The 115,343-nt window shown below is 66.6% G+C and carries 96 protein-coding genes, 1 tRNA gene and 3 pseudogenes (1 of these 100 running past the window's edge); 48 read left to right on the top strand and 52 right to left on the bottom strand.

Going from position 1 to position 115,343, the window contains the following annotated elements:
- From OMP43_RS07440 to OMP43_RS07430, 3 genes and pseudogenes are all read right to left on the bottom strand, one after another.
- Positions 1-147, bottom strand: the 5' end (the start) of a protein-coding gene (locus OMP43_RS07440; RefSeq protein WP_280279090.1) for a 2OG-Fe(II) oxygenase. Its footprint begins 528 nt before the window's first position; only the first 147 of its 675 coding nucleotides appear in the window; its start codon is at positions 145-147; the stop codon falls past the left edge of the window.
- A gap of 101 nt (positions 148-248) precedes the next feature.
- Entirely contained in the window at positions 249-1,112 is an 864-nt protein-coding gene (locus OMP43_RS07435) for an RcnB family protein (protein ID WP_280279089.1), read from the bottom strand.
- 216 nt (positions 1,113-1,328) lie between these two features.
- Positions 1,329-1,754 (bottom strand): annotated as a pseudogene (locus OMP43_RS07430) ((2Fe-2S)-binding protein); the annotation flags it as partial.
- A gap of 69 nt (positions 1,755-1,823) precedes the next feature.
- Here OMP43_RS07430 and OMP43_RS07425 point away from each other — a divergent pair.
- Positions 1,824-2,624: a class III extradiol ring-cleavage dioxygenase gene (locus tag OMP43_RS07425; protein WP_280279088.1), complete on the top strand. Its 801-nt coding sequence runs from the start codon at positions 1,824-1,826 to the stop codon at positions 2,622-2,624.
- A gap of 227 nt (positions 2,625-2,851) precedes the next feature.
- On the opposite strand, the gene OMP43_RS07420 is transcribed toward OMP43_RS07425, so the two are convergent.
- The 3 genes from OMP43_RS07420 to OMP43_RS07410 form a co-directional block, all read right to left on the bottom strand.
- On the bottom strand, positions 2,852-3,610 hold the full coding sequence (locus OMP43_RS07420; RefSeq protein ID WP_280279087.1) for a class II aldolase/adducin family protein: 759 nt from the start codon (positions 3,608-3,610) through the stop codon (positions 2,852-2,854).
- 97 nt (positions 3,611-3,707) lie between these two features.
- The gene (locus tag OMP43_RS07415) at positions 3,708-4,319 is read right to left on the bottom strand and encodes a hypothetical protein (protein WP_280279086.1); all 612 of its coding nucleotides are present in this window, start codon (positions 4,317-4,319) and stop codon (positions 3,708-3,710) included.
- Positions 4,320-4,478: 159 nt separating this feature from the next.
- On the bottom strand, positions 4,479-5,876 hold the full coding sequence (locus OMP43_RS07410) for a short-chain fatty acyl-CoA regulator family protein (RefSeq protein WP_280279085.1): 1,398 nt from the start codon (positions 5,874-5,876) through the stop codon (positions 4,479-4,481).
- A gap of 158 nt (positions 5,877-6,034) precedes the next feature.
- On the opposite strand from OMP43_RS07410, the gene OMP43_RS07405 reads away from it, so the two are divergent.
- From OMP43_RS07405 to OMP43_RS07365, 9 genes are all read left to right on the top strand, one after another.
- A complete protein-coding gene (locus OMP43_RS07405) occupies positions 6,035-7,561 on the top strand; it encodes an acyl-CoA carboxylase subunit beta (RefSeq protein WP_086130057.1) in 1,527 nt (508 codons plus the stop codon).
- 9 nt (positions 7,562-7,570) lie between these two features.
- Positions 7,571-7,762, top strand: coding sequence for a hypothetical protein (locus tag OMP43_RS07400; protein ID WP_280279084.1), 192 nt, complete (start codon positions 7,571-7,573; stop codon positions 7,760-7,762).
- On the top strand, positions 7,759-8,175 hold the full coding sequence (mce, locus tag OMP43_RS07395) for a methylmalonyl-CoA epimerase (RefSeq protein WP_280279083.1): 417 nt from the start codon (positions 7,759-7,761) through the stop codon (positions 8,173-8,175). The genes OMP43_RS07400 and mce overlap by 4 nt, the downstream gene beginning before the upstream one ends.
- A gap of 147 nt (positions 8,176-8,322) precedes the next feature.
- Complete coding sequence (scpA, locus tag OMP43_RS07390) at positions 8,323-10,464, top strand: methylmalonyl-CoA mutase (RefSeq protein WP_280279082.1); 2,142 nt, start codon at positions 8,323-8,325, stop codon at positions 10,462-10,464.
- Positions 10,461-11,699, top strand: a complete 1,239-nt coding sequence (locus tag OMP43_RS07385) for a S41 family peptidase (RefSeq protein ID WP_280279081.1) — start codon at positions 10,461-10,463, stop codon at positions 11,697-11,699. Before scpA ends, OMP43_RS07385 begins: the two co-directional genes overlap by 4 nt.
- Positions 11,700-11,749: 50 nt before the next feature.
- The gene (gene bioB / locus OMP43_RS07380) at positions 11,750-12,784 is read left to right on the top strand and encodes a biotin synthase BioB (RefSeq protein ID WP_280279080.1); all 1,035 of its coding nucleotides are present in this window, start codon (positions 11,750-11,752) and stop codon (positions 12,782-12,784) included.
- A complete protein-coding gene (locus OMP43_RS07375) occupies positions 12,781-13,020 on the top strand; it encodes a hypothetical protein (protein ID WP_280279079.1) in 240 nt (79 codons plus the stop codon). Before bioB ends, OMP43_RS07375 begins: the two co-directional genes overlap by 4 nt.
- Positions 13,017-13,409, top strand: a complete 393-nt coding sequence (locus OMP43_RS07370; RefSeq protein WP_280279078.1) for a lysozyme inhibitor LprI family protein — start codon at positions 13,017-13,019, stop codon at positions 13,407-13,409. Before OMP43_RS07375 ends, OMP43_RS07370 begins: the two co-directional genes overlap by 4 nt.
- A complete protein-coding gene (locus OMP43_RS07365; protein ID WP_280279077.1) occupies positions 13,409-15,430 on the top strand; it encodes an acetyl/propionyl/methylcrotonyl-CoA carboxylase subunit alpha in 2,022 nt (673 codons plus the stop codon). Before OMP43_RS07370 ends, OMP43_RS07365 begins: the two co-directional genes overlap by 1 nt.
- A 236-nt stretch (positions 15,431-15,666) precedes the next feature.
- Here OMP43_RS07365 and OMP43_RS07360 read toward each other — a convergent pair whose 3' ends face one another.
- Both OMP43_RS07360 and OMP43_RS07355 read right to left on the bottom strand, forming a co-directional pair.
- Positions 15,667-16,410, bottom strand: a complete 744-nt coding sequence (locus OMP43_RS07360) for a creatininase family protein (protein WP_280279076.1) — start codon at positions 16,408-16,410, stop codon at positions 15,667-15,669.
- Positions 16,407-17,978: a benzoate-CoA ligase family protein gene (locus OMP43_RS07355; protein ID WP_280279075.1), complete on the bottom strand. Its 1,572-nt coding sequence runs from the start codon at positions 17,976-17,978 to the stop codon at positions 16,407-16,409. The genes OMP43_RS07360 and OMP43_RS07355 overlap by 4 nt, the downstream gene beginning before the upstream one ends.
- Before the next feature lie 266 nt (positions 17,979-18,244).
- Here OMP43_RS07355 and OMP43_RS07350 point away from each other — a divergent pair, with 266 nt between their 5' ends.
- On the top strand, positions 18,245-18,976 hold the full coding sequence (locus tag OMP43_RS07350) for an META and DUF4377 domain-containing protein (RefSeq protein ID WP_280279074.1): 732 nt from the start codon (positions 18,245-18,247) through the stop codon (positions 18,974-18,976).
- 39 nt (positions 18,977-19,015) lie between these two features.
- On the opposite strand, the gene OMP43_RS07345 is transcribed toward OMP43_RS07350, so the two are convergent.
- From OMP43_RS07345 to OMP43_RS07330, 4 genes are read right to left on the bottom strand one after another with little or no spacing between them, the layout of a single operon-like run.
- A complete protein-coding gene (locus OMP43_RS07345; RefSeq protein ID WP_280279073.1) occupies positions 19,016-20,446 on the bottom strand; it encodes an efflux transporter outer membrane subunit in 1,431 nt (476 codons plus the stop codon).
- The gene (locus OMP43_RS07340; RefSeq protein ID WP_280279072.1) at positions 20,443-23,634 is read right to left on the bottom strand and encodes an efflux RND transporter permease subunit; all 3,192 of its coding nucleotides are present in this window, start codon (positions 23,632-23,634) and stop codon (positions 20,443-20,445) included. The genes OMP43_RS07345 and OMP43_RS07340 overlap by 4 nt, the downstream gene beginning before the upstream one ends.
- Positions 23,631-26,765, bottom strand: a complete 3,135-nt coding sequence (locus OMP43_RS07335) for an efflux RND transporter permease subunit (RefSeq protein ID WP_280279071.1) — start codon at positions 26,763-26,765, stop codon at positions 23,631-23,633. The genes OMP43_RS07340 and OMP43_RS07335 overlap by 4 nt, the downstream gene beginning before the upstream one ends.
- Positions 26,762-27,988, bottom strand: coding sequence for an efflux RND transporter periplasmic adaptor subunit (locus OMP43_RS07330; RefSeq protein ID WP_280279070.1), 1,227 nt, complete (start codon positions 27,986-27,988; stop codon positions 26,762-26,764). The genes OMP43_RS07335 and OMP43_RS07330 overlap by 4 nt, the downstream gene beginning before the upstream one ends.
- A 491-nt stretch (positions 27,989-28,479) precedes the next feature.
- Between OMP43_RS07330 and OMP43_RS07325 the strand changes: the two genes are divergently transcribed.
- The 5 genes from OMP43_RS07325 (at position 28,480) to OMP43_RS07305 (ending at position 34,297) form a co-directional block, all read left to right on the top strand.
- Positions 28,480-29,052 carry a hypothetical protein gene (locus tag OMP43_RS07325; RefSeq protein ID WP_280279069.1) on the top strand — a complete coding sequence of 191 codons (573 nt, stop codon included), beginning with the start codon at positions 28,480-28,482 and terminating at the stop codon, positions 29,050-29,052.
- A gap of 67 nt (positions 29,053-29,119) precedes the next feature.
- Positions 29,120-29,572 carry a hypothetical protein gene (locus OMP43_RS07320; protein WP_280279068.1) on the top strand — a complete coding sequence of 151 codons (453 nt, stop codon included), beginning with the start codon at positions 29,120-29,122 and terminating at the stop codon, positions 29,570-29,572.
- Complete coding sequence (locus OMP43_RS07315; protein WP_280279067.1) at positions 29,572-32,103, top strand: TcfC E-set like domain-containing protein; 2,532 nt, start codon at positions 29,572-29,574, stop codon at positions 32,101-32,103. Before OMP43_RS07320 ends, OMP43_RS07315 begins: the two co-directional genes overlap by 1 nt.
- Entirely contained in the window at positions 32,091-32,798 is a 708-nt protein-coding gene (locus OMP43_RS07310) for a hypothetical protein (RefSeq protein ID WP_280279066.1), read from the top strand. Before OMP43_RS07315 ends, OMP43_RS07310 begins: the two co-directional genes overlap by 13 nt.
- A gap of 242 nt (positions 32,799-33,040) precedes the next feature.
- Positions 33,041-34,297, top strand: coding sequence for a site-specific integrase (locus OMP43_RS07305; RefSeq protein WP_280279065.1), 1,257 nt, complete (start codon positions 33,041-33,043; stop codon positions 34,295-34,297).
- A 53-nt stretch (positions 34,298-34,350) separates the two neighbouring features.
- Here OMP43_RS07305 and OMP43_RS07300 read toward each other — a convergent pair whose 3' ends face one another.
- The 3 genes and pseudogenes from OMP43_RS07300 to OMP43_RS07290 all read right to left on the bottom strand — a co-directional run.
- The gene (locus tag OMP43_RS07300) at positions 34,351-35,139 is read right to left on the bottom strand and encodes a hypothetical protein (protein ID WP_280279064.1); all 789 of its coding nucleotides are present in this window, start codon (positions 35,137-35,139) and stop codon (positions 34,351-34,353) included.
- A 259-nt stretch (positions 35,140-35,398) separates the two neighbouring features.
- The gene (locus OMP43_RS07295) at positions 35,399-35,791 is read right to left on the bottom strand and encodes a DUF6119 family protein (RefSeq protein WP_348538597.1); all 393 of its coding nucleotides are present in this window, start codon (positions 35,789-35,791) and stop codon (positions 35,399-35,401) included.
- A 71-nt stretch (positions 35,792-35,862) separates the two neighbouring features.
- Positions 35,863-37,167, bottom strand: a pseudogene (locus OMP43_RS07290) (DUF6119 family protein); the annotation flags it as partial.
- A gap of 722 nt (positions 37,168-37,889) precedes the next feature.
- Between OMP43_RS07290 and OMP43_RS07285 the strand changes: the two are divergent.
- Genes OMP43_RS07285 through OMP43_RS07275 form a run of 3 tightly spaced genes read left to right on the top strand, consistent with a single transcriptional unit; the run spans position 37,890 to position 40,937 of the window.
- On the top strand, positions 37,890-39,674 hold the full coding sequence (locus tag OMP43_RS07285) for a ParB N-terminal domain-containing protein (RefSeq protein ID WP_280279061.1): 1,785 nt from the start codon (positions 37,890-37,892) through the stop codon (positions 39,672-39,674).
- 59 nt (positions 39,675-39,733) lie between these two features.
- Positions 39,734-39,955 (top strand): sigma factor-like helix-turn-helix DNA-binding protein, encoded by a 222-nt coding sequence (locus OMP43_RS07280; protein WP_280279060.1) that lies wholly within the window; start codon positions 39,734-39,736, stop codon positions 39,953-39,955.
- A 58-nt stretch (positions 39,956-40,013) separates the two neighbouring features.
- A complete protein-coding gene (locus OMP43_RS07275; protein ID WP_280279059.1) occupies positions 40,014-40,937 on the top strand; it encodes a nucleotidyltransferase in 924 nt (307 codons plus the stop codon).
- On the opposite strand, the gene OMP43_RS07270 is transcribed toward OMP43_RS07275, so the two are convergent.
- Positions 40,888-41,295: a hypothetical protein gene (locus OMP43_RS07270; protein WP_280279058.1), complete on the bottom strand. Its 408-nt coding sequence runs from the start codon at positions 41,293-41,295 to the stop codon at positions 40,888-40,890. The genes OMP43_RS07275 and OMP43_RS07270 overlap by 50 nt on opposite strands.
- Positions 41,296-41,602: 307 nt before the next feature.
- Between OMP43_RS07270 and rlxS the strand changes: the two genes are divergently transcribed.
- From rlxS to OMP43_RS07250, 4 genes are all read left to right on the top strand, one after another.
- Positions 41,603-43,564, top strand: coding sequence for a relaxase/mobilization nuclease RlxS (gene rlxS / locus OMP43_RS07265; protein WP_280279057.1), 1,962 nt, complete (start codon positions 41,603-41,605; stop codon positions 43,562-43,564).
- A gap of 75 nt (positions 43,565-43,639) precedes the next feature.
- A complete protein-coding gene (locus tag OMP43_RS07260) occupies positions 43,640-44,065 on the top strand; it encodes a CopG family transcriptional regulator (protein WP_280279056.1) in 426 nt (141 codons plus the stop codon).
- On the top strand, positions 44,062-44,496 hold the full coding sequence (locus tag OMP43_RS22815; RefSeq protein ID WP_348538594.1) for a helix-turn-helix domain-containing protein: 435 nt from the start codon (positions 44,062-44,064) through the stop codon (positions 44,494-44,496). Before OMP43_RS07260 ends, OMP43_RS22815 begins: the two co-directional genes overlap by 4 nt.
- 189 nt (positions 44,497-44,685) lie before the next feature.
- On the top strand, positions 44,686-45,399 hold the full coding sequence (locus tag OMP43_RS07250) for a hypothetical protein (RefSeq protein ID WP_280279055.1): 714 nt from the start codon (positions 44,686-44,688) through the stop codon (positions 45,397-45,399).
- A gap of 16 nt (positions 45,400-45,415) precedes the next feature.
- Here OMP43_RS07250 and OMP43_RS07245 read toward each other — a convergent pair whose 3' ends face one another.
- The 4 genes from OMP43_RS07245 to OMP43_RS07230 are packed head-to-tail and all read right to left on the bottom strand — an operon-like array spanning position 45,416 to position 50,130.
- Entirely contained in the window at positions 45,416-46,498 is a 1,083-nt protein-coding gene (locus tag OMP43_RS07245; protein WP_280279054.1) for an MBL fold metallo-hydrolase, read from the bottom strand.
- Positions 46,499-46,502: 4 nt separating this feature from the next.
- Positions 46,503-48,752, bottom strand: a complete 2,250-nt coding sequence (locus OMP43_RS07240) for a ThiF family adenylyltransferase (RefSeq protein ID WP_280279053.1) — start codon at positions 48,750-48,752, stop codon at positions 46,503-46,505.
- Complete coding sequence (locus tag OMP43_RS07235) at positions 48,752-49,885, bottom strand: hypothetical protein (RefSeq protein WP_280279052.1); 1,134 nt, start codon at positions 49,883-49,885, stop codon at positions 48,752-48,754. Before OMP43_RS07235 ends, OMP43_RS07240 begins: the two co-directional genes overlap by 1 nt.
- A gap of 59 nt (positions 49,886-49,944) precedes the next feature.
- Entirely contained in the window at positions 49,945-50,130 is a 186-nt protein-coding gene (locus tag OMP43_RS07230) for a hypothetical protein (protein ID WP_280279051.1), read from the bottom strand.
- Positions 50,131-50,272: 142 nt separating this feature from the next.
- Here OMP43_RS07230 and OMP43_RS07225 point away from each other — a divergent pair, with 142 nt between their 5' ends.
- The gene (locus tag OMP43_RS07225) at positions 50,273-51,187 is read left to right on the top strand and encodes a WYL domain-containing protein (RefSeq protein WP_280279050.1); all 915 of its coding nucleotides are present in this window, start codon (positions 50,273-50,275) and stop codon (positions 51,185-51,187) included.
- The gene (locus tag OMP43_RS07220; RefSeq protein WP_280279049.1) at positions 51,184-51,885 is read left to right on the top strand and encodes a nucleotidyltransferase domain-containing protein; all 702 of its coding nucleotides are present in this window, start codon (positions 51,184-51,186) and stop codon (positions 51,883-51,885) included. Before OMP43_RS07225 ends, OMP43_RS07220 begins: the two co-directional genes overlap by 4 nt.
- Positions 51,886-52,393: 508 nt before the next feature.
- On the opposite strand, the gene OMP43_RS07215 is transcribed toward OMP43_RS07220, so the two are convergent.
- The 7 genes from OMP43_RS07215 to OMP43_RS07185 all read right to left on the bottom strand — a co-directional run bounded on the left by OMP43_RS07215 (position 52,394) and on the right by OMP43_RS07185 (position 61,860).
- Positions 52,394-53,212 carry a hypothetical protein gene (locus OMP43_RS07215; protein ID WP_280279048.1) on the bottom strand — a complete coding sequence of 273 codons (819 nt, stop codon included), beginning with the start codon at positions 53,210-53,212 and terminating at the stop codon, positions 52,394-52,396.
- Positions 53,213-53,637: 425 nt separating this feature from the next.
- A complete protein-coding gene (locus tag OMP43_RS07210; RefSeq protein WP_280279047.1) occupies positions 53,638-54,039 on the bottom strand; it encodes a hypothetical protein in 402 nt (133 codons plus the stop codon).
- Between the two features lie 793 nt (positions 54,040-54,832).
- Positions 54,833-57,469, bottom strand: a complete 2,637-nt coding sequence (locus OMP43_RS07205) for an RHS repeat-associated core domain-containing protein (RefSeq protein ID WP_280279046.1) — start codon at positions 57,467-57,469, stop codon at positions 54,833-54,835.
- 23 nt (positions 57,470-57,492) lie between these two features.
- Positions 57,493-59,340, bottom strand: coding sequence for a hypothetical protein (locus OMP43_RS07200; RefSeq protein ID WP_280279045.1), 1,848 nt, complete (start codon positions 59,338-59,340; stop codon positions 57,493-57,495).
- Between the two features lie 160 nt (positions 59,341-59,500).
- Positions 59,501-60,115, bottom strand: coding sequence for an Ig-like domain-containing protein (locus tag OMP43_RS07195; RefSeq protein WP_280279044.1), 615 nt, complete (start codon positions 60,113-60,115; stop codon positions 59,501-59,503).
- A gap of 91 nt (positions 60,116-60,206) precedes the next feature.
- Positions 60,207-60,692, bottom strand: a complete 486-nt coding sequence (locus OMP43_RS07190) for a hypothetical protein (protein WP_280279043.1) — start codon at positions 60,690-60,692, stop codon at positions 60,207-60,209.
- A gap of 238 nt (positions 60,693-60,930) precedes the next feature.
- Positions 60,931-61,860: a LysR substrate-binding domain-containing protein gene (locus tag OMP43_RS07185; protein ID WP_280279042.1), complete on the bottom strand. Its 930-nt coding sequence runs from the start codon at positions 61,858-61,860 to the stop codon at positions 60,931-60,933.
- Between the two features lie 101 nt (positions 61,861-61,961).
- On the opposite strand from OMP43_RS07185, the gene fdxA reads away from it, so the two are divergent.
- Complete coding sequence (gene fdxA / locus OMP43_RS07180; protein ID WP_183996767.1) at positions 61,962-62,300, top strand: ferredoxin FdxA; 339 nt, start codon at positions 61,962-61,964, stop codon at positions 62,298-62,300.
- Between the two features lie 307 nt (positions 62,301-62,607).
- On the opposite strand, the gene OMP43_RS07175 is transcribed toward fdxA, so the two are convergent.
- The 3 genes from OMP43_RS07175 to gyrA form a co-directional block, all read right to left on the bottom strand.
- Positions 62,608-62,682, bottom strand: a tRNA-Glu gene (locus tag OMP43_RS07175).
- Between the two features lie 94 nt (positions 62,683-62,776).
- A complete protein-coding gene (locus OMP43_RS07170; protein ID WP_280279041.1) occupies positions 62,777-63,124 on the bottom strand; it encodes a DUF952 domain-containing protein in 348 nt (115 codons plus the stop codon).
- 139 nt (positions 63,125-63,263) lie between these two features.
- Positions 63,264-66,032 carry a DNA gyrase subunit A gene (gene gyrA / locus OMP43_RS07165; RefSeq protein ID WP_280279281.1) on the bottom strand — a complete coding sequence of 923 codons (2,769 nt, stop codon included), beginning with the start codon at positions 66,030-66,032 and terminating at the stop codon, positions 63,264-63,266.
- Positions 66,033-66,219: 187 nt separating this feature from the next.
- Here gyrA and OMP43_RS07160 point away from each other — a divergent pair, with 187 nt between their 5' ends.
- Together OMP43_RS07160 and OMP43_RS07155 are read left to right on the top strand one after the other, a co-directional pair.
- Positions 66,220-66,519, top strand: a complete 300-nt coding sequence (locus tag OMP43_RS07160; RefSeq protein WP_280279040.1) for a PadR family transcriptional regulator — start codon at positions 66,220-66,222, stop codon at positions 66,517-66,519.
- Positions 66,516-67,595: an FtsW/RodA/SpoVE family cell cycle protein gene (locus OMP43_RS07155; protein ID WP_280279039.1), complete on the top strand. Its 1,080-nt coding sequence runs from the start codon at positions 66,516-66,518 to the stop codon at positions 67,593-67,595. Before OMP43_RS07160 ends, OMP43_RS07155 begins: the two co-directional genes overlap by 4 nt.
- An 84-nt stretch (positions 67,596-67,679) precedes the next feature.
- Here OMP43_RS07155 and OMP43_RS07150 read toward each other — a convergent pair whose 3' ends face one another.
- Together OMP43_RS07150 and OMP43_RS07145 are read right to left on the bottom strand one after the other, a co-directional pair.
- Entirely contained in the window at positions 67,680-68,108 is a 429-nt protein-coding gene (locus tag OMP43_RS07150; protein ID WP_280279038.1) for a hypothetical protein, read from the bottom strand.
- Position 68,109: 1 nt separating this feature from the next.
- Complete coding sequence (locus OMP43_RS07145; RefSeq protein WP_280279037.1) at positions 68,110-68,595, bottom strand: hypothetical protein; 486 nt, start codon at positions 68,593-68,595, stop codon at positions 68,110-68,112.
- Between the two features lie 310 nt (positions 68,596-68,905).
- Here OMP43_RS07145 and dnaE point away from each other — a divergent pair, with 310 nt between their 5' ends.
- Complete coding sequence (gene dnaE, locus OMP43_RS07140) at positions 68,906-72,379, top strand: DNA polymerase III subunit alpha (RefSeq protein WP_280279036.1); 3,474 nt, start codon at positions 68,906-68,908, stop codon at positions 72,377-72,379.
- Positions 72,380-72,788: 409 nt separating this feature from the next.
- A complete protein-coding gene (locus tag OMP43_RS07135; protein ID WP_280279035.1) occupies positions 72,789-74,381 on the top strand; it encodes a long-chain fatty acid--CoA ligase in 1,593 nt (530 codons plus the stop codon).
- A 272-nt stretch (positions 74,382-74,653) separates the two neighbouring features.
- Here the strand turns inward: OMP43_RS07135 and OMP43_RS07130 are convergent, their stop codons facing one another.
- Positions 74,654-77,263, bottom strand: a complete 2,610-nt coding sequence (locus OMP43_RS07130; RefSeq protein ID WP_280279034.1) for a M1 family metallopeptidase — start codon at positions 77,261-77,263, stop codon at positions 74,654-74,656.
- A gap of 309 nt (positions 77,264-77,572) precedes the next feature.
- On the opposite strand from OMP43_RS07130, the pseudogene OMP43_RS07125 reads away from it, so the two are divergent.
- A pseudogene (locus OMP43_RS07125) lies at positions 77,573-78,775 on the top strand (SGNH/GDSL hydrolase family protein); the annotation flags it as partial.
- On the top strand, positions 78,749-79,672 hold the full coding sequence (locus OMP43_RS07120; RefSeq protein WP_348538596.1) for a polysaccharide deacetylase family protein: 924 nt from the start codon (positions 78,749-78,751) through the stop codon (positions 79,670-79,672). The pseudogene OMP43_RS07125 and the gene OMP43_RS07120, both read left to right, overlap by 27 nt.
- Positions 79,673-79,716: 44 nt before the next feature.
- Here the strand turns inward: OMP43_RS07120 and OMP43_RS07115 are convergent, their stop codons facing one another.
- Positions 79,717-80,787: a PA0069 family radical SAM protein gene (locus tag OMP43_RS07115; protein WP_280279033.1), complete on the bottom strand. Its 1,071-nt coding sequence runs from the start codon at positions 80,785-80,787 to the stop codon at positions 79,717-79,719.
- A 51-nt stretch (positions 80,788-80,838) separates the two neighbouring features.
- Here OMP43_RS07115 and OMP43_RS07110 point away from each other — a divergent pair, with 51 nt between their 5' ends.
- Positions 80,839-81,180 carry a VOC family protein gene (locus tag OMP43_RS07110; protein WP_280279032.1) on the top strand — a complete coding sequence of 114 codons (342 nt, stop codon included), beginning with the start codon at positions 80,839-80,841 and terminating at the stop codon, positions 81,178-81,180.
- Positions 81,181-81,300: 120 nt separating this feature from the next.
- Positions 81,301-81,813, top strand: coding sequence for a YbjN domain-containing protein (locus OMP43_RS07105; protein WP_280279031.1), 513 nt, complete (start codon positions 81,301-81,303; stop codon positions 81,811-81,813).
- Between the two features lie 41 nt (positions 81,814-81,854).
- Here OMP43_RS07105 and moaB read toward each other — a convergent pair whose 3' ends face one another.
- From moaB to OMP43_RS07090, 3 genes are read right to left on the bottom strand one after another with little or no spacing between them, the layout of a single operon-like run.
- Positions 81,855-82,382, bottom strand: a complete 528-nt coding sequence (gene moaB, locus OMP43_RS07100; RefSeq protein WP_280279030.1) for a molybdenum cofactor biosynthesis protein B — start codon at positions 82,380-82,382, stop codon at positions 81,855-81,857.
- Positions 82,369-84,174: a lytic transglycosylase domain-containing protein gene (locus OMP43_RS07095; protein WP_280279029.1), complete on the bottom strand. Its 1,806-nt coding sequence runs from the start codon at positions 84,172-84,174 to the stop codon at positions 82,369-82,371. Before OMP43_RS07095 ends, moaB begins: the two co-directional genes overlap by 14 nt.
- Positions 84,175-84,176: 2 nt before the next feature.
- Positions 84,177-84,893: a uracil-DNA glycosylase family protein gene (locus tag OMP43_RS07090; protein WP_280279028.1), complete on the bottom strand. Its 717-nt coding sequence runs from the start codon at positions 84,891-84,893 to the stop codon at positions 84,177-84,179.
- Between the two features lie 127 nt (positions 84,894-85,020).
- Here OMP43_RS07090 and OMP43_RS07085 point away from each other — a divergent pair, with 127 nt between their 5' ends.
- The 9 genes from OMP43_RS07085 (at position 85,021) to OMP43_RS07045 (ending at position 96,826) form a co-directional block, all read left to right on the top strand.
- Entirely contained in the window at positions 85,021-86,673 is a 1,653-nt protein-coding gene (locus tag OMP43_RS07085; protein ID WP_280279027.1) for an electron transfer flavoprotein-ubiquinone oxidoreductase, read from the top strand.
- Between the two features lie 49 nt (positions 86,674-86,722).
- The gene (locus tag OMP43_RS07080; RefSeq protein WP_280279026.1) at positions 86,723-88,255 is read left to right on the top strand and encodes a tetratricopeptide repeat protein; all 1,533 of its coding nucleotides are present in this window, start codon (positions 86,723-86,725) and stop codon (positions 88,253-88,255) included.
- A complete protein-coding gene (locus tag OMP43_RS07075) occupies positions 88,252-89,052 on the top strand; it encodes a 4-(cytidine 5'-diphospho)-2-C-methyl-D-erythritol kinase (RefSeq protein WP_280279025.1) in 801 nt (266 codons plus the stop codon). The genes OMP43_RS07080 and OMP43_RS07075 overlap by 4 nt, the downstream gene beginning before the upstream one ends.
- Positions 89,053-89,436: 384 nt before the next feature.
- Positions 89,437-90,159, top strand: coding sequence for an enoyl-CoA hydratase/isomerase family protein (locus OMP43_RS07070; protein ID WP_280279024.1), 723 nt, complete (start codon positions 89,437-89,439; stop codon positions 90,157-90,159).
- Positions 90,156-90,857, top strand: coding sequence for an N-formylglutamate amidohydrolase (locus OMP43_RS07065; protein WP_280279023.1), 702 nt, complete (start codon positions 90,156-90,158; stop codon positions 90,855-90,857). Before OMP43_RS07070 ends, OMP43_RS07065 begins: the two co-directional genes overlap by 4 nt.
- A gap of 1,203 nt (positions 90,858-92,060) precedes the next feature.
- Entirely contained in the window at positions 92,061-93,782 is a 1,722-nt protein-coding gene (gene ilvD, locus OMP43_RS07060; protein ID WP_280279022.1) for a dihydroxy-acid dehydratase, read from the top strand.
- A gap of 103 nt (positions 93,783-93,885) precedes the next feature.
- Entirely contained in the window at positions 93,886-94,233 is a 348-nt protein-coding gene (locus OMP43_RS07055) for a hypothetical protein (protein ID WP_280279021.1), read from the top strand.
- Positions 94,230-95,645, top strand: a complete 1,416-nt coding sequence (locus OMP43_RS07050; RefSeq protein ID WP_280279020.1) for an NAD(P)H-hydrate epimerase — start codon at positions 94,230-94,232, stop codon at positions 95,643-95,645. The genes OMP43_RS07055 and OMP43_RS07050 overlap by 4 nt, the downstream gene beginning before the upstream one ends.
- Complete coding sequence (locus OMP43_RS07045; protein ID WP_280279019.1) at positions 95,636-96,826, top strand: class I SAM-dependent RNA methyltransferase; 1,191 nt, start codon at positions 95,636-95,638, stop codon at positions 96,824-96,826. The genes OMP43_RS07050 and OMP43_RS07045 overlap by 10 nt, the downstream gene beginning before the upstream one ends.
- A 13-nt stretch (positions 96,827-96,839) precedes the next feature.
- Here the strand turns inward: OMP43_RS07045 and truA are convergent, their stop codons facing one another.
- A complete protein-coding gene (gene truA, locus OMP43_RS07040) occupies positions 96,840-97,595 on the bottom strand; it encodes a tRNA pseudouridine(38-40) synthase TruA (RefSeq protein WP_280279018.1) in 756 nt (251 codons plus the stop codon).
- Positions 97,592-98,530 (bottom strand): methionyl-tRNA formyltransferase, encoded by a 939-nt coding sequence (gene fmt / locus OMP43_RS07035; protein ID WP_280279017.1) that lies wholly within the window; start codon positions 98,528-98,530, stop codon positions 97,592-97,594. Before fmt ends, truA begins: the two co-directional genes overlap by 4 nt.
- Before the next feature lie 292 nt (positions 98,531-98,822).
- On the opposite strand from fmt, the gene recR reads away from it, so the two are divergent.
- From recR to OMP43_RS07020, 3 genes are all read left to right on the top strand, one after another.
- Positions 98,823-99,419, top strand: a complete 597-nt coding sequence (gene recR / locus OMP43_RS07030; RefSeq protein ID WP_280279016.1) for a recombination mediator RecR — start codon at positions 98,823-98,825, stop codon at positions 99,417-99,419.
- Positions 99,420-99,666: 247 nt separating this feature from the next.
- Positions 99,667-100,194 carry a peptide deformylase gene (def, locus tag OMP43_RS07025; protein WP_280279015.1) on the top strand — a complete coding sequence of 176 codons (528 nt, stop codon included), beginning with the start codon at positions 99,667-99,669 and terminating at the stop codon, positions 100,192-100,194.
- Positions 100,195-100,393: 199 nt separating this feature from the next.
- Positions 100,394-101,668: a DNA recombination protein RmuC gene (locus tag OMP43_RS07020; protein WP_280279014.1), complete on the top strand. Its 1,275-nt coding sequence runs from the start codon at positions 100,394-100,396 to the stop codon at positions 101,666-101,668.
- Between the two features lie 112 nt (positions 101,669-101,780).
- Here the strand turns inward: OMP43_RS07020 and OMP43_RS07015 are convergent, their stop codons facing one another.
- The 8 genes from OMP43_RS07015 to OMP43_RS06980 form a co-directional block, all read right to left on the bottom strand.
- Positions 101,781-102,476, bottom strand: coding sequence for an META domain-containing protein (locus tag OMP43_RS07015; protein ID WP_280279013.1), 696 nt, complete (start codon positions 102,474-102,476; stop codon positions 101,781-101,783).
- A gap of 74 nt (positions 102,477-102,550) precedes the next feature.
- On the bottom strand, positions 102,551-103,351 hold the full coding sequence (locus OMP43_RS07010) for an RNA methyltransferase (protein ID WP_280279012.1): 801 nt from the start codon (positions 103,349-103,351) through the stop codon (positions 102,551-102,553).
- Between the two features lie 33 nt (positions 103,352-103,384).
- Positions 103,385-103,657, bottom strand: a complete 273-nt coding sequence (locus OMP43_RS07005; RefSeq protein WP_086129566.1) for an HPr family phosphocarrier protein — start codon at positions 103,655-103,657, stop codon at positions 103,385-103,387.
- Entirely contained in the window at positions 103,654-104,061 is a 408-nt protein-coding gene (locus tag OMP43_RS07000) for a PTS sugar transporter subunit IIA (protein WP_086129567.1), read from the bottom strand. Before OMP43_RS07000 ends, OMP43_RS07005 begins: the two co-directional genes overlap by 4 nt.
- A gap of 1 nt (position 104,062) precedes the next feature.
- Positions 104,063-104,992 (bottom strand): RNase adapter RapZ, encoded by a 930-nt coding sequence (gene rapZ, locus OMP43_RS06995; protein ID WP_280279011.1) that lies wholly within the window; start codon positions 104,990-104,992, stop codon positions 104,063-104,065.
- Positions 104,989-105,414: an aldolase gene (locus OMP43_RS06990; RefSeq protein ID WP_280279010.1), complete on the bottom strand. Its 426-nt coding sequence runs from the start codon at positions 105,412-105,414 to the stop codon at positions 104,989-104,991. The genes rapZ and OMP43_RS06990 overlap by 4 nt, the downstream gene beginning before the upstream one ends.
- On the bottom strand, positions 105,414-106,994 hold the full coding sequence (locus OMP43_RS06985) for a stimulus-sensing domain-containing protein (protein WP_280279009.1): 1,581 nt from the start codon (positions 106,992-106,994) through the stop codon (positions 105,414-105,416). The genes OMP43_RS06990 and OMP43_RS06985 overlap by 1 nt, the downstream gene beginning before the upstream one ends.
- Positions 106,963-107,670 carry a response regulator transcription factor gene (locus OMP43_RS06980; RefSeq protein ID WP_280279008.1) on the bottom strand — a complete coding sequence of 236 codons (708 nt, stop codon included), beginning with the start codon at positions 107,668-107,670 and terminating at the stop codon, positions 106,963-106,965. Before OMP43_RS06980 ends, OMP43_RS06985 begins: the two co-directional genes overlap by 32 nt.
- Positions 107,671-107,845: 175 nt before the next feature.
- Between OMP43_RS06980 and OMP43_RS06975 the strand changes: the two genes are divergently transcribed.
- Positions 107,846-109,453, top strand: a complete 1,608-nt coding sequence (locus OMP43_RS06975) for a phosphoenolpyruvate carboxykinase (protein ID WP_280279007.1) — start codon at positions 107,846-107,848, stop codon at positions 109,451-109,453.
- Positions 109,454-109,558: 105 nt separating this feature from the next.
- Complete coding sequence (locus OMP43_RS06970) at positions 109,559-109,879, top strand: hypothetical protein (protein ID WP_280279006.1); 321 nt, start codon at positions 109,559-109,561, stop codon at positions 109,877-109,879.
- Positions 109,880-109,926: 47 nt separating this feature from the next.
- On the opposite strand, the gene OMP43_RS06965 is transcribed toward OMP43_RS06970, so the two are convergent.
- The 5 genes from OMP43_RS06965 to OMP43_RS06945 are packed head-to-tail and all read right to left on the bottom strand — an operon-like array spanning position 109,927 to position 115,257.
- Entirely contained in the window at positions 109,927-111,669 is a 1,743-nt protein-coding gene (locus OMP43_RS06965) for a serine hydrolase (protein WP_280279005.1), read from the bottom strand.
- A 10-nt stretch (positions 111,670-111,679) separates the two neighbouring features.
- Positions 111,680-112,525 (bottom strand): AraC family transcriptional regulator, encoded by an 846-nt coding sequence (locus tag OMP43_RS06960; RefSeq protein ID WP_280279004.1) that lies wholly within the window; start codon positions 112,523-112,525, stop codon positions 111,680-111,682.
- A gap of 33 nt (positions 112,526-112,558) precedes the next feature.
- The gene (locus OMP43_RS06955) at positions 112,559-112,927 is read right to left on the bottom strand and encodes a DUF2809 domain-containing protein (RefSeq protein ID WP_280279003.1); all 369 of its coding nucleotides are present in this window, start codon (positions 112,925-112,927) and stop codon (positions 112,559-112,561) included.
- Complete coding sequence (locus OMP43_RS06950; RefSeq protein ID WP_280279002.1) at positions 112,927-114,747, bottom strand: DUF885 domain-containing protein; 1,821 nt, start codon at positions 114,745-114,747, stop codon at positions 112,927-112,929. The genes OMP43_RS06955 and OMP43_RS06950 overlap by 1 nt, the downstream gene beginning before the upstream one ends.
- 60 nt (positions 114,748-114,807) lie before the next feature.
- A complete protein-coding gene (locus tag OMP43_RS06945) occupies positions 114,808-115,257 on the bottom strand; it encodes an NfeD family protein (protein WP_280279001.1) in 450 nt (149 codons plus the stop codon).
- Between the last annotated feature and the right edge of the window lie 86 nt (positions 115,258-115,343).

Raw genomic sequence — 115,343 nt, 5'->3', positions numbered from 1 at the left:
CAGCGCCCTGCACTCGGTGCGGCTGAGGAAATTGGGCAGATGATAGAGCTGGAGCATGTCGAGGCCGGCGTGGCGAACCAGGGGGTTGGCCTCGATCCGGGTGGTGGCGCGGCGGCCGGTCTCGGCGCGGACGGGGTCGGGGGCCATGGGGCTCGTCATCGCCGCCAGCATGCGACCTGCGGAGTCAAAAGCAAGAGGCCCGGTCCTGATGGGCCGGGCCTCCCGTTTCTGGCAAGATGCGGGCTCGCTTACCAGAAGATGTCGTAGATGGTGTCGACCACCTCGCCGGTCTCGACATCGACCAGCAGCGCGTCGTTATAGTAGCGCACCCAGCGATAGGGCCCGTAGACCTCCGGCAGGCGATAATAATACGGATCGTTGATCCAGTATTGCGACGAGAACAGGATCGAGTTCAGCGTGTAGCCGATCGTGAAGCGGCGATAGCCATAGCCCCAGCCCGACGGCGCGTAATAGCGCGGCAGGCGATAGATGCCGCGGTTGCTGTTGCGATAGTCGCGCCAGTCGTAGCGGCGGTCGTTGCGCCAGCCATTGTTCCAGCGGCCGCGATCGTTGCCGCGCCAGCCGCGGTTATTGTCCCAGCCGCGGTTGCGGTCGTTCCAGCCGCGATCGTTATTGCGGTTCCAGTTCGGATTGCCGCGGTCCCACTGGCCGCCGCGATTGCCGTCGCGGTTCCAGTCGCGACGATCGTTGCCGCCGCGATTGCCGTCCCAGCGCGGCGGCTGCGGGCGATCCTGGGGCGGGGAGACCTGGCCGCCGCCGGGCTGGCCGCCACGGTTCCAGCCGCCGCGGTTCCAGCCATTGGGAGGCGTGTTGCCGCCGCCGCCATGCCATTCCGGGCGCGGCTGCGAGGGTTGCGCGGGCTGTTGCGGCTGGCCCGGGGACGGGCGCCAGCCGCCACGGTCGTCGCCGCGGTCGCCACCACGATCGCCGCCGCGGTCGCCGCGGTCGCCGCGATCCTGGGCGGGCTGCGAGGCGCCCGCATTGCCGCCGGAACGGTCGCCGCCGCCCCAGCGATGCCCGCGGTCCTGCGCCAGTGCCGGCGGGACCAGGGCCGTTGCGGCGATGATCGCCGCGAGCAAGGTCTTCTTCATCTGAATGTCTCCGCTGGGACCGGCAACAGGCCGGGCTTTCGGGGTATGCCCTCTTTAGGCCCCGGCAACTGACGCGACTCTGAATTCGCCTGTCAGCATATTGAAAGCATCCGGAACGATTCAGGGTTCCGCATGGGGCGCGGCCGGCGTGTCCTGTCCCGCCTCGGGCGCGGCGACGTCGCCCCGGGCGATGCGGGCGGCGTTCTGGATCGCTTCGGTCAACCGCGGATAGATGCCGCAGCGGCAGATATTGGGGATCGCGTCCGCGATCTCCTGCTCGCTCGGATTCCGGTTGTCCCGCAGCAGCACGGCGGCCGCCATCACCACGCCCGGGATGCAATAGCCGCATTGCGGCACGTTCGCCGCGATCAGCGCCTGCTGCACCGGATGGCTGCGATCCTTGGACAGGCCCTCGATCGTGGTGACGAACGTGCCCTCGAGCGCGCCGATCGTCTCCTGGCAGGCCAGGCGGGCAGTGCCGTCCACGTCCACCGTGCAGGCCCCGCAATCGCCGGTGCCGCAGCCATATTTGGTGCCGGTGAGGTTCGAGGCGTCGCGCAAGGCCCAGAGCAGGGGCGTGCGCGGATCCATCTTGTAGGCGACCGGCTGGTTGTTGACGGTGAAGCGAGTCATGCCGGGGGTGTAGCGGGAAACGCGCCGTTTCCGAAACCGCCATTGCGCCGAACTGCGCGGGTGGCGACATCATCCGGCATGACACTTCCTGCACTCTTCATTCCGCATGGCGGCGGGCCCTGCTTCTTCATGGACCCCAATGGCGGCCCGCCGGATCCGATGTGGGTTCGCATGCAGACCTATCTGGCCGGGCTGATCGGCTCGCTGCCCGAGAAGCCCAGGGCGATCCTGCTGGTCTCGGGCCATTGGGAGGAGGAAGTCGTCACCGTCCATGCCGGGAGCGGCCAGCCGCTGCTGTTCGACTATCATGGCTTCCCCGAGCATACCTATCGCCTGCGCTGGGACGCGCCGGGCGCGCCGCAGGTGGCGGCGCGGGCGAAGGCGCTGCTCAAAGGCGCCGGCTTCCCCGTCGGGGAGGAGCGCGAGCGCGGCTGGGACCATGGGGTGTTCATCCCGATGATGGTCGCGGTGCCCGGGGCGGACATCCCGCTCGCCCAACTCTCGCTGCGCAAGGACCTCGACCCAGCGGATCATATCGCGATCGGCAGGGCGCTCGCGCCGCTGCGCGACGAGGGCGTGCTGATCGTCGGCTCGGGCATGAGCTTCCACAATTTGCGCGCCCGCGGGCCGCAGGTGACGCCGCTGGCCGACGAATGGGACGAGGCGCTCGCCGCGGCGGCGACCGACCCCGACCCGGCGCGGCGCGCGGCCCGGGTCGCGGCCTGGGACGACCTGCCCCATGCCCGCTTCGCCCATCCGCGCGAGGAACATCTCCTGCCCCTGATGGTCGCGCTCGGCGCGGGCGGGGAGGGGCCGGCGGTGCGGGACTATCGCGACCATGTGCTGGGATGGACGGTATCTGGGTATCGGTTCGGCTGACGATTCGCCGGCCGGAAATTTACGGCACGCGGGCCGGGATTTCGGCCGCCGCATGGACCCGACCGTCGTCCACCGGGATGACATGGGGCGAGCGGCGCGCATTCCGGGACGGAAGCACGCGGAATCCCATATTGGCTGAGTAGTCGCTCCGTTCCGGACGCATCTCGTCATCCCCGCGCAGGCGGGGATGACGGACGTATTTTCAATGGCTTGTCTGGATCCTCAACCTAATCCCGCCAGCTCTTGTCCGTGCGGTCCACCAGCCGCACCATCGCCGCGAAATCGGCCGCGCCGGGGCCGCCGGGGACCTGGGCCATGTGCAGGTCGCGCTGGTGGACGGCGACGACTTCGTCCGGGACCGTGATCGGCGCGCCCATGCTGGCGGTGGCGATCTGGATCTCGCAGGCACGCTGGAGCGACCAGTGCTTGATGAACGCCTCGGGCACCGTCCTGCCCATTACCAGGATGCCGTGGTTCCTGAGCAGCATCACGCGCTTGTCGCCGAGATGCTCGAGCAGCCGCTCGCCTTCCTCGTCGCGCACCGTCACACCCTCGAAATCATGATAGGCGATCTGGCCGGCGAAGTTGCAGGCATAGAAGTTGGTGGGGCGCAGGCCCCCTTCGACGCTGGCGACCGCCATGCCCGCCGTGGTGTGGGTGTGCGCGATGCAATGCGCATCGGGCAGATGGCGGTGGAACAGCGCGTGCTGGACGAAGCCGGCACGGTTCACCGGATAGGGTGAATCGTCGAGCTTGTTGCCGTCGATGTCGATCTTGACCAGGTTCGACGCCTTCACTTCGCTGAAGTGCAGCCCGAACGGGTTGATCAGGAAGGCGCCTTCCTCGCCCGGCACCTTCAGCGTGATGTGGTTGTAGATCATCTCGGACCAGCCGAGCATGTCGAACACGCGGTAGCAGGCGGCGAGCTGCTGGCGGGCCTCCCATTCGGCTTCGGTCATGGTGGAATTGCGCAGCGCGGTGGCCATCATACCTCTCCCAAGGCTTTTTCGTGGATCGGGTATGCCATGCCCTTGACGGCGCCCGCAACTGTTGTCGCTCGCGGCGGGCGCCTTGCGGCGCGTTCTAGAAATGCGCCGGGCCGAACCGCAGATATGCGGCGAGACCCGTTACGAGCACGGGCGTGATCCCCATGATGAACCACATGCGCTGCATATGGCGCGGGAAGCCGCGCATGATGCCGCTGCCCTTCTCGAGAGCGGCCTTTTCCCGGCGGCTGAGTTCCCGAGCATCCGTCAGATGCGGGAAGTCGCCATTCGCGATGGGGGCGGCAAGCCGTGCATTTCCCTTTTCCCGCAATATTTTGAGGGAGTCGGTGGCGGCCTGGATGGACGATCGGGTGAGCCGCGCGGCGTCATAGCCGATATAGGCAAGTATCGAATGAACCAAGGTTCCGAGCGCCAGCAGCGCGAGGAGCTTGGCATCCACGCTCATTCGCGAAGCTGCGCTGAGCATGCCGCCGAGGATCAGCACGGAAAAGCCGATCAGGAAGGAATTCATGCTGAGGAACGAGGACAGCCGGGTATTCATCAGGCCGTCCTCATGTTTGATATAGTCGCGGAAGACATTGTAGATTTCGAGGTCGCTCAGCGGCTTGGCGTGCGGAGCGGGGTCCGGGGCAAGCGCGGCCAGCGGATTGATGCCCTCGCCGCCGATCTTTCCGGCGTATTTGCTCACAGTCTCGTGCATGGGAGTCTCCGTGTCCGGCGATGGTGCAGGCCGGTCACGCGGCCGGGAAAGGCTGCTTGAGGTGCCAGTCGCCGACAATCGGAATCGCGGTCGTTTCGGTGCATTCGCGATGCCTTCGGGCCGCTTCGATCGGGTGCGGCAGGCGGTTCATCCGAACCCGTAGGGCACCACGCTGCGCCGATCCGGATCGATCGCGATCGCCGAGGCGGCGGGCGGGAAGGCGCGCTGGTCGCAGTCCGCGCGCGGGCAGATGCGGCAGCTGGCGCCGATCGGGGTGGCCGCGCCGCCCGGCCTGAGATCGTCGGCATAGACGAAGTCCGCCGCGTGCAGCTCCTCGCAGCCCAGCGCCACGGCATAGCGGCGCGGCGGGCGGGCATAGCTGCCCGACGGCTTCACCAGCCCCTTGGCCATCGAGACGTAGCGCGTGCCGTCGGGCATCTCGGCATGCTGGACGAGGATCCGGTCCGGGATCGCCACTGCTTCGTGCACCACCCAGAGCGGGCAGGCGCCGCCAAGCGCGGCGAACTGGAGGCGCGTCGCCGAGTGGCGCTTGGTGACGTTGCCGGCCATGTCGACCCGGCAGAAGAAGAAGGGCAGCCCCTGCGCGCCCGGGCGCTGGAGCGTCGAGAGCCGGTGGCAGGCCTGTTCGAAGCTCACGCCGAAACGCTGGCGCAGCCGGTCGATATCGTGGCGGACGTCGCGGGCGGTGTCCCTGAACGCGCCATAGGGCATCAGCAGCGCTCCGGCGGCATAGTTGGCGAGGCCGATGCTGAGCAGCTCGCGCGCGGCGGGGGAGGCGAGGCCCGACGCCTGCACCACCTGCCGCATCTCGTTCTCGAACTCGTAGCGGACCAGCCGGTGGGCGAGCAGGAAGGCACGGCTCTCCGGCGGGAGCGCGCTGTTGATCGCGAGGCGGCGTGCCCGGGAGTCGAACCGGCTGAGCTCGCTGCCATCGCCATCCTCCGCGGCGACCTGCACCCCGTGCCAGCGCAGGCGATCCTCGAGCCCGCGGGTCGGCCGATAGGGGTCGAGATCGGCGGCGAGCGTCTCGGCCGAGCGGTCGATCGCGTCGATATAATTGCCTTCGGCCTGGAACCAGTCGCGAACCTCTTCCCAGGGCAGCGGGGCCGCATCGGTGGAGCCGCTGTCATAGCGGTCGTCGAGCACGCGGAGCTGCTCCTGGCTGCGGCGCCAGGCCTCGTGCAGCGCGACCATGCGCTTCGCGAGCAAGGGCTGCTGCTCGATGCCGCGGCGCACGTCCGCCTCGCCCATCCGCTCGGCCGGCACGCCGGCATCGGTGGCGGCGTCGATCGTGCGCAGCAGCGAGGCGCTCTCGTCGGCATCGCCGAACGCCTCGAGCGGGAACTCGCGGCTGAGCGCGACGAGGACGATGTCGGTGATCGGGCGGTCGTTATTCTCGATCTGCGACAAATAGGAGACGGAGATGCCGAGCCTCGCGGCCATCGCCGCCTGGCTCATCCCCGTGCGCCGGCGCAGCTCGCGCAGGCGGAACCCTTCGAACAGGCGGCGGCGGGGGCTGCTCACTTGATTCCCCTCCCTGGCAGGGAGGGGCTGGCGGGGCGGAACGATCTGCGCATGGCCGCAGTATATCTGCAAACCAGCTTCCCGCAACTTCGCAACATTGCATTTGCGGTCGCCGCATGTCCCGATGCAGAAGCCGCCGCTATCCAATGGGGAACCGCATGTCGTCGACGATCGAGGAACTGGAACGCCGCCGCGCCGCCGCCCGCCTGGGCGGAGGGCAGAAGCGGATCGACGCGCAGCACGCCAAGGGCAAGCTCACCGCGCGGGAGCGGATCGAAGTGCTGCTCGACCAGGGCTCGTTCGAGGAGCTCGACATGTATGTCGAGCATAATTGTGTCGACTTCGGCATGCAGGACCAGATCGTCCCCGGCGACGGCGTCGTCACCGGATCGGGCACGGTCAACGGCCGCCTCGTCTTCGTGTTCAGCCAGGACTTTACCGTGTTCGGCGGCTCGCTCAGCGAGCGCCATGCGCAGAAGATCTGCAAGATCATGGACATGGCGATGAAGGTCGGCGCGCCGGTGATCGGGCTGAACGATAGCGGCGGCGCGCGCATCCAGGAGGGTGTCGCGTCGCTCGGCGGCTATGCCGAGGTGTTTCAGCGCAACGTGCTGGCATCGGGCGTGGTGCCGCAGCTCTCGCTGATCATGGGCCCGTGCGCCGGCGGCGCGGTCTATTCCCCCGCGATGACCGACTTCATCTTCATGGTGAAGGACTCGTCGTACATGTTCGTCACCGGCCCGGATGTAGTGAAGACCGTTACCAACGAGATCGTCACGCAGGAGGAACTGGGTGGTGCGGTGACGCATACCACGAAGTCGGGGGTCGCCGATGTGGCCTTCGACAACGATATCGAGGCGCTGCTCGCGGCCCGCGACTTCGTGGACTTCCTTCCCGCCTCGAACCGCGAGGAAGTGCCCGAGCGTCCGTGCGACGATCCCTGGGATCGCATGGAGCCGAGCCTCGACACCCTGATCCCGCCGAGCGCGAACCAGCCCTATGACATGCACGAGCTCATCAGGAAGACGCTCGACGAGGGCGAGTTCTTCGAGCTGCAGCCGAGCCATGCCGGCAACATCCTGATCGGCTTCGGCCGGATCGAGGGGCGCACGGTGGGCGTGGTGGCGAACCAGCCGATGGTGCTGGCCGGGTGCCTGGACATCAATTCGTCGAAGAAGGGCGCGCGCTTCGTGCGCTTCTGCGACGCGTTCGAGATCCCGATCGTGACCTTTGTCGATGTGCCGGGCTTCCTGCCGGGCGTCGGCCAGGAGCATTCGGGGATCATCAAGCACGGCGCCAAGCTGCTCTTCGCCTATGCCGAGGCGACGGTGCCCAAGATCACGGTGATCACCCGCAAGGCCTATGGCGGCGCGTACGACGTGATGGCCTCCAAGCATCTGCGCGGCGACTTGAATTATGCCTGGCCGACTGCCGAGATCGCGGTGATGGGCGCCAAGGGCGCGGTGGAGATCATCTTCCGCGGCAAGACGCCCGAGGAAATCGCCGAGCGCACCGCCGAATATGAGGCACGTTTCGCCAATCCGTTCGTTGCGGCATCGAAGGGGTTCGTGGACGAGGTGATCATGCCGCATTCCACGCGCCGCCGCGTGGCGCTGGGGCTTCGCAAGCTGCGGAACAAGCAGCTCGAGAACCCGTGGAAGAAGCATGACAACATCCCGCTCTAGGAGAGCCAGGTGCGCGATATCCTCTGGATCGTCGTCATCGTCTTCACTGCGATCGATGGCTTTTTGAACCTGAACGGGAAGCCCAATCTCGGGCAGGTTCTGTTCGCGGGGACATCGGAGTCCGCGCGGAGGGTGGGCATTTCGGCGTTGTATCTCTGTATCCTCGTTATTCTGGTCTATCTGGGATGGTTTGCCCAATGAAACTCGGCCGCCTCAACCATGTCGGCGTCGCGACGCCTTCGATCGAAGCGTCGATCGCCCTTTATCGCGACGTGATGGGCGCGGAGGTGATCCGCGAGCCGTTCGACCTGCCGGCGCAGGGCGTGAAAGTGTGCTTCGTCGATACGCCGAACAGCCAGATCGAGCTGATCGAGCCGCTGGGCGAAAGCTCGCCGATCCATGGCTTCCTCGCCAAGAACCCGGCGGGCGGGCAGCATCACCTCTGCTACGAAGTTCCCGACATCCACGAGGCCAAGGCGTGGTTCGAGGCGAAGGGCGCCAAGGTGCTCGGCGAACCGCGCATCGGCGCGCATGGCACGCCGATCTTCTTCGTCCATCCCAAGGACATGGGCGGGGTGCTGACCGAGATCATGGAGACGCCGCGTGATCATTGATCCTGCATTCCCTCTCCCCTTGTGGGAGAGGGAGGGAGCGACGCAGTCGCGGAAGGGTGAGGGGGCTGTATCTCCCTACGTCCCCCTCATCCTTCCCGCTGATTGCATCAGCGGGCTCCTTCCTTCTCCCACAAGGGGAGAAGGAGTTTGAGCAACAAACCCACTCCCGCCGATTGGGAAGCCCTTGCTTCGAAGGAAGTGAAGGGTCGCGACCTGACCTGGCACACGCCCGAGGGCATCGAGGTCAAGCCGCTCTACACGGCCGAGGATGTCGTCGGGATCGATCCCGGCCTGCCGGGTGTCGCGCCGTTCACCCGCGGGGTGCGCGCGTCGATGTATGCCGGGCGGCCCTGGACGATCCGCCAGTACGCCGGCTTCTCGACCGCCGAGGAGTCCAACGCCTTTTACCGCCGCAACCTCGCGGCCGGGCAGAAGGGGCTGAGCGTCGCCTTCGATCTCGCCACCCACCGCGGCTATGACAGCGACCATCCGCGCGTCACTGGCGATGTCGGCAAGGCCGGCGTGGCGATCGACAGCGTCGAGGACATGAAGATCCTGTTCGACGGCATTCCGCTCGATCAGATGTCCGTCTCGATGACGATGAACGGCGCGGTGATCCCGGTGCTGGCCTTCTTCATCGTCGCGGGCGAGGAGCAGGGCGTCGACAGGAGCCTGCTCGACGGGACCATCCAGAACGACATCCTCAAGGAGTTCATGGTCCGCAACACCTATATCTACCCGCCCGAGCCGAGCATGCGGATCATTTCGGACATCTTCGCATATACCAGCGCGAACATGCCGAAATTCAACAGTATTTCGATTTCCGGCTATCATATGCAGGAAGCCGGGGCGACGCAGGTGCAGGAGCTCGCCTTCACCATCGCCGACGGCATGGAATATGTGAAGTACGGCGTCGCCAGCGGCCTGGATATCGACAAGTTCGCCGGGCGTTTGAGCTTCTTCTTCGCGATCGGCATGAACTTCTTCATGGAAGTGTCGAAGCTGCGCGCGGCCCGTGTGCTCTGGCACCGGGTGATGACCAGGCTGGGCGCGCAGGACGAGCGGAGCAAGATGCTGCGCACCCACTGCCAGACCTCGGGCGTGTCGCTGACCGAGCAGGATCCGTACAACAACGTCATCCGCACCACGATCGAGGCGATGGCGGCGATGCTGGGCGGCACGCAGAGCCTGCACACCAACGCGCTCGACGAAGCGATCGCGCTGCCGACCGACTTTTCCGCCCGGATCGCGCGCAACACCCAGCTGGTCATCCAGGAGGAGACCGGCATGTGCAACGTCGTCGATCCGCTGGGCGGCAGCTATTATATCGAGAGCCTGACCCAGGAACTGGTCGACAAGGCCTGGGAGATCATCGAGCGGGTCGAGGCCGAGGGCGGCATGGCCAAGGCAGTGGCGGCGGGCTGGCCCAAGGCGATGATCGAGGAGGCGGCCGCGGCCACCGCGGCGCGGATCGATCGCGGCGAGCAGGTGATCGTCGGCGTCAACAAATATCGCAAGGCCGAGGAAGAGCCGATCGACATCCTCGACGTCGACAATCACGCCGTGCGCGAGGCGCAGATCGCGCGGATCCGGCGCGTGCGGGCGGAGCGCGACGAGGCGGCCTGCCAGGCGGCGCTGTTCGCGCTGCAACAGGGTGCCCGGGGCAGCGACAACCTGCTGGCGCTCGCCGTCGAGGCGGCGCGCGCCCGTGCCACGCTGGGCGAGATCAGCGCGGCGATGGAAGCCGGGTTCGGCCGCTACGCCACTCAGCCCAACCCGGTGCAGGGCGTCTATGGCGGCGCCTATGCCGACGACACGGTCTGGGCGCGGCTCAAGGACGGCGTGGATGCCACCGGGCGGCGCCTGGGCCGCCGCCCGCGCATGCTGGTCGCCAAGATGGGGCAGGACGGGCATGATCGCGGTGCCAATCTCGTGTCCTCGGCATTTGGCGACCTGGGCTTCGAAGTCGTGCCGGGGCCGCTGTTCCAGACCCCGCAGGAAGCCGCCGCGCTGGCGATCGCGCGCGATGTCGACGTGGTGGGCGCCTCCAGCCTCGCCGCCGGGCACAAGACGCTGATCCCGGAGCTGATCCGCGAGCTGCAGGCCGCGGGCAGGGCGGACATCAAGGTGGTCGCCGGCGGCGTGATCCCGGCGCAGGACTATGAGTTCCTGCGCGAGGCGGGCGTGCAGGCGATCTTCGGGCCGGGCACCAACCTTGTCAAAGCTGCCGAGGAAGTGCTGAGGCTGCTCGGGCACAACATGCCCCCGGCCGAGGAAGCTGCGGAATGAGCCTGTTGCTGGCACTGGTACTGGCATTCCCGGTCGCACAGGATGCGCATGATGGGTCCAGTGGCGACCTTTCCCACGCATTCCAGTTGATCAAGGAGAACAGCCTCGTCCCCATTGCCGAGGACAGGATGGCTTCCGAGGCGGCGCGGTTCATGAGCATGATTCCCGAGCTGCAGCCGGATGCCATATCGCCAGCGGATGTGAGAGACCTGCCCAAGCTGCTTGCCTATTTCAGGGCCCTGCGGACGAGCGCGAACGGAAAGCTGGACGAGCGCCGGCTGGTGGAAGCGGCCATCAACGGGATGGCCGCGTCTTCCGGCGCGCGCGATGGCTATATCGACCTCGACGCCCAAAGGGAGCTCAAGTGCAATTGCGCGGCGTCGATCGGCGTTTCGGCAAGCCTGGTGGGCGGAATGCCGGTGGTTGTGCTGACAGCTCCGGGATCCCCAAGCGCCGATATACTTCACGAAGGGGATGTGATCACGCGGATCGACGGGGAGAGCACGATCGGAATAGGGCTCGATCGGTTCGTCGCGCGTCTCCGCGGAGAGCCGGACAGCATTGTTACCCTCACTGTCCAAAGACCCGGTGTCGATCCGGCCGAGATCCGGCTGGCGCGCAAGGTCAATATCGCCAAGCCGGTCAGTTGGCGGATGGAGGGCGCGGTCGGGATCATAACCGTCTCATCGCTCGGCCCCGATGTGACGTCGCAAGTGAAGCAAGCAATCGTCGCGCTTCGGGATTCGTCCCGCAAGCCCGAGGGCTATATTCTCGATCTGCGCGGCAATGGCGGCGGGCTCCTCTCGGTGGCATCGGACCTGGCCGACATCTTCATGGCGAGCGGGCCAATTGGCATGCAACGCGGTCGTGAGCCCTATGACATCGAGCGATATGCCGCCAAGCGCGGCGACGATATCCGGGGCCTGCCGTTGGTCGTCCTGACCGATCGCCAGACGGGATCCGGTGCCGAGATCGTCGCGGCCGCCCTGCAGGACACGCATCGTGCGCGGATCGTGGGCCAGAAGACATTTGGGAACGGGCTGATTCAGAGCATCGTGCCGCTCAGCAGCCATGCGGCGATCCGGATAACCACGGGGCAGTATTTCCGGGGTTCGGGCGCACCCATCCAGGAAGTCGGCGTGAAGCCGGATATCGAAACGCCCGCCGGGCAGGAGAAGGGCGACGACAAGACGCTCAAGGCGGCGCTCGGACTGCTTGCGGCGCCGGCATCCTGAGGGCAAGCCGTGCGCAATATCCCCGGGATCCGGGGCGAGGAGATTATCGAATGAAGCATGCAATGGCCGCCTCCAGTCTCTCGGGGGAGAGCCGCGTCCGTACCGACTGGACCCGCGAAGAGATTGCGGCGCTGTTCGACCTGCCGTTCACCGAGCTCGTGTTCCGGGCGCAGACCGTCCACCGCCAGCATCACGCGCCGAACGAGGTCCAGCTCTCCACCCTGCTCAGCATCAAGACCGGCGGCTGCCCGGAGGATTGCGGCTATTGCAGCCAGTCCGTCTCGGCCGAGACCGGGCTCAAGGCGACCAAGCTGATGGACGTGCGCCAGGTGCTCCAGGCGGCGGCCCAGGCCAAGGACCATGGCTCGTCGCGCTTCTGCATGGGCGCCGCCTGGCGCAATCCCAAGGATCGCGACATGCCCGCCATCGTCGAGATGGTGCAGGGCGTCCGCGCCATGGGCATGGAGACCTGCATGACGCTGGGCATGCTCAGCGAGAAGCAGGCCCGGATGCTCGCCGATGCCGGGCTCGACTATTACAACCACAATATCGACACGTCGCCCGAGCGCTACGCCGAGGTGATCACCACGCGCAGCTTCGAGGACCGGCTCGACACGCTCGAGCATGTCCGCGAGGCGGGGATCAATGTGTGCTGCGGCGGCATCGTCGGCATGGGCGAGACGCGACCGGACCGTGTCGGCTTCATCCATGCGCTGGCGACTTTGCCGGTGCATCCGGGCAGCGTGCCGGTGAACGCGCTGGTGCCGATCAAGGGCACGGTGCTGGGCAACATGCTGGCCGACACGCCGCTCGCCCAGATCGACGATATCGAGTTCGTCCGCACGATCGCGGTGGCGCGGATCACCATGCCGGAGAGCATGGTGCGGCTGAGCGCGGGCCGCGAGAGCATGAGCGACGCCACCCAGGCGCTGTGCTTCCTGGCCGGCGCCAACTCGATCTTCACCGGCGACAAGCTGCTGACCGCGGGCAATGCCGGCGACGACAAGGACGCGGCGCTGTTCGCCCGGCTGGGCGTCAAGCCGATGCAGGCCGAGGTGAAGGTCGAGCTGGAGGCGGCGGAGTGAAATCGGGGCGGGCGATCCGGGCTGGGCTTGCGCTCCTGCTGCATGGAGCGCCCGCGCTGCTGTCGCTCGTGCTGGCACGAGCAGCGAAACCGCGCCAGGACTGTACCCTCGATGATCAGGCGGTCGGCTTCATCTGCTCCGACTATGGCCAGTTCTACTGGCTGGCATTCGGCATTTTCGGGCTGGCCATGATGCTTGGGCTGTTCGCGATCTTGCGAAAGCGAGATACTGAATGATCCTGTATCTCCTGCTGTCGCTCGCCGCGCCGTCACAGGAATGCGATGACCGGGAAGGCGACGTCGCCGCCGCCGAATGCTGGGATACGGCCTATCGCAAGGCCGATGCGCAGCTTAACCGGGTCTGGCCGGGCGTGCTGGCTGAGGCGCGGGCGGCGGACAAACGCTTCCGCCCGACGCCGCGCCGGGATCGGCCGGGCGCCGGGAATGATCTGCTGGCCTCGCAACCTGCCTGGCTCGCTTTTCGTAACGCCCAGTGCGCCGCCGAGGCGGGATGGGCGCAGGGCGGTTCGCTCGAACCCGTCCTTGTCGGGCGCTGCCTGACGCTGATGACGCGCGAGCGGGTGCTCAAGCTCAAAGACATTCAAAGCGGATTCAAGGAACCCTGATGTTCAAGAAGATCCTGGTCGCCAATCGCGGCGAGATCGCGTGCCGCGTGATGCGCACCGCCAAGAAGATGGGGATCGCCACCGTGGCGGTCTATTCGGATGCCGATGCGCGCGCGCCGCACGTGCTGATGGCGGACGAGGCGGTGCGGCTCGGGCCGGCGCCGGCGGCGGAGAGCTATCTCAAGGCCGAGCTGATCCTGCTCGCGGCCAGGGAGACCGGGGCCGATTGCATCCATCCGGGCTATGGCTTCCTCTCGGAGCGCGAGAGCTTCGCCAGGGCCTGTGCCGAGGCCGGGATCGCCTTTGTCGGGCCGCCGCCGGGTGCCATCGCGGCGATGGGCGACAAGATCGAGTCCAAGAAGCTCGCCAAGGCGGCGGGCGTGAACGTCGTGCCGGGTTTTGTCGGGGTGATCGAGGATACCGAGCACGCCGTGCGCATCTCGAACGAGATCGGCTATCCGGTGATGATGAAGGCCTCGGCCGGCGGTGGCGGCAAGGGCATGCGGCTGGCCTGGAGCGAGACCGATGTGCGCGAGGGCTTCGAGGCGACCAAGCGTGAGGGCCTGGCGAGCTTCGGCGACGACCGGGTGTTCATCGAGAAGTTCATCGAGAGCCCGCGCCACATCGAGATCCAGGTGCTGGGCGACCAGCACGGCAACATCGTCTATCTGGGCGAGCGCGAATGCTCGATCCAGCGCCGCCACCAGAAAGTGGTCGAGGAGGCGCCGTCGCCCTTCGTCTCGCCCGAGATGCGCAAGGCGATGGGCGAGCAGGCCGTCGCGCTGGCGCGGGCGGTGGGCTATTTCAGCGCCGGCACGGTCGAGCTGATCGTCTCGGGCGCCGACAGGACCGGCGCGGGCTTCTACTTCCTCGAAATGAACACGCGCCTGCAGGTCGAGCATCCGGTGACCGAGGCGGTGACCGGCATCGATCTGGTCGAGCAGATGATCCGCGTCGCGGCCGGCGAGAAGCTGGCCTTCGCCCAGGAAGACGTGAAGCTCACCGGCTGGGCGATCGAGAACCGCGTCTATGCCGAGGATCCCTATCGCGGCTTCCTGCCGAGCACGGGCCGGCTGGTGCGCTATCGCCCGCCGGCGAGCGAGGAGACGCCCTATGGCGCCCCGGGCACGCGCGGCGACCATGGCTATGTCCGGGTCGATGACGGCGTGACCGAGGGCAGCGAGATCTCGATGTTCTATGATCCGATGATCGCCAAGCTGATCACCTGGGGCGAGACGCGCGACGAAGCGGCCGATCTGCAGGTGGCGGCGCTCGACCGGTTCCGGATCGACGGAATCGGCCACAATATCGATTTCCTCTCGGCGCTGATGCAGCATCCGCGCTTCCGCTCGGGCGCGATCACCACCGGGTTCATCGCGGAGGAATATCCGGAGGGGTTCCACGGCGCGCCGGCTTCGGAGGCGCTGAAGCGCAAATTGGCGGTGGTCGCCGCGGCGATCGACCTGCAGCGGGCCGAGCGCGGGGCCTGCATCTCCGGCCAGCTCGCGGCGCACCAGCCGATCCCGGGCGAGCGGGTGGTAACGATCGACGGCGAGCGGTTCGCGATATCGGCCGATGCCGGCCGGCTCTTCCTCGACGGCGCCGAAGTGGCGTTCGACAGCGACTGGCGGCTCGGCGATATCCAGCTCGATGCCGAGATCGACGGCGCGCCGCTCAGCGTCGCGGTCGATCGCAGGGGATCGGCCTGGAAGCTGACCGCGCATGGCGCTTCGCATCTTGTCGAGGTTCATCCCCCGCACGTCGCGCAATATCGGCACCACATGATCGAGAAGATCCCGCCGGACATGAGCAGGTTCCTGCTCGCGCCGATGCCGGGCCTGCTCACCCGGCTCCATGTCGCGCCGGGCGACAGGGTCGAGGCCGGCCAGCCGCTCGCCGTGGTGGAGGCGATGAAGATGGAGAATATCCTGCGCGCCGAGCGGGCCGGAGTGGTGAAGGCGGCGAATTTCGGCCCCGGCGACAGCCTGGCCGTGGATGCCGCGATCCTCGAATTCGAGTGACGCGGCGGCCGGGTCGGGCGACGCCGCGGAACCAAACGCAGCGCCGCCCTTGTCCGGGTTGGGCACAAAGACTCCTCCGGATGGCGGGGTCTTAGCCTCCGAAGGGTTGCAGCAGCCTTTGCTAAGGCCCGGACGGCGACGGCATGCGGCCCGGGGCCGGCATGCGGCAATTTGGCTGCGACGAACCTGTCGCGGCGCGCGACCGGGCCGCACGCACAAGGGTTTGCGAAGCGCTGCTAGATCGCCGCGCGAACCGCGCGCACGATCGCCTCGGCCATGATCGCGGAAGTCTCGGCGCCTTCCCGTGCCGTGGCGCGGGCAGGATAGCCGAAATAGGCCTGGGGCCCGCCCGCCTCGGTGAAGGTCGTCGCGCCGGCGGCGAAGGCGGTGACGAGGCTGGCCGGATTGTCGGCGAGCGCTGCGCGCGCGGGCTCGTCCACCAGGTCGGGCCGATCGGCAAGGACCAGGCTGGTCTCGAACTGGCCGGCATGGCAGGCGCCGGAAACGAACTCCTCGGTCAGCTCCGCCGCCAGCGCGCGCCGGGTGAAGTCGGGAAAGGCAAGCGGAAGCCCGAGCGCGGCGACCTCCGCGGCGAGGCCCCGCAGCATCGCGACATTGGCCGGATCGAAATGGCTGTTCGCCAGCGCCAGACAGGCGAAGCCCTGGGCCTTCAGGCTCGCGGCGATGTCGAGGATCGCCGCCCGGGCCGTGGCTTCGCCGATCGAGATGGTGCCGGGGAATTCGGCCGCATAATGGGCGGGGGCATAAGCGAGGGCGGGCAGCACGAAGGCGTGCAGGCCTTCCCGGGCGAGCAGCACGGTGGCGCGGCGCGCCATGCCCTCGGAAATGATCACGTCGGTGCACAGCGGCAGGTGCGGCCCATGGGCCTCCACGGCGCCGAGCGGCAGGATCGCCACCACCGGCGCGCCGCTTCGCAGCGCGGCCTGCACCCGCGTCCAGGGCTGGTCGCCGAGCATCATCGCCAGATCTCCCGCAGCTTCTTGCGATCCATCTTGTCGCGATCGTTCCGGGGCAGGGGATCGGGCGAGAAGAAGACGTGATGCGGCACCTTGTAATGGGCGAGGCGCGCGCGCGCAAAGCCGAGCAGCTCCGCCTGCAGCATCTCGCTCGCCGGGGCGTCCGGGCGCGGGACCACGACCACCACCGGCTTTTCGAGGCCATTGGCATCGGCGCGGCCGAACACGCAGCATTCGAGCACCGCCGGATGCTCGCTCAGGCAGCCTTCCACTTCCAGCGGGCTGACATAGATGCCGCCGCTCTTGATCATGTCGTCGCCGCGGCCTTCATAATACCAATAGCCCTCGGCATCGCGCCGGAACAGGTCGCCGCTGACGATCGCGCCGCCGCCCAGGTGGCGTTTCGACTTGGCATAATCGCCATGATAATAGAGCGCGGCGGAATCCCCGCGGATGCGCAGCACGCCGATCTCGCCGCCCGCGATCGGCATGCCGCTGTCGTCGAGCAGATCGGCTTCATAGCCGGGCACCAGCTTGCCGAGGCTGCCCGGGCGGATGTCGCCGGGGCGGTTGCTGATATAGATGTGGAAGCTCTCGGCGCTGCCGATCCCGTCGATGATCGGCACGCCGAAACGCGCGTTCCAGCGCGCGTGGAGCTCGCGCGGCAATGCCTCCCCGGCGCTCCACATCAGCCGGATGCTGGACAGGTCCGGCGCGCGCGCCTCCGCCTCGAGCATCTTGTTGATCAGCGTGGGCACGTTGGTGAGCACCGTGGGGCGGTGGCGCTCGATCAGCGCGAAGATATGGTCCGGCGTCGGCTGCTCGCGGAACAGGATCGCGGTCGCGCCCATGGCGAAGGGGAACATCAGGTTGGTGCCGGTGGCATAGCCGAAATAAAGCCGCGGGCCGGACAAGGTGATGTCGTCCGCCGTCATGCCGATGAAGCGCTTGGCATAGACTTCGGTGTTGTAGGCGAAGTGGAAATGGCAATGGACGGCGCCCTTGCTCTGCCCGGTGGTGCCGCTGGTGAAGAGCCAGACCGCCGGATCGTCCCGGCGCGTCGGCCAGGGCGGCGGCGCGGCCGGCGCGGGGGCCGCGATCCAGGCGTCGAAGCTGGGCAGGCCGGGCGCCTCGCCGACCAGGATGACCGCGTTCGGATCCCGGCAATGCCGGGCCTGGGCGCGCGCCGCCTGGAAGGCCTCCAGGCTGGTCTCGTCGATGAACGCGAATTGCGGCTTCACATAGCCGAGATAATAGGAATAGTCGGCCGCCGGCAGCATCGGGTTGACCTGCGTGACGACCGCGCCCGCCTTGAGCGCGCCGAACCAGGCATAGACGAATTCGGGGCAGTCGCGCATGCACAGCAGCACGCGCTGCTCGGGCAGCAGGCCCGATGCGAGGAGCCGCTCGGCGACCTGCGTCACTCGGGCCGCCACTTCGTCATAGGTGATCGCCTGGTCCTCGAACAGCAGGGCGGTCTTCGATCCGCGCCCCGCCGCCAGGTTCGCGAACACGAAGTAATCCGCCATGTTGAAGCTGTCGGGAAAGACCGGTGGCTCGTCCGTCGTCACGCCTGTCCTCATCCTCTCCGCGCGCCGATGGTGCCGGCCCGCGCCCATGCTGCGGCCATCGTTGATCGATGCGCCTGAACGAGTCCGATCATTGGGAAGCCGGCGCCGCTCGTCAATCGCGCCGGCCTGGCATAGGATCGCGCCGTCACCACCGGCTGATCCGGGCCCTGGCGGGGCGCCGCTCCTTTCAGGCCGGCAACGGCGGGGACACGTCTCGTTCATTCCGCCGCGTCCACAGGCGGCGCCAGTATCAACGGGAGTTTGACATGATTTTCTCGCATCCGGCCGGTCGGGCCGCGATTGGTCTCCTTGCCCTGGCCTCTGCCGGCGCGACCGCCGCAGTGGCGGCACCCGCGCCGCAGCGCACCGGGACGGCCGCCCTGGCCGCGCATCACTGGGACCTCGTGGCCTGGAGCGGCCGCAAGCTGCCGGAGGGCAGGCCGCTCCGGCTCGATTTCGACGCCGGCCGCCACAGCTTCTCCGCGGACACGGGATGCAATCGCGCCGGCGGCGCCTATCGGGTGAAGGGGCGGACGATCCGGCTCGGCGACGGCAAGGGCCAGTTCGCGAGCACGCTCATGGCCTGCCCCGAGCCGGCAATGGCGACCGAGCGCGCCTATGTCGCCAGCCTCGCCGCGGTCCGTTCCTACCGGATCGATGGCAACCGCCTCGTGCTGCGGACCGCGAACGGCGCCACCCTGACCTATCGCGCCGCGCACAAGCCCGCCGCGAACGCGCTGCGCAAGTTCATCTACGTCTCGGCCGAGACCAGGCCGTGCACCGGCGTCGCGCCGATGACCTGCCTCCAGGTGCGCACCAAGGAAAGCGATCCCTGGCAGCTCCATTATGGCGGCATTGTCGGCTTCGAGCCGCAGCCGGGGATCGAATATCGCATCCGGATCATCGAGGAGAAGATCGCCAATCCGCCGGCGGATGCCTCTTCCATTCGCTGGACCCTCGATCAGGTGGTCGAGCAGCGCGTGGTCAAGCGCCGGTAAGCCACGGCCCGCACCCTTGCCGTGCCGGCGAGGGTGCGGTCAGCGGGGCAGCGGCGTGCGCGGATCGGGCGCATGCCAGCCGCCGCCGATCGCCTGGACCAGCGAGACGGCGGCAACCTGCCGGTTGACCACGGCGAGGATATCGGTGTTGCGCGCCGCCAGCGCGGTGTTCTGTGCCACGATCACGCTCGAATAGGCGACCGTGCCCGCCCCATATTGGTTGCGCGCGATCCGCTCGGCCGCATTGGCGGCGGTGGCGGCCGCCGCGCGCTCGGTCGCGACGGTATCGAGCACGCGCACGGCGGCGAGCTGATCCTCCACCTGCTGAAAGGCCGTGAGCACGGCCTGGCGATACGCCGCCACCGTCTGGGCATATTGCGCGCGCGCCTGATCGACCTTGGCCGTGCGCGCGCCGAAATCGAGCAAGGTCAGCGCGCCGGTGAGCCCCAGCGACCAGGCGCTGCTCGCCACTCCGAACAATGCGCCGAGCGCGGAGGATTGCTGCCCGATCTGGCCGGTGAGCCCGATCGTGGGGAAGAAGGCGGCGCGCTGGACGCCGATATTGGCATTGGCCGCCGCCACGCCGCGCTCGGCCGAGGCGATGTCGGGCCTGCGCTCGATCAGCTCGCCGGGCAGGATCGCGGGCACTTCGGGCACCGCGCGGTTCCAGGTCGCGGCGGGCGCGATCGAGAAGGTGGAGGGATTCTCGCCCACCAGCACCGCGATCGCATGTTCGAGCAGCGCGCGCTGGCGGATCAGGTCGGCGGCATCGCCGCGCGCGTTGCGCAGGGCGGTCTCCGCCTGGAGCACGTCCGCGCGCGCCGATACGCCGGCATTGTAGAGATTGGTGGTGATGGTGAGCGCGCGCTCATAATCCACCACCGTCGCGTCGAGCGCGACTTTCTGGGCTTCGATCCCGCGCAGCTGGACATAGTCGAGCGCCAGCTCGGCCTGGGCCGACAGCGTGGCGTTGGCGAGATCGGCCTCGCTCCCCTGTGCCTGCGCCCGGGCCTGCGACACGGTGTTGCCGATCTTGCCCCACAGATCGGGCTCCCAGCTCGCTTGCAGCCCGAGCTGGATCGAGCCCGCGGGCTTGATGCTGCTGTTCGCCGCCAGCCCCCCGCTGTCGTTCGCATTGGCCTGCAGGCTGACCGTGGGGAGCGCGGCGGCACGCTGCTCGCGCACCAGCGCCCGGGCCGCGTCATAGGTGGCCTTGGCCGCGGCGAGATTCTGGTTGGAGACGATCACCCGCCGCTCGAGATCGTCGAGCACGGGATCGCCGAACATCGTCCACCATTCGCCCTTGGCCATGGCATCCGAAGGGGTGGCGGGGCGCCATCCCGGCGCTTCCTTGAAGCTCGCCGGGACGGTGGCGGTGCTCGGCCGCGCGTAGGGCGGCGCCAGGTTGCACCCGGAGAGCAGCGTCGCGGCGAGCGCGGGCAGGGCGAGCAGGGGGCGGGTTCGGGTCATGCGGGCTCCAGTCCGGGGTCGCCCGGGTCGTGCCGTGCCAGCAGCCGCTCGTGCGGGCTGCGGCGGCGGAACCGGTCGAGGGCGAGGAACACCACCGGTGTGGTGAACAGGGTCAGGAATTGCGCGGCGACCAGCCCGCCGACGATGGCGACGCCCAGCGGCTGGCGCATCTCCGCGCCCTCGCCGAAGCCGATCGCCAGCGGCAGCGCGCCCAGCGCCGCCGCGAGGGTGGTCATCACGATCGGGCGGAAGCGCTGCAGCGCCGCCTCGCGGATGGCGTCGACCGGAGCGAGGCCGCGCCCGCGCTCGGCGTCCAGCGCGAAGTCGATGATCAGGATCGCGTTCTTCTTGACGATACCGATCAGCAGGATGATCGCGATCAGCCCGATCACGTCGAGCTGCATTCCCGCCAGCATCAGCGCCACCACCGCGCCGACGCCGGCCGAGGGGATGGTCGAGAGGATGGTGATCGGGTGGATCGCGCTTTCGTAGAGGATGCCGAGCACCAGATAGATGGCGACCAGCGCGGCGAGGATCAGCAGCGGCATCGATCCCATGGATTGCTGGAGCAGCTGGGCATTGCCGGCGAAGCCGCCATGCACGGTGGCGGGCAGCCCGGCGCCGCGCTGGATCGCGATCAGCCGCGCCGCCGCCTGGCCGAGCGTGACGCCGTTCGGCAGGTTGAACGAGACGGTGGCCGAGGGCTCGCCGCCCTGATGGTTCACGATCGCCGGGGTCGAGTTGTTCTGCCAGCGCGCGATGGTGGAGATCGGCACGATCGTGGCGGGCGTGGTGTTCACTGCATTGCCCGTCGAGGCATCGCGGCCCGCGCCCGTGGTCGACACCGGCACGGAGCCCGCCGCCGCCGCCGCGCTGCCCGCGCCGGCGGGAACATAGGTGCCGTTCAATGCCTCGGGCGAGGTGCTGAATTCGGGCGCGACGCCCAGCACGACATGATATTGGTTGAGCCCCGAATAGAGCGTCACTGCCTGGCGCTGGCCAAAGGCATCGTACAGGGCGTTGTCGATCGCCTGGTTGGTGATCCCCAGCCGTGCCGCGGCGACGCGGTCGACCGTGAGATAGGTCTCGGAGCCGCCGTCCTGCTGGTCGATATCGACATCGGTGAAGGTCTGGGGCTCGCGCTTCATCAGCTCCACCAGCTTGGTGCCGGCCGCGCGCAGCGTGACGGGGTCGTTGGCCTGGAGTGTATATTGATAGCTGCTGTTGGCGCTGCGGCCGCCGGTCTGCAGGTCCTGCACCGGGTTGAGGAAGGCGGTGACGCCGGTGACCCGGCCGAGCTGGGGGCGCAGCCGGTTGATCACCGTGCGGGCGGGATCGCGCTTGCCCTGCTTCAGCATGATGAACAGGAACGCGCCGCCCGTGCGCGAGCCGCCGGTAAAGGCCACGACATCGGCCACCGCGGGATCGCGCTTCACCATCCCGACGATCTGGATCAGCCGGGACTGCACCGCGCTGAACGACATGCTCTGGTCGACATGCACGCCGCCCATCAGCGAGCCGGTATCCTGTTCGGGGAACAGGCCCTTGGGCGCCTGGACGATCAGCGCAACGTTGAGCGCGACCGTCGCGGCGAGCAGCGCCAGCGTGATGCCGCGATGCGCGAGGGCGCGGTCGAGCCCGTGGGAATAGCGTGCGCGCACATGCTCGAAGCCGCGCTCGAACCATTGCGCGAAGCGGGGCGTGCGTTCCTCGCGGCGCAGCACTAGCGCGGCGAGCATCGGCGTGGCGGTGAGCGAGATCACCAGGCTGATCGCGACCGCCACCGACATGGTCACCGCGAACTCGCGGAACAGCCGCCCGACCACGCCGCCCATGAACAGCAGCGGGATGAACACCGCGATCAGGCTCGCCGAGATCGAGAGCACGGTGAAACCCACTTCGCGCGCGCCGGTGAGCGCGGCCTGCACCGGCTTCATCCCGCGCTCGATATGGCGGGCGATGTTCTCCACCACCACGATGGCGTCGTCGACGACGAAGCCGGTCGCCACGGTGAGCGCCATCAGCGAGAGGTTGTTGAGCGAGAAGCCCAGCATGTAGATCACCGCCACCGTGCCGAGCAGCGAGGTGAGCACGGCCATGGCGGGCACCAGCGTGGCGCGCAGCGAGCGCAGGAACAGGCTCACCACCCCCACCACCAGCAGCGTGGCGATCAGCAGGGTGATCTCCACTTCGCGCAACGAGGCGCGGATCGTGGTGGTGCGGTCGCTGGCGAGATGGAGCTTCACATCGGCGGGGATCGACGCCTGGAGCCGGGGCAGGGCCGCCTTCACGGCGTTCACGGTCGCCACGATGTTGGCGCCCGGCTGGCGGGTGATCACCACCATGACGGCGCGCTGGCCGTTGAACAGGCCCATGGTGCGCACGTCCTCGGGCCCGTCATGGACATTGGCGATGTCCTGGAGCCGCACCAGCGTCCCGCTGCGGCTGGCGATGGGCAGGTCGCGGAAATCCTCGGCGCGCACGCCCGGCGTGTCGGCATAGATCTGCCAGGCCAGCCCCGATCCCTCGATCAGGCCGCGCGGGCGATTGGCGGCGCTGGCGGACAGGGCCGCGCGCACGTCCTCGAGCGGGATGCCGTAGCGGGCCACGGCGAGCGGATTGACGTCGACCCGCACAGAGGGGAGCGCCGCGCCGCCCAGCTCGACATCGCCCACGCCCTCCACCTGGAGCAGGCGCTGCTGCACGATGGCGGAGACGGTGTCGAAGATCTCGGCGGGGCTGCGCCGGTCCGACGTGAGCGCCAGGATCATGATCGGCGCGTCGGCGGGATTGACCTTGCGATAGGTGGGGTTGGTGCGCAGCGTCGCCGGCAGGTCGGCGCGGGCCGCGTTGATCGCCGCCTGCACGTCGCGCGCGGCACCGTCGATGTCGCGGCTCAGGTCGAATTGCAGCGTGATCCGCGTCGATCCGGTGGACGAGGCGGATGTCATCTGCGTCACCCCCGCGATCGTGCCCAGCCGCTTCTCCAGGGGCGCGGCGACGCTGGAGGCCATGTTCGACGGGCTGGCGCCGTTCAGCGTCGCGGTGACGCTGATCGTCGGCAGGTCGATCTGCGGCAGGGGCGATACCGGGATTGAAAGCGTCGCCGCCACCCCGGCCAGCATCAGCCCGAGCGTCAGCAGCAGCGTGCCGACCGGCCGGCGGATGAAGGGGGCGGAGAGGTTCATGCCGCCGCCGGTGCTTCCGCGGGCGGCCCGGCCCGGCCGAAGCGGGCACCCAGCCGCTCGAACGCCAGGAAGATCACCGGCGTGGTGAACAGGGTGAGCAGCTGGCTGACGATCAGCCCGCCCGCGATGGCGAGGCCGAGCGGCTGGCGCAGCTCGGAGCCCATGCCCGATCCGAAGATCATCGGCAGCGCGGCGAACAGGGCGGCGAAGGTGGTCATCAGGATCGGGCGGAAGCGCAGCCGCGCCGCCTGGCGGATCGCGGCATCGGCCTCCATTCCTTCCTCGCGCTGGGCCCGGATCGCGAAGTCGATCATCATGATCGCGTTCTTCTTGACGATGCCGATCAGCAGCACGATGCCGATGATCCCGATCACGCCCAGCCCCTCGCCCGACAGGATCAGCGCGAGCAGCGCTCCCACCGCGGCGGCGGGCAGGGTGGAGAGGATGGTGAGCGGGTGGATGAAGCTCTCATAGAGCACGCCCAGCACGATATAGACGATCACCACCGCGGCGAGGATCAGCCAGAACTCGTTGCCGAGCGAGCTGCGGAACGCTTCCGCCGCGCCCTGGAAATGGGTGTCGAGCGACGCGGGCACGCGGATCTTCGCCTCCACCCGCGCCACGGCGTCCACCGCGGCGCCCAGCGAGACGCCCGGCGCCGGATCGAAGCCGATCGTCGCGGCGGGAAACTGGCCGACCCGCGTGATGAGGAGCGGCGCGGTGCCCTTGTCGAACCGCGCCACCGTGCCGAGCGGGACCGAGGTGCCGCTCGAGGTGGGGACATAGAGGCTGTTCAGCGCGTCCGGCGAGGTGAGCATGCCGGGCTGGCTCTCCAGGATCACCCGATACTGGCTGGCGGCGGTGAAGATCGTCGAGACGATGCGCTGGCCGAACGCGTCGTAGAGCGCGCTGTCGATCGTCGAGGCGCTGATGCCCAGCCGCCCGGCGCTCTCGCGATCGATCGTCACCGTCACGGCCCGACCCTGGTCGAGCACGTCGGACGTGACGTTGGCGAGCGCGGGCTCGCGGCGCAGCGCCGCGGTCAGCCGCTGCGCCCATTGGTTGACCTGCGCCTGGTTCGCGCCCTGCAGCGCGAAGCGATAGCGCGTCGGCCCGCCCTCAGAATCGATGGTGAGATCCTGGACCGGGCGGAAATAGACCTGGACGCCGGGGATGCCATGGACGCGCTCCGCCAGCCGGTCGAGCAGCGCGGCCTGGCTGCCGCGCTCGGACTGGGGCTTCAGGTTGATCAGCATCCGCCCCTGGTTGAGCGAGGGGTTGACGCCGTCCACGCCGACATTGCCGCTCAGGCTGTCCACGTCGGGATCGCGCAGCACCGCGTCGGCCACCTGGGTCTGGATCGCCTGCATCCGCGCGAACGAGGCTTCCTGCGGCCCGACCACCACTGCCTGGAGCTGGCCGGTATCCTGTTCGGGGAACAGCCCCTTCGGAATGGCGAAGGCGAGCAGCCCGGTGAGCGCCAGCGTGCCGGCGAAGAGCAGCAGCACCAGCCGCTGGCGCTCCAGCACCCAGGCGAGGCCGCGGGCATAGCCGTGCGCCACCCGGTCGAACGTCGCGAGCGACCAGCGGACCGGGGCAATGAGATGTTCCTCCGATTCGCGCCGCAGCCAGCGGCCCGAAAGCATCGGCACCAGCGTGAGCGCGACGCCGGCCGAGATCACGATCGTCACCGACAGCGTCACGGCGAACTCGCGGAAGAGCCGGCCGACCACGTCGCCCATGAACAGCAGCGGCACCAGCGCCGCGATCAGGCTGACGGTGAGCGAAACGATCGTGAAGCCGATCTCGCCCGATCCCTTGAGCGCCGCCTGGAGCGGCGTGTCGCCTTCCTCGATATGGCGCTGGATGTTCTCGATGACGACGATCGCGTCGTCGACCACGAAGCCCGCCGCGATCGTCATCGCCATCAGCGTCAGATTGTTGATCGAATAGCCGAGCTGGTACATCGCGGCGAAGGCGCCGACGAGCGAGAGCGGCACGGCGAGGCTGGCGACGAAGGTGGCGCGCGGGCTGCCCAGGAACAGGAACATCGCCAGCGTGACCAGCACGACCGCGAAGGCGAGCTCAATCTGCACGTCCGCCACCGAGGCGCGGATGCCGGCGGTGCGATCGGTGAGCAGGGTCACGTGCACGTCGGGCGGAAGCTGGGCCTCGAGCGCGGGCAGCGTCGCCTTGATCGCGTCCACCGTCGCGATCACATTGGCGCCGGGCTGGCGCTGGACGTCGACGATCACCGCCGGCGTGCGGTTCATCCAGGCGGCGAGGCGCACATTCTCGGTCGAATCGACTACATTCGCCACGTCGCTCAGCTTGACCGGCGCATTGTTGCGCCAGGCGACGATCAGGTCGCGATATTCCTGCGCCGTGCCGAGCTGGTCGTTGCCGTCGATCGACCAGGAGCGGGTGGGTCCGTCGAAGCTGCCCTTGGCGGCATTGGCGTTCGCGGCGGTGATCGCGGCGCGCAGCGTCTCCGTGGAGAGCCCGTACGACGCCAGCGCCTGGACATTGGCCTGGATGCGCACCGCCGGCCGCTGGCCGCCCGACAGCGTCACCAGGCCGACGCCGCTCATCTGGGAGATCTTGGCGGCGAGGCGCTGGTCGGCCAGATCCTCGATCTGGGCCAGGGTTCGCGTGCGCGAAGTCAGGCCCAGCGTCACGATCGGCGCGTCGGCGGGATTGACCTTGGCGTAGATGGGCGGGGCGGGGAGGTCCGACGGGAGCAAGGTGCCCGCCGCGTTGATCGCCGCCTGCACTTCCTGCTCGGCGACGTCGAGCGACAGGTCGAGCTTGAACTGGAGCGTGATCACCGAAGCGCCGGCCGAGGATTGCGACGACATCCGCGCCAGGCCCGCCATCTGGCCGAACTGGCGCTCGAGCGGGCTGGTGACCGTGAGCGCCATCACGTCCGGGCTGGCGCCGGGATAGAGGGTGCGCACCTCGATCGTCGGGTAATCGACTTCGGGCAGCGCGGACAGCGGCAGCACGCGATAGGCGACCAGCCCGGCGAGCAGCACGGCCACCGCCAGCAGCGTGGTCGCCACCGGCCGCAGGATGAAGACGTGCCAGGGGCCCGCCCGCTCGACCGGGCCGGGCTGTTCGTCCGCGCTCACTGGCCCGCGCCGTGCCGGTGCCTGTGCCCGCCGCCAGGCTGGCCCGTGCCGCCCCTGCCGCCGCCGGTGCCCTGCTTGCCCGGCAGCGTGACGCTGGCGCCGTCATCCAGGGTATCGGCCCCGTCCGTCACCACCATCGCGCCCTGCGGAAGCCCGCTGGCGACGATGATGTTGGTGCCGTCGCTCGGCCCCAGCTTCACCAGCGTGAGCTTCACCGTGCGATCGGGCTGGATCACGAAGACGAAATCGCCGTTCGCGCCGTGCCGCACCGAATTGACCGGCACGGCGAGCCCCTGATGTACGGTGCCGATCTCGGCCGAGACGTTGACGAACTGGCTCGGGAAGAGCGCGCCGCCCCCATTGCCGAAGCGTGCCTTCGCCTTCACCGTGCCGCTGGTCGGGTCGATCTGGTTGTCGAGCGTCAGGAAACGGCCCTGGGCGAGCGTGGACGCGCCGGTGGAATCGGTGGCGTTGACGGGCATGTCGCCGCCGCTCGCCAGCCGCGCCTGCAGCGTCGCGATCTGGTTCTGGGGCAGGGAGAAGGTAACGTCGATCGGATCGATCTGGGTGATCACCGCCAGCCCCGTCGTGTCCGAAGGCGTCACGTAATTGCCGATATCGACCTGGCGCAGGCCGATCCGCCCGCTCACCGGCGCGCGGATCGAAGTATAGGCGAGGTTGAGCGCGGCCGTGCCGATCGCCGCGCGGTCGGCGCCGATGGTGCCGTCCAGCTGCTTGAGCGTCGCAGCCTGGGTCTCGACCTGCTGGCGCGCGATCGAATCCTGCGCCAGCAATCCCTGGTAGCGCTTGAGGTCGGTCGCGGCCATGTCGCGCTGGGCCAGGTCGCGGGCGAGGTTGGCGCGCGCCTGGGCGAGCGCGAGCTTGTACGGGCGCGGGTCGATCTGGGCGATGAGCTGCCCCTTCGCCACCATCTGCCCCTCGGTGAAGTGCAGGCTGAACAGCGTGCCGGCGATCTGGGTGCGCACCGTGGCGGTGGTCAGCGGCTGGACGGTGCCGATCGCGGCCAGGCGGATCGGCATGTCGATCCGCCCGACATGGGCGACGCCCACCGTGATCGGCTGGCCCGCGCCGCCGCGGTGCCGCCCGCCCGGCGCGCCTTCGCGGGACGCGTTCCACCGCCATGCCGCGAATATGACCAGAAGCAGGACAAGGACGATGCCGATGGCGCGCCAGCGGAGCGGGGTCAGCTTGAAGCCTGTCACCAGCGCACCTTTCGTGCTGTCAGGTTGTTCCTGCGATATTAGACGCGCAATGAAGCTACCGGTCTAGGTGCAAATATGTATCAAAGTTGGGAAGGTTCGGAACCCGTCCAGCTCTTGATTTTCCGGCAATTTCCTCCGGATCGGTACTATTCCGCCGATGAATGTGTCGCAATTTTTCTCGTGGCGCGGGGGCGATCGCGGGGGCTCCGGTCCAGTGTGTTCGCCGTTCGTCGATCCCGGGCGGGCATGCCGTAAATTACGCTATTCCCATGGCAGGCGCCGGCGGCGGAATCCGGGGGCTTATGAATGCCATGGTGCGGCGAGGCCATGCGCGGGCGCGGTGGCGGCCGGGATTCTCATTCCGGCGCTAACTATCCTGATAATACGGATTTTACCGAGATCGCGGAGCGACGATAGCTTAATCCGGATTCTATAGTCTGGCGCCAGAAACGAGAAGTTTTCGTAGCACCTCAGGAACGAGGTAGAGTATGATGGCGACCAATATCGGCAAGATTTCCATCACCGTCCGCCGGGCTGCATATTTGTGCGCGGCGGCAGGGGCACTGACGGCGGGCCCGCCGGCATTTTCCTCCACCCAGGGAACGCTTGGCGCAACTTCGACGGGATCGGTCAGCATTACGGCGAGCGTCGCGAATCGCGCGCAGATCACCGGCCTGACCGACATCTCCTTCGCCGCCGTCGATCCGGCCACCGCGGCGACCAGCTCGCAGAGCGATTGCGTCTGGAGCAACACCGCGACCAAGGGGTACAGCATCACCGCGACCGGCAGTGGCACCAGTGGGGCGTTCACGCTCGCCAACGGCTCGCTGACCGTGCCCTATTCCGTGCAATGGGCGGCGAGCACCGGGCAGACCAGCGGCAGCGCGCTGACCGCGGGAACCGCGCTCGGCGGGCTGACCACGACCGCCGCCAACCCGACCTGCAGCACCGGCGCCGCGACGACCTCGAGCCTCATCGTCTCGATTTCCGCGCCGAACCTGCAGGGGATGGAGGCGGGAGTCAGCTATACGGGCACGCTGACCCTGCTGGTGACGCCGCAATAGCCCCTGGATGATCAGGGAGGGTCCGGCCATGCAGGGTCGCTCCCGTTCCCGATCCGTGGCGGCGGGGTTGCTCGCAACCATTCTCCTGGCGGCAATGCCCGTGCCGGCTTGCGCCCAGAATGTGCAGATAACGCAGCTCAGCGACGTGTCGTTCGGCACGATCGCCAATGTCGGCGCCGATCAGATTCGGAGCCAGTCGGTGTGCGCCTATAGCGGGCTGCTGGGAGGGCGCTATTCGCTGACGGCGACGGGATCCGGCGCCGGCGGCGCGTTCACGCTTGCCAGCGGTGCGAGCGTGCTGCCCTATGAAGTCCAGTGGAACGGCTCCGCCGCCGGGCAGAGCTCGGGCACCAACCTCGTATCGGGCACGGCGCTGACCGGGCAGACGGCGCTGCTGAGCTGTCCGATTCTCCAGACCACCAATTCAAGCCTCATCATCATCCTGCGCGGTGCCGCGCTGACCACGGCCACCGCCGGGAACTATAGCGGCACGCTCACCATCATGCTCTCGGCGAACTGATGCGGATGCGCCGCGCGATCGGCGGTGCGCTGCTCTCGCTGCTGGCCGCGGCGGGCATCGGTTCCATTCCCTCGGCAGCGGCGCAGGGCGACCGGCAGGTCGGCGGCGTCGAACGGGGTACTTCCTCGCCGGCAGGCCCGGCCAGGCCCGTGATGGTGACGGCCGCGATGCCCAGCGACTTCGCCGAGCTCGCGCAAACGCAAAGGCTGGTCGCCGACGTCTTTTTCGGCGGCACCCGGATCGGGCAGTTCGATGTCGAGGCCCGGCCCGGAGAGGTCCGGTTCGCGCGCCCCGAGAGCGTCGTCGCGGCGATCCCGAATGTCGCCGATGCCGGCGCCGTCACGCATGCCCTGACCGGCGTGCTGGATGCGAATGCGCGGTTCCTGTGCGCCGACACGTCCAGCCCCTGCGAAGCCCCGAAGCCCGAAGCGGCCGCGATCGTGTTCGATCCGCGGCGCTTCCGCATCGATCTGTATGTGAATTCGCGCCTGCTGGCGGTGCGCGCGGTGACTGCCGATCGCTTCCTCCAGCCCTATAGCAAGGGCCTGACCTTCGTCGACGTGGTGGGCGGGGCCATTGCGGGCGGCGACGGACAGGCGCTCAACTATAATTTCTACAATCGCGCGATCATCGGCGCCGGGAATGCGCGCCTCGTCTCCGAGGCTTCGGTCTCGTCCGGGCGCGGGCTCGATGTCGATACGCTCGCGGCCCAGCTCGACCGGCCGGGCACGCGGTACAGCGCGGGGCTGTTCTATGCGCCCGGTGCCGATCTGGTGGGCCGCAGGCGTATCCTCGGCGTCGGCATCGCCTCGCAGTTCGACACGCGGGCGGATCGGATGCAGCTGTTCGGCAGCCCGCTCGTCGTCTTCCTGGGCCAGCGATCGCGCGTCGACATCTATGTCGAGGGCCGGCTGGTGAGCTCGCACAGCTTCGAGGCCGGCAACCAGACGCTCGACACCGCCGCGCTGCCCGACGGCTCCTATCCGGTCGAGATCCGCGTCCAGGAAGCGAGCGGGGCGACGCGCATCGAGCGGCGTTTCTTCACCAAGAGCACTGCCATTGCCCCGGTGGGGCATCTTTCCTTCTTCGCCAATGCGGGCCTGCTGGCGGCGGACCGGAAGGACAAGTGGCTGTCCGTCGCGCGCGTGCCCCTGCTGACGGCGGGGCTGGCCGGGCGTGCCGGCCCCACCATCGCCTGGGACGCGACCGTGATGATGACGGACCGCAAGGCGCTGACCGAGGTCGGGATCACCTATCTCGCCCCCAATTTCCAGACGCGCCTCGCGGTGCTGGGATCGAGCGCGGGCGACTATGGCATTGTCGGGCAGGCGGGCTCCACGACGGGGGGCGCATTCGGCTATAATTTCGACTTGCGCTATGTGCACAGCCGCGATCGCGCGCCGCTGATCCCGCTTGCCGACTATGTCTATGACAATTTCTCATCGGCCAATCCTATTATTCAGGGTTTTCAGGGAGCTAGCGCGAACTTTGCCCAGGCGATCGGAAATGTCTCCTATTTCGTCGGCGGTGGGCAGATCGGCGTCAGCGCCTATCTGCGCCATGACGAAGGGCGCCCGACATCCTATGCGATCGGCCCGATGGTACGATGGACGGTGCTGCGCCGCCGGCAGCTCCAGCTCACCTTCAATGGCGCATATGCCGCTACAAACCATGGGCGATCTGTCGCATTCGGACTTCAATTACAGGTATTTGGAAACAGATCCTCATTCAGCGTGCAAACTGGCGCCCAGACCGGGCTCGGCGATCGGCAGCGCCGGCTGGACGATGTGGAGGAGGTGTCGGCCTCGATCCATCGCAGCGGGGTGCTGGGCGGCGAGTTCGATGCGTCGGGCACCGTCCAGCACAGCGGCGACGGCACCGTGCTCCAGGCCTCGGCCAGCGAGCGCAATGCCACCGGCTTTGCCTCGGCGAGCTTCGTCCACCGGATGGGAGGAACGGGCGGTGCCAGCCAATATGCCCTGACCGCGCAGACCGCGCTGGCGGCGGGCGGGGGGATGTTCCATATCGGGGCGCGCGACCAGAATGACAGCGTCATCAGCGTGGGGGTGCGCGGCAATGCCCGCGCCGCGCGCTTCGTCGTGCTGGTCGACGATGCGCCGCGCGGCGAGATCCGGACGGGCGAGCATCTGAACCTGGCGGTCACGCCCTATCGGCGATACAAGGTCCGGATCCGCCCGGTCGGCAGCGAACTGGTCAGTTTCGACGCGCAGACCCGATCGGTCGACGTCTATCCGGGCACGGTCGCCGCGCTGGACTGGAAGGCGAATCTGGTCCTGGCGATGTTCGGACGGCTGACATGGCCTGATGGCAGCCCCGTCGCCAATGCCGACATCGTCGCCGACGGCGCCGTCGCCGCGACCGACATGCGGGGCTATTTCCAGTTGCAGGCGCCGGGCAATGCGCAAATCATGGTGCACGCGACCGACGGCCGGACATGCCGGGCAACGCTCGACGCGAAACCCTCGCAGAACGACTATTCCGCAATCGGAGACGTCCAATGCCGACCTTGAAGCATTTCTCCCCGAACCCGCGCATTCTCGCCGTGCTTGCGGCGATGGGGCTGGCCGCGCTGCCGGCCAGGGCCGGGATCGTGCTCAGCCAGGCGGTGGTCGACATATTGCCGTCCGGCGCGATCGCGCAGGACATCGACATATGGAATGACGGGACCGAAGTCTCCTATGTGACGGTCGAGCCGGCCGAGATCGTGTCTCCGGGCCATCCGGGCGAAACCAGGACGCCGATCACGGATCCCGGCATCGGCGGGTTGCTCGTCACGCCGCAGCGGCTGATCCTGCAGCCCGGGGAGCACAAGCTCATCCGCATCGCGGCGATCGTGCCGCGCGGGGCGACGGACCGGATCTACCGCGTCGCCGTCAAGCCCGTGGCGGGGCCCGTCAGCGCGCCGGTCACTGCGTTGAAGCTGCTCATCGGCTATGACGTGCTCGTCATCTATCGTCCCGCGCGGCCGACAGTGAACGTCGTCGGCGAGCGCAGCGGCAATGTGCTGACGCTGCGCAATGCCGGCAACAGCAATGTCGAGGTCTATGAGGGAAGGCAGTGCAATCCCGCGCGGCCGACGGTGTGCGTGACGCTGCCGGCGAAGCGGCTCTATGCCGGACAGGTCTGGCAGCAGACGCTGGCCATGGCCGGCCCGGTCGATTATCGGATTGCGCAGGGCGCGCAGAGCACCCAGCAGCGTTTTTGAGAGGCGAGGAGGGCGGTGCGCCGGATGGCGGGAACGGCACGTTCCAGCCGCTGGTGACCCCTACGAGAATCGAACTCGTGTTTTCGCCGTGAGAGTACGGCCGGATGGGGGTCTGGCGGTCCAGGTGGACGCCTATGTATTCGTTGTAATTCAATCGGTTATGGAGATTTCGGTCCTTCCGCGTCCAGCCCAATTCTGCTACGGTTTTGCAGTAAATTTGCAGTAAGTCCGTGAGGCTGAGCATGGCGCGCATCATTCGCAACCAACGGCTCGACAGCAGGAGCGCGCGAGCACTGCTGCCGAAGCGCCACGCCCCCTATTGGCACCCGCTGACGCGGGGCAGGGCGCTCGGCTATCGCAAGGGCGCCAAGGGCGGTATCTGGATCGCCAAGTACCGCACCGCCGACGGCAAGCGTGAACAGCTGCTCCTAGGTCCCGCCGACGACGCCTTCGACGGCGAGACCTTCGACGTGCTGCGCTTCGCCGCCGCGCAAGGGAAGGCGCGCGACTGGTTCGAGGCGTTGGACCGCGACGCCGGCAGGCGGCGTCCGCGCTACACGGTCGAGGATGCCCTCGATGACTATATCGGCAACTTCGCCGGCAAGTCGCTCGAGAAGACCCGCTACGTCATTGACCGGCTGGTGCGCCCCGAGTTCAAGAATGTGCAGGTGAGCGACCTCACCACTGAGCGACTGCGCGAGTTCATGGCGAAGCTCGCTGCTCGGCGCTCGGTCTATCGCGCGAACAAGAAGGGCGTGCGCAAGGAGCGGCCTATCCGCGACGATGCCGCGCGGGTCCAGCAGGCGAACGCCAACCGTGCGTTCACGCCGCTTCGCGCCGCGCTGAACCGCGCGTTCGCGCTGGGCAAGGTCGCCGATGACACCGCCTGGCGCCGGGTGAAGCCGTACGCCAAGGTGAGCGCGCCTCGCATTCGATACTTCACCGGGCCCGAGATCCACCGGCTGGTCGAGCATGCGCCCGACTGGTTCCGGCCGCTGATCCAGGCCGCGTTGCTAACGGGCGCGCGCTGGTCCGAAATCCACCGCGTGCGCGTCCGCGATGTCGACTTGATGAGCGGTGTGCTGACGTTCCCGGACACCAAGAGCGGCAGGCCCCGCTTCGTGCACCTGAGCGATGAGGGCATCCAGCTCTTCCGTGGACTGTGCATGGGCAAGAGGACCGACCAGCTCGTCTTCCTGAACCAGCATGACCGCGAGCTCGGTACCTCGCACCAGATCAGGCCGATGCGCGATACGTGCGAGGCGGCGGGCGTGGAGCCTGCGGGGTTCCACATCCTTCGGCATACCTACGGATCCCGGTTGGCGATGGCCGGCGTGCCGATGGCAGTCATTGCGGAAGCGCTTGGCCATGCCGACGAGCGGATAACGCGCAAGCACTACGCGCATCTGTGCCCGTCCTACGTTCGCGACGCTGTGCGGGCAGGGCTGGGGGACTATGGCATTGTCCAGAAGCCAATAGGCCTGCGCTTGGTGCATTAGACAGTCGTGACGTGAATTCGCGGGGAGGCGGCCGGCAAGTACCTGCGCGCGAGTCAATCCATCCGAAGCGAAGCCAGCATCTCGCGGCCAGTACGAAAGGCGGTCTCACGGTCTGGTGATTCTGCGACTGCCTGCACCTCAACGAAGGTGGTCGAGAGCGTGGACAGCCAATCGACCGAAGGCTCCCACTCAATAGGATCGCCCGTGGTCAGCCAACCGGGCACGCCTGCACGCAGCACCTTGGTCTCGAGATAGAAGCGAGATCCCTCCAGCTTTCCCTTCCTCGCACCCTGCTCCGCTGTATAGGCCCGAGAGAACGCAAAGTTTGCCTGCAACTGCGGTACGATGTCGTTTACACGTCGGACCCGCCAAGCCGCCCCGACCGCCTCCCTGCGGGAGATCCGACCGTCGGCCAGGTCGCCGATGATCCTGGCAACGGCGTCGTTCTGTGCAAGAATCCCGCGGTTGCTTCCTTTCGCGCGCATTCCTGCCGCCAGCACTCCCCTCAAACCGTGCCCTCCCAGCCTCCGATCGGCGTCGGTGGTTTCCTGATACAGTTTCCAGCATCGCTCTACGAAGGGCCAGACGCGGTCCGTGACGGTCAGGCCAACGTCGCGATAAGCGACCACCCCGTCGTTAATGACAAGGGTCGGAAACGTGGTGCGGCTATGGGCCGCCACGACCTCTTGGAAACGGCGAAGTCGTCCCAACGCGGCCTTCGCCTCCGGGCACGTGGGGTCGAAACGGGCTTCGTTCAGCATCGCGCCGTAGCGGCGCAGGTCCAGCCAGAAGGCGAGCGACACGATGGCGTTGCTATCAGCGGTCGTGGTTCTCGTCACCATCGAGTCCATCTCCTCCGCGCCAATGCCTAGTTGGGAGCCGAGCGAGGCGCTAGTGGGGGCCGGGGAGGCGGGGCGGGACGCTGGTGGAGGATCGATGGCGTATCGCGCCGCTTCATGATTTGGGCCGATGCACGAACGATTGTGACGCGCGCTGACGTTTAGCCACAGATACAAGGTCCGCGCCTGAGTTGAACGCTGCCCGAGGGCGGGCCGTCGAAGCGCCCTCAACTCACGAGCCAGCAGGCACTATCGGTTCGTATTAGAGCTGAAGGCCGAGATCCGGCGCTGACGGCTTCTTCGGCTTGGTCGCCGCGACAGCTTTCATATACGGCTTGGTCTCTACTGGAACAAAGCGCAGAACGATATCTTGGTACTTGCAGATGTGCTGGAGCTGATCGTGCAGCAGTTTCAGCTCATACTGGGCCATGAAGGGGAGCTCGGAAGCAGTCGGCAGCTTCTTCTTTTTATCACACAGTATCCATAGGCACACACGATACCGGTCCCCGGAATTATCCTTCATATGCTCCGGGATGTGGTCCAAGTAGTTTTGCTTGGAGGGAGATGCGGATGTGCCGATATGCTTGCGAATCTCGCCGAGAAACGCCTGATCGCGTACGAAACTTTCGCAGTAGAAGCGGGTCTGTGCGAACAGGTAGCTAATCGATGACGAGCCGCCATAGGGCTTGCATTTACAATTCGCATCACCCCGTCGTCGGTGAGGTCGAGAATGTCACAGAACTCCTTATCCTTTCGACTGCTACCAATCCGCAATTTAGCCGTATCGAACTTGATACTCTTCGGCCGCCGCTTGCAAGCCTCGTCGTTGAAGATGCCTTCCCGGTTCTTCCCTTGCTTGGGATCAAAAATAGGGATGTCGATATAGAGAGCCTCGGCCGGTTCCTGGCGAACCTCCTTGGCTACGAAATCAACTACACTCTTGTAGAAGTCACCGGCGACAATCTTCCATTCACCATCGGTCAGGATGAAGTGCCGCTTACCGAGTTTATGCTCGAAGATGATGCAATCGTACAGGGACCACCACTTGTTCGAGAGTACACGCTCGTCGACGTGCGAATATGCCCAGATTCGCTTGTTGTGCAGTTTCTTGATTGTGAGCTGGCCGAGCTTCAAGGCCGCTTTGAGCTGAACGGGGTCCAGATGCGCATAGATATGATTTTCTGTGACCTCATGGTCGCTGTAGGAGAAGCTGAATTCCTCAGCGGCAAGGAACTCCGGAATCCAAAGCATGATCTGATCAACATCACCTGCCTGGAGAACTTTCAGTAGCTCTGCGTCCAGCAGTTCGACGTCTTCGTCAGCGGCGGGTTTGAAGTTTCGGTAGTTAGGAAAGAGCTTGGCGAAGTCGTCCTTCGCGTAGGCGGTGAGGAAGCTTTCGCAATGCTCGATCAGCTTCTCCCACGTCAGCTTCTCGCTTCCCATGCCCTTGAATGTCAGGTGATCGCGACCTTGAAGGGTGATCAAAGGGTTGTCCTTCAGATGTGCAGCCATCGATTTTAGGTCCTCAGCCTCGCTGAGACCAAAGACAAAGCTGTTCGTTGGCTGCCCCACCTGGCGGTCGATCAACGTAGGCGTGAGCGAGTGACTCTGTGTCCGGGTTTGGCGAATGCCCTCGTTCCCGCACAGGTTCATTGCGGTTCGAATACCGAAGTCACGCTCAAGCTGCTTACGTTGGAGCAAGGCCGAAGCGCTACGCCCGAATGCTGCGATAAGCTGCCGATCGTCGATAGTCAGACCGAGCAGAGCGTTGGCGTTCCTGCTCATCCCCGCAAATACGATTGGCGCTTCCAGTTGCTCATTCGCGAAATCCAGCCAAGGTGGATTTGCCTTGGGCGCCTCGCTCTCAAAATAGACGAAGCGACACAGTGTTCCTGAAACATTGAAATCAGCTTGAGTGAACTTCGCCTTCTTGACCACCTTATCCCAATCTAACGCACCCTCGAAACTCGTCTCCGGCTTCGCAAGGTAGATCGAGATTTGCGCGAGTTCGCGCTCGACGCCGTCCGCCATGAACCCCCTCCCCGGATATCGACTAATCCTCGTTAAGGACAGTATGCAGTGTTCTTCAAGATTTAGCCAAGTACTGCTTTTCTACGGACCTTGGGGATTGTGTCATTCGGGGTCTAATTTGGTATCACCGTTAACTGGGCTCGCTATGCCCGCTGCATCCTATTGGCGCCGCCCAATTCGCTTGAAGCTGCGAACAGGTAAGTCTCAGAACTTGGTGACGTTTCGGCGCTACGGCGCAACGGTGACCCAGCTTGATACTGTCGGCATCGGGACTAGAGCCGTCATCCGATCGTTCGTCCAAACGACTGCTTTCGAGGTGCCCGCCATCAGACCGAATGACCGCAAAGCGGCAGTGAGGGAGCAAGTGCAAAGAGCGTTTCGCGCCACCGGTGCGACCGTGCTCTATTCCGCTTCGCTCCACCGAGCCCTGGCAGGTCTCGGCCTCTGGCGCGGTGACGATCACATAACGCGGGGGCCGGCGGCACGCCGGCAAAGGCGGACAGCGCTTGCGCGCTGGCGTCGCCTGCCGGCCGCGGCCTAGGGGGGTGGGCGTCGCTACCCTCTAGTCCCGTCGCGGCGGGCCGCAACCCGCTGCGCGGGTCCTCCACGGTGTTTCGGCCCTGCGGGTGCTGCCCGCCGCTCAAGCGGGACTGCCGGTCCGCTCCTTACCGCCCACCCCCCTTTTCCGGGGCCGGTGCGGTGTTTGAAGAGGAGCAAGGACAATGGAACTCAAGCATATCGACATCGCCAAGCTGAGCGTCTCGCCCGTCAACATGCGTGCAGGCAGGAAGGCGTCGGACCTGACCAATATCCTGCCGTCTGTGCGGGCTCGCGGCGTATTGGTGCCGCTAATCGTGCGGGCCAAACCCTTTCCTGAGCCTGCCGAAGGAGGCAGCCCCGACACCTACGAGATCGTGGCGGGCAAGCGGCGCTACCATGCGGCGCTCGCAGTGGCCGGGGAGGGCGGGGACGTGGAGGCGCTGCCCTGCGCCGTCATGGACGCCGGGGACGACGCGGCGGCGCTGGAAGCTTCGCTGATCGAGAACATCGCGCGGCTGGATCCCGATGAGGTGACCCGGTGGGAGACCTTCACCCGGCTGGTCCGTGAGGGCCGCAAGCCGGAGCACATAGCCATCGTCTTCGGGCTGACCGACGTGCAGGTGAAGCGCACGCTGGCGCTGGGCAACCTGCTTCCACGTATCCGCAGCCTCTACCGCGAGGAGAAGATCGATGCCGTCACGGTGCGGCACTTGACCCTCGCGGCCAAGGCGCGGCAGCGCGAGTGGCTGGCGATGTTGGACGATCCGGAGACCCGGGCTCCGGTCGGGCAGGCGCTCAAGTCCTGGCTGTTCGGCGGCGCGTCGATCTCGACCAAGGTTGCGTTGTTCGACTTGGCCACGTTTGGCGGCGAGATCGTCGCCGACCTGTTCGGAGAGGACAGCTATTTCGCCAGCGCGGAGCAATTTTGGGAGGCCCAGAACGCCGCCATCGCCGAGCGTGCCGAGGCATATCGCGAGGCGGGATGGCGCGAGGTCGTGACCCTCGAGCCGGGTCAGTTCTTCCAGAGCTGGGAGCATGAAAAGCGCGCCAAGCGTAAGGGCGGCAAGGTCCATATCGCCATCGGCCATCGCGGCGATGTCGCCTTCCATGAAGGTTACATCAGCCTCAAGGAGGCGCGGATGCTCGCAAAGGGCGCGGCGGTCGAAGCCGCCGTCGAGAAACCGAGCAGGCCCGAGATAACCGCTGTCGGCAACGACTATGTCGATCGTCATCGCCATGCGGCGGTGCGGGCCAAGCTGGCAGGGTCCCCGGGAGTGGCGCTGCGGGTGGCGGTGGCGCACATGATCACCGGCTCGCCGCTCTGGTCGGTGAAGGTTCAGCAGCAGCGCAGCACCAGCGAGGTGGTGACCGAGAGCGTCGAGCTTTCCGCCTCGGAGACGGACTTCGATGCCAAGCGGCGCGAGATGCTGTCGCTGCTCGGCTTCGACGGCGACACCCCGACGCTCACCGGCGGGGAAGGGGAGAGACTGGCCGCGATGCTTGCCCGGCTCCTGCCGCTCGACGACGCGCAGGTGGTGTCCGTTCTCGCTATCGTCATGGCCGAGACCCTTTGGGCGCGTAGCGACTTGGTGGACCTGCTCGGGGCGCATCTCTCGGTGGACATGGCATCAGTCTGGCAGCCCGACGATGCCCTGTTCGACCTGATCCGCGACCGTGAGGTACTGCTCGCCATGGTCGAGGAAGTCTCGGACAGGCAGGTCGTCGCGGGCAATGCCAAAGAACCCGGCAAGGTTCTGAAGGCGATCATCCGGGACTGCCTGAACGGTACCAACGGCCGGACCAAGGTCGAGGGCTGGGTGCCCCGCTGGCTGCGGTTTCCCGCGTCCAGCTACACGTCGCGCGGCGGTGTCGGTGCTGCCGATCGCTCGGTCGCGGTGGCGTCGCTGGTCGCCCCGGAGCCGGGGACGGCGGAGCCGCACATCGAGCCGGTCCGCGAAGCCGCGTGATCATTCTGTCCATGCCAGCGACGCCCAGGTGCCGCTGGCTCCCTCCCGGAGCTTGGATCATGGAACAGGAACTTCCACTCGCAGAGGCCCTCCGGCGCATCCAGCGCGCGCTGGACACCATGGACGCACTGCCTCGTGCGGTGTTCGATCTGCATCGTTATCGCGATCTGGATTATCACCGGATCGCGGTGGAACTGGACATCAGCGTCGCGGAGGTGGAGCGCCAACTTGCCGCCGCGATGCTGCATATCCTCCGCTGCACGGACGGCGGCGGGCCTTGAGCCCACCGCTTTTCCTTCTGCGCTTGGTATTCTAAGCCATTGGCATGAGACTGAAGCCATGAAGACCAGCCTCGATCATCTGCCGCCTGCTAAGCAGCGCGAGCTGGAGCGCGTCGTCCAGGTCCTGTTCGAGGAGTTCGACGACGCGAGGGCCATCGCGACGTCTGACTGGAAGAAGCAGGCGCGCATCCTCAAGGTGATCCTGTACGGCAGCTATGCGCGGGGCGGCTGGGTCGATGAACCACACACGGCCAAGGGCTATCAGTCGGATTTCGACCTGCTCGTCATCGTCAACAACGACAAGCTGACCGACCGCATCGAGTTCTGGGCCACCGCTGAGGACCGCCTCAACCGAGAACTCGCGATCACCAAGACGCTGCGGACCCCGGTCAATTTCATCGTTCACACGATGCACGAAGTTAACGATGGGCTCGCCCACGGGCGCTATTTCTTCATGGACATCGCTCGCGACGGCATCGCGCTTTACCAGAGCGAGGACACCGAGTTCCACGAGCCCAAGCCGAAGACGCCTGACCAGGCGCTCGCGATGGCGCGGGAGTATTTTGGCGACTGGTTCCCGACCGCAGCCGGCTTTAGACGGAACGCTGGCTATGCCGAGCGGGACGGCGACCTTAAACTCGCGGCTTTCCTGCTGCATCAAGCAACGGAACGCCTCTACCATTGCGTCCTGCTCGTCTGCACTTTCTACACGCCACATGTGCACAATCTCGGGTTCCTGCGTACGCAGGCCGAGCGCATTGATTCGCGCCTCATCGATGCATGGCCCCGCGACAATCGCACTGATCGTGCCCGCTTCGAGAAGCTGAAAGAAGCCTATGTGAAGGCGCGCTACTCGAAGCACTACCGCATCGCGGCCGAGGAACTTGCGTGGCTGGGTGAGCGCGTCGAGGCGCTCGGTCAGGCCGTGCAATTCATTTGCGAGGAGCGCATCGCGGCATTGGAGCGCAGCGCTGCCGCTTAAGCGGCCATTCTCGCATTGTCACTGAACGGAAATCGCGCTGCGTTCGGTGCGTCTCGCTGCCTTCCGGGCAGCGCGTATCTGTGACCACTGCGATGCTGATCCACTCGATTTTCCAGGCCAGATCGATCACGTCGCCGCGCTCCGCGCGGCCGATCTTGGTGATGCCAGCACCTTCTACGACGATCGCGAAACGATACTCCTCCAGCCAGGAATCGTAGCTTCCGCGCACCAGCGTTCCGTCCGAGATCGCGATCGCAAAGCCATCATCCAACGCACGTGCCGAGAGGCGAATCTCGTCTTCGACATCGCCGGAAAGCTTCAGCCGGGCATTCTCAAGCGGTGCGATTCTGATCGACATATCGGCCCTTCCTTGGCGACTCGGAAAGCCATCAGATTTAGAACATATCAGGAACAGTGGGAGGAGCGGTCAGGGCGCTGGGAGAGGAGGAAGGTAAGGCAAGTTAAAAGCGGTGCCTCCACGAGGCGCCGGAAGTGGCGTCTGCACGTCGTTTTCTATGGAGGCATGCCCATGGCCATGCCTCCAATTGTTGGGGTGATCCTTCGAAACACTAGCATTTCTGCGGCTCTCCGAGGTTGTCGATTGGAGGCCCTTGAAGGGCCGTCCTGGCACACCCTCATCTGACGCTTTTCAGTGAGGAAGCGTCATGGCCCAGGATGATTTCGAGCTTTGGTTAGGGCACATCGGCAAGGATCGTCCGTTCGCGCAACAGGTCCGCAAGGCCGCCAATCTCGCCGGCGGCGCGCACCGATCTTCGGCCGCCCGGGCGCGGCGCTTCGACGGCAGCCGCATCGGGCGTGGCGCCGGTGTTGGACGGGTGCTTGGATCGTCCGATCGCTTCGCCGGATTTAGGGGGCGCCGCGTGGTCGTGAAGGCGCGGTTCGTGAAGCTTGCCGGCAAGGGCGCCAAGGCGGCCGTCGCGCACCTGCGGTACCTGCAGCGGGACGGCACCACGCGAGAGGGCGAACGCGGCACGCTTTATTCCGCTGATCGCGATGTCGCCGATGGCAAGGCATTCCTCGAACGCGGGGCCGGCGACCGTCAGCAGTTCCGCTTCATCGTCGCACCCGAGGACGGCGCGCAATATGAAGATCTGAAGCCGCTGGTGCGGCGCTGGATGGCCCAGGTCGAACAGGACCTCGGCACCAAGCTCGAATGGGTCGCTGTCGACCACTTCAACACCGGCCATCCGCATAGCCATGTCTTGGTCCGCGGCATCGACGATCGCGGCAAGGATCTGATCATCGCCCGCGAGTATATCAGCCGGGGCCTCGCCGGGCGCGCCACCGAGTTGGTCAATCTCGACCTTGGACCGCGAACCGATCGCGAGATCCTCGCGGCAAGCCGGCGCGAGATTGCGCAGGAGCGATTCACCAATATCGACCGCAAGCTGGTGCTCGCGCGTGAGGCCGACGGGCTGGTGTCGTCGTGGCACAGCGATGGCATCGAGCAGAGCCTGCGCGCCGGGCGCCTCGGCACGCTGGCGCGCATGGGGCTGGCGACGGAGGAAGCGAAAGGACGCTACCGGCTCGCCGACGATCTGGAGGAGGCGCTCCGCACCATGGGCCGGCGCGGCGACATCATCGCCGCCATGCACGAGCAGATGAAGCAGCGGGCGCCTGAAACACCACCGCAGGACTATGCGATCTACGATCCAACCGAGGGCAAGGCGCTGGTCGGTCGCGTCGTCACGCGCGGGCTCTCCGACGAGCACAACGATCACCACTACATGATCGTCGCGGCGACCGACGGGCACAGCCACTATGTCGAGCTCGGCGATCGGGCGCTTTCGGAGATGCTAGAGCATCCAGAGATCGTGAAGGTGAACCCGGTGGTGCCGACCGTCCGTGAGGCGGACCGCATCACTGTCGAAGTCGCCTCGGCCAATGATGGAATTTATAGCGTCGAGCGGCATCTTCGCCACGATCCGACCGCGACCCGGCGCTTTGCCGAAGCGCATGTGCGGCGGCTCGAAGCAATCCGGCGGACCCGAGGGGAGGTCGAGCGGTTGCCCGATGGTAGCTGGAAGATCGCGCCCGATCATCTCGACCGGGCGCTGGCGCACGAGCGCAGTGCGGCTGCCGCGCGGCCGGTCGAGGTCGCAACGCTGGCCGAGCGCCCGTTAGCCCAGCTCGTCCGTCACGACGGCGTGACTTGGCTCGACGAGCAACAGGCGACGAAAGAGCCCGAGGCCCTTGAGCGCGGGTTCGGGGCAGAGGTGCGGCGGGCAATGGCGCTCCGTCGTCAATGGCTGATCGGGCAGGATCTCGCGTGGCGCGACGGAAACCTGATCCACTTCCGCCCCGGCATGATGGCCGAGCTTCATCGACGCGAGCTGCATCAGGTAGCCGGGCAGATCTCGAAGGAGATGGGGCTCGGCTATGTCGAGCATCGCGGCGGAGCGATCGAGGGCACGTATCGCAAAGCGGTGCAGGTTGGTATCGCGAAATATGCGGTGATCGAGAAATCTAAGGAGTTCACGCTCGTGCCCTGGCGCCCGGTGCTCGAGAAGCAGATCGGCCGTCGTGTCGCCGGGGTCGAGCGCGCTGGTTCCATAAGCTGGACGTTCGGACGCCAGCGCTCGGGTCCGGAGATGGGCGGGGTCTGAGATGCCTCGAAAACGCATCTGGAGGCACCAGCGAGGTACTGTTTTCCGAACGAAGAAGCGCGGACTCTGCGTCTCATGCAGACGAGCAAGACCCGCCACCAATTCTACCTTCCCGATGAACTGTCGGCGAAGCTCGATGCGATGGCGGCGCAGCCCGGCTCGTCCAAGACCGCGATCCTTACCGATGCGCTGACCGCCTGGTTCGATCGCCGCGCCGGCCACGAACTGGACCAGCGGTTCGGGACGCGGCTCGACCGCCAGAACCGGATCGCCGACCGGACGGAGCAGAAGCTCGATTTCCTCACCGAGGCGCTCGGGTTGTTCGTACGTTATCAGCTTACCCTCACCGCGCATCAGCCGGCGTTCGATGCCGAGACCAACCGGCTTGGCCGCCTTCGCTACGACGAGTTCATGAAGCGCGTCGGCCGGATGCTCGCCCGCGAGGCGTCGACGCAAGGCTTATCCATCGTCAATTCCCCAGAAATGGGGATAGACAAATGAAGGAAGGCATCATGCACCACTTGCCACGTCGCCCGCGCAGTAATCTGTCGCCCATCACGCTCAGGATTGCGGACGCATGCCGCATCACCGGCATTAGCCGCTCGAAGTTCTATGAGCTGATCAAGGCTGGCGAGATTGAGGTGATCAAGGTGGGCGCGATCACCCTCGTGCCGATGTCCGGCATCCAAGCACTGCTAGAGCGTGGCCGCGGACGGATAGCCGAACGCGAGCGATGCAGTCTGGCTGATGCGATGCACCCTTTTCTGGCAAACGCTATACTGACGGCGAGCATCGCCGGAACATCTGCATCAGTTCGCCATGACTTATTGTCGAAGGATGGTGGAACGCGATCGAAGGCAGAGGACGGCATCGTTGAGCGAATGATCGCGGCGCTCTACGCGCCGCATGACGAAACGAGCGAGGCAGCCTGACGGCGGAATTTCCATCATCACAAGGGCAATTCCTGCTTGGTGTGGATCCGCACTACTAACCCATGGTTCAGGCAATTTTCATTAGGCAAGGTCGAACTCGGGAGGGCCGTGAAATGTCGGACACCGTGTTCAAATTAAATCACAGCCACGGTATTGTCCTGGGCTTGAACCCCGCTCAGGAATTTCCCCATGAAGGACTGGTTCCCGTTTACCAGCTATGATTTCTACGCTTATTTGACAGCGGGGATGGTAACGCTGGCTGCAGTCGACCGCGCGTTCTTTGACTCAATGCTCGCCAGCCAAGCGAGCTGGACGGTGGTGAATGGCGCGTTCTGGACCGCGATTTCCTATCTGATAGGGCAGATACTCGCGATACCCTCATCGACGCTTCTCGAACATTTGTTGGCCCGTAAATGGCTGCGTTCGCCTTCACGAATCCTGCTAGGATTGGACGCGCCGCGATGGCGCGAGATTTGTGTTCGTTGGGCGTTCGGCGCGCGTGAATACGAACCGCTTCCCACGGCCACGCGCAACAGCGTGCTTCGAAAGATTGCGGCGGCTCTGTCGGTGCCAGTGGCCAATGTGGACGGAGAGGTAGCGTTTCACTGTGCGTTTCCGCACGCGCGGAGTGTCTCCGATAGCGCCACTCGCCTCGACAATTTCATGAACCAATACGGCATGTGTCGAAACGTCTCTTTTGCTTCGACGATTGCGGCTGTGCTGATGACCTGGCGGGCAGCCCATACCTGTGATCGGCTTGACTGGTCGCTCGCGATCGCTGCCATGATATTGGCGATCGGTTTGTTCGGTCGGTTCGTTAAATTCTATGCAGCCTATGGGCGCGAGGTATTTCGTACGTACGATAAGGTCGTATCACTACCGCCGGCCCCGGTCGCTCCGTAATCTCCAGGAAGCCTACTTATTCCTCATAGGCCTCGGGATAGGGGCGATGCGGTAGTGGCCCCCATCCTAGCCGCTCGGGAGCGTTCCATTGGGTGCGTACGTCGCCATCTTCCGTAGTAATGAAGCGTGCGCCTCGATGCAGGAACGCCCGCTCGACGGATTTGCGAGGATGGTCCGGATCGGCCTTGGCCGAACTGCACACGGCGGTGAACACTTCATACCCCTCGGGTAGTTGCCGGTCCAGACGAGGTCCCAGCCACCGGTCGAGAAGCTCCGTCGATACATTGCGGCGCGAGCCGTGATGCGGGACTTGGAATCGGTGCACGCCCGGCAGATTGATGCCGGCGGTCGGAGCAAAGTCCGCCGCCTCTGCAAGCGCCTGGCGCCCTGCATCTCCGGTGAGTACGATACGCTGGCCACCGATGATGGCCGCCTGGACCACGCTCATCTCGTTCTCCGCACTGGTCTCTCCTGTGGAGAAGACCTCATATCCCCAGGCGCCGCGCGCAAAATTGACCACCGCTTTGCCGAACTGGGCGATCTCCTCGAACAATGCCGCGATGGCATCCCGCTCATCGCCCACCTCAGGCGTCTTATCCGACGTCAACAGGCAGTCGATATAGCGTTGGGGAGAGGGAGCGAGCACCGTGAATGCACCGATCCGGGCACCCTGAAATGGTTCGGCGATCGGGATGTCGCGCTCGATGGCAATGCGCTCCAGATCCGCGATATAGGGATAGAGCGCTCGCAGTCGGCTCGCCAGCCGCTCGGCCGAATTGTAAGTCGTAAAATATGGCAACAGGGCCTCGGCATAAATCCAGGGACGCAACATCCACAGTGTGCCGACATTGCATCTCTCGATGACGCCGCGCAGCCCGCACGCGTGATCGCCATCGGGATGAGTTACGACGACATGGTCGATTGGCTTGTTGTCATAATGGGTGACGATATGGGCGATGATCCGCTCTGACATCGCGTCGAAGCCACCATCAACTACATGGATCGCCCGCTCGCCAGCGATCTCATAACGAAGAGCGATGGCATCGCCGCTCTTGCGGGTTTCGACGTCGAGAAAGTCGATTTCGAAGAAATCTGGCATGGGATCAGGGAAGCTTCAGATGGGCCTGGACATCGCCCTCGGCGGCGATGACGATCAGGGTTGGGCTCAGCGTCGCGGCGTCCCGCGCATGATGTTCCATCATCGTGGTATAGTCGCGCCCGGACATGCTTGCGGACCCGTTCGGATGGCTGTGCCAGGTACCGCAGAGATAGATACGGCCCCGTGTCTTCCGCAGGAGCCGACGCTCCTCCAACGTGGTGCCGGCCGGGCCGAGTTGGAGCGATGTCGGCGTCGCAACCGAACCCGGCGGGAGCGTCGTTGCCAGAGTTACCGTAATCGCTTTCTGGTTCGGGTCCCAGGCGCCGTAAAGATACCCACCCGCCTCGGCGGGCAGCGCCTCCGCCCGCGCGGCAGTGATGCGCTCCAGCGCCGGTCCGGCAATCCTGATGCTCCACTCCGGCTCGGTCGCAGGCACGAGCGTCGTAAAACGGGGAACGGCCAGCCATTGCCATCCCGTCGGACGATAGCTTTCGTCGACGGGGTTGATGGCAATCCCCGCTTGCGTGCGATCGCCGAGGATCGTTGCGGTAGCGACCGATGCATGCTGTTCGATCGCGTGAAGCGGCAGGTGGATGGTCTGTGAGGTGCAGCCGAATCCGGCCAGTAGCGGATCGGGACCGAGCGGATGCATCTCTTCATGTTCGAGCCAGGCCGCCACGGCCGGGTTTTCCGGCGCCGAGGTAACCAATGCCCGCATCATGTCGGCGAGGCCGGGGCCGTTCGGAGGCGCGACGAACGTCACGCCCAGACGTCCTTCATGGAACATCTCGGTCCGGATGACGGAAAGCGATGCCTTGCCTCGGAGTTCGTCGAGGCGAAGGCGGACCCGCTCGTCGGCCGTCGCGTCGATCACCAGGCGGTTCTCGATCGCCGCGGCGAGTTCATCGACCGGGATCTCCGTCACGTCCCGCTGTATCGCTTCCACCTGGAGCGACATCTCGCGGACAAGGCCATGCATGAGGCCGGATACGGCATCGCCCTTCGGCTTGTAGAGGCTGTCGGTGTCCGCCGTATGCCTGGTCAGATTGTGGGGTCGCAGGAGGTCGTGATCATAGATCACGGCGTCATCCAGCCCGGAGCGTGCGAGATGATTAAACACTGCGCTACCGATGGCGCCGCCCCCGAGCAGTGCGATGGCTGGCATGGGATCGACGCCGGCAACCCATCGGTAGAGTTCCGGGCTACCGGGATAGTCGCCGATGATCGTCTCGACCCTCGCATCGGGGGCGACGATCTCCTTGAGCAAATCTTGGGATACCCGGAAGGCGCGCAATTCAAGGCGTCGCGCTTCGGGATTCTCGGAATAGCCGAAAAATTCGCGCATGATCGGCTCAGGCCGCCATATGCCGAGTACCACGACCAATCCCTTGCCGCCTGCCGGCTCGCGCTCGCACTTGCAGTCGATATCTCGTCGGAGCAGGTCGCCGATTGCTGCGTCGAACGCTTTGTCGACCCCGATGCGCTTCATCCCGTTGAGCAACTCGCCGCCGGTTCGCCAGTCGTCGAAGATCGGATCGCTTTCGGGAGTGACCGTCTTTGGCCACAGGAAGATCCAGGGTATGCCACGCCGCTTGCCACCTGCATTCTTGTTGCGAAAGGCGAGGGCGTTAGCCATGTCGTCGGGCGCGATGATCTGAGGGAATACTGAAACGAAGCGCCTCCCAGCCACCTCGATGTTGATCGCGGTGCCCATGGCGACACCGTCCTCCAGATTGGCCTGCGCATGATCCTGAAAGAAGTGCGGGATGACCTCCCCACCGCAAGGCTGCTGGCCGATGCCGAAAGGTACCGGCTCCCAGCCGTCGATCGTCAGAGTCCCGGTCTTCGCGTCTCGTAGGAACTTGCGCAGCCGTTCCATCACCGCCTCGATCCCGACGCGCTCATAGAGCGGCTGCAGCCCGCCCAAAGCAAGACAAGGAGCGGCCGGACCGCCAGGGCCGGTGGAACATAGATGCACTAGGTCGCGCGGAAAGTCCTGGCGCTTGCAGAGCACGTGCGAGGGGGCCGTCTCGCCGAACCGACCGCCGTGCTTGTAGACAAAACAAATGCGCTCCACGTCACGGATGTCCGCGACGGGCGCATTTACCGTCGGCTCGCTGGCAATGTCGAACTCGAGCACCTCGCCGTCATCCGCAACCAGCAGCTCGAGCGAGCCCGCCACCACCCCCGCCGAGATCTCGATCCGCCGTGCTTCCAACTGATGGGAATAGGCGCCGCCTTTGGGGTCTGCCATCAGCCGTATCCGCCCCCGCCGCCGACCGACCCGCCACCACCGCCCAAGCCAACGGTCGCCGGCGCACTGGTCGCGGCGAGGCTGGGGCCGGTCGCATTGAGATTGAACACGATATGCGCCGGCTTGTCGCTTGCGGCATTGCCACCCGTGCAGCGGAAGCGCGCCCTCACCGCATCGGTCACCTCGCCGCCACGCGCGAGGATGCGCAGGTAACGCAGCTTGGCGTGATAGGACGGCGGGGTGCCGCCGCCGCGAATAACTCGTCGGCTGCTTGCGATGACATAGCCGTCGCCCCGCTGTTCGCCCAGTGCAGTCAGAGCCTCCGCAGACTCCTCGAACTCTTCGTCGATGCAGCCGCCGTTCCACACGCGACCGATCGAGCGGCGCGAGCAATGATGCGGCGAGATCAGGATATGCCATGCGAGATGATCGGGGTTCTTGGCATGAACCTCGGCCTCCAGGCGCTCCAGCACCTCGACCGACGTGTCGCCTGCGATCAGGATATGGTTCTTCCCCCAGCTTCGCGTCACGGACCACTGGATGACGAGGCTGGTCGGATTGGACGAGGTCTGAGCGCAGCCCTCTTCGGCCTTGGGAATGTCCCATTCGGCGGGCGTCGGCGCGAGCAGGCGCCATTCCAGCCCGCTCGTGACGGTCCCTGTCGTGTGTGTGGTGGTGTCCATGATGACCAGGCGGTTGCCGGCGAGGTCCGCCTGCCAGCTTCCCTGCAAAGCCTTGCGCCGCTTTATCTCGTCGACCAGCGGCTTCGACTGCGCAGTCTCATAATGAGGATTGGCGCCATAGGGCGAACACCAGATCTCATCGACGATGATCTTCGGCTCACCATCCTCCGGATCGGCGACCCAATCTCCGGGCGGACCGCAGTGGAAGACCTCGCAGAACCCGCCGACATGGTCTTTGTCGGGATGCGTCGAGACGAAGATGTCGAGATGGTTGTTGCCGCATGCCTTCCGGATGTCGGGCGCAAAGTCCGGCACGTCGTCATTCGTGTCGTCCTGTGCGCCGCCCGCCCGGTAGTGGATGTCGGTCAACACGGTCTTGTGGTGCGCCTCGAGCAGGATGCTATCACCGCAGCCAGCCGCGAATGCCGTCAACTTATAGTCACCGCGCATCGAGGCGCCTCCGTTTCGTTGGGTGCTGTATCTTTCAATCGGTCAGGCGTGCGTCGCCGTTAGTCCGCGCCATCGCGCCCGTCGGGTTCGCGCGCGACACCCTTGAACGGCGTGCCATCGTTCTTGACGCCCATCAGGTGACCCGTGCCTTCGTCGCGCTTCTGCCAATGCCCATCGGGACGTTGGAACTGGGTGCGGCCAGTCACCGCGCCGCGTCGAAAGCCGTTGCCAGTATTTTTCGCCATAATTTCTGCCCTTTATGCCGCTTGATCGTGCTTCACCGTTGATCCAAAGGATCATCGCGTCCATGAAATATGGGAATCGCTTTTTCACCCGTCAAGAAACGCGACGGGATATTTTTTGCTAGTCGGGTTATTGGAGGTTTGCGTGACAGATGAAACAGGCGAAGTGGTGCGCTGGGGTCTGCAACGGCGCCTGGAGTTCATTGATTTCCGGTTGTTTTGGGATGGACGCTTCAATCGCCGGGATTTGGCCGAGACCTTCGGCATCTCTGCGCAGCAAGCGTCTGCCGACATCGCGCTCTACACCGACCGCGCTCCTGGCAACCTAGTCTATGATTCGGCGCTCAAGGCCTATCTTCGGGCGCCGACCTATGAGCCAAAGCTCCTGCACGCCTCCGCCGAGCGGTACCTTTTGCAACTCGTCGCAATCGAAAATCGCTGGATGCGTAAGGAAGATACCTGGTTCGATAGTCGCCCGCCGATCGAGAACATTTCGCTGCTGCGCAAGCGCACTGATGCGCAGGTCCTTTTGCACCTGCTCGATGCGATCAACCAGAGCTGCCAGGTCGAGATCGAGTATAAGTCGATCACTGGCTCACCCGAGCCGCGGCGCATCATTGCGCCGCATGCGCTATTCCATGCGCACGGCCGTTGGTACGTCCGGGCGTGGTCGGCGGAACACAAGGACTTCCGCGACTATAATCTGTTTCGCATCGATCGTGCCAGCGACCTCCAGGCCGCTGCGGCAGATCCATCGCTCGACTTCGAGTGGCTGCACAGGACCGACCTGATCCTGACACCAAATCCGGCGTTGTCCGATAGCCAGCGCGCCGCGATCGAAGCTGAATATGGCATGGTCGATGGGCGCCTGGTCGTCACCATGCGGCTGAGCCAGAGCTTCTACCTGATGACCGAGCATAATCTGGACGTGCCGGTCGGCACGCTGCCGCCGGGCAAGCAGCAGCTTGTGCTTCTCAATCACGACGAGGTGGTCAACGCTCGCGCGACGGCCCGCAAGCTGTCGATCGATGCAATCGAGCGCGCGTCGCGGCCAGCATGATAGCTGACCAGTCCGGCGTTTCGGCGATCCTGCTCTTCGGCAGCCGCGCCCGAGATGATAACAGCCGGGGTTCGGATACCGACCTGCTATTGATTGCTCCCCCGAGTGTACCGCGGCACAAGTCGATCGGCCATCTATCGATGTTCTTCTACCCTTGGGAGAAGCTAGTCGAGGATGCGCGGGCTGGCGATCTGTTCGTCTGCCATATCGTGCGTGAAGCCAAACCGGTGTTTGACCCGCTTCAGCAACTCGACCAGTTGCGATCATCGTTCAGGTTACGGACAAGCTATGCTCGCGAGATAGCACACGCCCGCGAACTTGGCTGGTTGCTCGACCGTCATGCCGGTGCGTTCAACTCGCAGATCGTCCTGCGCAGAATGATATGGTGCGTTCGTACTATCCTGATTGCGCGGCTCGCCGAGCGTGGCACGCCGCAGTTCGCACCCACAGCGCTGGCCGAGATTGCACCCGAGCCAGTGGCAGAGTTGCTCGCCGATCGTCATCAGCGCAGGCTGGACGTCTCTATGCGGCACCGATTTCGCCAGTTCATGATCAGTGAGGGCGGGCAGCCGCCGTTGCTTGGTGACGGAACGTTAGACGATTTTCGCACTCTGTTCATCCAAACGGATAATCAGGTAGGCCTCCAGACGCTTCAGAGCGGTATGTCGTCACTTGAGGAAGGCGAATATTATCGGTGAACGGTTTCTGCGGGCAGGCTGAACAAAATGCCTGAGCGGGCTTCCTCATTCTTCAGAAGTGCGCGCGAGCCGAAGGGATTCGACCGCGAACTTTGCTTTCGAATCGCAACGCGAAGAGCAGGACGGTCGCACCCGCAACCTGCCAATTTGTCCGCGTGAGACCACGCGTATCCGTAGAAAGATATTTGATGAATATTTGACACGCGGATCGCGTTGGCTACTAACCCATTGAAAACAATGGTGACCCCTACGGGAATCGAACCCGTGTTTCAGCCGTGAAAGGAGAGGGGGAAGGCGGCTATTGGGCCGTGAGCTGGCAGTCGGCTGTTGGGGCGTGACGGGTCGAAAGCAGACGCCCTTGCAGATGGGGCGGCTTCTGCTCCGGCCCGAGCCAAGTGTGCTCGCGCGGGCTAAATTAGAAGCCGCACCCTGTCGGCCCCGCAGGGGCCGCAGCGTGCGACCTCAGCGCCCGCGCTTGTGGTCGAACCGAAAACTTAACCGGGAGAAATTAGTTGGCCCGCGGCGTCGGCCTGTTGAGTTTGCCCCACCATGGCAAATACGTCGCAAGGTCATCGAACGGATATTTGCGTTCCGCCACCTCCGGATTTGCCTGGCAGTGAATCGCGCTCAAATAACCGCCTCTGCTTGTCGGCATCGCGGCGGTCCGCAACGCCGCGAGGAGGGTATCAGCGGACCCGATCGCACAGGCGGATTCGAGGTCGGTGATCGAGCAGAAGGCAATCGGCCGGCGATCTTGCGCCTCGATCTGCGGATCCCGCGCGGCATGAACCTCGGCACGCGCGAAGACCTCTTCGAATAGCGCATTTCCCATGACCATCCAGCTGTCGAGCGTAAGGACTAGGCCGACGGCATCGTCCCTGGCGGCCTGGCCGGTTAGACCGTGCCGGCAATGAGAGAAGAAGCGCCACAGTTGGAAAACCGCCTTAGCGATATCGTCATAGCCACGGTCGCTCGCTGGCTCATCCGCGTAGCGCGCGCTGAATGACATGCGCGACGCTTTGCACTCAATGGCAAGCGCCACTCCATGTCCCGGCTGAGGCTCCGCCACAATATCGGGAGTCTCGAACCGATTGCGCGCAATCTTGCAACTCCGCTCCGGCACAGCTTGTAGGCCCGGCATCATCGCAACTAAATAGCGCAGGGCATATTCCTCAAACCGACGACTATAGTCGTCGCGAACGGCTCCGCCTCCGGATATCACATCGTAGTGGATTCCGCCGGTAATCCGCTCGAGGATCAGGTCTGGAAGCGGCGATCGTATCTGCCAACCCTTCTTGCCAATGCGCGCGCAGGGGTAGCGCCTCAAAACGCTGGGCCGATAAGCGATGTTCGAGCGGATTGGACGGGTTGCTCTGGGCGCAAGCACTCGCGGGCAGGCTGCCGAACAGCGCCGGATCCATCCGCACCAGCGCTGGGTACTCCAGCGACCGCGGACGCATTCCGATCGAACCAAGGCTTGTCAGCCGGCGATAGCTAATCGGAACCTGCCATTTGCAACGTTATGGACAATAGGGGTTGCGCGGATAAATTTTCGATCAGGGGCGTCCTATATGACCGAATTGGTCGCGAGCTGCCAAGCCGCTTCTGGTACAAACCGCTAGTCACGCTTCCAGGAGATGATAACTTCGGAATATTATCATGCCGCGATATCCATCCGCTCAATTAGGCCGACGGTACAGTCCTCAACCACATAGCCGCTAACCCGAAGCCACGTCGGCCGAAAATACGCGACTACCCCTCGATACTAATGAGCAGATTGTCGTCCAGATTTCTGATCGAAACACTCCGTTCGACCAGATTCAACGATATATTGTCCTCACTATCAAATATAACTTCAATAATTCCTTGGTTACATATCGAATTGAAATCAAATCCTTCCCATTTTTCCTTATATATAGCCGCGCCAAATTCCTCCATGTCAATGCTATTGAATGAAACCCCTTGCCGCCTCGACACGGATACGCCGCGACCGTTTTCAGAGCACCGGAAATCGTAAGAAAACTCGCCTATAACAATTTCAATAGTAATTAAGGACTCGTGACGCTCAAGCACATGAATTAATGCTCTTGCATCGGATATTACACCACCCTTTATTAATGACATAACAACGTCGCTCTTTAGAATATCATCCATATCTATTTCTGTAACCTCCCAATGCTAGAACAGCCACCAGCTACGCTTGGATGCCTCAAGAGCATTTTGCACGCTCTTGCTGCTAGTTCCGTTCTTAAGGATAGTCACGAATTCTCCCTTTGGAGTAGTAACGACGACATCCTTACCCTTGATGAAGAATTGCACAGCGCCACGCGCGCCCCCCCCGCTCCTTGACCAGCAAACGTTCCGGCCACGGATTTATCGGCTTTTGTAACAATATTAGTTATTATGTTGCGAAACGCGGTTCGATCCGCTGCGCTTGCCACGTTGAGCCCAAAGTCGCGCATGTGCGAGACTGCCTTCATGCCAAACTGGGCACCCGACATGGTGAATTGCATCCCACCACCAAGCAGCGCTCTTCCAATCGGAACTGCCAGGTATTCCCATCCAAGTGCGATTACATAGCCGAGCGAACCGGTGGAGGAGGGGGCCATCCTGATCGGGACTACAATCTGCAAGATATTTGAAGATAACCAAACGTACTCTTCCTGTAATCCAGTCGGATCACGTCGATTGATCGGATCGTTTGCGGCATAGGCATTGTTCGCCGACCCGTTAATTCGTTAACGACTACTCACAAAAAACTTCAGAACATTTGCGATCGCAATTACTATACCAAGCACCGCCATAGACAACGTAAATGTGAAGGTGCCTTTCCAATCAAAGCTGGCTCCATATATAACAATCCTCGCGCCGTCTATAATTAGCCCCAGCGTAGTCATGGCCACAACTATAAGAAGACTGAGCTTTAGAAGAAATAGAACGTCCTGTTTCATCGGCATTGTCCGGCTCGCTGACATACTGCATCGGCTACGGGTCCGGCGTTAGCTTTCGCGTTCCCGACGGCGTTTGCGGCTCCGCGCACTGCGGCGTCTGTGCGGGAATTGGGCGTTGCCGTAGTTATGGTTCCGCGCGGCGCTATGATGGAAACGCCAGTCTTCTCGGCGAGTACGCGAGCGCCGCCCTTAATCGTGTCTGCTGTAGCGGAGCCTGCGGCTCCCGCAACAGCACCGACCGCTGCTCCCTTCACCAGCTCGCGTCCGCTAGCAGCGCGACCCGATATCCGAGCATTGGCAGCGGCTCCCGCAGCACCCACAGCGGCACCAGCGGCACCATTCGCTGCGGCTCGGGCAGCAAAGCTAGCGGTAACTCTGGCCACTCCCGCTCCGATCCCCGCACCGACAGCGCCGCTTGCACCGGATACTGCTAGCCTTGCAATCCCTCGAGCGCTGAGATCCACTCTCCCGGTCGTAATTAACTGAGCGGCCACATCCAATCCAACGCCGAACGCGGCTCCTACTATAAAGTTGGCAAACTCACCATCCGGATCGGTGTTATTGACCGGATCGTTTGCGACATAGGCGTATAGGTTGACCTGATCTTTGTACCCTACGGGATCGGTCTGGAGGAACCGCCCGAGCGTTGGCGAGTAGATGCGAGCCTTGTAGTGGTACATGCCCAGCTCGGGGATCCAGGCTTGGCCGGTATATTGAAAGCGCCCGATATTGGCCGCGGCCGGGATGCCATATTCGTCATAACTGTTGATCTGGCCGAGCGCGCCGTTCCAGTCGGTCCATACCACGATCGAGCCCTGATGGTCCGTCTTGGGCAGCCGCGCGTTCGACCAGCTTCCGCCCAAGCTCGGGCCCTCGAACCAGGCCAGCGGATCGTCCTCGCCCGGGCCATGGATATAGCGACGCAGCATCGTCCCCGCGCCGTCATATTCCGCCACCAGTTCGTCGCCCGAATAAAGGAAGCGCGTGGTGCCGGTGGTGGGGCTATAGGTCTCGTAGAGTCTGCCTAGCGGATCCCAGGTCAACTGCACCCCGCTCGAAGCCACCACAAGCCGGTTCTCGGCGTCATAGGTATAGGCTGTACTCCCGCTCGCCGTCAGGTTGCCATTCGAATCATAGCCGAAGCCGACTCCGCCCGCCGAACCATATTGGTTGAGCCCGTTGACCGTATAGGCGCGGTTGGCGTTGGCATAGCCGGTGAAGCTATAGGCGTTATTCGACCGCGTCCGGCTCGTGATCTGGTTGGCCGGATTATAGCCCAGCACCGTATTGACGCTGCCCGCGCCGCTGCCGGTCAGTGCCTCGTTCTGCCCGGTCAGCCGGCCTACACCGTCATAGGCATAATAGGTCCAGCTGCCTGACAGATTCTGCGCAAGGCGCCCGGCATTGTCATAATAACGGATCAGCAGGCCGCTCGTCGTGTTCACGCCCGCCGTGTCGAGCCGGTTCAGCCCGTCATAATGATAGCCGGCGTAGTTGCCGTCCGGGAATATCACCTGTGTCCGGTTGCCTTCGGCGTCATATTGATAGCCCAGCGTCCGGCTCACGCCGCCCATGCTGGTCGTGCTCGACGTGATCCGTCCGAACCCGTCATAGACCTGCGTCACCGCATCCGCGCCACTCGCGCTGTCGAACCGCGCCGCCGTCTGCAGGCCCCGCAGGTCATAGGCATAGTAGACACTGCGCACCATCGAGGCGGGGACATTGGTGCAGGCATAGCCCGATACGCACGCCGTCGGGACGGTCTTCGATGCCATCCGGTTGAGACTATCGAAGGCGTAGGTGAATGTCCGCCCGTCGCGCTTCCTTAGGCTCGTGCGGTTGCCGTTGGCGTCATAGCCATATTCCTCGCGGTCGTTCGTGTTGACCGCCCCCGAAGTCGCCAGCGCATTGGCTGGCGTGGAGCCGTCGTAGCTGCCCGGCACGCTCGTCGAAGGGAACTGCCACTGCACCTGGCGGCCATGGCCGTCATAGACCATCCGCGCCTTGTTGCCGTTCGCGTCGACGACATATTCCTGCTTGCCCGTCTGCGTGTAGCTATAGGTAACATAGGCCTGCTCAAGGCTCGTCCCCACCGCTTTGCGGACCTGTAGCAGTTGCCCGGCCACATCATAGATATTCTTCGTGATCCGGTCCTGACTCTGATCCGCTAGAGTACAGGCATCTGGCAGCAATCCGCCAAATTGGCTCGAATTCATGCGGACCGCGGTACAAATCAGGCGGCCGAACACGTCATAGTTGTACTGCGTGACAGAATAGATCGTACCAGTGCCACTCAGCGTTTCTCGGATCTTGCGGCCAAAGCTGTCATATAGATAATCGATTCTCTTGCTCACATTAAAATTAGGCCAGTCCGCCGGCGCAACGCTGGCATCAGGCCAACTGAGCAATTCTCCTTGCTCGACGCTCGTCAGGCGATCTGCTGAGTCATAGGTGTAGCGGGTTCCGTTATTGTGGAGCGGCCCCGCGCCGTCTGGATCGGGTAGCATTTCACCCGTCTTGCGGCCCGCAGAATCATACCGGGTGTCAGTGGTAAACCCGGGGCTATCCTGGCCGTGGCTCACGCACGGCAGGAGCAAGAGGCAGCCAAGCGCCGCCTTGAGAGCAAATCGCATGAGATCTCCGGACAGCTTGGGTTTCACTGACATGCAGCACCGGTACCGCGCGGACTGGTCCGGCTGATGATGTCGCCGCGGTAGTTGTGGACGTAACAGGTTCGCAGCGTTTGTCCGTCGGCGGTGATCGCCGTGCCACGGAGCATCAGATTGTTGGCCACTCCGTCCGCGCCATAGTCGTAGCTGGTGACCACCTCGTCGGCTGAGCCGCCCGCGCAACCACCGGCAACTGTCGCCGTAGTCCGGCAGATTCGCTCCTCACTCAGCAACCAGATCGGCTCTGCCGCCTGACTGAATCCTCCGCTCGAGTTCTTCAGCCAAGGGTAGCGCTGGACATAGGCATAGCGCGTTACCGGTGAGATTCCGTTCACCGCTGGTAATGTTTTGGTCAGTACGCCACCGTGATTCTGATCATAGGTGTAGGTGGTGATCGCGCCGCGAGCGTCCGTGACAGTCAATGGCTTGTTGCACGTCTTGGGGTTCGCGCAATCGCCTGGGTAGGTCGCGTTGATCTCGATGGCTGGATCGCTTGAGCCCGACTTAGGAAGGAAGCGCAACTTCGTAATGTTGTTCCGCCCATCGCGTTGATATTCGCGTGCGGTTCCATCTGGCAGGCTATCCGATAATATGCGGAAATCCTGTCGGATGTAGCTATCAAGGCCCTGTCCGTAGGTGCGGCCGAGCGCGTCGGTGATCCACTCAACCGCCCCAAATGCCAGGTTTCCCGAAGCGCTATAATTAGCTCCAAGAGGGCCGTAGACATACATCATGCTGTATGCAGTGATGCGTCCTTCCTCCATGTTTCGCCAATAGGTATAGTCCCAGGTGCCACCACCCTTCGTAACCGATGCCACGTGGCGGATATTGTATCCGTCGTTATCGTTCCCTGCTGCCGCATAGGTATAGCTGACTTCCGATCCGGGCACGCCAGAATCTTCGACCTTCTGAATATCGGCCGATATCGGATTTCCAGGGGCGAAGGTGATCTTACGGCCCTGTGTTTGTCCCTTGCGGCGAAACATCACGCTCCGCGTACTGTCGTTGGAGACGAAATCCACATAATCAAGCGCGGTAGTAGTATTCGAACACAAGGCCATCGCGCTCTCGTCGCAATAGACCTGCGCCTTGTTGAAGGACAGCACGCGAGTCACCCCACCCCAGGCCAGCTGCGTTACATCATCGGACTGATATTGGATCTCTATCGTCACGCCACGATTGGAGCTCACCGATCGCAGGCGCCCCACATGCGCCTGCGTGTTAGGATCGAAGGCAGTCTGGATATAGAGCCGCCAGACTTCGCCGTTCGGAAAGTCGATCTGCCCCGGACGCACCCTGATGCCTTCCGCCGTGTAATATCCTTCACCGCGAGCAGTGTTTCTCAAATAGATAACATTGGTCGGGCCGATACTCGGAGAATAAATAGAGCCATCCGAATTGATTATGCGCCAATCATAGCCAGCACGATTCATCCCAGCGCCCATCGGAGTACTGACTGCGCTAATGAGACCGATACTCTCTGATACGAAAGTATTTTCCGAGAAATCGAAGTTATGTTGAAGCCCATAATTCTCGATACTGTTCAATGACAATGCCACGTCGCCCGGCTGGGTAATATCAACCTTCAGTTCTAGCGCGGTGAGATCCTTGGCGAAGCTCAACAACGGGATTTCAATGTGTGCCTTCCCAGACACTATATCCACGCCGTTTTCATCCAATGTGCTGATCGCGGGCTTCGTTGCTGTAAGATACTGGTAGGGATTATCCTGTGCTGATGCTGCGCTAGGCATAAAACCTAAAAACGCGGAGCAAATGGCGATGCGCGAATACGAGCGGTACAAATCTCTACTGCGCCATTTAGAACGAGCCAGCATTACAACTCCTGGTATTCGGTGTTGGTGTTAGGCGAGAATCCTGCATTATCGCGCTATTTTGATATTCAGGTCACCGTCTAGCGCATATTCGCCCTCCGGTTCGGGGATCGCAGACCTTTCGGATACACCCAACGGTCTTTGTCCGGGAGGGCGCGATGCCTCAGACGGGCGGCTCGCCGATGCAGCTGTTGTTGTTGCCGGTGGCGGTGACGGTGACGATGCCCGTGGCCGTCGCGCCCAGACTGTTCGCGATCGTGTAGGTGAAGCTCGCGGTGCCGGTATAGGCCGCGCTGAACGTCACCGAGGTACTGCTGACGATCGAGGCATAGATCGACCCCGAGGACGGGTTGATCGAGACCAGCGTCAGCGGAACATTGCCGTTCGGGTCATAGTCGTTCGCCAACAGGTCCACCGTCTTCGTCGTCGAGCAGACGAACGAGGTCGAGTCGTTCACTGCGACCGGCGGCGTCGGAGTAGGCGTGGGTGTGGGCGTTGGAGTAGGTGTCGGGGTTGGCGTGGGGGTCGGGGTGGGCGTCGGCACTGGCGTGGCGCAGACGGGCGGCGCCCCGGTGCCGGTGAAATATTGCGCGCGATTGCCGGCTGGATCGAAGCAGGTCGCCATCGTCACCGCGCTGTTCGGCCCGCCGCTGATCGATGACCGCACCAGCCGCCCCAGCTGATCATATTGATAGGTCGTGGTTTCCTGCGCATGCGCCGGCAGCGACGCGAAACCTATGGCCAGCGTGCTCGTGCACGCCAACAAGCGAAGACGCATATGCCCTCCCTTTGAGGGCTACTGAAGTCGTGCCCCTTCTGCATCGATCAGGTCACAGAAAATGCCCCGAATCCTGCCGATCAAGCGCAGGCTATTTTCGAGAAGGAGATAGGTCCATAAACGGATTGAACCAAAATGGTGCAACCGGCAACGCCAGCGCGACCCGGTGCCGCTGCCGCAGCACGTCGGGCAAGGCCTTGGCGAGGATCGTGCCCAGCCAGACGAACCGCTCGGCATCGCTGATCACATAATAGCCGCGATTGCCGCTGGTCCCGGTGCTCTGGCCGATCGGGCAGCCGCGCACCCGCTCCTCCCCCGCGTCGATCGCGGCGCGCACCTCCGCAGCGGTGATGCCGGGCCGGTTATAGGCGGCGAAACTGCCGGTCAGGATCGCCTTGTCAATCACCGGCAGGTCCTTGAGCCGCGCCACCGGCCGCCCCGCATAGGCGCCGACTTGCGGCACCGCCGTCGCCAACCAGTCCGCGAGCCGCCGATCCTGCCAGCGGCGCACATCCTCCGGCGTCTTCAGCTGGACGGCCAGCCAGCGCGTTCGCAGAAAGGCCGACGCGGCGTGCATCACAGTAAACATGGCAACCCTATTATGATAAAATCATTCCTTGCGTATAAGTCATATCCAATTGAACCACCGTCTCCGGCGTCAGCCAGGGCGGCTATAGAATGCAGTTTGGCATAGCGACTGACGCAATTGGTCTGCCGTAACCGCTCCCTGAATGAATGGCGACTTTCAGGATCGTCTTTGATAGGATCGAACGACCGATATTGGAGCGCAAAACAGTCCCTCCGGGCCGCCGCTCTCACCGCCGCGCCGGCACCCAATTCTTCGCCGGACGCCGCAAGGCATCGACCCGGATGCCCGTGCAGATGTCGATAAAGGCGCGGATGCTGGCGCTGCGGTATTTCTCCGCATGCATCACCAGATAGGAGCGGCGGCAAAGATCGAGGTCGGGGGCGTGCAGGCGGACGACGCGGCCCTGTTGCAGTGGCGCATAGGCCGCGAGTTCGGATACGCAGCCGATCATGCCGCTGACGGCGACGGTTTCGACGATGGCTTCCAGCTGCTGCAGCTCCATGCCGATCCGCCATTTGCTCCGCCAGGCGCGCATCGCATGGTCGAGCGTCTGGCGGGTGCCCGATCCGGCTTCGCGCACCACCCAGCGCTCGGCGAGCAGCGCGTCGATCGGGCAGGGATTGCGTGTGGCGAGCGGGTGCGCGGGGTTGCAGATCAGCACCAGCCGGTCCTCGATCCAGTCGGTCAGGGTCAGGCCGGACTGCGCGCATTCGCCCTCCACCAGCGCGAGATCGAGCGAGAAGTCGGCGATCCTGGCGGCGATGCCTGCGGTATTGCCTATTTCCAGTGCGACGGCGCTTTCCGGATAGCGCCGCGCATAGATTTCGATCAGCCGCGGCATGACGTGATTGCCGATGGTCTGCGTGGCGCCCAGCCGGATCGATCCCGGCCCCTTCCGTCCGGCGAGCAGCGCGTCGACTTCCTTCGCCCGGTCGAGCAGGTCGCGCGCCGCGGGCAGCAGGGCGCGGCCGGTTTCATTGATGCGCAGCCGCTTGCCGGCGCGATCGAACAGCGGCCGGCCATAGCGCCGCTCGAGTTCGAGCAGCGCCGCGCTCGCGGCCGATTGCGACATCGCCAGATCGGCCGCCGCCGCCGAGACATTCCCGTCGCGCGCCACTGCGGCGAAGACCTGAAGATGACGGAGGCTGAATCGCATAACCCGGTTTATCAATGATTAGTGCCCAAAATTCCAGTTTTTTCGGTTCAATGGCATGGCCTATCCGGGGCGCCCCTTCTAGAAGGATGGAGCATTTTGCCATGACCTATGTCGTCACCGACGCCTGCATCCGGTGCAAATTCATGGATTGCGTCGAAATATGCCCGGTCGAGGCGTTTCACGAAGGCGCGAACATGCTGGTGATCAATCCGGACGTATGCATCGATTGCGGCGCATGCGTTCCCGAATGCCCCGCCGATGCGATCGTGCCGGATATCGATCGCGAAGCGGCGCCGTGGATGGAAGTGAACAAGCGCTGGTCCGCGGTGTGGCCGGTCATCTCACTGCGCGGAGAAACCCCGGCGGAAGCGGACGCGCATCGCGGCGAGGCGGGGAAATATGAGAAATATTTCTCGGCGGAGCCGGGGGCGGGCGGATAAGCGAGGCGCAACCGGAGCCGAGGGAGCAAGCGATCGTCAACCTTCGTACCGCCCGCAAGGCGCGCGTGCGGTCCGTCGCAAACCGCGTGGCGTTCGGCCGGACGAAGGGCCGCTTTCGGGATCATCCAGCATCAGCTTGAATGACCGCTTTTGGAGCGCGAATCAGACATTGGCGACGCGCCAGCGAACCAACTGCTGTGCGGAACAATCCGAGAAAATCCGCCGATTTCCAGCTACGGTTTTGCAGTAAATCTGCAGTAAATTGCACGAATATGCAGCTATCAGGCAGCTAAGTGCCTGAAATCGCTGGTGACCCCTACGAGAATCGAACTCGTGTTTTCGCCGTGAGAGGGCGACGTCCTGACCGCTAGACGAAGGGGCCGTTAGCGCTGCGGAAGCGGGCAATTACGGGCAGCTTCTGTGCCCGTCAAGCGCCTTCCGGATGCACCGGCAATTTTATTTCCCGCGCGGTGGTCTCACCCGGCGACCGGCAGGCGCAGCGTGCCGTCTGGTTCATAATGCACCTCGCTATAGGCCGTCACCGCGACCAGCGGCAAAGGCGCATAGAGATGCGGGAACAGCTGGCCGCCGCGCGACGGCTCCCATCGCACCGCGTCGCCCATTGCCTCCAGATCGACCGCGACGAGCCAGAGGCCGGCCTGGCCGGCAAAATGCTTGTCTAGCGTCTCCGCCACCTGCGCGGCGGTGGAGAGGTGGACATAGCCGTCCGCCAGGTCGATCGGCGCGCCCGCGAAGACGCCCTCATGCTCGAGGACGTGCATCTGATCCGCGGTGAGGATCTTGTAGGCAATGGTGTCGGGCATTGGCGCTATCCTGAGCCTTGCTGCTCCCCGGCAAAGGCCGGGGCCCAGCTTCGACGCAACGGGCGAGCTGCGCCAACCTCTCGATCGACATCGCAACCGGCCCCCGGCCTTCGCCGGGGAACAGTCACGCCATGCCGTCCTACTGTCCGTCCTCGGGGCCCTGGGCGAGGTCTTCGCTCGTGGTGCCGTCCGGCGTGGGTTCGCCGGTGGCGGGGCCGTCACCCAGCTCCGCCTCGGCATCGCCTTCGCTCTCCTCGATCCGCGCGGCGGAGACGACATGCTCGTTGTCCGCCACGTTGAACAGGCGCACGCCCGCCGAGCCGCGGCCGATCACGCGCAGGTCGCCCAGCGACATGCGGATCATCTTGGCCTGGTCGGTGACCAGCATCAGCTGGTGCCCCTTGCTTGCCGGGAAGCTCGCCACCACCGGACCGTTGCGGCCGATATTGTCGATATTGGTGATGCCCTGGCCGCCGCGGCCGGTGCGCCGATACTCATAGGCCGAGCTCAGCTTGCCATAGCCGTTCGCGCAGACGGTGAGGATGAACTGCTCGCGGCTCTTGAGTTCCTCGAAGCGATCCGCCGCCAGATCGGGCTCGCCTTCCTTCTCGGCCTTCCACGGCGCGAAGCGGAGATAGGCCTCGCGCTCCTCGCTGGTGGTGCCGACGCGGTGGAGGATCGACAGCGAGATCACCTCGTCGCCCCCGGCCAGCTTCATGCCGCGCACGCCGGTGGAGTTGCGGCTCTGGAACTCGCGGACATCGTCCGCGGCGAAGCGAATCGCCTTGCCCTGGCGAGTGGCGAGCAGCACGTCGTCGCCCTCGTCGAGCAGCGCCACGCCGATCAGCCGGTCATCGGCATCCTCGCCCTCGAACTTCATCGCGATCTTGCCGTTCGAGGGCACGTTGTTGAACGCGTCCATCGAGTTGCGGCGCGCCGAGCCCTTGGCGGTAGCGAACATGACGTGGAGCTTGCCCCATTCGCTCTCGTCCTCCGGGAGCGGCAGCACGGTGGAGATGGTCTCGCCCGCCGCCAGCGGCAGGATGTTGATCATCGGCCGGCCGCGCGTGGCCGGGCCGCCCTCGGGCAGCTTCCAGACCTTCATGCGATAGACCTTGCCGAGGGTCGAGAAGAACAGCACCGGCGTGTGCGTCGAAGTGACGAACAGCTCGGTGACGGCATCCTCGTCCTTGGTCGCCATGCCGGCGCGGCCCTTGCCGCCGCGATTCTGCGCGCGGAAGGTGTCGAGGCTGGTGCGCTTGATATAGCCCTGCACGGTCACGGTGACGACCATGTCCTCGCGCTCGATCAGGTCCTCGTCCTCGATGCCGTCGGCGGCGGGGGCGATCTCGGTGCGGCGCGGGGTGGCATAGAGGGCGCGGACCGTGGTCAGCTCCTCCACCATCACTTCGTACAGTTTCGCGCGATTGCCGAGGATCTCGAGCAGCTCGGCGATCGAATCGGCCAGTTCCTTGAGCTCGTCGCCGATCTCGTCGCGGCCGAGCGCGGTAAGGCGGTGCAGGCGCAGGTCGAGGATCGCGCGGACCTGAGCGTCCGACAGGCGATAGCTGTCGCCGGTGATCTCGGTTTCGACCGCTTCGACCAGCTTGATATACTGGGCGATCTCCGCGATCGGCCATTCGCGCGCGAGCAGCTTGTCGCGGGCGTCCGCCGGGCTCGACGAGCCGCGGATGATCCGCACCACCTCGTCCAGGTTGGTGACCGCGATCACCAGGCCGAGCAAGATGTGCGCGCGCTCGCGGGCCTTGGCCAGCTCGAACTTCGAGCGGCGGGTGATGACCTCCTCGCGGAACTTGACGAAGGCCTGGATGATGTCCTGCAGGTTGAGCAGTTCCGGGCGGCCGCCGCGGATCGCGAGCATGTTGGCCGGGAAGCTCGACTGGGCGGGGGTGTTCCGCCAGACTTGGTTGAGCACGACCTCGGGAGTCGCGTCGCGCTTCAGGTCGATGACGATGCGGACGCCCTCGCGCGACGATTCGTCGCGGATGTCGCTCACGCCTTCGATGCGCTTGTCCTTGGCGGCCTCGGCGATCTTCTCGACCAGCGCGTTCTTGCCCTGCTGGTACGGGATCTCGGTGAGCACGATCGAGCGGCGGTCGCCGCGCTGCTCGAATTCGTGGCGCGAGCGGACGATGATCGAGCCGCGCCCGGTCTGATAGGCATTGCGGCAGCCCGAACGGCCGAGGATCAGCGCGCCGGTCGGGAAGTCCGGACCGGGGACGATCTCCATCAGCTCCTCGAGCGTGAGCGGCTCGCGCTGGCCCAGCATCGCCTTGATATGCTCGAGGCAGGCATCGACCACTTCGCCGAGATTGTGCGGCGGGATGTTGGTCGCCATGCCGACCGCGATGCCGCCGGCGCCGTTGACCAGCAGGTTCGGGAAGCGTGCCGGAAGGACCGCCGGCTCGCTCTCCGACCCGTCATAGTTCGGGACGAAGTCGACCGTGTCCTTCTCGATGTCGTCGAGCAGCGCCGAGGCGACCTTGGCCAGGCGCGCTTCGGTGTAGCGCATCGCGGCGGGCGGATCGGGATCCATCGAGCCGAAATTGCCCTGGCCGTCGATCAGCGGCACCCGCATGGCCCAGTCCTGGGCCATGCGCGCCATCGCGTCGTAGATCGAGCTGTCGCCGTGCGGGTGGTATTTACCCATCACGTCGCCGACCAGGCGGGCCGACTTGCGATAGGCGCGGCCGGCGACATAGCCGCCTTCCTGCGCGGCATAGAGGATACGGCGGTGGACGGGCTTCAGGCCGTCGCGAACGTCCGGGAGCGCGCGCGCCACGATCACGCTCATCGCGTAATCGAGGTAGCTCGTCTTCATCTCGTCGACGATCGAGATCGGCGTAATGTCGGAGGGGTCGTCGGCGAGGATGGTCTCGTCGGTCAAAGTGTTCACCGCTTTCGGGTTCTTGAGTGTGTCTTACGGCTCTAACGATGCCGATGCATCCTGCCAACCCCGCGCCCGCGTGTGAGCAGGAGCGCGCGTGCGCGCGAGCGCGCACGCGAGGGAAAGCTGGGGATAACTTCGCCCGGCGCCACTTGACTATAACTCTACCTAGGTAGATTTAATCGACATGGCTCGAAGCAGATCGCTTTCCCCGACCGCGCGCAACGTGCTCGCCATCCTCCTCGAAGCCGGGGAGGACTGGTCGCATGGCTATGCGTTGGGCCGGGCGGCGGGAATCCAGTCGGGCACGCTCTATCCGCTGCTGATCCGCCTCGAGGAGCAGGGACATCTGGAAGCGCAGTGGCAGCCGCCCAGCGAGCCGGGCAGGCCGGCGCGCCACGCCTATCGGCTGAGCGCGGCGGGGCGGGTCTTTGCGGCCGAGCTGCTGCGCGGCGAGGCGCCCGGTCTGGTGGGGAAGCCCGCGTGATCCGGCTGATGGCGGCGGCGCTGGTCGATCTCGCGGCGGCGCTGATGCCGGCGCGGTTACGGCACTGGGGCGAGCGGATGCGCTGCGAAGTGGCGGCGATCGAGGCGCCGGGCGAAGCGCTGCGCTTCGCCGCCGGCTGCCTATGGGGTGCGATCTGCGAGATGATCCGAGTGCAATCGGGAGGCGGGAAAATGGCGATGTGGTGGGGCAGGCGGCTGGTGGGACTCTGCGCGATCGGCGCTACAGGACTGGGCATCGGATATATGACGATCGGCGGTGCGCCGCTGAGCTATCCATTGCGCAATGTCGCGGCGCTGCTGATCGGTTTTCTCGCGCTCGGGATCGTCACGCACCTGCCGCGTAGCCGCTGGCTTGTGCCGGGGCCGGTGTTGATCGCCCTCGGGCTGGCGCTGCTGGCAACTAGCCTGTTCGGTATCACGCATGACGGCGCGACTCGCTGGGTGTCGATCGGCGGGCTGGGCATCCAGCCGAGCCTGATCCTGATGCCGGTGCTGGGCATCGGCTATGCGGGCGTGCGGGATCGGCTTTCCACCTTGGGCGTGATCGCGGCGGCGGCGGCGCTGGCGCTGCAGCCGGACCGCGCGATGGCCGGCGGGCTTGCCGCGGGGCTCGCCGCGCTGGCGCTGCTCCGCCCGGAGCGCAATGTGCTGGCGGCGCTGATCGCGGCGCTGGCCGGGTTCGTCGCGGCGCTGCTCCAGCCGGACGTGCAGCCCGCGATGCCCTATGTCGACCAGATCCTGTTCACGGCCTTCGGCGTGCATCCGCTTGCCGGGCTGATGGTGGTCGCCGGATCGGCGCTGCTGCTGGTGCCGGCGCTCGCCGGATGGCGCCGCGACCCCGCCTATGCGGTGTTCGGCGCGCTGTGGCTGGCGATCGTGCTGGCGGCGGCGCTGGGCAACTATCCGACGCCGCTGGTGGGCTATGGGGGCAGCGCGATCGTCGGCTATCTGCTCAGCCTGCTCGGCTTGCCGAGCGCGCTCGGCGCGGCGGGCACCGTGTCGGACAAGGCCGAGCCGGCGGCCGAGCACGGGATGCTGCGGGTCGGCATCGCCTAGGAAAATCGCCGGTGACGGAGCGGGAGGAGGACGCCCCGTCGCCGGCGCTTCGGACATCGGGCTGTGCCGGCCCGGTGCCGGAACTCAGTGGGTCGTGCCGGTATGCGGCAGGCGGATCACATGCTGGCCGCTCGGCTCGATGCCGCTGGTGTCGTCCTCCGCCTCGGCGCGCACGAGCTTGCCGAGATTGGCGAGCGCGCCGACCATGCCGAAGCCGGCGCTGAACCGGCGGCCGCGCGGGTCGCGGCGCGGTGCCGGCCGGGCATTGCGGGGCGCGCGGCGGCGGGGCGGGGGCGCGATGCGGGTCATCCGCTCGGCAACCGAGGCCGCGTCGCTCGCGCGGCCGAATTCGCGCCACACTATCTGGAAGCCGTCCGGCACTTCGCTCCACTCGCCGCCCGCGGGGCGGACCAGGTCGCGGCCGCAACGGTGGCAGACCGCGAAGTCCAGGCCCTGATTGTGATGATGGGTGGTGCCGGCGGCATGGCCCATTACGCTGCAACGGATACGCATCTCACTGCACTCCCTTGGATTTGCTGCCGCGCATCCGCAGGCGAAATTCGGCCAGGGCGCGGAAATGCTCGTCCTCGCTCTCCAGGGCGAGGGCCGGGTTCCAGATCTCGAAACTGTCGCCGGCGCCGACGAAGAGGGCGAGGTCCTCGATACGGCCGAGATGGCGCATCGCGGCCGGGATGCGCAGCCCGGCGCCCGCGCGCGGCATCCGCTCGGAAAGGCCGAAGGTGCTGCGCATGCGGCGATAATGGCCGCGCGCCTCGTCGCCGCGATCCTCCTCCGCCATGCGGCGGCGCTCGGCGCGCGCGGCAAGAGTGGCGAGATGGGCGCGGCCATAGCCGATCAGGCAGCGATCGGTGCCATGCCTGGCAAGGATGATCTCGGGCTCGGCCTCGGGAGAAAGCGCGGCTTCGAGAAAGGCCGGCACCGCGACGTTCCCGTCCGCGTCCACCTCGCAGAGCTCGCTACCATGGTAAAGGGCATTCATGGGCATCGACTCGTCAGAAAGGGGTGATTCTGTTCTGGTAAGTCACTGAAACCGCAAATGGTTTCCTTGCTTGCCTTATGTTTGCCATAATAACGCCTAATTCTGATCCGCCGATGAACCGTTCCGTTCCGTCGGCGAAATGTTTACTGGCGTTAACCATGATGTGAACGATCGGTAACGAAGCCGCCATTCAGGAGAGCACCCGTCCGAGTCCGCGCGTAGGGGAGAATCCTGAGCCCAACGGCTTGAAAATTGTGGACAACGCTCCCCATGGGTGGCGCCGCGCGGGGCGGCTCCCTACACTCGGGCCATGCATTCCGGCTTCGTTCCGCTTCGGGTCTTCTCGTCCTTCACCATGCTGGAGGGCGCGATCGAGCCGAAGGCGATCGCCAAGCGCGCGAAGGAACTGGGTTTTCCGGCGGTCGCGGTGGCGGATCGCAACGGGCTCTATGCCTCGATGAGCTTCGGCGATGCTTGCATCAAGTCTGGCATCCAGCCGATCATCGGCACGCTGCTGGCGGTCAAGCGGCCCGACATGCCCGACGGCGTCGCGGCGCCGATCGACTGGCTGGCGCTCTATGCCCAGGACGAGGCCGGCTATCTGAACCTGTGCGACCTCGTCTCGATGGCGCATCTCGACCGCCCGACCGAGGAGGATGCGCACATCCCGTTCGACGCGCTCGAGGGGCGGACGGAAGGGCTGCTCTGCCTGACCGCCGGGCGCGAAGGCGCGCTGGCGCGGCTCTATGCCGAGCAGCAGGACAGGGCGGCGGATTCCTATGCCCGCCGGCTCGAGGCACTGTTTCCGGAGCGGCTCTATATCGAGATCGTCCGCCGGCTCGACGAGGTGGAGGGCCGGGCCGAGGCCAGGCTGCTCGACCTTGCCTATGACCGGAACCTGCCGCTGGTCGCGACCAATCCGAGCTGCTTCGCCGAGCCGACCTTCCACGAGGCGCATGACGCGATGCTGTGCATCGCCAACAGCTCCTATGTCGCCTCGGACGATCGCCCGCGTTCCTCGCCCGATGCGTGGATGAAGCCGGCGAACGAGATGCGGAGCCTGTTCGCGGACCTGCCCGAGGCCATCGCCAACACGCTCGTCGTCGCCCAGCGCTGTGCCTATGCCGCGCCCAAGCGCAAGCCGATCCTGCCCAGCCTGGCCGGTGACCGCGAGGGCGAGGCGGCGATGCTGCGCGAGCGGAGCTGGCAGGGGCTGGAGAAGCGGCTGGAAAAGGCCGGCATCACCGATCCGGCCGAGCGCGAAGCCTATGACGAGCGGCTCCAGTTCGAACTCGACGTCATCATCCAGATGGGCTTCCCGGGCTATTTCCTGATCGTCGCCGACTTCATCCAATGGGCGAAGGCGCACGACATTCCCGTGGGCCCGGGCCGTGGCTCGGGCGCGGGCTCGGCGGTTGCCTGGGCGCTGACCATCACCGATCTCGATCCGCTGAAGCTCGGCCTGCTCTTCGAGCGCTTCCTCAACCCGGAACGCGTCTCGATGCCCGACTTCGACATCGATTTCTGCGAAACCCGGCGTGGCGAGGTGATCCGCTACGTGCAGCAGAAATACGGCGCCGATCACGTCGCGCAGATCATCACCTTCGGCACGATGAAGGCGCGCGCGGTGGTCAAGAACGTCGGCCGCGTGCTGCAGATGAGCTATGGCCAGATCGACCGGCTCGCCAAGCAGATCCCGAACCACCCGACCGATCCCTGGACGCTGGAGCGCACGCTGAACGGCGTCGGGGAGTTCCTTGCCGAGTATAACGCGCACAAGGACATCAAATATCTGGTCGACCTGTCGATGCGGCTCGAGGGGTTGCCGAGCCACTCGTCGACGCACGCCGCCGGCGTGGTGATCGGCGACCGGCCGCTGTCGCAGCTCGTGCCGCTCTACCGCGATCCGCGCTCGGACATGCCGGTCACCCAGTTCGACATGAAATATGTCGAGGGCGCGGGCCTGGTGAAGTTCGACTTTCTCGGCCTCAAGACGCTGTCGGTGCTGAAAAAGGCAGTGGAGCTGCTCTCCGACCGGGGCATCGATGTCGATCTCGACGCGCTCGCCTGGGACGATACCGAAGTCTATGACCTGCTCCAGCGCGGCGACACGGTGGGCGTGTTCCAGCTGGAATCGGAAGGCATGCGGCGCACGCTGACCGCGGTGCGCCCGACGAACTTCGGCGACATCATCGCGCTCGTCTCGCTCTATCGCCCCGGCCCGATGGACAACATCCCGAGCTTCGGCCACCGCAAGGGCGGGCGCGAGGAGATCGTCTATCCGCACGACCTGCTCGAGCCGATCCTGAACGAGACCTATGGGATCTTCGTCTATCAGGAGCAGGTGATGCAGGCCGCCCAGATCCTGGCGGGCTATTCCCTGGGCGGCGCGGACATGCTCCGCCGCGCGATGGGCAAGAAGATCAAGGCGGAGATGGACGCCCAGCGCGAGACCTTCGTGAAGGGCTGCGCCGAGCACAACAACATCAAGCCGGCCAAGGCCAACGAGCTGTTCGACCTGATCGACAAGTTCGCCGGCTATGGCTTCAACAAGTCGCACGCCGCCGCCTATGCGCTGCTCGCCTATCAGACCGCCTGGCTCAAGGCGCACCATCCGCACGAATTCTTCGCCGCCTCGATGGCGTACGACATCCACCAGACCGACAAGCTGGCGATCTTCGCCGACGACATGAAGCGGCTGGGCGTCCGCTATCTCTCGCCCGACATCAATCGCAGTCAGGCCGATTTCTTCGTCGAGAAGACCGAGGAGGGGCTGGCGGTCCGCTATGCGCTGGGCGCGCTCAAGGGCGTCGGCGAGGGCGCGATGGAAGAGCTGGTGCGCGACCGGGAGGAGCGCGGGGTGTTCAAGTCGCTCGACGACTTCGCGCTGCGCACCAATCCCCAGCTGATCAACAAGCGGCAGCTGGAAACCCTTGCCGCTGCCGGAGCCTTCGACTCCATCAACGACAATCGTGCCGGCGTCTATGGCGCGGCGGAACGCATCATGGCGGTCTGCCAGCGCTCGCACGGAGAGCGCAACAGCTTCCAGGCGTCGTTCGACATGGTCACCAAGCCCGCCGGCGATGAGATCCGCCTCTCTGAGGATGTCTATTGGTCGACGGCCGATCGGACGGGGCATGAAAGGGAAGCCTTTGGCTTCTATTTCCAGGCGCATCCCCTCGATCGCTATCAGCACCTCGCCAAGAGTTTCGGCGCGCGCGATATCGTTTCGCTGGGCGAGATCGACATCCCCCCCGGCGCCCGGATCGGCGCGACGATCGCGGCGCTGGTCGAGGATTGCCGCCCGCGCACCTCGGCGCGCGGCAACAAATATATGATGGCGACGATCTCGGACAAATCGGCGCAGACCATCGCCACCTGCTTCGAGGACAGCGCCGTCCCCGATCTCGAGCGCTGCGCCCGCGAAGGCGGCTGCGCGGTGCTGACCGTCGAGCTTGACAAGCGGGCAGGCGAGGACACGCCGCGCGTCTCGATCAAGCGCGTCCAGCCCTTCGAGGGGCTGGCCAACACGGCGCGGCTCGTGCTCGATGTGACCATCGACGATGTCCAGGCGATCCCCATCCTCGCCGGCATCATCGGCGACCAGCGCGGCGGACGCGGCGAGGTGCTGGCGCATGTCGGGATTCCCGGCGGCGAGGCCGAGCTGGTGCTGGGCCGCGACTTCCGGCTGGACGGCGAGCTGGCCCAGAAGATCGAGAATGTCCCCGGCATCCGCTGGGCCTCGCTCAAGAGCGCGGCGGCGAAGCTGGCCGAGGCGGCGTAGGCCTGACTGCCATGATCCCGGTGAGGGCCGGGATCTCAGGTGATCGCGCGTGGAAAGATTATTTGTTCACGCGGAGGCGCAGAGAGCGCAGAGAAGTTTCGCTCGCGGCGCGTTCCGGCGCCGCGTCAGCGGCAGGAAAGGTGGAAACCTTGCGATGGAAGGCGCCGTTGCACGGCGCTGAACATCTCTGCGCTCTCTGCGCCTCCGCGCGAACAAAATCTCCGCGCCTCCGCGTGAAAATCGAAGATGACGAGCAGTCGAGATAGCGCCCGCACCGTCGACATTCTCTCCTTTCGGGAAGCAGGCCGCGTGGGCGGCCCGCCGCCGAAATCCTTCCTTACATTCCCCGCTCTCGACACTCGCGCGCATCGCGGGTTACGCTCTCGAAAAATCGGTATGGAGAGCCGGGATGCTTGGAGGAATGCAGGATTTCGAGCTGCGCGTCACCAGTCTGCTCGATCACGCCGCGCGCGAGCATTGGGGGCGCGAGATCGTCACCCGCTGGGCGGACGGCAGCGAGACGCGCACCACCTGGGCCGGCATCGCCCGCGATGCCCGCAAGCTGGCCCAGGCGCTGGAGCGGCTGGGTCTCCAGAAGGGCGACCGCGTCGCCACCCTGGCGATGAACCATGGCCGCCACCTCGTCACCTGGTACGGCGCCGCCGGCATGGGCGGGGTGGTCCACACGATCAACCCGCGCCTGTTCGACGACCAGCTGATCTTCATCGCCAACCATGCCGAGGACAAGATACTGTTCTACGATCGCGCCTTCGCGCCGCTGGTCGAGCGACTGAAGCCGCACTGGAAGTCGATCGAGCATTATTACTGCTTCGACAGCGACGGGCCGGACGGGTTCGAGGCGCTGCTGGCCGCCGAGGACGGCAATTACAGCTGGGTTACCGGCAGCGAGCGCGAGCCCTGCATGATCTGTTACACCAGCGGCACCACGGGCAATCCCAAGGGCGTGATCTACACCCACCGATCGAGCGTGATCCATGCGATCGCCGAGATGCAGCCCGATGTGTTCGATCTCTCCGCCCGCGCGGTGGCGATGCCGATCGTGCCGATGTTCCATGCGGTGGGCTGGGGCCTGCCCTGGGCCGGCGCCGCGGCGGGGATCAAGTTCGTCTTCTCGGCGGTGAACGATCCGCTCGTCCTGTGCGAGCTGATGAACCGCGAGAAGGTGACGCACACCGCCGGGGTGCCTACCGTCTGGTTCGCGATGTTCCAGCATATGGACGCCACCGGCGAGGAGCCGGAATTCCTCAAGATCGTCACCATCGGCGGTTCGGCCGCCCCGCGCGCGATGATCGAGCGGCTGATGAAGATGGGCATCCGCGTCAACCATGCCTGGGGCATGACCGAGACGAGCCCGATCGGCACGATGGGCGCTCCATCGTGGAACTGGGACGAGCTGAGCTTCGAGCAGCAGGTCGACCAGGTCTGCAAGCAGGGCAAGGTGCCCTATGGCGTCGAGCTGCGCGTGGTCGACGACGAGGGGCGGGTGCAGCCGCGCGACGGCAAGAGCTCGGGCCGGCTCCAGGTGCGCGGGCCCTGGATCGTCGAGCGCTATTTCAAGGCGGACGCGCCGGCGGTCGATGCCGACAACTGGTTCGATACGGGCGACGTGTCGGTCCTCTATCCCGACGGCACGATGCAGATCACCGATCGCGCCAAGGACGTGATCAAGTCGGGCGGCGAGTGGATCAGCTCGGTCGATCTGGAAAATGCCGCGATCGGCTGCGCGGGCGTGGCCGAGGCCGCGGCGATCGGCGTGCACCACCCCAAATGGGACGAGCGGCCGATCCTGCTGGTGGTCCGCAAGCCGGGCAGCGACGTGACGGCGGAGGAAGTGCAGGCGCATCTCGCGCAGCACGTCGCCAAATGGTGGCTGCCCGACGAAGTGCTCTTCGTCGAGAGCCTGCCGCACACCGCCACGGGCAAGCTGCTCAAGACCGCGATCCGCGAGCAGTACAAGGATTTCAAGCTGGCGGCGGCTTAGGTTGAGGACTCCTATTCTTCCTTCGTCACCCCGGCCTTGAGCCGGGGTCCCGCTATCTCGCCAGCACAGGAAGAAGCGGGATCCCGGCTCAAGGCCGGGATGACGGTGAAAGATCACATACTTGTTTGGGTTCTCAACCTAGGCTGGGGACTCATATTCTCCAGCGTCATCCCCGCCTGCGCCGGGATGACGTAGAAAATCAGATACTCGTCCGGGTTCTCAACCTCGGGCCTGTAGTTCTTCCCCCAGCTTGCTCGGGGAGGAATTGGGCATCACATCCCCGCGAACGCCGCGGTGACCTCGCCTGCCTTGGCGTCCTTGAAGCGGGCGCAGTTGCGGATGCCCTCCACTGCCCGGTCGAGCGCCAGCGTGCTGCCGCCCTCGGCCCGCAGCTTGGCGTCGACCGTGTCGGCGGCGGCGAGCGAGCATTGCGACTTGAACATCTCCGCCGAGCGGCCCGAGAAGATGCCGCCGCCGCCGGTGAGCTTCGAGAATTCGTCGAAATGGGCGAGCATATAGGCGAGCGCCGCGTCGCGGGTATCGGCGTCGTTCAGGAAGAGCGACGCGGCGAACAGCCGCTCGCGCGGCGTGTAGCGGGGATCGTCGAACTCGGTGAAATACCATTTCGCGACATCGGCATTGCCGGAAGAGGCGATGGCGCGGAACGCGGCCTGGCGCAGGTCGGGCGCCTTGCCTGCCAGCGCCGCCTCGGCCAGCGTCCTGGCGAAGGGCACGCCGCGATCGCCGACCGCGACGGCCAGGGCCAGCGGCGTGAAATCATCGTCGAGCGCATGCGCGTCGCCGGCGAGCCGGGCATCGGCGGCGGCGATCAGCCTGGCGCGCAGCGCGGCGTCATGGCCGTTGTCCGCCACGAAGCCGACCAGCTGCTCGCGCAGTTCCGTGGTATCGGCATTGTCGTTCGCATGCGCGCCGGCCTTGGGGTCGAAGCCGATCTTGGCCAGCATCGGCCCATAAAGGTCGACGAACAGCTTGCGATAGGCGGGCAGCGCCGCCGCGCCGATCAGCCCGCGGTCGCGCAGCCCGGCGAGCCGGGTGCCGTTGTCGAGCTGCATCTTGGTCTTGGGATGCCGGGCCATCGCGCGGGCGAGCGCGACGAGCCGGGCGGTGTCCGCCTTGCCGGCATAGAAGCTCGCCCACAGGCTGTCGTCCACCGCCAGCGCCTCGCCGGTCGGCAGGGTGGGGGCGGCGGTGATCAGCGAATCCCAGTCGGCGGGATCGAGGTCGAAGCGGTAATAGCCCCAGCCGCCGGCATTGGGGACGATCGCACCCGTGCCGCCGGCGACGATCGGCGCTCTCGGCTTGTCGAGCAGCGTGCAGCTCTTGGTATCGCCCTGGCGGATGCAGAGCGGGATGATCCACTGCTCCGCGGGCGCATTGGTGCCGAAATAGGCGAAGCGCTGCTGGCTGGCGGTGAGCACGCCATTGGCGCGGTGGAAGGTCACGACCGGCACGCCCTGCTGGTCGACGAAGCCGCGCAGCGATTCGAGCACGCGCGGATCATGGGCGGCGTCGGCCAGCGAAGCGAAGAACTGCTCGGTGCTCGCATTGCCATATTTGTGGCGCGACATGTGCAGGCGCACGCCGTCGCGGAACTTCTCGTCGCCCATATAGGCGGCGATCATGCCGACGACCTGGCCGCCCTTGCCATAGGTGATCTGGTCGAACGCGGCGTCGATGTCCGCATCGTTGGTGATCTTCTGGTGGATCGGCCGGCCGGCGACCAGCGCGTCGAGGTCCATCGCCTCGAACCCCTCGGAAATGGCGTCGACGCCGATGTCGAGATCGGGCCGCCATTCGTTGCCGATGCGATAGCCCATCCAGTTGGCGAAGCTCTCGTTCAGCCAGATATCGTCCCACCAGGCGGGCGTGACGAGATCGCCGAACCATTGGTGCGAAAGCTCGTGCGCCACGACCATGCCGAAGGTCTGCTTGCTCGACGTGGCATCGTCCTCGTCGACGAACAGGATGGAGTCGCCATAGATGTCGGCACCGGCATTCTCCATCGCGCCGGGCATCACCGGCGAGCCGATCTGGTCGAGCTTGGGAAAGGGAAATGCCTGGCCGAAATATTTCTCGAGCAGCGCGACGATCGGGCCCGAATTGTCGAGCGCGAACTGCATCCGGTCCTTGTAGGGCTGGGTGCCGACGATGCGCAGCGGCAGCGGCGTCCTGCGCTCGGGCGTGGACGGCACCTTGGCGCTAACGGTCGAGAAGGGGCCGACGACGAAGGCGACCAGATAGGTCGGCAGCGGCTTGGTGGCGATGAAGCGGTGCCTGACCAGCGCGCCGACCTTGGCCGGCTTGCCCGTCTCGGGCGCGTTGCTCAGCGCGACGAAGCCCGGCTTGGTGGTGAGCGACACGGTGAAGGGAGTCTTGAAGCCCGGCTCGTCGAAGCCGGGAAAGGCCGCGCGCGCGTCGATCGATTCGAACTGGGTCCAGCTGTACCAGCTGCCCGCCACGTTGATGCGATAGGGGCCCGAGGCGCCGGTGCCGAACGCCGCGTCATAGTCGAACTTCAGGGTCAGCTTGCCGGGCTGCACCGTCCTGCCGAAGTCGATCTGGGCCAGGCCATGGGGGCTCTTCTGGGTGAAGCCGAGCCGAATCTCCTTGCCCGCGACCACCGCCACCGCCCTGGTGACGTTGAGGTTGCGGCCGTGCATCCACACCGTCTGCGCCGCCCGGTTGAGCTGCACGTCGATCTCGGTGTGGCCGCTGAAGCGCGGCTTTTCGGGAACGATCGTCAGGTCGAGCCGATAGGCGAGGGGAGTCACCGTATCCGGCAGCTTGCCGGTGGGCTGGGCGTCCTGGGCATGTGCGACGGCGGGAAGCGTGAGGGCGAAAGCGAAGGCAAGCGCGCGCATGAAGAGTCCTTATGATCCGTTCCTGGCCTAGGCTCGGTGCCGGGCACCTGCAATCGGCCACATGTTTCCGTTCGACTATAGTATGTTTCCATATTGTGTCTGTCTTGAGGGCGGCTATGGTGTGTGAAGGTGGCCGGGCGGCGTTTGGATTCCCTCTTTCCGCTGCCCGGTCCCGACTCTGGGGCCACCTGCCTCCGTGCGGTGGCCACCATTTTCCCTGTCGACACTCTTCACTTGGCCATTGCGCACCGGTGTGACCTGGTTATGGTAGCGCTATCATCGCGCGCAGACGCAAATAGGGAGAGGGATATGGGACTGATCGCGCGCCTGGCGGCGCTGGTCCTGCTGCTTGGTGCCGCGGCGCCGCCGGGCGAGCGCTGGGTGACGGCCTGGGCCACCGCGCAGATGATCCCGGGCAGCAACGCGCTGCCGGCGGAGGATCTGAAGGACGCGACGCTGCGCCAGGTGGTGCGCGTCCAGATCGCCGGCATCCGGCTGCGCGTGCGCTTCACCAATGCCTATGGCACCCAGCCGCTGCGGCTCGGCGCGGCGACGATCGCGCGGGCGCTCGACCCGGCCTCGCCGCGGATCGATGCCGCAAGCCTGGTGGCGCTGCGCTTCGGCGGGGCGAAGGGCGTCACCATCCCGGCGGGCGCGGACTATTGGTCCGATCCGGTCACCCTGCCGGTGCGGGCGGGGGCGGACCTCGCGATCACGCTCTATCTGCCCGAGGCGCCGGCGCAGCAGACCGGCCATCCCGGCTCGCGCGCGACCAGCTATCATCTCCATGGCGACCATGTGGGCGATCCCGACCTGCCGGGCGCCGGCAAGGCCGATCGCTGGGTGCAGATCGGCGCGATCGAGACCGTGTCGGCCAAGGCATCGGCGGTGGTGATCCTGGGCGATTCGATCACCGACGGCTATGGCGTGCCGGCCAATGGCAATCAGCGCTGGACCGACGCGCTCCAGCTGCGCCTGCGCGCCACGCCGGTGCTGGCCGATATGGCGGTGCTCAATGCCGGCATCGGCGGTAACCGGCTGCTCAACGACGGGCTGGGCCCCAATGCGCTGGCCCGGTTCGACCGCGAGGTGCTGAGCTATCCGGGCGTCACTCATCTCGTGATCCTGGAGGGAGTCAACGATCTCGGCACGCTCACCCGCGATGCGCCGGCGACGCCCGAGGCGCATGCCGCCCTCGTGGAGGGGATGATCGGCGCCTATCGCCAGATGGTCGCCCGGGCCCGCGCACGCGGGATCAAGGTGATCGGCGCGACGATCCTGCCCTATGGCGGCTCGGCCTATTATCACCCCGATGCGCAGAACGAGGCCGATCGCGCCGCGGTGAACGCCTGGATTCGCGCGCCCGGCAATTTCGACGGCGTGATCGACTTCGACGCCGCGCTGCGCGATCCCGCGGCACCGACCCGGCTGCGCAAGGAATATGACAATGACGGCCTCCATCCCTCGCTCGACGGCTATCGGGCGATGGCCGATGCGGTGCCGCTGTCGCTCCTCTCGGACCGGGTGCGGGATGCGGGCGGGGTGGCCGCCGCGCCGGTCGCTCCCGCGCCGATGATCGCCTTCACCTTCGACGATCTCACTGCCCATGCGCCCCTGCCCGAGGGGCAGAGCCGGGTCGGCATCGCCGAGCAGGTCATCGCCGCGCTGAAGGCGGGCGGCGCGCCGGCGATGGGCTTCGTCAACGGCGTGCAGCTCGAGCGTGAGCCCGCCTCGGCGCCGGTGCTCGACAAATGGCGGGCGGCGGGGCTGACGCTGGGCAACCATGGCTGGAGCCATGCCAATCTCGACCAGCTGAGCGACGCGCAGTTCCTGGACGAGCTCGAGAGGAACGAGCCCATCCTCAAGGCCCGCATGGGCACGGCCGACTGGCGCTGGTTCCGCTATCCCTTTCTTTCCGAGGGCGCGGCCGATCCCGGGCGGCGCGCCCGCATCCGCAAGCTGCTGGCCGGGCGCGGCTACAAGGTCGCCACGGTGACGATGGATTTCTCCGACTGGGCCTATAACGGCGCCTATGCCCGTTGCCTGGCCAGGGGCGATGAGGATGCGATCCTGAAGATGGAGCATGCCTGGCTCGGCGCCGCCTCGGTCCAGGCCGATCGCGCCCGGGCGATGAGCCATGCGCTTTACGGCCGCGACATTCCCTATGTGCTGCTGCTGCACCTGGGCGCTTTCGACGCGCGGATGATGCCGCGGCTCGTCGCGCTCTATCGCGAGAAGGGCTATCGGTTCGTCTCGGTCGAGGCGGCGGGCCGGGATCCCTATTACGCGCCCGAGATCGACCCCGCGCTGCCCCCGCAGCCCCAGGGCCTCGACGGCGCGATGGCGGCCAGGGGCCTCAAGGCGCCGCAGGCGCCCGCGCTGCTGCCGCTGGAGACGATGTGCCGGTAGTTCTCCCTCTCTCCTTCAGGGGATAGGGCCGGGGAGAGGGAGTTTCAGAACAATTCTCCCTGCGCCCCCGCCGGTGGGCGGAACAGGTCGGTCCGCAGCCGCAGCACTTCCCGGTCCAGCCCATGGCGTTTCGCCGCCATCCGGAACCGGGTGCGCAGCAGCTCGGCCCAGGGGCCCTGGCCGCGGAAGCGCGTGTGCCAGTCGGGGTCATTGTCCCGGCCGCCGCGGATCGACTGGATCGTCGCCATCACCTTGCCGGCGCGATCGGGAAAATGCGTCTCGAGCCAGGCGCGGAACAGCGGCGAGACTTCGTGCGGCAGGCGCACCGGCAGGAAGAAGGCGGTCCGCGCCCCGGCTTCGGCGGCGCGCTCGAGGATGTGCTCGATCTCGTGATCGGTCACCTGGGGGATCACCGGCGCCAGCGAGACGAACACCGGCACCCCCGCATCGGCCAGCTGCCGCATCGCCGCCAGCCGCTTCTCGGGATGCGGGGCGCGGGGCTCCACCGTCATCGCGATCCTGGGGTCGAGCGAAGTGATGGAGAGCATCACCGCCGCCAGCCCCTTCGCCGCCATCGGCGCGAGCAGGTCCAGGTCGCGCGTCACCCGGTTGGACTTGGTGGTGATCGTCAGCGGATGATCATGCTCGGCAAGCACTTCGATGCAGCCGCGGGTGATCCGCCATTCGGCCTCGATCGGCTGATAGGGATCGGTGTTCGTCCCGAAGGCGATCGGCCGGCACACATAGCCGCGCTTGCCCAGCTCCGCGCGCAGCAGCGCGGGCGCATCGGGCTTGGCGAACAGCCTGCTCTCGAAATCGAGCCCCGGCGACAGGTCGAGATAGGCATGGGTCGGCCGGGCGAAGCAATAGATGCAGCCATGCTCGCAGCCGCGATAGGGATTGATCGAGCGATCAAAGGCGATGTCGGGCGACTGGTTGCGCGTGATGATCGTCCGCGCCCGCTCCACCGTCACGGTGGTGCGCAGCGGCGGCGGGGCGTCGTCCAGCGCCGCCCGCGCGTCGAGCCAGTCGCCGTCCGCCTCGCGCGCGGGGAGGTTGAAGCGGCCGCTCTCCCGGTTGAGGGTGGCGCCGCGCACCGGACGATTCTTCGCCATTGCCAAAACCTAGGCGCACAACTAGAACATAGCAAGAACATTGGAGGATTTATGGCACGGATCAGCTATCTCGAACTGCCCGCCAAGGATGTGGCCGGCACCCGCGACTTCTATGCCCGGGCGTTTGCCTGGCAGTTCACCGATTTCGCCCCGCATTACGCGGCGACCACCACGGGCGACACCGATCTGGGCATCAACGGCTCCGACGAGCAGGCGATTCCGCTGCTGCTGCCGATCGTCGAGGTGGACGACCTCGAGGCGGCGTTCGAGCGCGTGCGGGGCGCGGGCGGCGCGATCACCGTGCCGATCTTCGCCTTTCCCGGCGGCCGCCGCTTCCATTTCCGCGATCCGGCGGGGAACGAGCTGGGCGTGTTCGTCAACGAGCCGGAATGATTGCCGCGCCGCGACGGCGTGATAGGGTGCGGGTCCTGGGGAAATTCCGATGGGCCCGGCGCCGGCGGCCGTCGCGGCGGACTTCCCCAGCCGGAAACCGAGGCAATGAAAGGGGGAGTGATGGGCAAGGCTTTGATCGCGGTCGCGCTGGCGGCCGGCCTGTGGGCGATGCCCGCGGCGGCGCAGAAGGGCGATCCGGCGCGGATGGTCGACATCGCGCATCCCGAGGAAGTGGTGAAGCTGCTCCAGGGCGAAGGCTATAAGGCCGAGCTGAAGAAGCATGAGGACAGCGGCGATCCCTATATCGGCAGCGCCGCTAACGGATCGCCCTTCACGATCGAATTCTATGATTGCGGCACGGCCAAGGGCTGCACTTCGATGCAGTTCTTCTCCTGGTACAAGAAGAAGCCCTGGTACGATGCCGGACTGGCCAATCGCTGGAACGCCAAGAAGCGTTTCCTGCGCATCGTGATCGACAAGGACGGCGACCTCTCCACCTGGATGGACGTCACCACCGTCGGCAAGGTGAGCTATGCGAATTTCGCCGACACGATCGACTGGTGGTCGTCGATGACCGGCGACCTGTTCACCTTCCTCGACGAGGAGGAGAAGGCGGCCGGCGGGAAGAAATAGGCCCCATTTTTTCCCCCTCCCTGCAAGGGAGGGGAGCAGATTCACCGCTCCCCCAGCCGCGGCAGCAGCTCGACGAAGTTGCAGGGCTTGTGGCGGATGTCGAGCTGGGTCGCCAGGATGCCGTCCCAGGCGTCGGTGACGGCGCCGGTCGAGCCGGGCAGGGCGAAGATATACGTGCCGCGCGCCACGCAAGCGGTGGCGCGCGACTGGATCGTGGACGTGCCGATCGACTGGTAGCTGAGCCAGCGGAACAGCTCGCCGAAACCCGGTATCTCCTTGTCCCGGACGCGCGCCAGCGCCTCGGGCGTCACGTCGCGGCCGGTCACGCCGGTGCCGCCGGTGGTGAGTACCACCTCGACCCGCGGATCGTCGATCCAGCCATGGAGCCGGGCGACGATCCCGTCCGCATCGTCGCGCACGATCGCCCGGTCCGCCAGCACATGCCCGGCGGACGTCAGCCGCTCGACCAGCCGGTCGCCCGAGCGATCGTCCGCCAGGGTCCGCGTGTCGGAGACCGTCAGCACCGCGATCCGCACCGGGCGGAACGCGATGGTCTCATCGATTGGCATTGCCGTCCTGATGGAAGGCGAGCTTGCGCACGCCGAGCTTCACGGCCGCCGGGCCCTGCATGCCGGGGAATTTCGGCCACATGCCCTGGGCCAGCGCCTCGCGGCTGCTCGATTTCCGGCCTTCCTGATTCTCGTACATCCAATAGTTGCGCAGCACCGTCATCACATAGCCGCGCGTCTCCCAATAGGGGATGCTCTCGATATAGAGCAGCGGGTCGCCACCGTCCTTGATCATCGCGTTCCAGTTGGCGACCGGGGTGGGGCCGGCATTGTAGGAAGCGATCACCTTGGGCAGCAGCCCGCCGGTGAAGGGCTGGTCGCGCAGCTGCTCGAGATAGGACTGGCCGATCTCCATGTTGACCGACGGCTTGGTCAGGTCGCTCGCGGCATAGTTCACGCCGTTGCGCCGGCCGATGTCGATCGCCGCGCCCGTCTTCACCTGCATCAGCCCCATCGCCCCGGCCGCGCTGCGGATCTCCGAGTTGAAGCGCGATTCCTGCAGCGTGTGGGCGAACACCAGCGCCTTGTCGACGCGCCAGCCGCCCGCGGGCGTCCAGTTCGGCGCCGGATAGCGCGCCGCGGTGAGCGGCTGGGTGCCCTGCGGGCAATTATGGGTGAGCCAGAGCTGGGTGGCGGGCAGGCTCAGCCGGCCGGCCAGGCGGGTGAGGGCGATATGCTCGGAAGGGCTGCCGATCTTGGCCTGGTAGCGCAGCACCTCGTCGGCCAGGCCGTCCTCGTCGATCTCGACCAGCGCGGCGGCGACGCGGACGTTCGGGCGGCGCTCCAGCGCGCGCCAGTCCTCGGCGACGAACCTCTCTCCCTTGCCCGGCTTGTCCTCGATGCCGAGCGCCGATTTGGCGAGCAGGCCGTAAAAGGTCTCGCCATATTGGGTGGCCGCCCGCAGCTTCACCGCGACCTTCTCGGGGCGGCCGCACGCCATTTCGGCGCGCGAGCCCCAGTAAAGGCCGGCGGAGCGCAGCTCGGTATCGGCGGCGCGCGTGGCGACGCGTTCGAAGGCGGCGGTGGCGCCCGCGCAATCCTGTTCGCGCCAGGCGGCGAGCCCGGCGACCCAATCGGCCTGGGGCGCCCAGTCGCCCGTGCCGTCCTGCGCCTTGGCGGCGACGCGGCGGGCATTGTCGTCGTCGCCGGCGACATAATAGATCCAGGCGACCTTCTGCTGCCACTCGGTCCGGGCCTCGGGCGTCAGGTCGGCTTCGAACTTCGCGACCACGCCTTCGGCCTCGGCGCCCTGATCGGCCTTCACATAGGGCTGGATGGCGAGCGCGATCTCGGTGGCGGCGGTATCGCTCTTGATCGAGCGGGCGCGCTGGCGGACCGGCGCGCCGTCATACCAGATCAGCCGCGCCGCCGCCGGGATGGCGGGGGTGGTCATCGCGCCGCGCGTCCTGGCCATGCGGCTGAGCTGGTCGGCCTGGGGCAGCTCGGGCGCGTCGCCGATCAGCTGGAGCAGCGGGGCCAGCTCGACCTTGGGCGAGTTTTTCGCGGTGTAGAGCTCGGCGCGCGCGATCGCGTGGAGCGGGCCCGGCTTCATCGAATCGAGCTGGAGCTGCGCGTCCTGCCAGCGCTGGGCACGGATGGCGGCGAACACCTTGCGATATCCGGCCTTCTGGTCCGAATCGAGCTGATCGGGAATGCCGTCGCCCTCGCGCGGGGCCGGGGCGGCGACGCCGTCCTCGGCGGCGGTGGCGGAACCGTCCGCGCCGGCCGGAAGATCGGCGGCATGGGCGAACGCCGGTGTCGCGAGCAGGGCGGCGGCAATCAGGATACGCATGGTCACAGGCTCCCCCGGGTCAACAGCAGCAGGTGCTTCCAGGCTTCGCTTTTGGCGGCGGGGCGCTCCAGCAGGAAGCGCGGGTGCAGGCTCGCCACTGCCTGTGTTTTTCCGCCGAAATGGTTAACATCGACTAAACCATTGGCCGGCGCGGCGTCGTCCGCCTCGGCCACGACACGGCTCGCCGCCTGGCCCAGGATCAGCAGCCGGGCGGGCTGGAGCAGCTTCAAATGGTGCCTGGCGATCTCGATCAGCCGGCCTTCCTGGTCCGGCGGGATCCGGCCGGCCAGCGGGCGGGCGACGGCGAGCGAGAGGAAATAGACCGAATCGCGCGCGACTCCGGCGGCGGTGAGCATGCGCGAGAACAGCTTGCCGGCCGCGCCATCGGCCAGGAGCGCGTCCTGATCGTCGCTTTCGGGCATGTCGGTGAGCACCACGAGCGCCGCATCGGCGGGGCCGCCGGGGCCGATCCGCGGAGTCAGCCAGGCGGCCTCGGGAACCGTCTCGCCGGTGCGCCAGGCCGTGAAGGCGGCGAGCGTATCGGGCAGGCTTTCGGGCTGGGGCGACGTTACGGCAGCCTGTGCCGGCTGCACCGGCGCGGGCCGCGCGAGCCAGTCGCGAGCCTCGTCCTCCTGAAGGGTTTCGACCCCCGCGTCGCGCCACCATTCGAGCGCGCTCGCCAGGGTACGCCCCCAATCCGCTGTGTACTCGCCTCCCACGCTGCCTAAGAGTCATGCCTTGACGGGCGGGTCAATCTGCCTTCATCGACCAAGGGACAGGACGTTGCCAGCATGCGACGACAAGCGAAGCGGCGGGCGCCAGGCCAAGATTAAGAAGGATGGGATGATGAGCGAACGGGAGTCGATGCCCTATGACGTCGTGATCGTCGGCGCGGGCCCCGCGGGCCTTTCGGCGGCGATCCGGCTGAAGCAGCTGGCCGGGGAAGCGGGCAGCGAGCTTTCGGTCTGCATCCTCGAAAAGGGCTCGGAGGTGGGCGCCCATATCCTTTCCGGCGCGGTGATCGATCCCAGGGCGCTCGACGAGCTGCTGCCGACCTGGCGCGACGATGGCTGCCCGCTGGCGCGGACGCCGGTGACCGAGAATCACCATTGGGTGCTCAGCGAGAAGGGCAAGTCGGGCTTTCCCGAGTTCATCACCCCGCCGTTCCTGCACAACAAGGGCACCTATACCGGCTCGCTCGGCAATCTCTGCCGCTGGCTGGCCGACAAGGCGCAGGAAATGGGCGTCGAGATCTTCCCGGGCTTCGCCGCGGCCGAGATCCTCTATCACGACAATGGCAGCGTGAAGGGCGTCGCCACCGGCGACATGGGCGTGGCGCGCGATGGCGAGCACAAGCCGGACTATCAGCCGGGCCTCGAGCTGCACGCCAAATACACCTTCTTCGCCGAGGGATGCCGCGGGCACCTGACCAAGCAGCTGATCCGCAACTTCGCGCTCGACGCGGACAGCCAGCCGCAGATCTACGGCATCGGCATCAAGGAGCTGTGGGACATCGATCCCGCCAATCACGTGCCGGGCCGGGTGATCCACACCCAGGGCTGGCCGCTCACCGACGGCGCCAATGGCGGCGGCTTCCTCTATCACCAGGCGGACGGGCAGGTCGCGCTCGGCTTCGTCACCTGGCTCAACTACAAGAACCCGTATCTGTCTCCGTTCCAGGAGATGCAGCGCTGGAAGACCCATCCGGAGATCGCGGCGATCCTGAAGGGCGGCAAGCGCGTCTCCTATGGCGCCCGCGCCATCTCGGACGGCGGCTTCCAGTCGGTGCCGAAGCTGGTCGCGCCCGGCGCCGCGCTGATCGGCGACGCGGCGGGGTTCCTCAACGTGCCGCGCATCAAGGGCACGCACACCTCGATGAAGAGCGGCATGATGGCGGCGGAGGCGGCCTTTGCCGCGGTCGGCGCCGGCCGCGAGGCGGACGAGCTGGCCGCCTATCCCGAGGCCTATGCGCGGAGCTGGGTCTACAAGGAGCTGCGCGGCGTCCGCAACGTGGCGCCCTTGGTCAAGAAGTTCGGCGACACCTGGGGCACGCTCCTCGCCGGCGCGGCGATGTGGATGGAGCTGCTCGGCCTGCGCTGGCCCTTCACCATGAAGCACAAGCCCGACAATGAGGGGATGTGGCACGCTTCGGTGGCGCCGAAGATCGACTATCCCAAGCCCGACAATGTGCTCACCTTCGATCGTCTCACCTCGGTGTTCCTCTCGAACACCAATCATGAGGAGGACCAGCCGGTCCATCTGACGCTGAAGGATCCGGAAATCCCGATCGGCTACAATCTTCCGGTGTACGCCGAGCCGGCGCAGCGCTACTGTCCGGCGGGTGTGTACGAAGTTGTCGGCGAGGGCGACGATCTGCGCTTCCAGATCAACGCGCAGAATTGCGTCCACTGCAAGACGTGCGACATCAAGGATCCCACCCAGAACATCAACTGGGTGGTCCCCGAAGGCGGGGGCGGCCCCAATTATCCGAACATGTAGCCTGGCGCTCGCGCTGCTGGCGGCGCTGCCGGCGGCGGCGCAGCGGGCCGTGCCGCAGGACGAGCTGCGCGACTATGCCCGAGCGCGCGCCGCCGACGCGGCGGGGGAGCCCGTGCTCGCCGCCGCCGGCTATGCCCGCGCGCTTGCCGCGGTGCCCGGCGATCCGGTGCTGGCGATGCGCGCCTATCGCCAGGGGCTGGCGGCCGGCGACTTCGCCCTGGCCACCCGCGCCGCCGCCGTGCTGGCCAAGGCGGGCACCGCGCCGCCGGACGCCGACCTGCTCGCCTTCGCCGTCGCGCTGCACGGCAAGGACCGGCTCGGCGCCGAAAAGGCGCTGGAGCGGCTGTCGCGCGCGCAGCTCGACTTCATGGTGCCCGTGCTCGGCGCCTGGCTCGCGCTCGATCGCGGGCAGGATCCGCTGCCGCTGCTCGACACCGCGCGCGGCAATGCGCTTGCCTCCCGCTTCGCCGATCGCAATCGCGCGCTGCTGCTGATCGCGTCGGGCAAGGCCGATCAGGGCCTGTTCGCGCTCGCCGCCGCGCGCGGGGCCGAGGATGCGTCCGACCGGCGCATCGATGCCGGCATCGCGCTGCTCCGCGCCGGCAGGGGCGACAAGGCGGATTTCGTCCTGGGCGACCTTGCCGGCGCGTCCCGGGCGTGGCGCCAGCGCGAAGCGAAGGCCGGCCGGCCCGATGCCGCCTTCGGCGCTGCGCACGTCTTCCTCAGCCTTGCCGGCGACCTGGGCAGCGAGGACATCGCCCCGCTCTCGATCGTGCTCGCCCGCGCGGCGCTGCTGCTCGATCCGCAGGAGGAGCGGGCGCGGCTGCGGCTCGCCGATGCCCTGTCGCGCAGCGACGCGACCGACCTGGCGCTGACGACGCTGGCCGCGATCCGCCCCGACGGCCCGTTCGCGCGCGGCGCCGCCGCCGGCCGGGTCGCCGCGCTCCGCCGCGCCGGCCGCCTGCCCGAAGCGCTCGCGGACGCCCGGGCGCTGGCCGCGCCGGAAGGCGCGACCGCGCAGGAGATCCGCGACTATGGCGAGCTGCTGGTCCAGATCGAGCGCTATGGCGAGGCGGCCGACGTCTTCGCCCGGGCGCTCGCCAGGGCGGGCGGCGATGGCGGCTGGGAGCTCCATTACCTGCGCGGCGCCGCGCTCGACCGTGCCGGCCGCTGGGACGCGGCGCTGCCCGAGCTCCAGCGCGCCGTCCAGCTCGCGCCCGACGAGCCCCAGGCGCTGACCTGGCTCGCCAATGCCCAGGTCGAGCGCGGCGCCGACCTGCCCGCGGCCCAGGCCCTGCTCGAGCGCGCCAGCAAGCTGAAGCCCGACGACCCCGAGATCACCGACGCGCTCGGCCGCGCCTATTATGCCGATGGCCAGCTGGCCAAGGCGGTGCCGCTGCTCGAGGCGGCCGTCCGCGCCGATCCGGGCGGCGCCCGCGCCAACGAGCATCTGGGCGACGCCTATTGGCGGCTCGGCCGCCGGGTGGAGGCCCGCTATGCCTGGCGCGCCGCCGAAGTCACCGCCGACCCGGACGACCTCGCCCGGCTCAAGGCCAAGCTCGCCGACGGCCTGGCGCAATGATCGTCGAGACGGCGCGGGCCAAGCTGAACCTGGCGCTGCACGTCCGCGCGCGGCGGCCCGATGGCTATCACGAGCTGGAGACGCTGTTCGCCTTTGTCGAGCATGGCGACATCGTCGGCGTCGCGCGTGCGGGGGCGGACAGCTTCACGCTCACCGGCCCCTTCGCCGCGGCGCTGGACGGGGAGGGCGACAATCTCGTCACGCGCGCGGCCGCGGAATTCGCCCGCGAATTCGGCCATGGCGCGCACGCGATCACCCTCGACAAGCGCCTGCCCGTCGCCTCGGGCATCGGCGGCGGCTCGGCCGATGCGGCGGCGACGCTGCGGGCGCTCGGGCGGCTGCACGGCGTATCGGTGGAGGCGATGTTCCCCATCGCCGCCGCGCTCGGCTCGGACGTTCCCGCCTGCCTGCTCAGCCGCACCGCGATCGGGCGGGGCAGGGGCGAGCGGCTGGAACCGGTCGCCGGCCTGCCGGGCATGCCGGTGCTGCTGGTCAATCCGGGCGTCGCCGTCTCCACCGCCGAGGTGTTCCGCCGCTGGGACGGCCTGGACCATGGGCCGCTTCCGGCGGATCCGCGCGCGGGCCGCAACGACCTCGAGCCGCCGGCCCGCGCCATCGCGCCGGTGATCGACGCGGTGCTGGACATGCTCGCCGCGCAACCGGGGGCGGGGCTGGTGCGGATGTCCGGCTCGGGCGCGACCTGTTTCGCGCTGTTCGAAAGCGAGGCGAGCCGCGACGCGGCGGCGGCGGCGCTGTCCGGCCGGGGCTGGTGGCTGCTGCCTACGCGATTGACTTGATTCCCCGGGTTTGTTTGGCGCTTGCTCGCCCGGACAAGTCCCTTTCCTCCCTCTTCCCCTTCCTCCGTCATCCCCGCGCGCGATTGCGTCGATTGCCCCATATTATCCCGGATCCCCGCCTGTACGGGGAGGACGGAAATGGTCTCAGATGACCGGATGGTTTCAGATTACGGGATGGTTTCAAGGGCGTGGCTCCCGGTCCGGGCGCGGCGCCCTCCACATTAACCATGCTCGCAAACCCGGCCTTTCCCCTTTCCGGCCTATGCTTTCCTCAGCGGATCGACTGCCGGGAGCAGAACGTCTGTCGGTGGCGCGGGCGAAAGCCCGCCCCATCCGGCGCACCCGGCTCTTGACAGCGGCGCCCCGTTCGGGCCGATCCGCGCCATGATCCATCTCACCCGCAACGGCCATGTCGCCACCATCGCGCTCGCCAGGCCCGAGGCGAAGAACGCGCTCCCCACCGCCGCCTGGCAGGCGCTCGCCGCCGCCGCGCGCGACGTGGGCGATGCCCGCGCCGTGATCCTCAGGTCCGACGTGCCCGGCATCTTCTCCGCCGGCGCCGATGTCCGCGAGTTCGAGCGGCTCCAGGCCGATCCGGCGCTCCGCACCCGCTTCCGTGAAGCCATGCGCGAGGGGATCGAGGCGATCGCCGCGCTGCCCATGCCGGTGATCGCCGCGATCGACGGCGGCTGTTTCGGCGCGGCGGTGGCGCTGATCCTCGCCGCCGATATCCGCATCGCCGGCGCCCAGGCCGAGTTCGCGATCACGCCCGCGCGGCTCGGCCTCGGCTATCCGCGCGAGGACGTCGCCCGGCTGGAAGCGCAGCTGGGGCGGGGCATGGCCGCGCTGCTGCTCTTCACCGGCGACAAGCTCCGTCCCGACGAGGTGCACAAGATCGGCCTGGTCGAGCTGAAGACCCGCAAGGCGATCGACACCGCCACCGCCATGGCGAGCGCGATCGCCGGCAACGCGCCGGAGGCGATCCGCCTGCTCAAGCGAACCCTGGGCGGGGAGCGGACCGACCAGGGCTTCGAGGACGCGTTCGGCGGCGCCGAATTCGCCGAGGGCCTCGCCGCCTTCCGCGCGCGCCGGAGCCCGGCCTGGTGAGCGCCGCGGAGATCCTCGAGGGTACCGCGCGCGACATTCTCCTCCTGTGCGACCATGCCTCCAACGCCGTGCCGGCCGACATCGATCTCGGCATCGATCCCGCGCTGCTCGACAAGCATATCGCCATCGATATCGGCGCCGCCGCCGTCACCCGCGCGCTGGCGGCGCGGCTCGGCTGCCCGGCGATCCTCGCCACCGTCTCGCGGCTGGTGATCGATCTCCACCGCGAGCCCGATCATGTCGGCCTGATCCCGCACCGGAGCGACGGCCATTTGATCCCCGGCAACGAGACGGTGGACAAGGCCGCGCGCATCGCCCGCTTCCACGCGCCCTATCACCGCGTCCTGCGCGAGAGCATCCGCGCGCAGCGGCCCAGGCTGATCCTCTCGATCCACAGCTTCACGCCCTGTCTGGAGCATGGCGGCATCGATCGCCCCTGGCAGGTCGGCGTGCTCTACAATCGCGACGTCCGTGCCGCGCGTCCGACGGTGGCGTTCCTCGAGGGGCGGGGCTTCGTCACCGGCGACAACGAGCCCTATTCGGGCCGGCTGCTGAACGCGACGCTCAACCGCCATGCCGAGGGACAGGGCATCCCCTCGGCCGCGATCGAGATCCGCAACGACCTGATCCGCGAGGATGCCGGAGTGGAGGAATGGGCGGGCGTGCTGGCGGATCTGGCGGAGCATCTGCTCGCATAACCGTCGTTTCCCCGCCCCAAGGCCGTCGTCCCGGCCCAAGCCGTCATCGCGGCGAAAGCCGGGATCCCGGGCGGTTCTTTCCCCGCCTTCGCAGGGATGCCGGCTATTGGGCACGCCTTGTCGCAAGGGGATAAGTGCCAAGGCTCGGACTTGAGCTTGGCCGCCTCCGTTATCCCTATCTCGCTGCGCGGACGCTTTCGATACTCTCGATTAGGACGGTTCTCGTGGCGTCGCCGAGATAGCGCTTCATATGGGTGCGGAGGCTGATCCGCCCGCGCAATCGCACGGTGAATCTACCCCAGACTGGCTCGGGCTTTCGCCAACCCGCTGCCTTCCGCGCTGCGGCGTCCAATTGCTCGCATATGTCCCGAAGGCATTTTATGGATGCCCCATCGCCGTCCTGGAGCAGCTTACCGGTCGCATCGCGGCATTGCTCGAACCGGCTATTCTCGAAGTTGGTGAACCAGGTGCAGGTAAGGGCGCGGGGTGCGCCAAAGGCTTCGCCATCGACCTTAAGGCCTTGCCGTCCGGCGGGGGCCGTGAACGCCAGGGCGAGGATAGCCAATTGCCACATCGGGCCATCATATTCGCACGCGCGATGCTTGCAACCTGGCCGTTACCGCCCCCGACGACAGAGGCCGCCGGTGTTCAAGCAAAGGCGCGGAGAATGAAGAAGCTGGTTCGCGCAGAGGCGCAGAGGGCGCGGAGGGGTTCGGTACCGCGCAAGCGGCGCCCTTCATCGCAGGGCTTCCAGGATTCCCGCCGCCGGCGCGGCGCTTTGGGGGGGCACCACCCAATCAGCACATTCCGTCATTCCCGCGCAGGCGGGGATCCAGGGTAATATCGGCCAATCGATGCAATCGCACCCAGGGTCGCCGGAAACGGCGAACCGAGCCCCACGGTCCTTGCTCCTGGCCCTGGATCCCCGCCTGCGCGGGATGACGAGGAAGGGATAGCGGGGATGCCGTCGGAGAATAGGAATACACAACCTGAACTTACCGCGCACGCGGTTCCTCCGCGCTCTCTGCGCCTCTGCGCGAACCACCTTCTTCTCCGCGCCTGCGCGTGAAAGGCGAAGGGCCGCGGACGAGCGGAATCCCCCTCTCTCCCAGGGCGGAGGCAACGGCGCTTCCCCCCCGCGATAATTTCTTTGCGCAATAGTCTTGCGTAAAACCTCCTTCTCGCGACATAGGCTTGCGCATCATGACCCAGCGATTCGACAAGTCCAAGCTCCCCAGCCGCTATGTTTCGGTCGGCGTCGAGAGCGCGCCGCACCGCAGCTATTATTACGCCATGGGCCTCACCGAGGAGGAGATCGCCCGGCCGTTCGTCGGCATCGCCTCGGCCGGCAATGACAGCGCGCCGTGCAACACCACGCTCGACCAGCAGGCGGACTGGTGCCGCCAGGGCGTGAACGAGGGCGGCGGCATGCCGCGCCGCTTCAACACGATCACCGTGACCGACGGGATCGCCATGGGGCATCAGGGGATGAAGTCCTCGCTGGTCAGCCGCGAGGTCATCGCCGACTCGGTCGAGCTTTCGGTCCGCGGCCATTGCTATGATGCGCTCGTCACCTTCGCCGGCTGCGACAAGTCGCTCCCCGGCATGATGATGGCGATGCTGCGCCTCAACGTGCCGTCGATCTTCGTCTATGGCGGCTCGATCCTGCCGGGCCGCTACCAGGAGCGCGACCTCACCGTCATCGACGTGTTCGAAGTGGTCGGCCGCTATGCCGCCGGCAAATGCCCGCTCTCGGAAGTCACCGCGATCGAGAAGGCCGCGTGCCCGGGGCATGGCGCGTGCGGCGGCCAATATACCGCCAACACCATGGCCTGCGTCGCCGAGGCGATCGGCCTGTCGCTGCCGAACAGCAACATGGCCCCGGCACCCTATAAGTCGCGCGAGGAGATCGCGATCGCGGCGGGCCGCCAGGTGATGGAGCTGATCGCCCGCAATATCCGCCCGCGCGACATCTGCACCCGCGCGGCGTTCGAGAACGCCGCCCGCATCGTCGCGGCGACCGGCGGCTCGACCAACGGCGCGCTCCATCTGCCGGCGATGGCCAATGAGGCGGGCATCGATTTCGACCTGTTCGACGTCGCCGAGATCTTCAAGACCACGCCCTATATCGCCGATCTGAAGCCGGGCGGCCGCTATGTCGCCCGCGACATGCACGAGGCCGGCGGCATCTACATGCTGATGAAGACGCTCGCGGCGGAGGGTTTCCTCCACCTCGACTGCCTGACGGTGACGGGGAAGACGCTGGGCGAGAATATCGAGCAGGTGACCTGGAACCCCGACCAGAAGGTGATCTACGACGCCAGGACGCCGATCACGCCCACCGGCGGCGTGGTCGGGCTGCGCGGCTCGCTGGCGCCCGAGGGCGCGATCGTGAAGGTCGCGGGGATGAAGCGCCTCCAGTTCACCGGCACGGCCAAGGTGTTCGAGCGCGAGGAGGACGCCTTTGCCGCGGTCGAGGCCAATGCGATCGAGGAGGGGACGGTCGTGGTCATCCGCTATGAAGGGCCCAAGGGCGGGCCCGGCATGCGCGAGATGCTGTCGACCACCGCGGCGCTCTATGGCCAGGGGCTGGGCGAGAAGGTGGCGCTGATCACCGATGGGCGTTTCTCGGGGGGCACGCGCGGCTTCTGCATCGGCCATGTCGGGCCCGAGGCGGCCGAGGGCGGCCCGATCGCGCTGGTCGAGGATGGCGACGAGATCAGCATCGATGCCGAGGCCGGCACCGTCGACCTCAATGTGCCCGAGGCGGTGCTCGCCGAGCGCCGCGCGAAATGGGAACCGCGCGCGAACGATTATCAGTCCGGCGCGCTGTGGCGCTTTTCCCGGAATGTCGGCCCGGCCTATAAGGGAGCGGTAACGCACCCGGGAGCCAGCGCCGAAACCCATGTCTTCGCCGATATCTAGACCAGATCTCCCTCTCCCCGCGCGTGGGGAGAGGGTTGGGGAGAGGGGCGGCGCGCGGCACGCACTTGCGCTGGCTGCTCTCGCCCTCCTCACCGCCTGCGACATGCAGGTCCGCGACAAGGCGGCGGAGGCGCGCAACGAAGTTCAGGCGGAGAAGCGGGAAAAGGCCGAGGGGCGCATCGAATGCGCGCCGCCGGGGGCCGAGCGCTTCGCCTATGCCTGCACGATCGACCGGGTCCAGTCGCAGGACGGGCTGTTCCTCACCCTGCGCCATCCCGATGGCGGTTTCCGCCGGCTGCTCGTCACTACCGACGGGCGCGGGGTGGTCGCCGCCGATGGCGCGGAGAAGGCGGTGGTGACGCCGCTCGCCGCGAATCTGATCGAAGTCGCGATCGGCGGCGCGCGCTATCGCTTGCCCGCGACGGTGCGCGGCGCCGGGCCGGGCAAATGATCCCGCCCGGCGCACCGATCGTCACCGCCGCCCGGATGCGCGCCGCCGAGGAAGCGCTGTTCCGGCGCGAGCCTCAGCTGGACGTGATGGAGCGCGCGGGCGCCGCCGTGGCGCGCGCGGTGGCGCGCTTCGCCCGGGGCAGCCCGATCCTTGTCCTGGCCGGGCCCGGCAACAATGGCGGCGATGCCTATGTCGCCGCGCGGCTGCTGAAGGCAGCCGGCCATGACGTCGCCGTCGCGGCCGGCGGCGAGCCCGGCACCCCCGCCGCGCGGGCGATGCTGGAGCGCTGGGGCGGGGAAGTGGGCTCGCTCTACCAGGCCCGGCCGCGCCCGGTGCTGGTCGACGGGCTGTTCGGCACCGGCCTAACCCGGCCGCTCGAGCGCGGGATCGCGCCGGTGCTCGCCGAGCTGGTCGCCGCCGCCCGGTTCGCGCTCGCGATCGACCTGCCCTCGGGCCTGGCGACCGACAGCGGCGCCGATCTGGGCGCGCCGCGCGGGATCGACGCGACGCTGGCGCTGGGCGCGCTCAAGCCCGCGCACGTCCTTGGCGCCGGGCTGGAGCGCTGCGGCCAGGTTCTGCTCGCCGATATCGGCATCCCGGTGGAGAGCGACTGGCGCAGCGTCGCCCGGCCGAGGCTTGCCGCGCCGGGGCCGCGCGCCCATAAATATAGTCGCGGCCTGGTCGTGGTGGTGGAAGGCGACATGCCCGGTGCCGCCCGGCTCGCCGCCCATGCCGCCATGGCGGGCGGCGCCGGCTACACGATCCTCGCCTGCCGCGATGAAGGCGGCGGTGGCGGTGGCGGTGGCGGCGGGGGGCCAGACGCCCTGGTGCGCCACCGGATCGCGAATGGCGACGATCTGGCCGATTTCCTCACCGAGAAACGTATCGGGGGAATCCTGATCGGCCCCGGCTTGGGCCGCGATCGCCGCGCCGAGGGGCTGCTCAAGGCCGCGCTGGGCGCCGAACTTCCCCTGATCCTCGATGGGGACGCACTGACCTTGCTGGGAAAATCCGCTACCGCCTGGCTGCAGCGCCGCACCGCCGCGACCTGGCTCACGCCCCATGAGGGCGAGTTCGGCCGCATGTTCGAAGGCGATGGGGACAAGATCTCGCAAACCCTTGCTGCGGCATCGGAATCCCGGGCGACCGTGATCCATAAAGGGGCCGATACGGTGATCGCCGCGCCGCGGGGCGAAGTGCGCGTGCTGGCGGGCGCCTCGTCCTGGCTCTCGACCGCGGGCACCGGCGACATACTTGCCGGCACGCTCGCCGCCCAGGTCGCGACCGGCAATAAAAACGCCGCCGAGACAGCGGTTTGGCTGCATGCCCGCGCTGCCGCTCTTGCAGGGCCGGCCTTCATCGCCGATGCGCTGCCGATGCATCTTCCCCAAGCGATCGCCGAATGTCTCTGAGCGAAGTCCTGAAGGTAGCGGCGCGCGGCGACGGCGTCACCGCCGATGGCCGCCATGTGCCCCTGGCCGCGCCCGGCGACCGGATCGGCGCCGATGGCAGCATCGTTCCCGGCCCACACCACCGCGAGCCGCCCTGCCGCCATTTCCCGACGTGCGGCGGCTGCCAGCTCCAGCATCTCGACGATGCGGCGTGGAGCGGCTTCATCGTCGACCGGATCGCCGGCGCGCTGGCCCAGCACAAGCTCGAGACCGAGATCCGCGTGCCCCAGCTGTCGCCGCCGCGCACCCGCCGCCGCGCCACGCTCCATGCCGAGCGCCGCGGCCGCCAGGTCCATCTCGGCTTCACCGCGCAGGGCAGCCACAATCTGATCGACCTGCAGGAATGCCATGTCCTCGCCCCCGAGCTGTTCGCGCTGCTCGCGCCGCTGCGGGGCCTGCTCGCCGCGCTGCTGCCGGGTTCGCGGCGGATCAACGTCCATCTCGCCAGGGCCGACCAGGGCGTGGACGTGCTGCTCGACGGGCTGGAGGCCGAGGGGCTGGCCGCGGCCGAGGCGATCACCGCCTTCGCCCATCGCCACCAGCTGGCGCGCTTCGCGATGGACGAGGGGCTGGGCCCCACCGCGCGCTGGGAGCCGGATCCGGTCACCATCACGCTGGGCGGAGTCGCCGTGCCGTTCCCGCCGGCCAATTTCCTCCAGGCCACCGCCGAGGGCGAGGCGGCGCTGGTCTCGGCGGTTCGCGAGATCGCCGGCGATGCCGGCACCGTTGCCGATCTGTTCGCCGGGCTCGGCACCTTCACTTTCGCCTTCCCCATGGCCAAGGTCTATGCGGCCGAGGCGGCGCGCGACTCGATCCTGTCGCTCAAGGCCGCCGCAGGCCAGGCCCGCCGGCTGGTCTTCGCCGATCATCGCGACTTGTTCCGCCGCCCGGTTACCGGCACCGATCTCGACAAGTTCGATGCCGTGGTCCTCGATCCGCCCCGTGCCGGCGCGCGCGAGCAGGTGGGGGAGCTGGCCAGGGCCAGGGCGCCGCGCATCGCCTATGTCTCCTGTAATCCCAGCACGTTCGCACGGGATGCGGAGATATTGTGCGAGGGGGGCTATACGCTCGACTGGATCCAGCCCGTCGGCCAGTTCCGCTGGTCGACCCATGTCGAGCTCGCGGCGCGCTTCAGCCGCTAGGGCCCGCGCGATTTCAGGGCGCGGGATCTGGGGGATAGTCCGCCCGCAGGAAGAACAGTCCGTCCGACGGGGCGTTGAGGCCCAGCGCCGCGCGGTCGCGGGCTTCCAGCGCCGCGGTCATGTCCTCGGGGCTCCAGCGCCCCTGGCCGACCAGCACCAGGCATCCCACCATTGAGCGCACCTGGTGATGGAGGAAGGAGCGCGCCGAGGCGAACACGCTGATCCGCTCCCCGTCCTGCACCACGTCGAGCCGGTCGAGCGTGCGCAACGGGCTGTCGGCCTGGCAATGGGCCGAGCGAAAGGTGGTGAAGTCGTGCCGCCCCAGCAGCCGGGCCGCACCCTCGGCCATCAGCCCCGCGTCGAGCGGCGGAATCACGCGCCAGGCAAGGCCCTTCTCCCAGGTGAGCGGCGCGCGCCTTGTTGAGATTCTATATTCATAATGACGGGCAACACACGAGAAACGCGCGTGCCAATCGTCCGCGACCTCGACGCAATCGAGGATCGCCACCGGATTGGGCCGCACCCGCGCATTGAGCGCTTCCATCAGCCGGAAGGCGGTGATCGGCTTTTCGATGTCGAGATGCGCGCGCATGCCGAGCGCATGGACCCCGGCATCGGTGCGCCCCGCCGCCTGCACCGCGGCGCGCTCGCCGGTGACCGCGAAGGCGGCTTCCTCGATCGCCTGCTGCACGCTCGGGCCATGGTCCTGCCGCTGCCAGCCCATGAAGGGCCGGCCGTCAAACTCCACCGTCAGCGCGAAGCGCGTCAAAGCCGGGTCCCCGGCGGAATGGGGAAGCCGCGCAGTAGCTCGGTCACCGTCATGACGCCACGTCCCGCGCGCTGCACGCTATCCGGGCGGATCGCGCCGTTGCCGCAGCCGATCGCCAGCTGCGCGTCCAGGACGAGCCCCGGCGTGGTGCGATAGTGAACGTCGCCCGGATTGTCGGACGCGCTCTGGACATGCGCGGTCAGGATCTTGATGCGTTCGCCGGCATGCTCGAACCAGGCGCCGGGCGCCGGGTTGAAGGCGCGGACCTGGCGATCGACCTGCCGCGCGCCCATGGCCCAGTCGATCCGGGCCTCGGACTTGTCGATCTTGGCGGCATAGGTGACGCCTTCCTCCGGCTGCGGCTGGGCGGGGTAGCGCTCCAGGTCGCCCAGCACCTGCACCATCAGCCGGGCGCCGAGATGCGACAGGCGGTGCGTGAGCACGCCGCTGCTGTCGTGTGGCCCGATCGGCGACCGCTCCTCGAGCCGCACCGGGCCGGTATCGAGCCCGGCTTCCATCTGCATGATGCCGACGCCGGTCTCCGCGTCGCCCGCCAGGATCGCGCGCTGGATCGGCGCGGCGCCGCGCCAGCGCGGCAGCAGCGAGCCATGGACGTTGAGGCAGCCGTGCTTGGGCGCGTCGAGCACCGCTTGGGGCAGGATCAGGCCGTACGCGGCGACCACCGCGACATCGGCTTCAAGCGCTTCGAACGCCGGCAGCGCCTCGGGGTCCTTGCGGAAGGAGAGCGGGGTCCGCACTTCGATCCCCAGTTCCTCCGCTCGGGCATGCACCGGGGAGGGGGTGAGCGCCTTGCCCCGCCGCCCGCCGGCGCGCGGAGGCTGGCTGTAAGCCGCCACGACGTCGTGCCCGGCCTCGACCAGCGCGTCGAGCACCGGCACGGCGAATTCGGGCGTTCCCATGAATATCACTCGCATGGGCGGGTCTCTAGCCGTCCGGCACCTTTCCGTCATCCCCGCGCGGGCCGCGGCGACGATGGCGGCATCGCGCGGAAACGGAGCGATTATCCCCTTCAAGCATGTAGCGCGAAGCAGTTCCCCGGCGAAGGCCGGGGCCCGGTTGCGAAGGCCCCTCGACGGCACTGCGCCCTCGCGCACATGCCGCGACCGGGCCCCGGCCTTCGCCGGGGAGCACATACCTGCTCAAACGGGATAATCGCCGGAAACGGCATGGTTTCCTTTCTGTTCCCGCATGGCTACATTTCCGCCCATGGCATCTCCCGAGATCGAAGCGCTCACCCAGGCCCTGTCGCGACTGCCCGGCCTCGGGCCGCGCTCGGCGCGGCGCGCGGTGCTGCATCTGCTCAAGAAGCGCGAGACGGCGCTCGATCCGCTGTTGTCGGCGCTGGGCGCGGTGAGCCGCAACCTCGCCACCTGCGGGGTCTGCGGCAATGTCGACACGTCGGACCCCTGCCAGATCTGCGCCGATCCGCGCCGGGACGTGCGATCGCTCTGCGTGGTCGAGGAAGTGGCGGACCTGTGGGCGCTCGATCGCTCGCGGCTCTTCCCGGGCCGCTTCCATGTGCTCGGCGGCCGCCTCTCCGCGCTGGAGGGCGTGCGGCCGGAGGATCTGCGCATCGACCGGCTGGTCGCGCGCATCGCCGCCGGCGGGATCGATGAAGTGGTGCTCGCGATGAACGCCACGCTCGAGGGCCAGACCACCGCCCACTATATCGCCGAGCGGATCGAGACCTATCCGGTGCGGGTCACCCAGCTCGCCCATGGCCTGCCGGTGGGCGGCGAGCTCGACTATCTCGACGAAGGCACGCTGGCCCAGGCGCTGCGCGCGCGGCGGCCGGTGGCCTGAAATCCGTTCACGCGAAGGCGCGGAGATTTTTGTTCGCGCAGAGGCGCAGAGAGGTTCCGCTCGCGGTGAGCCTGGGCGCCGCGTCAGCGGCAGGATCGTGGAAACCCTGGGATGGGAGGGGCGCCGCTTGCGCGGCGCTGAACCCCTCTGCGCTCTCTGCGCCTCTGCGCGAACCACCTTCTTCTCCTCCGCGCCTTCGCGTGAACCAAATCTTGCGACACACGCCCGGCCAGCCTAAATTAGACCGATGGCCATTCTACCCATCGTCGAAGTACCCGATCCGCGCCTGCGCCTCATCTCCGAACCCGTTGCGGAGGTGACCGACGAGTTGCGCGACCTGATCGCGGACATGTTCGACACCATGTACGACGCGCCGGGCATCGGCCTTGCCGCCATCCAGGTGGGCGTGCCGAAGCGCGTGATCGTGATGGATCTCCAGGAAAAGGAAGACGAGGAAGGCAAGCCGATCCGCGAGCCGCGCGTCTTCATCAATCCCGAGATCCTCGATCCGGCCGAGGAACAGTCCGTCTATACCGAAGGCTGCCTGTCGATCCCGGAGCAGTTCGCCGATGTCGAGCGCCCCGCGCGCTGCCGGGTGAAGTGGCTGGACGAGAAGGGCGGCGCGCACGACGAGCTGTTCGAGGGCCTGCTCGCCACCTGCATCCAGCACGAGATGGATCATCTTCAGGGCATCGTCTTCATCGATCATCTCTCGCGGCTGAAGCGCGACATGATCCTCAAGAAGCTCAACAAGGCGCGCCGCGCCGCGGCCTGAGCCGGCGCATTCCCGTGCAATCGCGAGCCGCGGGCGGAAACGTCCGCGGCTTTTGCGTGGGCGGCGGAAATTCGCGCTGTCCTACGCTTGCCGTTCGAATTATGTTCCGGTGGTGAACGGCCCCGCGCGGGGCATGTGCCCGCTGGGGCAGCCGCGCGCGATGGGGTTAGGGCTTTTGTGACTTTTCGGGAGGCTTGGGTTGGATCTGCTGGCGCTATTGGTTGCGGTCGCCGCGCTCGTCGCCGGGCTCGGCCTGGGCATGTTCCTGGGTGGGCGTCCGGCGGCGCAGATGCGTTCGGAGCGCGATGCCCGTGAGGCGGAGTTCAAGGCCGCCGCCGCCGATCTCGGCCGCGCCCAGATCGAGCTGGCCAGCCTCAAGGCCGAGACCAGCGGCATGGAGAGCCGCTTCGCCGAGCTGGCCCACCGCATCCTGGGCGAATCGCAGAAGAGCTTCCTGGAGCGGGCAGACCAGCGCTTCGCCCAGGCGGGGGAGACCAACGAAGCGAAGATGAAGGCGCTGCTCGCCCCGGTGCAGGAGACGCTGACGCGCTATCAGCAGGGCCTGAGCGCAGTCGAGAAGGAGCGGGTGGGCAGCTATCAGGCGCTGCGCGAGGCGGTGCAGCAGCTCCATGCCGGCCACAGCCAGGTGCGTGACGAGACCGCCAAGCTGGTCAATGCGCTGCGGGCCAGCCCCAAGGCGCGCGGCCGCTGGGGCGAGCAGAGCCTGCGCAACGTGCTCGAGCAGGCCGGCCTGTCGCAGCATGCCGATTTCCAGACCGAGGTTTCGGTTAACACCGAGGACGGGCGGCTGCGCCCCGACGTGATCGTGCGCCTGCCCGGCGGCAAGAAGCTGATCATCGACGCGAAATGCTCGCTCAACGCCTTTCTCGACGCCAGCGAGGCGCATGACGAGGGCAGCCGCGTCGCCCATCTCGCCGCGCATGCCGCCGCGATCCGCCGGCATGCCGAGCAGCTCGGCTCGAAGAATTACTGGGCGCAGTTCGGCGACGCGGCCGATTATGTGATCCTCTACATCCCCGGCGAGCATTTCCTCACCGCGGCGCTGGAGCAGGACGATGCGCTGTGGGAATGGGCGTTCGAGCGCCGCGTGCTGCTCGCCACGCCCACCAATCTCGTCGCGATCGCCCGCACCGTCGCCAGCGTCTGGCGGCAGGAGAAGCTGGCCGAGGAAGCGGCGGAGATCGCCCGGCTCGGCAAGGAGCTGCATTCGCGGCTCGCGACGATGGGCGGCCATGTCGCCCGGATGGGCCGCAACCTCGAACAGGCGACGGGGGCCTATAATGCGATGGTCGGCAGCCTGGAGAGCCAGGTGATGACTCAGGCCAAGCGTTTCGAGGCGCTGGAAGTGTCGAGCGGCGCCAAGGAGATCGAGCCGCTGCCGATGGTCGAGAGCGCGCCGCGCCCGCTCACCAAGCTGGTGACGGGCCCGTCGGACGAGGCGGCGGCGGAATAGCCCGGGGCCTGCCGGGGTTCGGAGCCCGCATTCCCCCTCTCGCCATCCCCGCCTTTGCGGGATGACGAGACCCTGGTCGGATGGCGAGAAGCTGGCCGGGCTTGACCCTGGTTCAGGGCCGGGCGCGGACCAGGGTCATGGTTCGGCCGCGCGCGCCGGTGAGCACCAGCTTGCCGGCGCGGTTGCCCGACACGGTCAGGCGCTCGCCGAGCAGGTCGAGAATGGCCCGCTCCTGCAGGTTCCGACCGCGATCGAGGCAGGCCATCTTGGTGCTGGCCACGCCGCCGATGCTTAGCCGGCCGCGGGCGAAGTCATAGCTGCCGGAGAAGCGGTTGCAGCCCGTGCTGCCCGAGATGCGGCCGTTTTCGAACGCGACCACCGGGCTGGAGCCGCGCAGCACCGGCCGGCCGTCCAGCGCTTCGATCCGCCAATTGCCGTCGATCACGCTCGCGCCGGCCTGGGCACGCGGCTCGCCGCCACAGCCCGTGAAGGTCCGGCCGTCCACCCGGACGGTCACCGTGTCGGGATAGACGCGGTCGCTCATCCCGTCGCTGCACTGGCGGTGGTTGGTGTTCACGTCGATCCGCCGCGTCTGCCAGATCTCGCCGGCGAAGCCGTGGATCACCCGGGGCGTGGGCACGCTCACGGTGGGGCGGCCGGGCGCCTCGAAGCGCATCGTCCGCGCGCCGATAGTCAGGCTCCAGAAGGGCTCGGTGCCCGAAGCGCGATACGCGTCCTGGGCCTGGGCGGTGGCGGGCAGGGCGGTCAGCGCGATCAGGCTGGCGGCGGCGATGGTCGAAATGCGCATGTCTCACTCCTCTTTGTCGCGAGCAATGCGCGGGCCGGGCTGAACGCTCCATGGCCGTAACGATTATCGGGGGTTCAGCTTCGCTGCTGGCCGAGCACTTCATAGGCCATCACCGCGGTGGCCACCGCGGCGTTCAGGCTGTCTGCCTTGCCGAGCATCGGAATCTTGACGAGCAGATCGCAGGCCTCGGCCATGAAGCCGGGCATGCCCTGCGCCTCGTTGCCGGTGAGCAGGAAGGTGGGCGCTTCGTAGCGGGGCGCGCGATAGTCGTGCTCGGTGTCGAGGCTGAGGCCGACCAGCTGGCCAGGGCCCTGGCGCAGCCAGACGAGGAAATCGCCCCAGCCCGCCCGCGCCACCGGCACGGTGAACAGGGCGCCCATGCTCGCCCGCACCGCCTCGACCGAGAAGGGGTCGACGCAATCGTCGATCAGGATCAGCCCGCCGGCGCCCACCGCATCGGCGGTGCGCAGGATGGTGCCCATGTTGCCCGGGTCGCGCAGCCGCTCGGCGACCAGCCAGATGCCCGCCCGGTTCCGGTCGAGATCTGCCAGGGTGACCGCGAACTCGGGATAGACGCCCACCACCGCGCCGGGATTGTCCTTGCCCGAGAGCTTGGAGAGGATGTCGGCATTGGTCTCGATCGCTTCGCCGCCGGCCGCCTCGGTGGCGGAGACCAGCGCGCGGACCAGGGCATGGCCAGCCATGTCGCGGGCGAAGAACAGATAGTGCGGGACGCGCCCGGCCTCGTGCGCCTCGGTGAGGATGCGCAGGCCCTCGGCCAGGAACAGGCCTTCCTCGCGGCGATGCTTCTTGTCGCGCAGGTTGCGGACGCGCTTGATGAGGGGATTGGAAAAGGCAGTTATCTCGCGAGGCATCGGCGATGCCCTAATGCCAATTTCCGCCCGAGGCTATTCCTCGTTGAACCGCGCCTCGACCAGCGCGACCAGCGCCTGGACCGCGCCGTCCGCGCCATCGCCCTCGGCGCTGATCGAGATGGTATCGCCCTTGGCGGCGCCGAGCATCATCAGGTCGAGGATCGAAGTGCCCGAGGCGGTGTTGCCGTCCTTCTCGACAGTGAGTTCGACCGGCTGGGCGGTGGCGAGCGTCACGAAGGCCATGCTGGCGCGCGCGTGCAGGCCGCGCTTGTTCTCGATCGTGACCATGCGGATGCAGCGGTTCAAGCGGCGGCCTCTCCCAGCACTTCGGATGCGATGGTGATGTATTTCCGGCCGGCATCGCGCGCCGCGGCCACCGCTTCGGTGACCTTCATCGTCTTGCGCGCGCTACCCAGGCGAATCAGCATCGGCAGGTTGATCCCGGCGATCACCTCGACCCGGCCCGCTTCCATCAGCGAAATGGCGAGGTTCGAAGGGGTGCCGCCGAACAGGTCGCTCAGCACGATCACGCCCCGGCCCGAATCGACGCTCTTGATCGCCGCGGCGATATCCGCGCGGCGACCTTCCATATCGTCCTCGGGCCCGATGCAGATCGAGGCGACCTGCTCCTGCTTGCCCACTACATGCTCCATCGCGACTACGAACTCCTCCGCGAGTCGTCCGTGCGTCACGAGCACCAAACCGATCATCTCAAACTCCGCCCCCTGCCGTGGTCACCGGGGCCCCCTCCAGCGAGTCCTGCGGCGCGGTCTTCGTATCACGATGCGTCACCGTGAGCGAAAAACCCGCGTCGCGCAACCGCGCGGCCATCCGTTCGGCGACATGCACCGAGCGGTGGCGGCCTCCGGTGCATCCGAACGCTATCGTAACATATGCCTTTCCCTCGGCCTGGTAGCGCGGGAGCAGCAGGAGCAGCAGCGACTCGATCTGGGTCATCGCCGCCGGATATGCCGGGTCGGCCGCGATATAGGCGGCCACCCGGGGATCCTTGCCGGTGCCCGGGCGCAGCTCCGGATCCCAATGCGGATTGCGCAGGAAGCGCATGTCGAACACCAGATCGGCATCGCGCGGCAGCCCGCGGGCGAAGCCGAACGAGACGACCGAGATCACGGTATCGCCCAGGCCCGCGCCCGAAAAGGTGGTGCGGATCTGCTGGGCGAGTTCGTTGGCGCTCAGGTCGGTCGTGTCGATCAGCCGGTTCGCCCAGCTGCGAAGCGGGGTGAGCAGCTCGCGCTCGTGCGCGATTCCGTCCTGCGCCGGGCGGTCCTGGGCCATCGGATGGCGGCGGCGCGTCTCCGAATAGCGCCGCTCCAGCTCGGCGCCCGAGCATTCGAGGAAGAGCGTGCCGACGTCATGGCCATGGTCCTCGCGCAGCTTCTTGATGCGGCGGACGATGTTCTCCGGATCGAAGCCGCGCGTCTGGGTACCGATGCCGATGGCCAGCGGCCGATCGTCGTCGGCATCGCCCGGCGCCGTGTCGAGCAGGCGGTTGAGCAGCAGCAGGGGCAGGTTGTCGACGGTCTCCCAGCCCAGATCCTCGAGCGTGCGCAGCACCGTCGACTTGCCCGCGCCGGACATGCCGGTGACGAGCAATATCTGTTTCGGGCGCTTGCTCGTCATGCGAACGCCTTCAGCGCATATTCGACCTTGATCGGCGCGGCCGGCTCGTTGGGAGCGAGCGCGATCACCGGCACGTCGACGCCGGCGATGCGCTGGGTCCGCCGGTCCTCGGGCAGGCGCGGCGCGGTGTCGAGCACCACCGCGATCAGCGCCACCGGCACTTCGGCGAGGCTGGGGAGCTCCACCGCGCCGATGCCGCGGATCTCGATGCGGCCGGCGGCGCCCGCGGGCGCCGTGCCGCGCAGCTCGGCGCCGCGCCGCACGCAGACGGTGCGCGTATCGGCCACCAGCGTGGCGCCGCGATCCAGCAGGCGGAGCAGCAGGTCGGTGCGCTGCGCCTCGTCGCGCGCCTCGATCAGTACGCCGCGCCCGTCGATCGCCACGCAGGCGCCCATAATCGCTTCCGAGGACAGCTCCGCCATCAATTGCGTCCCGTCAGTGGCAGTCGCACCACGAATCGCGCCCCGCTCAATCGATCCTCCCGCGATTCGACTGAAATGCTCCCCTGATGGCCCTCGACGATCGTGCGGGCGATGGCAAGCCCCAGGCCGGAATGCTGGCCGAATGCCTCGTCCTGCGGGCGCACCGAATGGAAGCGGCGGAAGATGTTGTCGCGCGCTTCCTCGGGCACGCCGGGGCCCTCGTCCTCCACCCGGACGGTGAGATAGTCCTCATCGCTGGATGCCGAGATCGCGATCAGGCTCCTGGGCGGCGAGAAGGAGATGGCGTTCTCGATCAAATTCTCGAACACCCGCTCCAGCCGCGCGCCTTCGCCGAGCACGGTGAGTTCGACATTGGGCCCGCGATCGAAGGCGATGCGGATGCCGTTCGGAATGCCGCGGGCCTCGCGCTGGTCGAGCAGCGCCTGGATCATCGCGCCGATATCGACCGGCTCGAAGGTGGCGCGGCTGAGCTGGGCATCGAGGCGGGAAGCCTCGGAGATGTCGGTGATCAGCCGGTCCAGGCGCAGCACGTCGTCGCGCACGATCTCGAGCAGCTGGTCGCGATGTTCCTTCTTCTTCACCGCCGCCATGCCGTCCACCGCCGAACGCAGCGAGGCGAGGGGGTTCTTGAGCTCGTGCGTGACGTCGGCGGCAAAGGCCTCGGTCGCGTCGATCCGGGCGCGCAGCGCCTGGGTCATGTCGGACAGCGCGCGGGCGAGCAGGCCGATCTCGTCGCTCCGATCGGGCAGGCGGGGCACCACCACTTCGCGCGCCCGGCCCAGCCTTACCCGGATCGCGGCCCGCGCGAGCAGGCGCAGCGGCCGCACGATCGTGCGCGCCAGGAACAGCGAGAGCAGGATGGAGAAGACCGAGACGAACAGCAGGACCATGCCCAGGCGGAAGCGCTCGGCCCGCACCGTCTGGGTGATGTCGCGCGCGTTCACCGTGGTCATCACCACGCCCAGCTCGGTGATCGGCGCGGCGGCGGTGATCACCGGCGTGCGATCGGGCGCGCGCCAGACGGTCGCCGGAGTGCCATGGGCTGAGAGGGCGGTGCGCACGTCCGGCCAGTCGAGCCCCTGGTCCGCCGGCCGCTCACGATAGAGCGGCGCACGGTCGGCTCCCGCCACCGTGTCGATCACCGCATCCAGGAAGCGCGCCGCCTCCAGCCCCCAGGGGTCCTTGTCCGGATCGCGCAGCACCACGTTGCGCAGGCCCAGCGCCTTGCTGTCCGCGAGCAATTTCCCCTTTTCGTTGAACAGGCGGATGCGCGTGCCGGTGTCGCGCGCCAGGCTGAGCACCAGCAGGTCGCGGCGCTTCTCGTCCTTGGCGGAGGCCAGGGCCTGGGCGATCAGCCGCACCTCGCGCCCGGCCTGCTCCACCCGGCTGTCCACGATCCGGCTGCGATAGGAATCGAGATAGGAGAAGCCGCCGCCCAGCAGCGCCAGCGCGAAGATGTTCACCGCGAGGATGCGCGGCGTCAGGCTGACGCGATTGGACCATTTGAGCGCGAGGTCGCGCTCGTCCCTATTCGTCCGAGAACCGGTAGCCCGCGCCATACAACGTCTCGATGGCGTCGAACTCCGAGTCGACCTGCCGGAACTTGCGGCGCACGCGCTTGATGTGGCTGTCGATGGTGCGGTCATCGACATAGATGTCGTCCTGATAGGCGGCATCCATCAGCTGATTGCGCGTCTTCACGATGCCCGGGCGCTGCGCCAGCGTCTCCAGGATCAGGAACTCGGTGACGGTCAGCGTCACGTTGATGCCGTTCCAGGTCACGCGGTGGCGCGCCGGGTCCATGGTGAGCCGCCCGCGCTCCAGCGCCTCGGCGGTCACTTCCTCGCCCCCTTCCGCGCTGGGCTGCGTCGCTTCGGTGCGGCGCAGGATCGCACGGATCCGCGCGATCAGCAGCCGCTGGCTGAACGGCTTGGCGATATAGTCGTCCGCGCCCATCGCCAGGCCGAGCGCCTCGTCCAGCTCGTCGTCCTTGCTGGTGAGGAAGATCACCGGGATGGTGCTCTTCTCGCGCAGCCGGCGGAGCAGCTCGAGCCCGTCCATCCGCGGCATCTTGATGTCGAGCACCGCCAGGTCGGGGGGATTGTCGATCAGTGCCTTCAGGGCGCTTTCGCCGTCCGAATAGACGCGTGTGAGGAAACCCTCGGTCTGCAGCGCGATCGAGACGGAGGTGAGGATGTTGCGGTCGTCATCGACCAACGCGATCGTTGCGGTCATGCTTGTGCGGCACTCGGATCCATTGAATCCGTGGCGTAACCGAAAGTTCTTTGCCGCTCAATCGGCTGACAACGTTTACTCGGGTTGACCCCCGTCCGGCTGAGGTCCAAGGCCGCGCAATATTATTGCACCGGAGGGCAACAATCCGGGCAAGCACTTGGAGACGGAGGCTAATTTGACCGAGCGCACGCCGCGCCATGGTCTCGATGCCATGGGCATCGGGACGGACGCCGACATCATCTGGAACCTGGAGACCGCGCAGCTCGTCGAGCATGCCGTGCGCCGCGGCGAGGGCAAGCTCGCCCAGGACGGCCCGCTGGTCGTCACCACCGGCAAGCACACCGGCCGTTCGGCGAAGGACAAGTTCATCGTCCGCGACGCCACTACCGAGGACAGCGTGTGGTGGGGCAAGGTCAACAAGGAGATGAGCCCGGCGCATTTCGCCGCCCTCAAGGCCGATTTCCTTGCCGCGCTGGCGGATCGCGACACGCTCTTCGTGCAGGATCTCCATGGGGGCTCGCAGGCCGAGCACCGTGTCAACGTGCGCGTGATCAACGAGCTGGCCTGGCACAATCTGTTCATCCGCACGATGCTGGTACGTCCGCCGGCCGGGGACCTTGCCGGCTTCGTGCCGGAATACACGATCGTCGACCTGCCGAGCTTCCGCGCCGATCCGGAGCGCCATGGCTGCCGCAGCGAGACGGTGATCGCGGTCAGCTTCAGCGAGAAGCTGATCCTGATCGGCGGCACCGCCTATGCCGGCGAGATGAAGAAGAGCGTCTTCGGGCTGCTCAACTATCTGCTGCCCCAGGACGGCATCATGCCGATGCACTGTTCGGCCAATATCGGCGCGAACGGCGATACCGCGGTGTTCTTCGGCCTGTCGGGCACCGGCAAGACCACGCTCTCGGCGGACGCTTCGCGCACGCTGATCGGCGACGACGAGCATGGCTGGTCGGACACCGCCGTGTTCAACTTCGAGGGCGGCTGCTATGCCAAGATGATCAACCTCTCGGCCGAGGCCGAGCCGGAGATCTTCGCCACGACGAAGCGCTTCGGCACGGTGCTCGAGAATGTCGTGATGGACGAGGAGAGCCGCGCGCTCGATCTTGCGGACAACAGCCTCGCCGAGAACAGCCGCGGCGCCTATCCGATCGACTTCATTCCCAACACTTCCGAGCGCAATCTCGGCCCGGTGCCGCGCAACATCATCTTCCTGACCGCGGATGCCTTTGGCGTGATGCCGCCGATCGCCAAGCTCACGCCCGATCAGGCGATGTATCACTTCCTCTCGGGCTATACCGCCAAGGTGGCCGGCACCGAGATCGGCGTGACGGAGCCCGAGGCGACCTTCTCCACCTGTTTCGGCGCCGCCTTCATGCCGCGCCATCCGGCGGTGTACGGCAATCTGCTCAAGGAGCGGATCGCGAAGGGCGGCGTGGATTGCTGGCTGGTCAATACCGGCTGGAGCGGCGGGCGCGCCACCGATCCGGGCATCAAGCGCATGCCGATCCGGGTGACTCGGGCGCTGCTCAATGCCGCGCTCGACGGCAGCCTGGCCCAGGCGGAGTTCCGCAAGGATCCCAATTTCGGCTTCATGGTGCCCATAGCGGTGCCGGGGGTGGACGGCGCGATCCTCGACCCGCGCGCGGCCTGGGCGAACAAGGCGGACTACGACGCGACCGCCGGCAGGCTGGTCGACCAGTTCGTCGAGAATTTCGCCCAGTTCGCCGACCATGTCGATGCGGGCGTGCGTGAGGCGGCGCCTAAGGTTTCGGCCTGATCCGTCGCGCTTTTCCCGGCCGGATGCCGGGGGAAATTGTGGGCGCCCGCGCCAAGCTGTGCTAAGCCTGCTCCCGTTCCGACCATTCGTAACGGGAGCAAGCATATGAGCATTCTCGACGGCATTCTCGGCCAGGTTTCGCAGAACGTGGACGTGGCCAATCTCGCGGCCAAGGTCGGGCTTTCGCCCGAGCATGTCGAGCAGGCGGTGCAGGCGCTCGCCAAATTCCATCCGATGGACACCGACACCGCCGAAGGCGCCGCCTCGGCGACCGGGCTGCCGGTGGAGAAGCTCCAGGAGATCATCGGCCATATCGGCGGCGAGGGTTCGCTCGGCCGCTTCTCGCAGCTGATGCAGGAGGGCGGCGAGGGCGTGCTCGGCCAGCTCGGCGGCCTCGCCTCGGGGCTGTTCGGCACCAAGAGCTGAGATCCGCGCGGGCTCGCCCGGCATCCGGCCGGGCGAGCCCGCGTGTTTCAGCGTATCGCCGGCAGGATATGGTCCGGCGTGTATTTCTCCTGGGGCACGTACATCACCTTGTCCCCGTAATTGCCGCCGAAGATCGCGACGACCAGGTCGAGCTTCGGCACCACGATCACCACCTGGCCGCCATTGCCCGCCGCATAGAAGGCCGGCAGCTTCGTGCCCCGCCAGGGCAGGTCGATCCCCCACCAGAGATAGCCATAGTGCAGCCCGCGCAGCTCGCCGCTCGGGGCGGTGGAGCGCCGCACCCAGTCGGCGCTCAGGATGCGCTTGCCCCGCCAGGTGCCGCCGTCGAGCATCAGCTGGCCGAGCTTCATGAAATCGCGCGGCCGGAACTGCGCGCCGCCGCCCATATAGGGCTCGCCGGTCGGCTGCAGGTTGAGGGCATAGGGCCCGAACTGCATCGGCCGGGCGATCAGCCGGTCGAAGCTCTGCTCCAGCGGCTCGCCGGTCACGCGCGCCAGCACGCCGCCGGCAAGGTTGGGATTGGTGCTGCAATAGACGCGGCTCGCCCCCGGTGCCGCGACCATCGGCAGGTCGAGCGCATAGCGATACCAGTCCGGCTGGGCCTCCTGGTCCTGCATCACGTCCTCATTGCCCGGGGCCTTGGGATCGCGATCGTCGCAGTGGAACCCCGATGCCATGCCGAGCAGGTCGCCCAGCGTCATCGCCCGCTTGCGCGGATCGAGATCGGCGGGGAGCGCCTTCTCCATCGTGGCATAGACCGGCGTTTCCGGCCCGATCCGCGTGCCTTGCTGCATCGCCGCGCCGATCAGCACCGAAGTGAGGCTCTTCGCGGCCGAGCGCGTGTCGTGCAGGGCATCGCCGTCGGTGCCGTGGAGATATTCCTCGAGCACCAGCCGGCCGTGGCGGGCGATCAGCACGGCATGGATATCCTGGGCGTGGACCGAGTCGATCGGCTGGTCGATCAGCATCTGGACGAAGCGCTCGATCGCCGCGCGGTCGATCCCTTCCGCCGCCAGCGTCGAGACCGGCCAGCCGTCCTGCCTGGGCAGCGGCGCGCGATAGGCATAGGGCGCCGTGAGGCCGGGGCGGGGATAGAAGTCGCTCAACGCGCCCGCCGGCTCGAAATCATAGCTGTTGCCGCGCCCGGGAATGGCGATCGAGAGCAGGCGGTTGCCGGCATCGAAGCTGCCGGTGGCGATTTCCACTTCCTCGGCCGCGCCGCCGGGCTTGCCGAGCAGCCGCACATGGCCGTCCTTCAGCTCGACATGCCTGAGGTCGACGTTGCGGCCGATATTGCGGTCCGGATTGCGCAGGAACACGCCGAGCCGCCCATCCGCCTCGCGGTCGATCTTCAGATAGAGCGTGAAGGTCTCGTCGAGCGGCCGCACCTCGCCGCGCCACAGCGACGGGCCGGCGGCGGCGAGCACTACCGGCGTCGCATAGCGCATGCCGCCGGTGACGCTCCGGGGCTGGATCCAATGGCCGCGGATGCGGTCGCCCTCGATCCGCCCGCGAAAGCCGCCCCGCTCGCCCGCCAGCGTGAAGCGCAGCGTGTCGCCCGCCTGCGTCACCGCCGCCTCGCGTCCGGCGATTTCGGCCCGCCAGCCCGACGCATCCCGGACCAGGGTGAGCGTGCCGCGCACATCCGGGCCGAAGCGCTTCTTCGCGACCCAGAGCCCGACGAGATCCTGGGCCGCACCCTGCGCGGCGAGGGGAACCGGGAGGGTCATTGCGGCGGCGAGCAGGACGGAGAGGAAGGCGGTACGCATCGAGACCCTTTCATCGGTTGGGTCCGCCGCTCTGCGCGGGCGGCGCGCCACCGTCTTGTATCCGCGCAACCTCGCGCCGCCAGCGGGCCGGCGTGGCGCTGAACGCGTCCCGGAAAGCGTGGCTCAGATGCGCCTGATCGACAAAGCCCGTGGCATAGGCCACTTCCGCCAGCGAGGCGGTGCCGCGTCCCAGCATGGCCGCCGCCCGTTCCAGCCGCCGCCCGCGCAGCAACTCGCCCGGGGTGCAATGGAGATAGCGGCGAAAGACGCGGGCAAGGTGCACCGGGTGCACCCCCGCCTCGCGGGCAAGGTCGGCGACGCATAGTTCCGGGTCGTCGGCGGTGAAGCTCATCTCGAATACCCGGCGCAGCCAGGAAGGCGGCCTGGCGGCACGTCGCGCCTCGTCGGACGAGAGCGGCTGCACGCTGGCGACCAGCTGGTGCGCGCGCCCGTCAAAGGCGAGGGGAGAGGGCGCCGCGCGGTCGAACTGCGCCGCGACGGCGTGCGCCGTCCAGATCGCATAGGGATCGAGCACCCGCACCGCCGGCCCTTCGCCGCGCGCATATCCGCCCGAGATGGCGAGGAAGCTGCCCTGGCCGTTATGGAACCGGTCGCGGTGCGTGGTGCCGGGCGGGTTGAACACCAGCAGCGGCGTGCGCGAGACCGGGGGCGCATCCCTGGCCGAGGATTTATACGCGCCCGAAAGGACGAGCACGAAATGCGCCTCGTCATGCGTGTGCGTCTCGACCTCGTGCTCGGGCGCCGTGGCGGCGAGGCGGTGATAGGTGAAGCCGCCGATCGCGCGATAGGCGGGGCCGTCGCCCCAGAATTCATGCCGCGCCCGCCGCAACGCCACCGTTTCCAGCCCCCTTGTGGTTCGCCAACTGTATTAGTTCGGCAATACTCTTCGATCAACCGCCAGCGCGATCCCGGCGCCCGCGGCATAGGCGAGGAAATCGAGCCACTCGAAGCTGCCGCCGAGCACCACCGCGACGACCCGGTTGCCGCGCAGCCCGAGCAGGTCGAGGATATGGATCGCCTGGCCGAACTCGATCAGCGCGCCGATCGCGAAGGCCGCCGCCGCGGCGGGCAGGGGCCGGATCGGCAGCACCGCGCGCAGGCTGCAATGGACGAGGATCACCGCCAGCACATCGCCCAGATAGGGCCGCACGAAGCGATCCCGGACATGGAGCGCGATCAGCACTTCCACTCCCAACAGCAGCGCCGCGACGATCGCATGGCGCGGGCGCCAGGCCATCAGCCCTTGCGTTCGGCGATGTGCCGGTCGATCACATGGCCCAGCACGGTCATCGGCACATTGCCGCCCAGCACCACCGCATCGTTGAACGCGCGGAAGTCGTAGCGCTCGCCCAGCGCGGCCTTGGCATGGTCGCGCAGGCGATTGATCTCGCTATGCCCCACCTTGTAGCCGCATGCCTGGCCCGGCCAGGAGCAATAGCGATCGACCTCGCCCGAGACTTCCTCCACCGACGAGCCATTGGCGGTGACGAACCAGTCGATCGCCTGCTGCCGGGTCCAGCGCTTGGCATGGAGGCCGGTATCGACGACCAGCCGGCAGGCACGAAAGCCGAGCGACTGGAGATAGCCGAGCTTCTCCGCCGGATTCTCGGCATAGACGCCCAGCTCGTCGGCCAGCTGCTCGGCATAGAGCGCCCAGCCTTCCGAATAGGCGTTGAAGGCCAGGATCGAGCGGATCAGCGGCATCCGATTGGCATATTCGCCCTGCCAGACATGGCCGGGAATCGCTTCGTGATAGGCAAGGTCGGGCAGGCTGAAGCGGGTGTGCAGGCTGGTGGTGCGCAGGTTGATCCAGAACTTGCCCGGGATCGCGCCGTCGATCGATCCCGCGCCGCCATAGGCGCCGGGCGCGCCGGGCTCCTCCTCGGGCGGCAGCCGCTTCACTTCGACATTGCCCTTCACCAGCGTGTGGAAGGCCTGGGGCATGCGGCCGCGAATGTCGGCGATGCGCTCGTTGAGGAATTTGAGGATCTCCGCGCGGCCCGGATCGCCCTCGGGAAAGGCGAAGCGCGGATCCTTGGCCAGCGCCTCCATCCGCGCGCCGACCGGGCCCTGCGAATAGCCCTGCTTCTTCAGGATCGCGTCCATCTCGGACTGGATCTTCGCCAGCTGGTCCAGGCCCATCTGATGGACTTCGTCGGGCGTCATCGCCGTCGTGGTGCCGGCGCTCAATGCCCAGGCATAATAGGCGTCGCCGTCCTTGAACTTCCACACTCCGGCATCGCTGGTCGCGCGGGCACGATGCTTCTGCAATTCGGCGATCTGCCGGTCGAGCGCGGGCGCCAGCCTGTCCTTCGCGAGCAGCCACGCACGCTCGCCGAAATCGCCGTCCATGCCCGCGGTGCGATTGGCGACCGAGGTGACCACGCCCCAGCCGGCGGGATTGCCGCTGCGGGCCAGCCGGATCTGCTTCAGGCATTTGTCGAGCAGGAAGTCGGGCGCGATCACGCCCCGGGCCGCCGCGCGCTTGAGCCGCTCGGTTTCGCCGTCGACCTGCTCGGCATAGCTCTCCAGCCGGTCGAGATAGGCCTCGCCGTCCTCCGGCGTCGCGATCTGGTGGTCGCTGTCCAGCATGCGCGGCAAGTCGAGGAACGCACCGACATTCTGGACCACGACATAGGGCGAGTTGCGCCAGCTGCCGGTGGCCACGTCGCCATAGCCGAAGGCGAAGCCCTTGAGCGCGTTGGAGAAGCTCGCCTGGATCACGTCGACATGGGTGCGCATCGCCGGGCTCAGCGCGTTGGTGTCGAGCTTCGCCAGATCGGCCAGCCCCTTTTTCAGATTCGCCGCGATCCGCGCCTGGCCCTTGACCGAGCGATCCATCAGCTGGTGCTTCAGGTTCGCGCGCTTGTCCTTGTCGACGCCCAGCGTGGTCGCCGTCTCGGGATAGTCGCGCAGCATCTGCTCGGCGATCCGGTCGATCAGCGCCTGGGCCGGCGCGTCACTATCGGCCAGCAGCGCGCGGGCCCCGGCGGGCGTGCCGGCGATCGCGAGCGTCGAGCCCGCGCCGAGCAGCAACTGGCGGCGAGTGGTGTTCATTCGGAATTCCTCGAAACGGCGGTCATCCCCGCCGGCGCGGGGATGACGAAGAAAGAGACATCAGGCAGGCTCGACGTCGAGCGAACCGCCCCGGCCGCCGATGATGCGGACCTGCGCGCCCACCGGCGCATCCGGGCCGCTCGCCAGCCATTCGCCATCGCCCACCTTCACCCGGCCCTGGCCCGATACGATGGGCTCGACCACGGTTACCACCTGGCCGATCAGCCGGGCGACGCGATCGTTGAGCAGCGGATCCTGGCTCGGTACCGGATTGGCGCGATACCAGCGCCGCCCGACCGCCACCGCCGCCGCGGAGGCGCCCGCGAACAGGAACACTTCGAACACCAGGTCGAATGCCGGCACCAGCAGGGTGACGATGCCGGTGACCGCGGCGCCGGCGGCGATGAAGACCAGGAAGATGCCCGGCGCGAGCAGCTCGGCGATGGCGAGCAGCGCGGCGAGGATCAGCCAGGCCAGGCCCGGCACGGCGAGCAGTTGATCGAAGTTCATCTCAACTCTCCTGAGGTCCGAACGGCCGCGGGCGCGACGGGGCCGTTCGGACCTCAGGAGAGTTGAGATGAACTTCGATCAACTGC

The organism is Sphingomonas sp. CBMAI 2297, from assembly GCF_029870595.1.
In the GTDB taxonomy this organism is placed as follows: Bacteria; Pseudomonadota; Alphaproteobacteria; order Sphingomonadales; family Sphingomonadaceae; genus Sphingomonas.
The sequence above is the reverse complement of the archived record's forward strand: the minus strand, read 5'-3'. Positions and strand labels throughout refer to the sequence as shown.

Coding starts and splice junctions, on each gene's coding strand:
- OMP43_RS07300 (WP_280279064.1), bottom strand. CDS start 35,139: ATGGTGACGAGAACCACGACCGCTGATAGCAACGCCATCGTGTCGCTC.
- OMP43_RS07365 (WP_280279077.1), top strand. CDS start 13,409: ATGTTCAAGAAGATCCTGGTCGCCAATCGCGGCGAGATCGCGTGCCGC.
- recR (WP_280279016.1), top strand. CDS start 98,823: ATGGCATCTCCCGAGATCGAAGCGCTCACCCAGGCCCTGTCGCGACTG.
- OMP43_RS06945 (WP_280279001.1), bottom strand. CDS start 115,257: ATGAACTTCGATCAACTGCTCGCCGTGCCGGGCCTGGCCTGGCTGATC.
- OMP43_RS07085 (WP_280279027.1), top strand. CDS start 85,021: ATGAGCGAACGGGAGTCGATGCCCTATGACGTCGTGATCGTCGGCGCG.
- OMP43_RS07205 (WP_280279046.1), bottom strand. CDS start 57,469: ATGCGATTTGCTCTCAAGGCGGCGCTTGGCTGCCTCTTGCTCCTGCCG.
- ilvD (WP_280279022.1), top strand. CDS start 92,061: ATGACCCAGCGATTCGACAAGTCCAAGCTCCCCAGCCGCTATGTTTCG.
- OMP43_RS07195 (WP_280279044.1), bottom strand. CDS start 60,115: ATGCGTCTTCGCTTGTTGGCGTGCACGAGCACGCTGGCCATAGGTTTC.
- def (WP_280279015.1), top strand. CDS start 99,667: ATGGCCATTCTACCCATCGTCGAAGTACCCGATCCGCGCCTGCGCCTC.
- moaB (WP_280279030.1), bottom strand. CDS start 82,382: ATGCCAATCGATGAGACCATCGCGTTCCGCCCGGTGCGGATCGCGGTG.
- OMP43_RS06950 (WP_280279002.1), bottom strand. CDS start 114,747: ATGAACACCACTCGCCGCCAGTTGCTGCTCGGCGCGGGCTCGACGCTC.
- OMP43_RS07015 (WP_280279013.1), bottom strand. CDS start 102,476: ATGCGCATTTCGACCATCGCCGCCGCCAGCCTGATCGCGCTGACCGCC.
- OMP43_RS07370 (WP_280279078.1), top strand. CDS start 13,017: ATGATCCTGTATCTCCTGCTGTCGCTCGCCGCGCCGTCACAGGAATGC.
- OMP43_RS07150 (WP_280279038.1), bottom strand. CDS start 68,108: ATGCGTATCCGTTGCAGCGTAATGGGCCATGCCGCCGGCACCACCCAT.
- rapZ (WP_280279011.1), bottom strand. CDS start 104,992: ATGACGAGCAAGCGCCCGAAACAGATATTGCTCGTCACCGGCATGTCC.
- OMP43_RS06970 (WP_280279006.1), top strand. CDS start 109,559: ATGAGCATTCTCGACGGCATTCTCGGCCAGGTTTCGCAGAACGTGGAC.
- OMP43_RS07420 (WP_280279087.1), bottom strand. CDS start 3,610: ATGGCCACCGCGCTGCGCAATTCCACCATGACCGAAGCCGAATGGGAG.
- OMP43_RS07260 (WP_280279056.1), top strand. CDS start 43,640: ATGCAGACGAGCAAGACCCGCCACCAATTCTACCTTCCCGATGAACTG.
- OMP43_RS07240 (WP_280279053.1), bottom strand. CDS start 48,752: ATGGCAGACCCCAAAGGCGGCGCCTATTCCCATCAGTTGGAAGCACGG.
- OMP43_RS07325 (WP_280279069.1), top strand. CDS start 28,480: ATGGCGACCAATATCGGCAAGATTTCCATCACCGTCCGCCGGGCTGCA.
- OMP43_RS07280 (WP_280279060.1), top strand. CDS start 39,734: ATGGAACAGGAACTTCCACTCGCAGAGGCCCTCCGGCGCATCCAGCGC.
- OMP43_RS07095 (WP_280279029.1), bottom strand. CDS start 84,174: ATGCGTATCCTGATTGCCGCCGCCCTGCTCGCGACACCGGCGTTCGCC.
- OMP43_RS07305 (WP_280279065.1), top strand. CDS start 33,041: ATGGCGCGCATCATTCGCAACCAACGGCTCGACAGCAGGAGCGCGCGA.
- OMP43_RS07120 (WP_348538596.1), top strand. CDS start 78,749: ATGGCCGATGCGGTGCCGCTGTCGCTCCTCTCGGACCGGGTGCGGGAT.
- OMP43_RS07075 (WP_280279025.1), top strand. CDS start 88,252: ATGATCGTCGAGACGGCGCGGGCCAAGCTGAACCTGGCGCTGCACGTC.
- OMP43_RS07055 (WP_280279021.1), top strand. CDS start 93,886: ATGCAGGTCCGCGACAAGGCGGCGGAGGCGCGCAACGAAGTTCAGGCG.
- dnaE (WP_280279036.1), top strand. CDS start 68,906: ATGCATTCCGGCTTCGTTCCGCTTCGGGTCTTCTCGTCCTTCACCATG.
- OMP43_RS07435 (WP_280279089.1), bottom strand. CDS start 1,112: ATGAAGAAGACCTTGCTCGCGGCGATCATCGCCGCAACGGCCCTGGTC.
- OMP43_RS07185 (WP_280279042.1), bottom strand. CDS start 61,860: ATGCGATTCAGCCTCCGTCATCTTCAGGTCTTCGCCGCAGTGGCGCGC.
- OMP43_RS07310 (WP_280279066.1), top strand. CDS start 32,091: ATGCCGACCTTGAAGCATTTCTCCCCGAACCCGCGCATTCTCGCCGTG.
- OMP43_RS07285 (WP_280279061.1), top strand. CDS start 37,890: ATGGAACTCAAGCATATCGACATCGCCAAGCTGAGCGTCTCGCCCGTC.
- OMP43_RS07315 (WP_280279067.1), top strand. CDS start 29,572: ATGCGGATGCGCCGCGCGATCGGCGGTGCGCTGCTCTCGCTGCTGGCC.
- OMP43_RS07220 (WP_280279049.1), top strand. CDS start 51,184: ATGATAGCTGACCAGTCCGGCGTTTCGGCGATCCTGCTCTTCGGCAGC.
- OMP43_RS07345 (WP_280279073.1), bottom strand. CDS start 20,446: ATGACCCGAACCCGCCCCCTGCTCGCCCTGCCCGCGCTCGCCGCGACG.
- OMP43_RS06990 (WP_280279010.1), bottom strand. CDS start 105,414: ATGGCGGAGCTGTCCTCGGAAGCGATTATGGGCGCCTGCGTGGCGATC.
- OMP43_RS07340 (WP_280279072.1), bottom strand. CDS start 23,634: ATGAACCTCTCCGCCCCCTTCATCCGCCGGCCGGTCGGCACGCTGCTG.
- OMP43_RS07250 (WP_280279055.1), top strand. CDS start 44,686: ATGAAGGACTGGTTCCCGTTTACCAGCTATGATTTCTACGCTTATTTG.
- OMP43_RS07160 (WP_280279040.1), top strand. CDS start 66,220: ATGGCTCGAAGCAGATCGCTTTCCCCGACCGCGCGCAACGTGCTCGCC.
- OMP43_RS07050 (WP_280279020.1), top strand. CDS start 94,230: ATGATCCCGCCCGGCGCACCGATCGTCACCGCCGCCCGGATGCGCGCC.
- OMP43_RS07385 (WP_280279081.1), top strand. CDS start 10,461: ATGAGCCTGTTGCTGGCACTGGTACTGGCATTCCCGGTCGCACAGGAT.
- OMP43_RS07045 (WP_280279019.1), top strand. CDS start 95,636: ATGTCTCTGAGCGAAGTCCTGAAGGTAGCGGCGCGCGGCGACGGCGTC.
- OMP43_RS07425 (WP_280279088.1), top strand. CDS start 1,824: ATGACACTTCCTGCACTCTTCATTCCGCATGGCGGCGGGCCCTGCTTC.
- OMP43_RS22815 (WP_348538594.1), top strand. CDS start 44,062: ATGAAGGAAGGCATCATGCACCACTTGCCACGTCGCCCGCGCAGTAAT.
- fmt (WP_280279017.1), bottom strand. CDS start 98,530: ATGCGAGTGATATTCATGGGAACGCCCGAATTCGCCGTGCCGGTGCTC.
- bioB (WP_280279080.1), top strand. CDS start 11,750: ATGAAGCATGCAATGGCCGCCTCCAGTCTCTCGGGGGAGAGCCGCGTC.
- OMP43_RS07235 (WP_280279052.1), bottom strand. CDS start 49,885: ATGCGCGGTGACTATAAGTTGACGGCATTCGCGGCTGGCTGCGGTGAT.
- rlxS (WP_280279057.1), top strand. CDS start 41,603: ATGGCCCAGGATGATTTCGAGCTTTGGTTAGGGCACATCGGCAAGGAT.
- OMP43_RS07210 (WP_280279047.1), bottom strand. CDS start 54,039: ATGGATGATATTCTAAAGAGCGACGTTGTTATGTCATTAATAAAGGGT.
- OMP43_RS07000 (WP_086129567.1), bottom strand. CDS start 104,061: ATGATCGGTTTGGTGCTCGTGACGCACGGACGACTCGCGGAGGAGTTC.
- OMP43_RS07010 (WP_280279012.1), bottom strand. CDS start 103,351: ATGCCTCGCGAGATAACTGCCTTTTCCAATCCCCTCATCAAGCGCGTC.
- mce (WP_280279083.1), top strand. CDS start 7,759: ATGAAACTCGGCCGCCTCAACCATGTCGGCGTCGCGACGCCTTCGATC.
- OMP43_RS07360 (WP_280279076.1), bottom strand. CDS start 16,410: ATGATGCTCGGCGACCAGCCCTGGACGCGGGTGCAGGCCGCGCTGCGA.
- OMP43_RS06985 (WP_280279009.1), bottom strand. CDS start 106,994: ATGGCGCGGGCTACCGGTTCTCGGACGAATAGGGACGAGCGCGACCTC.
- OMP43_RS07270 (WP_280279058.1), bottom strand. CDS start 41,295: ATGTCGATCAGAATCGCACCGCTTGAGAATGCCCGGCTGAAGCTTTCC.
- OMP43_RS06980 (WP_280279008.1), bottom strand. CDS start 107,670: ATGACCGCAACGATCGCGTTGGTCGATGACGACCGCAACATCCTCACC.
- OMP43_RS07145 (WP_280279037.1), bottom strand. CDS start 68,595: ATGAATGCCCTTTACCATGGTAGCGAGCTCTGCGAGGTGGACGCGGAC.
- OMP43_RS07200 (WP_280279045.1), bottom strand. CDS start 59,340: ATGCTGGCTCGTTCTAAATGGCGCAGTAGAGATTTGTACCGCTCGTAT.
- OMP43_RS07275 (WP_280279059.1), top strand. CDS start 40,014: ATGAAGACCAGCCTCGATCATCTGCCGCCTGCTAAGCAGCGCGAGCTG.
- OMP43_RS07115 (WP_280279033.1), bottom strand. CDS start 80,787: ATGGCGAAGAATCGTCCGGTGCGCGGCGCCACCCTCAACCGGGAGAGC.
- OMP43_RS07135 (WP_280279035.1), top strand. CDS start 72,789: ATGCTTGGAGGAATGCAGGATTTCGAGCTGCGCGTCACCAGTCTGCTC.
- OMP43_RS07130 (WP_280279034.1), bottom strand. CDS start 77,263: ATGCGCGCGCTTGCCTTCGCTTTCGCCCTCACGCTTCCCGCCGTCGCA.
- OMP43_RS07105 (WP_280279031.1), top strand. CDS start 81,301: ATGGGCAAGGCTTTGATCGCGGTCGCGCTGGCGGCCGGCCTGTGGGCG.
- OMP43_RS06965 (WP_280279005.1), bottom strand. CDS start 111,669: ATGCGTACCGCCTTCCTCTCCGTCCTGCTCGCCGCCGCAATGACCCTC.
- OMP43_RS07405 (WP_086130057.1), top strand. CDS start 6,035: ATGTCGTCGACGATCGAGGAACTGGAACGCCGCCGCGCCGCCGCCCGC.
- fdxA (WP_183996767.1), top strand. CDS start 61,962: ATGACCTATGTCGTCACCGACGCCTGCATCCGGTGCAAATTCATGGAT.
- OMP43_RS07170 (WP_280279041.1), bottom strand. CDS start 63,124: ATGCCCGACACCATTGCCTACAAGATCCTCACCGCGGATCAGATGCAC.
- OMP43_RS07070 (WP_280279024.1), top strand. CDS start 89,437: ATGATCCATCTCACCCGCAACGGCCATGTCGCCACCATCGCGCTCGCC.
- OMP43_RS06955 (WP_280279003.1), bottom strand. CDS start 112,927: ATGGCCTGGCGCCCGCGCCATGCGATCGTCGCGGCGCTGCTGTTGGGA.
- OMP43_RS07230 (WP_280279051.1), bottom strand. CDS start 50,130: ATGGCGAAAAATACTGGCAACGGCTTTCGACGCGGCGCGGTGACTGGC.
- OMP43_RS07190 (WP_280279043.1), bottom strand. CDS start 60,692: ATGCACGCCGCGTCGGCCTTTCTGCGAACGCGCTGGCTGGCCGTCCAG.
- OMP43_RS07350 (WP_280279074.1), top strand. CDS start 18,245: ATGATTTTCTCGCATCCGGCCGGTCGGGCCGCGATTGGTCTCCTTGCC.
- OMP43_RS07110 (WP_280279032.1), top strand. CDS start 80,839: ATGGCACGGATCAGCTATCTCGAACTGCCCGCCAAGGATGTGGCCGGC.
- OMP43_RS07245 (WP_280279054.1), bottom strand. CDS start 46,498: ATGCCAGATTTCTTCGAAATCGACTTTCTCGACGTCGAAACCCGCAAG.